This window comes from Pseudomonas sp. SMV71, from assembly GCF_052042015.1.
Taxonomy (GTDB): Bacteria; Pseudomonadota; Gammaproteobacteria; order Pseudomonadales; family Pseudomonadaceae; genus Aquipseudomonas.
Genome location: NZ_JBKGGU010000009.1, coordinates 1 through 115,343, shown reverse-complemented (window position 1 = coordinate 115,343; position 115,343 = coordinate 1). Strand labels below are relative to the sequence as shown.

The window sequence follows — 115,343 nt, the reverse complement described above, 5'->3', positions numbered from 1 at the left end:
GGTTCGACCAATCGCTACCAAGGCAACCAGGTTTCCCTGGACGATGATGAGGTCCTGCACCTCACGACACCGGAAGGCCGACGAGACGACTGGAATCGCTACGACTACACCCGCGTGGTCGAAGAAACCCAGATTGCCACCTCGGCGCCGGCGCAGATTCTGTCCGGCGGCTCGATGCAGATCAGTGCCGGCGATGTCCTCAACGACAAGAGCCGGATCATTGCCGGCGGGTTATTGCAGGCCGACATCGGCAGTCTGACCAATACCGAGCAGGCAGGCCAACGCACCACCACCGACAGCGGCACCGCCAGCCATTTCTATCGCATCCAGCGCAAGGGCCGCGACCGCCAGGGAACCGCCGTCACCGACTATACGCCAGCCCCGTTGATCCAGGACATTACCCTGCAACCGACCGTGTTCGCCCAGAACGCTGCAGGCAACGGCACCGGCACCCGGATCGAAGCTCGCACCACCCGCAATCTCAGCGAACAGATTGCTGCCACGGGCCCGGTCAGTACCTCGGCCGGCAGAACCCATCAAGTGGCGCCCATCGTCCAGGTCGCTGCCCAGACCACGCTCAACAGCAAAGGCGTGGCCGAGCAGATTCGCAGCGGCGGGCCATCCCTTGAGTTACCCAACAACAGTCTGTTCAACACCAACCCCCAGGCCACCAGCAACTACCTGGTCGAAACCGACCCACGCTTTGCCAGCTATCGCAACTGGTTGTCGTCGGACTACATGTTGCAGCGCCTGCAAGTCGACCCGGCGCTGACCCAGCAACGCCTGGGTGATGGTTTCTACGAGCAGAAGCTGATTCGCGAGCAGGTGGCCCAACTCACCGGGCGACGCTTCCTCGACGGCTATGCCAATGATGAATTGCAGTACCGCGCGTTGATCGACAACGCTGTTACCGTTGCCGGTCAGTGGCAACTGGTGCCCGGTGTTGCGCTGACGCCCGAGCAAATGGCTCAGTTGACCAGCGACATCGTCTGGCTGGTGCAGAAACAAGTGACACTGCCCAACGGCGACGTCCGCAATGTGCTGGTGCCGCAAGTCTACGTCCGAGTCCAGGAGGGCGACCTCAACGGCTCCGGTGCGTTGATCGCCGGTCAGCGGCTGAACCTGAACATCGCCGGCGACCTGGTCAACGGCGGCAGCCTGGCCGGGCGCAGTGTCATGGCGATCACCGCGCAGAACATCCAGAATCTCGGTGGACGCATGCAGGCCGACAATGCCTCGATCAGCGCACGGGAGAACCTGAACAACCTCGGCGGCCTGATAGGCGCAGTAGACAGCCTGTCGGTCAAGGCCGGGCAAGACATCAATGTCGTCTCCAGCAGCCGCGACAGCAGCAGTGCCCAAGGCACTCGCACCAACCTGTCACGGGTGGCCGGGCTGTTCGTCAGCGGCGCCCAGGGCACGATGAGTGTCAGCGCCGGTCACGATCTCAACCTCACCGGCGCCCAGGTCGTCAATGCAGGTAAAGGTGGCAGCACATCGCTCGAGGCCGGCAACAACCTCAACCTCGCAACCGTGGGCGAGGCCCATCAGCAGGCGTTGAGCTGGAACAGCAGCAACTGGCGCCAGGACGCCAGCCGGACCGAGGTCGGCTCAATGGTCCAGGCCCAGGGCGACGTTCGACTGAGCGCCGGCCAGGACCTCAATGCGCGGGCTGCCAGCATCACCAGCGAACAGGGCGCGGTGTTTGCCGAGGCCAAGCGTGACGTCAACCTCACCACGGCCCAGAACTATCAGTTTGCCGACGAAGCGCACAAGGTCAAAGGCAAGAGCGGGTGGTTCTCCAGCAAGACCACCACCACCCGTGACACCGTCAGCCAGACCCAGGCCGAAGGCTCCACCCTGAGTGCCGAGCAAACCTATGTGCAGGCCGGGCGTGACATCAACCTGAGCGGCAGTAATGTGGTCTCCACGACCCAGACCGTCCTGGTGGCCGACAACAACGTCAATATCGAAGCGGCGACCGCCAGCAGCAGCGAGCGCCACGACAAGTCGGTCAAAAAGAGCGGCCTGTTCAGCGGCGGTGGCATCGCCGTGACCCTCGGTACTCAGAAACAGAGCGTCAAGGACCTTGCCACGGAGCACACGGCCGTGGCGAGCACCGTGGGCTCGACCACCGGCGATGTGTTGATCGAAGCGGGCAAGGGTTATCGCCAGGTGGGCAGCCAGGTATCGGCCCCGCAAGGCAACATCGACGTCACGGCGCAGACCATCGATGTCGTCGAGGCGCGTAACACCCGCCAGCGCGAACGCGAGACGCTGTTCAAGCAAACCGGTTTTACCCTCACGGTGACCAACCCGGTGATCAGCGCGATCCAGACCGGCCAGCAAATGAAACGGGCCTCGGAGAAAACCGACGACGGGCGCATGAAGGCCCTGGCCGCCGCGACCGCCGTATTGGCGACCAACAACGCGGCGACCGCCGTGGCGATGGACCCGGGAGCGGCGGGCGGGATCAACATCAGCCTGTCGCTGGGCACCAAGAAAAACCAGAGCACCACCACCTATACCAGCGACAGCGCGGCAGGTTCGACCATGACCGCTGGCAACGATATCCGCCTGCGCGCCACGGGGGCGGGTGCGGCCAGCGACATTACCGTACAAGGTAGTGATATCAAGGCCGGACGCAACGCAAGCCTGTTGGCCGATGGCGACATCAACCTGCTGGCGGCGCGCAACACCGACAAACAGAACACCGACAGCAAAGGCAGCAGCGCCAGTATCGGCATCGGTTTTTCCCTCGGTGCCCGCAATGGTTTCACCCTGGACCTCGGAGCGTCTGGCAGCCGTGGTCGGACTGACGGCGACGGACTCACCTACACCAACACTCACGTCCAGGCCGGCAATCAACTGCTGCTGTCCTCCGGTGGCGACACCCACCTCAGGGGCGCGGTGGCCAGCGGCAAGCAGGTCGTGGCCGATGTCGGTGACGACCTGAACATCGAAAGCCTGCAAGACATCAACACCTATGAGGTCGATGAGAAGAGTCTCGGTGTTGGCATCAGCCTGTGCATTCCACCGTTCTGCTACGGCATGAGTTCGGTCAACGGCGTCAGCGGCAGTTTCGGCGCTACGGATATCGACTCCAATTACGCCAGCGTCATCGAGCAATCGGGAATCAAGGCCGGGGACGATGGCTTCGACATTCGCGTGGGCGGCAACACCGATCTGGTCGGCGGGGTGATCGCCAGCAGCGACAAGGCGGTACAGGAGGGCAGGAACCAGCTGGTGACTGCAAGCCTGACCAGTCGAGACATCAAGAACAAGGCCGAGTATGACGCCAGCACCATCAGCGTCGGCGGTGGTTATCGCGAGGTCGGCAAGGACCAGCAGGGCAACGCCACCAGCGGCGGTACGCAGACACCTGGCACCGACCTGCCGAAAAACGACAACGACCTCAGTGCCACCACGCCGATTGCCATCAGCGCCAGCGATGACGCCAGCAGCATCACCCGCAGCGGCATCAGCGGCGGCACCATCGTCATCACCAATGACGCCGAGCAACACAAGCGCACCGGCAAGAATGGCGAGCAAACCGTTGCCGGCCTCAACCGTGACGTGTCCAGCGACCGGGATACCAGCAACGCCCTCAAGCCGATCTTCGATGAAGACGAAATCCGGGCCGGTTTCGAGATTGTGGGCGCGTTTGCCAACGAAGCCAGCACCTTGCTCGCCAACAAGGCCAAGGAGGTCGATCTCAAGCGCGACCAGGCCGAGGCTGCCCAAGCCAAGGCCCTGGACCCCAACGCGCAACTGACCGACGCCGAGCGACTGGCGCTGCTGCAGAGTTCCCGGCAGTTGACCGCACAGGCCCATGAGATCGCCGACAAGTGGGGCGCCGGCGGCACCTACCGGCAGATCACCACCGCACTGGTGGGCGCGGCCAGCGGCAATATCAGTGGCAGCAATGGAGCTTTCGTCCAGAGCCTGGTGGTCAATTACGTGCAGCAACAGGGGGCCGGTTACATCGGCGACCTGGTGGCGGACGGCAAACTCACCGAAGGCTCGCCACTGCACGCCGCGCTGCATGGCATCGTTGCCTGCGCCGGTGCTCCCGCCAGCAGCCAGAGCTGTGGCAGCGGCGCTGCAGGCGCGGCGGCGTCGAGCCTGCTCACCGGCCTGTTCTCCGAAACCAGCCCCGACGAAAGCGAAGCCCAGCGCGAAGCCAAGCGTAACCTGATCGTCAGCCTCGTCACCGGGCTGGCCGCCGCCAGCTCACTGGACACCGGCACCGCTACTACCGCAGCAGGTTCGGCGGTGGACAACAACTGGCTGGCGACCCAGCAGTGGGTCCAGGCAGAGAAGGAATACAACGCCGCCGACGGCCTCATGGCCAAGGCACAAGTCATCGCCAAATGGGGTTACATCGACCAGAAACAGGACATGCTGACCCGCTTTGGCCTGGGCAAGGGGCTGGTGCAGGCGGGCTGGAACGATGTCGAAGGTCTGGGGCAGTTTCTCATGCACCCCATCGAGGGACTCAACGGCCTGAAAGCCCTGGTCAACGACCCCAAGGCTCGCGAGCAATTCGGTGCCGGCGTGGTCAACGAACTCAACGCCAAGATCGACCGCGTCAAAGACGCCCTCGAAAAAGGCGGCGACGACCGTGCTGTGCAATTGGGCCAGGACATTGGTGAACTGGTCTGGCAGGTGGGCAGTATCGCCACTGGTGTCGGCGGCGCGGCCAAGGGTGGGGTGGCGTTGGCGAAGGCCGGGATCAAGGTTGGGACGGAAGGGCTGGAGGCGATGGCCGATATGGCCAAGGTTGAAAAGCTCGCGAAAGTCGAAGCATCGCCCACGAAATGGGTTCCTCCGAACACCACACTCGATCTGTTTGCATCATCTAGAGGTAAAGATCTTTCGAAGTTGACGAACAAGCAAATTGGCGATTTGGGGGAGGATATATCCAAAGCATTCTTGCGCGACAATAATCATACTGACATCTTTGCTGTGCAGAACAGCAGTGGCAATGGTATCGATATCGTCAGCCGGACGCCCGACGGTCGGCTCGCTTTCACTGAGGTTAAAACATCGAGAACCGGGGTTATCGGAGATCTCTCCCCTCGCCAACAAAATATGACGACGTTTGTCGAAGATATTTTGACCCAAGCCGCGGGTCGGCAAGGGCGCTACCGTAATATTGATGTATTGGACCAGCAACGGGCACGTCAGATGCTCAGAGAGTTCCGCCAAGCGCCAGAAAGCGTCAGTGGAAATCTGATTGGTGTTGATTTAAAGGGGGAGATCTTGAGAGTCTCTCCTTGGGCACGCAATTGATGCTTTTGGATACATGGGATCGCACCAAAATGAAGAAGATCAATACCCTACTTGAGCAGCATCGACGCTGGCTTTCCCAGTCGGATGGCATGATTGCTCAAGAGCTTGACTATCTAGACGAGGATCTAGCCAGTGAGTCATTAAGTGGATTGGACAACGTAGCCGATTCATTGGGGCTGTTGGCGACCTATCACGGTATTCGGGGAGAAGTTGCTATCAATGATCGAGATATCTCAGGTTGGGAGGATGTCTCGCGTTCGGTGATGTACCGTTACTGGGCGCTCATGCTCAAAGCGAAGGCGTTTTCCAAGACAAGTTTTCTACAAGGTCTTAAAACTGTGCCCAATCTGACTAACCAGATGAGCATTGCCGGATGCTTGCTGGCCGGATTCATTGCGGTTGACCGCAAAGAGCTGGCTGCGTCCGTCGCCGATGTGCTTGCCGGGCTGCTGACCGTAAACGGCGCTGTTGATCCTGGTTATCTCAAACAGCGTCGGTTCGAGCCCTTCGTGCTGTGGCTGTACTCGCTCTATTCGGGCGAGAGTGCGCTTGCGCAGATCACGTCGATGGAGCTGGGTGTTTATCAGCAAGTGGTAGACAGCTGGACTAACGAACAAGCACTGGCCGGTGCTTTGGAAGCGCTGTGTCAATATCATCTGTCCAATGTCGAAGACCGGGGCGGGGCATGGGACCCCGAATTTAAACACGCGCCTTTTGATCTATTGCCGCTGGAAATTCGTGCTATTTCCCAGGTTCGCCAGCAACTGGGCTTGCCTTCGCCTGACATTTCCAGTCCGTTGTTATCCGTTGGAACAGCTGAGCTGGAGAATCTGGTCATCGTTTCTGATCAGGTGACTGGCCGAGTGGAGACTGCTTACAAGAATTTCTTCGGTTTATAGAGATGTCGAGTGACGAAGCTTGGCCGGCAGATTTCTATCTGAGGCAGCGTGGCGACTGGCATCGACCCATTTGCAATTAGGAAAAGTAAATGTTCCGTGCACCGTTGGGAGATTCCCGTTATTGGTCGAAATGGGTTGAGTATGGTGATAAACGTATTATCAAAGCGCTCGAGACCGCTCGTACCCCTGCGGGCGATCCCGACTACGCGCCGCAGTACGTCTACACCATCGCCCAGGATCACTGGCACCAGATGCTGAGTCGTTACTCTGCCGGATGCCCTATCGCCGATCTGTCGCGTTATTTCGCTGGGCTACTCGATGCCTGGGAGGAGGCTGAGCGTCTCGGCGCGTCAATCTGGACCTCGGAGCAGCAGTTCACCCGCCACAGCTGGCGTGTCAATTACGACCACTACATCGTCTGTTTCTGGCTGGTGGGGTTGGGGTTGGTGCTGGATATTACGGACGACCAATGGAAGAGGTTGCTGGCACTGATCGGCAACGAAGGCGAGGACGTGCTGCTCGACCGAGTCATAGCGAGTCGCAGCCCTGATCGCAAAGTGGGCTCCACACTTCTTTATCCGAAACCCTACGCTCGGTTGCTGGCGGCTATTGATGCTCCGGCGGATGCGCAAGCTTCGTTGCTGGGTGCCTTCGTCAAGCATTGGTACACGGAAATACGTACAGGTGCCAAGTCCGGTTCTGATCCCCAGGCAGTCAGCTATCGACATCCCTATTGGTACACCTACGGCGACGAGAATTTCGAAGGTGGCGCTTATTTCGGTCGGTGGTGTGTGGAAGCCGTGGCGGCCGTGAAAGCCTTCGGGATTGATGATTCGCAATGCTTGGGGCTTGAGCATTATCCCGGGGATTTACTCCGGCCTGATGGTCCGAGTACCCATCCGGCAAGGCAAGACATCGCGCCACCTGCGCCAGTGGTCGCGGAGATGAAAGTGGGTTTTTGGGGAAGACTGTTGGGGCGTCGCTAAGTGACGATCTGACGAGCAAAGCCGGAATGTCACTGCCAGTTCAGCAAATGCCAAGTGGACACCTGACCCCGTGGCGAGGGAGCTTGCTCCCGCTGGGCTGCGCAGCGGCCCTCGACAAGGCAGGGGCCGGGAGCAAGCTCCCTCGCCACGGCGTGTGTTTTATGCCAAAAAAGTCATCGCATGGCGTACGGGGATCGATTCATCTGCAATTAGGGTAAATAAATGATCCGTGCTCCTCTCGGCAATGCCGGCTATTGGAATCAGGTAGTCGATGACAACGACGGCTATATCCTGGAATCTCAACGAATCATGAGGGAACCTGCGGGTAACCCGGATTACGCGCCGCAGTACACCTTTAACGTTGCGAAGAAACACTGGCATCAGATTCTGCGCCGGTACAGCGCTGGCAACCCTATAACTGATTTATCGCGCTATTTCCCAGGTCTGCTTGATGCATGGGAAGAGGCGGAGCGTCTTGGTGCGTCGGTCTGGACTCAAGGGCAGCAATTAACCCGTCACAGTTGGCGGGTCAACTATGACCATTACATTGTCTGCTTTTGGCTGGTCGGTCTGGCCCTGGCGTTGGAAATTCCGGACGATCAATGGCAACGGCTGTTGGTGCTGATTGGCAACGAAGGTGAGGACGTATTGCTTGATCGGGTCATCGCCAGCCGCAGCCCTAATCGCAAAGTGGGCTCTGTGCTGCTTTACCCAAAGCCTTACGGTCGATTGCTGGCGGCGGTGGATGCCCCTGCGGATTCGCAAGCATCGCTGCTAGGCACGTTCGTTCAGCACTGGTACAAGGAGGTCCGAACGGGAGCGAAATCCGGCTCCGATCCTCAAGCAGTCAGCTATCGACATCCCTATTGGTACACCTACGGCGACGAGAATTTCGAAGGTGGTGCTTATTTCGGTCGCTGGTGCGTGGAAGCCGTGGCGGCCGTGAAAGCCTTCGGGATTGATGATTCGCAATGCTTGGGGCTTGAGCATTATCCCGGGGATTTACTCCGGCCTGATGGTCCGAGTACCCATCCGGCAAGGCAAGACATCGCGCCACCTGCGCCAGTGGTCGCGGAGATGAAAGTGGGTTTTTGGGGAAGACTGTTGGGGCGTCGCTAAGTGACGATCTGACGAGCAAAGCCGGAATGTCACTGCCAGTTCAGCAAATGCCAAGTGGACACCTGACCCTGTGGCGAGGGAGCTTGCTCCCGTTGGGCTGCGCAGCGGCCCTCGACAAGGCAGGGGCCGCTTCGCGCCCCAGCGGGAGCAAGCTCCCTCGCCACAGGGTGTGTTCTATCCCAAAGCACAGATTCTACCTGGGCTGCCCGAGATCCTTTGGCGCAATGGCATTAACGCTTTTCCCGCACTAAACCTCTCCCATACGATCAGTTAACGGAACGCCATTTGCGGCCGATAAGCTGATGAGCACCCGTTTGGGCGCATCTTTTTTACTTGCCTGGACATCCTCGATGCTGGCGTACCACCAAAAAAGTTTTCTGATCGTCGATGATTTCTCGGATTTCCGCAGCTCGATCCGCTCCATGTTGCGGGAGCTGGGCGTCAAAGATGTGGACACCGCCGATACCGGTGAAGTGGCGCTGCGCATGTGCTCGCAGAAGCGCTATGACTTTATTTTGCAGGACTATCACCTGGGCGATGGGCGCAAGAACGGCCAGCAGGTGCTGGAAGACCTGATGGTCGAGAAGCTCATCAGTCATGAAAGCGTGTTCCTCATGGTGACCGCCGAGACCAGTCAGGCGATGGTGCTCAGCGCCCTGGAGCATGAGCCCGACGCGTACTTGACCAAGCCGTTCAACCGTTCCGGTCTGGCCCAGCGGCTGGAGCGACTGGAACAGCGCAAGACCCTGCTCAAACCGATCCTCCAGGCGCTGGATCGCGGCAAGCCGTTGGAAGTGCTTAACGCCTGCATTGCCTTGTGCAAGCAGGATCCGCGCTACGGGCCGTTGTGCCTGCGCTATCGGGCCGATGCGTTGCGCGACCTGAATCAGAACGAGGCCCTGGAGCGTCTGTACAACACCATCCTGGCGGATCGTCCGTTGCCCTGGGCCTATGCGGGCCTGGGCAAGTTGCTGTTCAAGCGCGGTCAGGTCGGGCAGGCCAAGGAGGTCTATGAAAAGGCCTTGAAAACCTTCCCGATGATGCCTGCCCTGTACGACGGCATGGCTGAGGTGCTGGTGGCCGAAGGCGATACGAAACAAGCCCAGAGTGTCCTGGAAGAAGCGGTTCGCCTGTCGCCGCTGGCGGTGCGCCGGCAATCGTTGCTGGGCAAGCTGGCGATGACCAACGAAGACTATGACACCGCGTCCAGGGCCTATCGCCAGGCGGTCGGGCAGGGCGCGCAGTCGCGTTTCAAGGACCCGGAAAGCAACCTCGGCCTGGCCCATGCGCTGATCAGCAAGGGCAGCGAAAAGGGCCTCGACACCCGCACCCGGCTGGAGATCAACACTACCCTCAGCGCCGTGGCGAAGGAAAACCTCAACGACCCGGGGTTGCAGGTCCGGGCGCGGTTGATGAAGGCCACGAGCCTGTTGCTCAACGACGCCGAAACCGCGGAGAAACTCACCGAACAGGCCTTGCAGCGCCTCGATGGCATGGAACAGTTCATGAGCGCCGAAGCCGCGTTGCTGGTCGCCAAGCAGTTGCAGATGCTCGGCCAGACCAGTGCCGGCGAGTCGATGCTCAAGAACTGCGCGGAAATCTACGGTGATGATCCGGCGGTGATGCAAGGCATCGCCAAACTCACCGATGACCCGAACATTCTCAACCAGGGCAATGCCGCCGCCGAGCTGAACCGCGAAGGTGTGCGCGTCTACAAGACGGGCGCATTGCCAGAGGCGCGGGAGTTGTTCCGCCGCGCACTGAAAATGCAGCCCAAGAACATCAGTATTGCTTTGAACATGGCGCAGTCCCTTTTGCACGGCACCGATACCAGCGTGGAATCGGAACTGCTGCAAGAGTGTCGCGCCTGCCTGAAACTGGTGGGCATGATGCCCGATACCGATGCGCGTTTTGCGCGTTATCAGAAACTGCGAAGCAAGGCATTTGGCGATGAATGACAGCGAACAGGCACTCGATTTTTCCACGGTGATCGCATCGACAGTGCACGACATGAAGAACTCCCTGACCTTGCTCATGCAGGCGCATACGCAATGGCTCGAGCGGTTGCCCGAGCCCGATCGCCAGACCCCGGAGCAGGGTGTCATCGAGTTCGAGTTCGCCCACCTCAACGGCCTGATGGTGCAGTTGCTGGGGCTCTACAAGCTCGGCGTCAACCAGTTGCCACTGCATCCGGCCTATCACGAACTGGATGATTTCATCGAGGCGCAGTTGGCCGGTCACCAGGACGTGTTCCGCAGCCGCGGGATCATGGCGACCTATGAAGTCGATCCGCTGAGCCCCCTGGGCTTTTTCGACCGCGAGCTCATTGCCTCGGTGCTCGACAACTGCATCACCAACGCCATTCGCCACGGGCGCCAGGCGTTATTGATCAGTGCCAGCGACGAGGCCGGGCACCTGGTGTTGACCATCAATGACGACGGTGACGGCTACCCGGCCGAAATGATCGAGCGTCAGGCCGAATATGTGCAGGGTATCAACCACAGCAGCGGCAGCACCGGCCTGGGCTTGTACTTTGCCGCGCGGATCGCCGGGTTGCATCAGCGCGGCGGCGTGTGCGGGCGTACCGAGATTGCCAATGGAGGTGTGCTGGGCGGTGGGGTGTTCCGCATCTATCTGCCGTAAGTCATCGAGCAGCAGAGTCAAAACCCTGTGGGAGCGGGCTTGCTCGCGAATGCGGTGTATCAGACGGAGATTTATTAACTGACACACCGCATTCGCGAGCAAGCCCGCTCCCACATGAGAAATCGCTCGGTGTTTATTGTGTTGGGCTGCTTGATATTCCGAACAGCCGAAGCCTATTTTGTACGGGTCGCCGCTCGCGGCTCGCACATAACAAGGATTGCGTCATGACGACCGATGGCCTGGGTTCACTCGCACAGCGACTGACCGGCATTGATGAGATTGAATGTGTCACGCCGGATTTGAATGGCGTGCCGCGAGGCAAGGTAATGACCGCCGAGGGCTTTCTCGAAGGCCGGCGGTTGCAGCTGGCGCGGGGCGTATTGCTGCAGTGCATCATGGGCGGTTATCCGCCGGCGCGTTTCTATGGCGGTGAGGACGGAGACCTGGCGTTGGTGGCCGATCCGAAGCAGATCCATCGCCTGCCATGGAGCCGGCAGCCTCGTGCCCTGGCAATCTGTGACGCCGACGAACTGAGTGGCGAAAGCTCGCCGCTGTCCACGCGCGGCCAACTCAAAACGGTGATCGCCCGCTATGCGGCCCATGGCCTGGCGCCAGTGGTGGCGACCGAGCTGGAATTTTTCGTGTTCGCGCCCAACCCGGACCCGACCCAGCCGTTCCAGCCGCCGGTGGGCCTGGACGGTCGTCGCGAAGATGGGCAATCGGCGTTCAGCGTCAGCTCCAACAACGGCCTGCGCCCGTTCTTCAGTGAAGTCTATGAAGCCATGGCGGCGCTGGGCTTGCCTCGTGACACCTTCATGCATGAAATGGGCGTGAGCCAGTTCGAAATCAATCTGCTGCATGGCGATCCGCTGTTATTGGCCGACCAGACGTTCCTGTTCAAGCACCTGCTTAAGGAAGTGGCGCTCAAGCACGGCCTGACCGTGGTCTGCATGGCCAAGCCATTGGCGCACACCGCGGGCAGTTCGATGCACATCCATCAGAGCCTCGTCGAGCTCGACAGTGGTCGCAACGTGTTTTCCGATGAGGCCGGCGAGCCGACAGCGGCCTTCCGGCATTTCATTGGCGGGCAACAGGCCTGCCTGGCGGATTTCACTGCGCTGCTGGCGCCGAACGTGAACTCCTACCAGCGCCTGTGCCACCCGTACGCCTCCCCGAACAATGCCTGCTGGTCCCATGACAATCGCTCGGCCGGGTTGCGCATACCCGCCAGCTCACCGGTGGCCCGACGGGTCGAAAACCGTCTGCCGGGTGCGGATGCCAACCCGTACTTGGCGATTGCCGCCAGCCTGGCCGCCGGGCTTCATGGCATCGAGCAGCGCCTGGAGCCGAGCGCGGCGATCCAGGGTGAATTCGAGGTCCCGGATAATCTGTCGCTGCCATGTACCTTGCATGCCGCCCTGGAACGTCTGAAGCGTAGCCAGGTCGCGAAGGAACTGTTCGGTAGCGAGTTCATCGAAGGTTACATCGCTACGAAGAGCCTGGAACTGACCAGTTTCTTTGATGAGATCACGGCCTGGGAACGACGCGTCCTGGCGGCACAGGCCTAGGCTATGCACGAAATAGCTTGAAACTTGGTTATGCGGCGTTAAAACCGGCTCGTGCGCGAGTCCGATCGGAATGCTCATTGACAACCAGTCAAGTCGAGTGCGACCCCGGCCGTTCCTCGCCGGTTTTTGCCTTGCCTAACCTGCGTTTCAAACTATCTCGTACACAGCCTGACCAACCGCTGCATCCGGGCTATCTTGCAAGGTAGCCCTCACTCACTTCAAGGAGCCGCTCGGAACGCCGATGCGCCAAATCTGGAAACCTTTTCGAGCGCTTTATTTCGCCTCGCTGATGATGTTGATCGGCTCCGGCCTCTTGAGTACTTATCTGGCCTTGCGGCTGGCGGCCGACCATGTCGACAGCCTTTGGGTCGGTGCGCTGATGGCGGCCAACTACTTCGGCCTGGTGTTGGGTGGCAAGATCGGCCACCGGCTGATCGCCCGGGTCGGGCATATCCGGGCCTATTCAGCCTGCGCCGGGATCGTTGGCGCGGCGGTCCTGGGGCACGGTCTGGTGAACTGGTTGCCGGCCTGGATCGTGCTACGGATGATCGTGGGCCTGGGCATGATGTGCCAGTACATGGTCATCGAAAGCTGGCTCAACGAGCAGGCCGACGCCAAGCAGCGTGGCGTGGTGTTCAGCGGCTACATGATTGCCTCGTACTTGGGGTTGGTGCTGGGCCAGCTGATCCTGGTCATGCATCCGGCCCTGGGGCTGGAACTGCTGATGCTGGTGGCGCTGTGTTTTGCCCTGTGTCTGGTGCCGGTCGCGCTGACCCGGCGGATTCACCCGGCACCGCTGCGTCCGGCACCGATGGAGCCGCGTTTTTTCATCAAGCGGGTGCCGCAGTCGCTGAGCACCGTGCTGGGCTCGGGACTGATCGTCGGCTCGTTCTATGGCCTGGCGCCGTTGTATGCCTCGCAGCAGGGTTTGTCCACCGAGCAGGTCGGTCTGTTCATGGGTAGCTGCATCTTTGCCGGATTGCTGGTCCAGTGGCCGTTGGGCTGGTTGTCCGACCGTTATGACCGGGCGATGCTGATCCGCTGCTTTGCGCTGTTCCTCGCGGTCTGCGCGATGCCGCTGGCGATTCTGCAGCAGGTGCCGCTTGAGGTGCTGTTCGTGGCCGGCTTCTGCTGTTCGCTGGTCCAGTTCTGCCTGTATCCATTGGCGGTGGCGTTCTCCAACGACCACGTCGAAGGTGATCGGCGGGTGTCGCTGACGGCGATGCTGCTGGTGACCTACGGTGTTGGCGCCAGTATCGGGCCACTGGTGGCGGGGGTGCTGATGAAAATGTTCGGCAGTCACATGTTGTATGCCTTTTCTGCCTTCTTCGCCCTGGTGCTGGTGTGGCGGATCCGGCCGAAAGCGGTGACCAACCTGCATCAGGTCGACGACGCGCCGTTGCATCACGTTGCCATGCCGGACAGCATGTCGAGTTCGCCGCTGGTGGCCTGTCTCGACCCGCGGGTGGACGAGCAGGTGGTGCAAGATCAGATGCAGGCGCCGGCCACTCCGGACGTTGAGCCAGGGCCCGAGCCCGAGCCCGAGCATGAAACGGTGGCGGAGACTGATGCAGCGGACTTCACCCAGGCCACGCCTTGAGGTTGTCGGCGATAAAGGCGTCAACAATTGGTACACCGCGGTGGCGCCTATCGCGAGCAGGGGGTTTGTGTTGGGCGAGTCATCCCAAGCCACATCGATCTACTGTGGGAGCGAGCCTGCTCGCGATGAGGCCAGCGCAAGCACAGCAATGCCTGGAGTGAGGATATCCAGAAAGGCATAAAAAACGGGCAGTCACCGCAAGGGACTGCCCGTTTTTTTCAAAAGCTTGGAATCAGAGCTCGTCTTTATCGAAACGACGGGCTTCACGCTGGAGTTGATAGACAAAGCGCTCGACCTGACGCTGCACCAGACCGCTGACATTATGGAAGCGCACGCCGGCGAAGGTGGTGTTGATTCGTTCTTCGAAATGCAGGTGGCGCAACTCGACCGGTGCAGTCATGTTGCCAAAGGGCAGGGCGGCGATGAAGCGCTCATAGACCTGGCCCAATTGCAGGCGTTCGGTGATGTCGCCTTCGAAGCGCAGCTTGCAGCCGGTGGCCGAGATGTCCAGGAGCTTGCCGCTGACCGGGGACTTGAGCTTATCGCCACCCAGTTCGACGCTCACCAGTTGCGTCAGTTTCAGAGCGGCGCGAAAGGCGTTGCGGCGCTGGTGATAAACCACTTCCTCAGGCAGGGCGCCACGATAGCAGCGACCATCCTTGGACTCATCGATGGTCAGCGGACCGTTGCTTTCCCAGGCGATACGCACACCGTCATGGAAGCCTTCGACACGAAACGGCTCGCCTGCCAGCAGGAAGCGTTCGCCATCACGCGGAATCATTTCATCCAGGGCAATGGTGTTGTTCTCGCGATCCACATTCACCAGATAGCTTTGAAAACGCTGGGTGCGTTCGTGAAAGGTAATGATCAGCGGGTCGTGGCTTTCCTGCAGCATCCGCAGGTTGCCGGAGATTTCCAGAGGCGTGGTGAGGACCTTCGGTGGCTGCGGAGCATCATCCGCGTTTGAGGCATTGAACACGGTAGGTCAATCTCCAGGCAAAATACGACTACGAGTAGCTAGCATTTTGCCAGCATGTCTCGCGCGTTGATAGAGCACAGGCGCTGTTCCTTTTACGCCTGACTGAGCGGGCGGTGCTTGACCATCCGGGCGGTCGAGCCGCTGGCGTCATACAGCGTCGGGATTTCGCCGCCGTTGAGGATACGCAACTGATTGGCGGTGGCGGCCTGCTGGGTCAGGATCGACTGGCCATTACGCGCATTGGTCGCTTGGCACTGGGCGAGCAGGTCATTGAGGACTTTGCTCTGGGACAGCAATTGATCGCCGATCGACGACTGGCTGGCCAGTTGCTCGAGGCCTTCGTGAGTGGCGGGCAGGTTGAGGCTGATGAGGATCTCGCTGCGCTTGCGGCCATGCTGGTCGAGCAGAATGATCAATGCCTGCTTCTGCGCCAGGATATTTTCCAGCAGAGGCATGTCGCGACCGTGCAACGCCACGGATTCGGCCTGCAGTAATTCCAGCAGCTGTTGCGCTGGAGCGAAGTCGTCGATGATCAGTTGCAATAAATTCGTGTCGTGCATGGCTGGCCTTGGGTCTTGAGCGTCCAAAAGCCTGCGCAGGCGGCGGCCTAGCGCTGGGCTTCGAAGTTGAGCAGTTTGCTGGCTACGCGGTTGCTGTCGACTTTATAGCTGCCATCGGCGATTGCTGCTTTCAATTCGGCCACGCGGGCTTTATCGACGACAGGTTGATCGCGCAGCTTGTCAGTGACCTTCTGCAACTGCTGGGCCTCAGTGCTGAGGTGTACGGACTCTCCGGTGTTGACCTTTTCGGCCTGGGTAGGCAGCGGTGCGGACTTGTCGGTTTCCTTGCTCGCGCTGGTACGGGTAGTGCCTGGCAACGGTGAAGAGCTGTTTAAACGATTGAAGTCGATGACCATGGTAGAAAACCTCTGGATATTTGGACGCTTGCCATGTTCTCGGCCATCCCTGAAAAAACTTTAGGCTCATTTATTCAATGAACATGCGCACGTCTGCGCAAGCCTTCGTATAAAGGCACAGTCTAGGGAACACCGGGGTCAAGCGCCAGCTTTGTACCCGTCTCTACCAAGTCTCTACATGGCCACTTCCACCTGGCCGGGGGCCATGACCTGCGCTTTGATTACCCGTTGGGAGTTGAGGTTTTTCACCCGGATCTGTTCCCGCATACCGCCATTGGACAAGGCCTCGCCGGGCATCCGTACCGCCAGGGTACCGCTGCGGGCGGTGATGACCACCTGGTCGCCCTTGCGTACCACTTCGGCTTGCTCCAGATGCACCAGGGTGACAACTTGGTCGGCTACCATTGGTCGGACAAGTTTCTGCCCGATGGCCTGATCCACCGACGTCAGGAAACCCTGGGTGATCTGGCTGATGTCGCGTTCGCGCAGCACGACGTCCTGGGGCTCGACGATCCCGGCCCGTTTGAGCGGACGAGTGGTCGTGACGATTTCCCGATACAGGCGCACTTGAGCCGGTACGAACACGGTCCACGGGGCGGCGCTGTCGCAACGAACCTTGACCGTGACGCGACCCAGGGGCCGGGCCGGACTCTCCAGCGAGGCAGTCAATTCCTTGTCGCACATCGGCATGCGCAGGCGCGGGTCGAGCTGGTTGACTTCGATTTCATAGCGACCTTCGGTTTGACTGGTAGCCAGGTAGTCTTCTACGGTGAATTCAAGAAAGCCCTGAGTGACGCCGATAAGGAGATCAGGCAAGGTAACCGGAGCATCTGCCAGGGCAGGGCGGCCCGAAGCGAACAGGCAGACAGCCAGCAGTGCACCGAGCCAGTAGCGGCAGTGAGTGGTCAGGCGTCGAGAAAATGTCGTTTGTGCGTTCATGCCGGTTGAATAGCAAGCCCCGTGCCGTTTAATGATTCAGGCGCGTCGGACACATTAGCGTTAGGTAGGAGTCAGGGCATGGCGGGAGTAATGGATTCAGTAAACCAGCGCACTCAGCTGGTGGGTCAGAATCGCCTGGAGCTGTTGTTGTTCCGTCTCGACGGACAGCAAATGTATGGGATCAACGTATTCAAGGTGCGCGAGGTGCTGCAATGCCCCAAGCTGACCCTGATGCCCAAGTCCAGTCCCGTCGTGTGCGGTGTGGCGAATATTCGCGGAGCGACGATCCCGATCCTCGATCTGGCAATGGCGACCGGTTCCGGTCGGCTGCTGGACCAGAGCAATCCGTTCGTGATCATCACTGAGTACAACACCAAGACCCAGGGCTTCCTGGTGCGCTCGGTGGAACGCATCGTCAACATGAACTGGGAAGAGATCCATCCACCGCCCAAGGGCACCGGTCGTGATCACTACCTGACGGCAGTGACCCGGGTCGACAACCAGTTGGTGGAAATCATCGACGTGGAGAAAATCCTCGCCGAAGTTGCGCCGACCCCGGAAGCCATTTCCGTCGGTGTGGTGGATGCCGAGACCCAGCACAAGGCGATTTCGCTGCGGGTGCTGACCGTCGATGACTCGTCGGTGGCACGCAAGCAGGTGACGCGTTGCCTGCAGACCATCGGTGTCGAAGTGGTGGCGCTGAACGACGGGCGCCAGGCGCTGGACTACCTGCGCAAGCTGGTGGAAGAGGGCAAGAAGCCCGAAGAAGAATTCCTGATGATGATCTCGGACATCGAGATGCCGGAGATGGACGGCTACACCCTGACCTCGGAGATCCGCAGCGATCCGCGTATGCAGAAGCTGCACATCATCCTGCACACCTCGTTGTCCGGGGTTTTCAACCAGGCGATGGTCAAGAAGGTCGGTGCCGACGATTTCCTGGCGAAATTCCGGCCCGATGATCTGGCGTCCCGGGTGGTCGATCGGATCAAGACAGCAGGATAAAAGGTCGGGCGCGTTGTGCGCCCGGCAAATCAATACAATGAAAGAGGCGGCATCTTGTCTACGGGTAATTTGGATTTCGAACAGTTCCGGGTCTTCCTGGAAAAAGCCTGTGGCATATTGCTTGGTGAGAACAAGCAATACTTGGTGTCGAGCCGTCTCAACAAATTGATGGAGCAACAGGGCCTCAAATCGTTGGGCGAGCTGGTGCAGCGTATCCAGACCCAGCCGCGCAGTGGGCTGCGCGAGATGGTGGTGGATGCGATGACCACCAACGAAACCTTGTGGTTTCGTGACACCTATCCATTCGAGGTATTGAAGAACAAGGTACTGCCGGCGGCCATCAAGGCCAGTCCGGGGCAGCGCTTGCGGATCTGGTCGGCGGCGTGTTCGTCGGGACAGGAACCGTACTCGATCTCGATGTCCATCGATGAATTCGAGCGGACCAATATCGGCCAGTTGAAGGGCGGCGTGCAAATCGTCGCCACCGACTTGTCGGGGTCCATGCTCACCAACTGCAAGACCGGCGAGTACGATAGCCTGGCCATCGGCCGTGGCCTGTCGCCTGATCGCCTGCAACGCTACTTCGACCCGAAAGGTCCGGGGCGCTGGGTGGTCAAGGCGCCGATCAAGAATCGTGTGGAGTTCCGCTCGTTCAACCTGCTGGACAGCTATGCCAGCCTGGGCAAATTCGACATCGTGTTCTGCCGCAACGTGCTGATCTATTTCTCCGCTGAAGTGAAGAAAGACATCCTGCTGCGGATCCACGGCACCCTGAAGCCGGGCGGTTATCTGTTCCTCGGCGCCTCAGAGGCGTTGAATGGCTTGCCGGATCATTACCAGATGGTGCAGTGCAGTCCGGGGATCATCTATCAGGCGAAGTGATTGGCCGGTGTGTCAAAAAACGGGAGCCCTCTAAGGCTCCCGTTTTTTTGCCTGTCAACTTCCATCAAATCCCCCCAATCTTCTGTGGGAGCGGGCTTGCTCGCGAAGGCGATCCAATAGAGACATTGATGCCGCCTGATACACCGCTTTCGCGGGCAAGCCCGCTCCCACAATTTCGCCATTGACGCTGAGAGCGGCAGAAAAGCGGCAGTCAAGCGGAAGCCCATTGCCGCTTTTCTGGCATTGCCGCCTTGCCGCTGCCCGCAAAGCCCCGGTTTATGGGCTTTTGGAAAGTGGCACGACGCTTGCTATAACCATCGTACGTACATTGGTCACTCAAAGGTTTGTGCCATGAGCATCAGCTTCGATAAAGCGCTCGGTATCCATGAAAAGGCCCTGAGCTTCCGCGCCCAGCGTGCCGAAGTCCTGGCCAACAACATTGCCAACGCCGATACCCCGAACTACAAGGCTCGGGACCTGGACTTCTCCAAAGTGCTCGCCGAGCAGAACGAGAGGACCAAGAACGGTAGCTTTGCCCTGAACATGACCAACAGCCGTCATATCGAGGCCGAGGGCCTGGGCAATGGCGATGAGTCGCTGATGTATCGCACGCCGATGCAACCTTCGATTGACCAGAACACCGTGGACGCTCAGCTGGAACAGTCCAACTACGCGGAAAACTCCGTGAACTTCCAGGCCAGCTTCACCCTGCTCAACAGCAAATTCAAAGGGCTGGTATCGGCCCTGCGCGGAGAGTAATCCATGTCGATCGCGAGCGTATTCAACATTGCCGGCAGTGCCATGAGTGCCCAGACCACTCGCCTGAACACCGTCGCCAGTAACATTGCCAACGCCGAAACCGTTTCGTCGAGCATCGACCAGACCTACCGCGCGCGCCACCCGGTCTTCGCCACTATGTTCCAAGGCGGTCAGTCCGGCGGCAGCGACTCGCTGTTCCAGGAGCAGGACGCAGCCGGGCAGGGTGTGCAGGTGCTGGGCGTGGTCGAGGACCAGAGCAATCTGGAAGCGCGTTATGAGCCAAACCATCCGGCTGCCGACGCCAAGGGTTATGTCTACTACCCGAATGTCAACGTGGTCGAAGAAATGGCCGACATGATTTCCGCCAGTCGTTCGTTCCAGACCAACGCCGAAATGATGAACACCGCCAAAACCATGATGCAGAAGGTCCTGACCCTGGGTCAGTGATAAGGGGCGAGTCACATGAGCGTTACTAACACCACCGGCGGTTTGAGCCTCAACGAAATCCTGGCCAACTCTTCGGTCAAGACCAACAAGCCCTCCGATGCCTTGGGCTCGTTGACGGGTGCGGCGACCGGCAAGAAGGAACTGGGCAAGGATGCGTTCCTGCAATTGCTGGTCACTCAGCTCAAGAACCAGAACCCGCTGGAACCCCAGGACAACGGCGAGTTCGTGGCTCAGCTGGCGCAGTTCAGCAGCCTGGAGGGCATCACCACCCTCAACCAGACCGTGAGCGGCATCGCCGGCAACTACAACTCCTCGCAAGCCTTGCAGGCCTCGTCGCTGGTGGGGCGTTCGGTCATCGCTCCGGGTGACAAGGCGGTGGTCGATACCTCCAAGAGCCTCAACGGCACCGTGGTGGTACCGGCCTCGGGCTCTGTCGCGGTCAAGATCATGGACAAGGACGGCAAGACCATCCGCACCATCGACCTTGGCGCGCAGAAAGCCGGCAACTCGGCCTTCATCTGGGATGGCAAGAACGACGCGGGCACCACCGTCGAATCCGGTACTTACACCTTCGCGGCCTCGACCACCATCGATGGCAAGCCGACGTCGCTGATCACCAACCTGCCGGCCACGGTCAGCAGCGTGACGATCAGCCAGACGGGCGGTGAATTGATGCTCAACCTGGCCGGGCTGGGCAGCATCGCCCTGTCCAAAGTACAAACTATTGGTATGTAGAGCCGACTAACCCGGCAATAGGAGTGGAAAATGTCTTTCAACATCGGCCTTAGCGGTCTCTATGCTGCCAACAAACAGCTGGACGTCACCGGCAACAACATCGCCAACGTGGCGACCACCGGTTTCAAATCGTCCCGTGCGGAATTCGAGGATGTCTACTCGGCCACCAAGCTGGGTTCGGGCAGCAAGACTGTAGGCAACGGCGTGCGCCTGGCCAACGTTTCCCAGCAATTCGGCCAGGGTGACGTCAACAACACCGGCAACGTGCTGGACATGGGGATCCAGGGCCAGGGCTTCTTTGTCCTGAGCAACGACGGTTCCCTGAGCTACACCCGTGCCGGTACCTTCAAGACCGACAAGGAAGGCTACATCACCAACAGCGATGGCACTGCCAAGTTGCAGGGCTATGGCGTGGATGCCAACGGCAAGATCCAGAACGGAATCCTGACCGACCTGCGTATCGACACGTCCAACCTGCCGCCAACCGCCACCAGCCTGGTGTCGTCGACGATCAACCTGAACTCGACCGCGTTGCCGATTACCGCCGCGTTCAATCCTAACGATACGTCCACATTCACCAAGCAGTTCACCACGCCGATCTACGACACTCAGGGCAACCAGCATTCCATGGACCAATACATGGTCAAGACTGCCGGCAATACCTGGAACGTCTATACCTTGATCGATGGTCGTAACCTGAACGGCAGCCTGCCGACCACTACCGGTGCTACCGCGCCTGTTCCGTCGACCATGAGCTTTGACTCCAGTGGCAAACTGGTTCAGGTCAGCACGCCTCCGGCGACTATCAACAACGATCTGGTCTTGACTGGCTGGGTGCCCGGTACCGTAACCAATGGTGTCTGGGCCGCCAATGGTGCTGCGAGCGCACCAACCATTACTATCTCCATGGCCAACACCACCCAATTCAACGCAGACACCGCCCGGTCGATTCCGACCCAGAACGGTTACGCTACCGGCCAGATCACCAACCTGACCATCGACGGCAGCGGTGTATTGCTGGCCAACTTCAGCAACAACCAGACCAAGCCGATCGGCCAGCTCGCGCTCGCCAGCTTCACCAACGAGCAAGGCCTGCAGCCGGTAGGCGGTACCAGCTGGAAAGAAACCTTCGCGTCGGGTATTCCGGGCTACGACGCCCCGCAAACCGGCACCTTGGGTTCGATCGTGTCCAACTCGCTGGAAGAGTCCAACGTCAACCTGACCAACGAGCTGGTCGAGTTGATCAAGGCACAGAGCAACTACCAGGCGAACGCCAAGACCATCTCCACCCAGAGCACCATCATGCAGACCATCATTCAGATGGCGTGATGCCTCAGGTGGCTTGAAGCTGCACAAGGAGCCCCTCGTAAGAGGGGCTTTTTTGTGGGCGCAGGTTTTGTTGTACCTGGTCCGGCCTCATCGCGAGCAAGCTCGCTCCCACGGGTGCCGTACATGCAGCTCAAAGGTGGGAGCGAGCTTGCTCGCGATGGGGCCAGGTCAGGCGCCACTTTCCTCCAGACAAAAGAAAACCCCCGATAAACCAGCGGTCTATCGGGGGCTTCTTTCAGCAGGCGCCTCTCAGCGCCCGCCCGCTCAGCTTATTGGCAAGCTTCGCAATCCGGCTCGTCGATCGCGCAGGCCTTTGGCACTGGCGCAGGTCCTGCTGGGGCGGCCAGGACCGAGTCGTCACCGTGGTTGCCGCCGCTGGAAACAGCGTTCAGCTTGCCGGTGTTGATGGTCGACTTCTCGGTGCTGGTGGCGGCCAGGGCACGGAGGTAGTAGGTGGTTTTCAGGCCACGGTACCAGGCCATGCGGTAGGTCACGTCCAGCTTCTTGCCCGAGGCGCCGGCGATGTACAGGTTCAGCGACTGAGCCTGGTCGATCCACTTCTGGCGACGGCTGGCGGCGTCGACGATCCACTTGGTGTCCACTTCGAACGCCGTGGCGTAGAGCGCCTTGAGTTCCTGCGGGATGCGCTCGATCTGCTGCACCGAACCGTCGTAGTACTTCAGGTCGTTGATCATGACCGAGTCCCAGAGGCCGCGGGCCTTGAGGTCGCGGACCAGGTACGGGTTGATCACGGTGAATTCGCCCGACAGGTTCGATTTCACGTACAGGTTCTGGTAGGTCGGTTCGATCGACTGCGACACGCCGGTGATGTTGGCGATGGTGGCGGTCGGTGCGATGGCCATGATGTTGGAGTTACGGATGCCTTTCTGCACACGGGCGCGAACCGGTGCCCAGTCCAGGGATTCGTTCAGGTCAACGTCGATGTACTTCTCGCCGCGCTGGGCGATCAGGATCTGTTGCGAGTCCAGTGGCAGGATGCCCTTGGACCACAGCGAACCCTGGAACGTCTCGTACGAACCGCGCTCGTCGGCCAGGTCGCAGGACGCCTGGATCGCGTAGTAGCTGACCGCTTCCATGGACTTGTCGGCGAACTCGACCGCGGCATCGGAACCGTACGGGATGTGTTGCAGGTACAGCGCATCCTGGAAGCCCATGATGCCCAGGCCGACCGGACGGTGCTTGAAGTTGGAGTTCTTCGCCTGCGGCACCGAGTAGTAGTTGATGTCGATCACGTTGTCGAGCATGCGCACGGCGGTGTTCACGGTGCGTTGCAGCTTGGCGGTGTCCAGCTGGCCATCGATGATGTGGTTCGGCAGGTTGATCGAGCCCAGGTTGCAGACCGCGATCTCGTCCTTGTTGGTGTTCAGGGTGATCTCGGTGCACAGGTTCGAGCTGTGGACCACGCCCACGTGCTGCTGCGGGCTGCGCAGGTTGCACGGGTCCTTGAAGGTCAGCCATGGGTGGCCGGTCTCGAACAGCATCGAGAGCATCTTGCGCCACAGGTCCTTGGCCTGGACGACCTTGAACAGCTTGATCTTGTTGTACTCGGTCAGGGCTTCGTAGTACTCGTAGCGCTCTTCGAAGGCCTTGCCGGTCAGGTCATGCAGGTCCGGTACTTCGGACGGCGAGAACAGGGTCCACTTGCCGTCGTCGAAGACGCGCTTCATGAACAGGTCGGGGATCCAGTTGGCGGTGTTCATGTCGTGGGTACGACGACGATCGTCACCGGTGTTCTTGCGCAGCTCGATGAACTCTTCGATGTCCATGTGCCAGGTTTCCAGGTAGGCACAGACCGCGCCCTTGCGCTTGCCGCCCTGGTTGACCGCCACGGCGGTGTCGTTGACCACCTTGAGGAACGGCACGACGCCCTGGGACTTGCCGTTGGTGCCCTTGATGTACGAGCCCAATGCGCGAACCGGAGTCCAGTCGTTGCCCAGGCCACCGGCGAATTTGGACAGCATGGCGTTGTCGTGGATCGCGCCGTAGATGCCCGACAGATCGTCCGGCACGGTGGTCAGGTAGCAGCTGGACAGCTGCGGACGCAGGGTGCCGGCGTTGAACAGGGTCGGGGTCGACGCCATGTAGTCGAACGACGACAACAGGTTGTAGAACTCGATGGCACGGTCTTCTTTGTGCTTCTCTTCGATCGCCAGGCCCATGGCCACGCGCATGAAGAAGATCTGCGGCAGTTCGAAGCGGATGCCGTCCTTGTGGATGAAGTAACGGTCGTACAGGGTTTGCAGGCCCAGGTAGGTGAACTGCTGGTCACGCTCGTGGTTGATCGCCTTGCCGAGTTTTTCCAGGTCGAAGGAGGCCAGGACCGGGTTCAGCAATTCGTATTCGATACCCTTGGCGACGTAGGCCGGCAGGGCCTTGGCGTACAGGTCGGCCATTTCGTGGTGGGTCGCGCTCTCGGCGACGCCCAGGAAGCCCAGGCCTTCGGCACGCAGGGTGTCCATCAGCAGGCGGGCGGTGACGAAGGAGTAGTTCGGTTCGCGTTCTACCAGGGTCCGCGCAGTCATCACCAGAGCGGTGTTGACGTCCTTGAGGGCGACGCCGTCGTAGAGGTTCTTCAGGGTTTCGCGCTGGATCAGCTCGCCGTCGACTTCTTCCAGGCCTTCGCAGGCTTCGGTGACGATGGTGTTCAGGCGACCCATGTCCAGCGGCGCCAGGCTGCCGTCGGCGCGGGCGATGCGGATCGAAGGGTGGGCCTGGACCGGTGCGTCGGCCGGCGCGCGGGTGGCACGCTCCTTGGCGCGCGAATCACGATAGATCACGTAGTCGCGAGCCACTTTCTGCTCGCCGGCACGCATCAGGGCCAGTTCGACCTGGTCCTGGATTTCTTCGATGTGGATGGTGCCGCCCGATGGCATGCGACGCTTGAAGGTCGCGGTCACTTGTTCGGTCAGGCGGGCCACGGTGTCATGGATGCGCGACGAAGCGGCAGCGGTACCGCCTTCAACTGCAAGAAACGCTTTGGTGATGGCGACGGTGATCTTGTCATCGGTGTAAGGAACGACAGTGCCGTTACGCTTGATCACACGCAGTTGGCCTGGCGCGGTGGCGGACAGATCCGGAGTCGAATCGGCGGCCAGCGGCGCGGTGGCCTGCGGGTTCTCGCGAGTTGTGTCGGTGTGCATGGGTGTCTCCACATTCTCTATGTTTATTTGGGCGCCATTACGGTGCCCACCGTTCCGTCCTGAAGCACTACAACCGACTGGCGTCGGGTATAACAACTTCGGGACAGTAGGAAACAGGCGTCTGGCGCTGCTTCCATCCGAAGTTCTTGGCCGAGGGCCTTGGCCCTGGACCGGATTGCCGGGGTACCGGCAATGGACTGCAACACCCGTACCGTTCCGATCGTTTTCGACTTCGAAACAGTTGCCATCCGCAAGGGCGGTCTGGGCTTTGGGAAATGCGATGTTTCAGGTGGACAGAAGCCAGAAAAGCGCTTGAATTTCCTGTCCGACTTGTGTTTGGTTTTTGGCGCTAAACCCTATATGTAGGGTTTTTTGCGCGGCGGGCTACAAGATAATGCGTTTTGGGGGATGATTGCAACGTACTACCTGTGGATAAGCCTGTGCGTAATTTGTGTGCGAAACGTGGAATGCCTCTGTAGGCCGCGAACTAGCTGGAGTGGACCTTTTTTCAACGTTTTCGATGGCTCGAAAACAGCCCGAGGATTTCTGCGGGCGCGGACGTTACCACATAAAAACCGGCTGACCGAACGCATTTACCGGCTTGTTTTCTCCGGGGGTGGCGTTTATACAATCGGCCGGTGTGCTGGCATGTTTATCCTCCTTTGATATGACAAAAAGAGGGGGCGGTATTCGAACCTCTGGAGCGAGCACTGTGGTGGCGAGGAAGCTTGCTCCCGCTGGGCTGCGAAGCGGCCCCGCTTTTTGCGATTGCTGCGCAATCGAGCGGGAGCAAGCTCCCTCGCCACAGGTAAGTGCTGATCCTTCTTTTTTATTCGCAGCAAGACGAGGCCCCCCAAGTGGAACAAGAAGCCTGGCAGGTATTGATCGTCGAGGATGACCAGCGTCTGGCCGAGCTGACCCGTGAGTATCTCGAAAGCAACGGGTTGCGCGTCGCCATCGAGGGCGATGGGGCCGTGGCGGCGGCGCGGATCATTGCCGAGCAGCCGGACCTGGTGGTCCTGGACCTGATGTTGCCCGGCGAGGACGGGCTGAGCATCTGCCGCAAGGTGCGTGAGCAGTACGACGGGCCGATCCTGATGCTCACCGCCCGCACCGACGACACCGACCAGATCCAGGGCCTGGACCTGGGTGCCGATGATTACGTCTGCAAGCCGGTCCGCCCGCGTTTGCTGCTGGCGCGGATCCAGGCGCTGTTGCGCCGCAGTGAACCGGAGCCGGTGGCGCCGCAGAAACCACGGCGGCTGGAGTTCGGTCCGCTGGTGGTGGACAACGCCTTGCGCGAAGCCTGGCTGCAAGGCAACGACATCGAGCTGACCAGTGCCGAATTCGACCTGCTGTGGCTGCTCGTCGCCAACGCCGGGCGGATCCTGTCCCGGGAAGAAATCTTCACGGCCCTGCGTGGCATCGGTTATGACGGTCAGGACCGTTCCATCGACGTGCGCATCTCGCGCATCCGCCCAAAGATCGGCGACGACCCTGAGCATCCTCGGCTGATCAAGACCATCCGCAGCAAAGGCTACCTGTTCGTGCCCGAAGCTTGCGTAGACCCGGCGTCGTGAACTCGATTTTCCTGCGTATCTATGGCGGCATGTGCGCGGCGCTGGTGCTGGTGGCGGTGCTCGGTGTGCTGGCCTTGCACCTGCTCAACCAGGCCCGCAGCGAGCAGTACCGCGAGCGTCTGGCCCACGGCACGTTTTCGTTGATGGCCGACAACCTGCGCCCGATGAACGACACCGAGCGGCGTCGGGCACTGTTGGTATGGGAGCGCCTGCTGGGCATTCCGCTGGCGTTGCAGACGTTTCCCCAGACGGGCCTGGACCTGGGCCAGCGCACCCGCGTGCTGCGCGGCCAGGCGCTGGTGGAACAGACCGGACCCCACGCGGCGAAGGTCTACCGGCTGGTCAGCGATGGCGAGCAGTTGATGCTGGTGGGGGAGGTCCAGCAGATCAGCGAACAATTGGCCCGGGCGACTATCTACCTGCTGGCCGACGAACTGGTGCGCTATCCGATCAGCGAACAGCCGGCACGACTGGCGCAACTCAAGGAAGAAAAAGGCTTCGGTTTCGATCTGCGCCTCATGACCGCCGAGCAGGCGGACATGGACGAAGACCAGCGCCGCCGGGTGTCCGAGGGCGATACGGTGATGGCCTTGGGCAAGGGCGGCGACTCTATCCGTGTATTTGCCGGCATGGTCGGCACGCCCTGGGTGCTGGAGATCGGCCCGCTGTACCAGATGAATCCTTATCCGCCGCAATGGTTGGTGTTGATTGCGGCGCTGGGGCTGAGCCTGATCGGGTTGATTGTCTATCTGCTGGTACGTCAATTGGAACGGCGCCTGCGCGGCCTGGAGTCGGCCGCCACGCAGATCGCCCAGGGCAGCCTGGAAACCCGGGTGCCGGCCCGCGGCGCCGACTCGGTGGGGCGCCTGGCCGCGGCGTTCAACGGCATGGCCGAGCACTTGCAACAATTGCTGGCGATCCAGCGTGAATTGGTACGGGCGGTGTCCCACGAACTGCGCACCCCGGTGGCGCGCCTGCGCTTCGGCCTGGAGATGCTCGGCAGTGCCACGACTTCCCAGGCCCGGGACAAATACCTGGCAGGCATGGACCACGACATCGAAGACCTGGACCGGTTGGTGGACGAGATGCTCACCTATGCGCGGCTGGAGCAGGGCTCACCAGCGCTGAATTTCCAGCGGTTGGACCTGGACGCGTTGGTCAATCAGGTGATCGATGAGCTGGGGCCGCTGCGGGCAGGGATCAGCGTGGAGCGCGGCGTCTGCCTGTCGGCTGCCGACTGCGACGGCGCCTGGGTCGAGGCCGAGCCGCGTTTCCTGCACCGTGCCCTGCAGAACCTGGTGAGCAACGCCATGCGCCACGCCAATTCCCGGGTCACCGTCAGCTACCAGGTCGGCCAACTGCGTTGCCGGGTGGACGTGGAAGACGATGGCCCCGGCGTGCCGGAAGCAGCGTGGGAGCGGATCTTCAAGCCGTTCCTGCGCCTGGACGACAGCCGCGCCCGGGCCTCAGGTGGACATGGGCTGGGGCTGTCGATCGTGCGGCGGATCATTCATTGGCACGACGGCCGAGCGTTGATCGGCAAGAGCAAGAGCCTGGGTGGGGCGTGTTTCAGTTTGAGTTGGCCGAGGCATCAGGATAGGTCGTGAGTTCTGTAGCGCCTTGAAGAACACCACCAACCTCAAGCCTTGACCCCCACCAGACTCAACAACTGCCCATCCCGCACCCCGAACTGTGCCTGCAACTCAGTGCCGTGGCGCCACTCGGTGGACAAATCGGTCAGCAACCGCAGCCGCACCTGTCCGTCCGGCGTCCATTCCAGCACCTCGGCATGTTCGAAATAAAAGCGCTGGCCCACGATTGGGTACAGCGCCTTGAACAGGCTTTCCTTCACCGAAAAGGTCAGGGTTACGAGCAATGCGCGGTCGTCTTGCCCGCACGCAGCCATGCGTTGCAACTCCGGCGGGGTGAGAATTTCCCCACTCAGTCGCTCGGCGCGTTCGGGGGCGAGCAGGTTCTCCAGGTCCATGCCCAGTCCGCGCCAGTGATTCTTATCCGCGACGATGGCAGCCGCCCGGCCGGTGCTGTGGGTGATGGAGCCGCTGACGCGCTCCGGCCACACCGGGGCGCGGTCCTCGCCGATGGCCGGCACGCAAGTCTGCCCGTCGAGCCGTTGCAAGGCTGCCCGGGCACAGATCCGCCCGGCGAGGAACTCGGCCTGGCGCTTGGCGACCGAACGCTGGATGCTCGGCGGAGGCTCGATGGCGCTGTTGGCGAAGTCAGCGGTGGTCAGCAGCAATGGGTCGAAACGGGTGCTGAGCAGCACCGTATCGGGCAGGACGTCGGGCAGCAGCCAACGTTCGTCCAAGGGCGAACAGCAGGCGGGCAGGGCGGGGAGTGTCTTCATGGCGGGCATTTTGCCGGGTTGCCCGCATGCTGGGTAGGGGGGCAAAGAGAGACTAAATGGACAACGCTTTTGTGGCGAGGGAGCTTGCTCCCGCTCGGGCGTGCAGCGCCCGCAAGATTTTGGGGCCGCTGCGCAGCCCAGCGGGAGCAAGCTCCCTCGCCACAGGTGTTTATTCAGCTAAGAGAGTTGATATCAACCAAAGATCTTCTTGAAGAACACCTTCATATCCGCCCACGACTTTTCATCGGCCGCCTTGTTGTAGCCGATGTCCGGCCCGCCATGTTCGCCGTGGCTCAAACGGTCGGCGTCCGGGTTGCTGAAGCCGTGCTTGGCGCCTTCCAGGCTGACGAACTTATAGTCGACGCCGGCCTTGTCCATCTCGCTCTTGAACGCGGTCACGTTGTCCTCGGTGACCATGCTGTCCAGCGCACCATGCTCCACCAGCACCTTGGCCTTGACGCTGCCCGGCGTTGCCGGAGTGTTGGTCACCAGGGCCCCGTGGAAACTCACCACGCCCGCCAGCGGAACACCTTGGCGTGCGGCATCGAGCACCACTTTGCCGCCGAAGCAGTAACCGATGGCCGCGAGCTTGTCCGGGTCGGTCTGGGGTTGTTTCTTCAGCAGGTCGAGCCCGGCCTGGAAGCGCGCACTGGCTGCCTTGCCGTCCTTGAGCGCCGCCTGCATGAACGCCATGGCGTCCTTGGGGTGCTCGGTGTTCTTGCCGTCGCCGTACATGTCGATGGCCAGGGCGCTGTAGCCCAGGCCGGCCAGGTCGCGGGCGCGGCGCTTGGCATAATCGTTCAGCCCCCACCATTCATGCACTACCACCACACCCGGGCGCGGGCCCTTAATGGCATCGTCATAGGCGTAATAGCCGATCAGCTTCGTGCCATCGGCACTGGTGTAAGGGATTTCCTGGGTCTGGACGGCGGCGTGGCTCACACCGCTAAGGGCCAGAAGTACAACGGCAAGCAACCTGCGCATGACGGATCTCCTTGAATGAATAGTTCGCACGAAGGTGAGACACGACACTCTAGCCGATTCATTCAGCCCAGGTTCAGAGAACGTTCAAGGGGTGTTCAGGGACCGCTGGTTAATGTGACTGCGACTTCACCACCACCGACGTTTCCTGGAGCTTGATCATGACTCAGATGAAAAAACTGCTGTTGGCTTTCACCGTACTGGGCGTCAGCGCCATGGCCCATGCCGATGACAACTTCGCCAGCCTGACCCTCGGCCAGACCAGTGACAAGGTAAAGAAATCCGATGCCCTGAACGATAGCCTGAACCACCCGAATGCCGACGGCATCATCGGCAAGGACACCACCTACGGTGTCCGGCTGGGCAAGCAAAACGACCAGGGCCGCTACTACGCGACCTACGACAACGTCTCCGGAACCCATAACGGCATCAAGCTGCGTCAGGAGAACCTGCTGGGCAGCTACGACCTGTTCTACCCGGTCACCGGCAGCACTAAACTGTTCGGCGGCGCCACGGCGGGCCTGACCAAGCTGACCCAGGACTCTCCCGGCTACAGCCGCGACAGCGACATCGGCTATGCGGTGGGCTTGCAGGGCGGTGTCCTGCAACAAATTTCGCAGAACACCTCGGTGGAACTGGGTTACCGTTACCTGCGCAGCAACGCCAGCACCGAGATGAGCCCGCACGGTGGCGACAAGGTCGGCTCGCTGGACCTGACCAGCAGCGCCCAGACCTACCTGTCGGCCAACTACACGTTCTAAACGGTGCCTTGTGGGATGAGGGTATCCCGCCGGATCGGTCCTGGGCCGATCCGGCGCCAGTCGTTGCGGTGCGCCGCGCCGGATCGATGTCTGTTTTGCCTGGGGAGGCTTCATGAAGTTATTGGTCGTTGAAGACGAAGCGTTGTTGCGTCATCACTTGCATACCCGTCTGACCGACAGCGGACATGTGGTGCAGGCTGTGGGCAATGCCGAAGAGGCCTTGTACCAGGTCCGCGAGTTCAACCATGACCTGGCGGTGATCGACCTGGGGTTGCCGGGCATCAGCGGGCTGGAATTGATCCGCCGCCTGCGTTCACAGGGCAAGACCTTCCCGATCCTGATCCTGACCGCGCGCGGCAACTGGCAGGACAAGGTCGAAGGGCTGGCCGCCGGCGCCGACGACTATGTAGTCAAGCCGTTTCAGTTCGAAGAGCTGGAGGCCCGGTTGAACGCGCTATTGCGTCGCTCCAGCGGTTTCACCCAGTCGACCATCGTCGCCGGCCCGTTGCTGCTGGACCTCAACCGCAAACAAGCATCGCTCAATGAAGAGCCGCTGGCGCTCACGGCCTACGAATACCGCATCCTCGAATACCTGATGCGTCATCACCAGCAGGTGGTCGCCAAGGACCGCTTGATGGAGCAGCTTTATCCCGATGACGACGAACGCGATCCAAATGTCATCGAGGTACTGGTCGGACGCCTGCGGCGCAAACTGGAAGCCCCGGCGGGCTTCAAGCCGATCGACACTGTGCGGGGCCTGGGCTACCTGTTCAACGAGCGCTGCCAGTGATTCGTTCTCTACGCCTGCGCCTGATGCTGGCCGCCATGACCCTGGCGGCGTTGTTCATGCTGGCGTTGTTGCCGGCCATGCAGGGCGCGTTCAGCCTGGCGTTGCAGGAATCCATCGAGCAACGCCTGGCATCGGACGTGACCACGTTGATTTCCGCCGCCCGGGTGGAAAACAACAAGCTGAAGATGCCCGCGCAATTGCCCGACGAGCGCTTCAACCTCGCCGATGCCCGTCTGCTGGGCTATATCTATGATCGCGACGGGCATCTGGTCTGGCGGTCGAAGGCGACCAGGGAAGAAAACATCAACTACACGCCGCGCTATGACGGTCTGGGCAACCAGTTCGCTCGCATCCGCGAGAACGACGGCCAGGAGTTTTTCGTCTATGACGTGGAGGTCAAGCTGCTCGGCGGCCAGAGCGCGGCGTTCAGCATCGTCACCCTGCAACCGGTGCGCGACTACGAAGTGACACTCCAGGGCCTGCGGGACAATCTGTACCTGGGCTTCGGAGCGGCGCTGGCGGTGTTGCTGGCCCTGCTGTGGATCGGCCTGACCTGGGGCCTTCGGGCATTGCGGCGCCTGAGCCAGGAGCTGGACGAAATCGAAAGCGGCGCCCGGGAAAGTCTCAGCACCGAGCATCCGCGGGAGCTGTTACGCCTGACCGGTTCGCTCAACCGCCTGCTGCACAGTGAACGTGAGCAGCGCAGTCGTTATAGCGATTCCCTCGATGACCTGGCCCACAGCCTGAAGACTCCGCTGGCGGTGTTGCAAGGCGTCAGCGAAGACATGGCCCGGCGTCCCGAGGAGCGTGGACAGGCCTGGGTGCTGCAAAGCCAGATCGAGCGCATGAGCCAGCAGATTGGTTACCAGCTACAACGGGCCAGCCTGCGCAAGAGCGGGCTGGTGCGCCATCAGGTGCGCCTGCGTCCGGTATTGCAGAGCCTGTGCGACACCCTGGACAAGGTCTATCGCGACAAACGGGTCAACGTCGGTTTCGACCTGCCGGAGCACTGCCAGGTGCCGATCGAGCAGGGCGCCTTGCTGGAGATGCTCGGCAACCTGTTGGAAAACGCCTACCGGCTATGCCTGGGCGAAGTGCGGGTCAGCGTGCACCAGACCCTCGGCGGCATGGAGCTGTGTGTCGAGGACGACGGGCCAGGCGTGCCGCCGGACCAGCGGGCGCGGATCCTCCAGCGTGGCGAACGGCTGGACCGCCAGCACCCGGGGCAGGGGATCGGGCTCGCGGTGGTCAAGGACATCATCGAGAGCTACGGCGCCACGTTGACCCTGGGGGATTCGGAGCTGGGCGGGGCGGCGTTCCGGATTCATTTTCCGGTGGTGTGACTGACATTTTTGCTGTGTCGGCGGGGCCTGTGGCGAGGGAGCTTGCTCCCGCTCGAGTGCGCAGCGCTCGTAAGTTTTTAGGGCCGCTTCGCAGCCCAGCGGGAGCAAGCTCCCTCGCCACAGGGGCCGGCAGCACGCCACAGAGGATGGATGTCACCCCCTAGTTCTCCTGCTCTCGATAAGCCCCCGGTGTCAGCCCGGTCCACTTCTTGAACGCCCGGTGAAACGCCGACGGCTCGGAGAACCCCAGCTGCTCGGCAATCTGCTGCAACGACAGGTCCGCGTGTCCCAGGTGGTAGATGGCGATATCCCGCCGCAACTGGTCCTTGAGCTCCTGGAAGCTGGTGCCTTCCTCGCGCAAATGCCGGCGCAAGGTCTGGGGACTGATGTGCAGATGGGCGGCCACGGTGTCCAGGTCGGGCCAGCGGGCCGTGTCACGGCTGAGCAAGCGGCGCAGTTGACTGCTCAGGCTGTGGCCGTCGTCCGGGCGTGACAGCAGGTCGGCGGGGGAACGTTCGAGAAAGTGCTTGAGGGTCCGCTCGTCCTGCAACAGCGGCATGTCCAGGTAGCGGCTGTGGAACAGCAGGCTGCTGCTCTTGGCGTCGAACACCAGCGGGCAGGGAAACAGCAAATCGTATTCGGCACCGTGGGCTGGCCGTGCGTAGCCGAAGGTCGCCTGTTCCAGGCCAATCCGCTGGCCGATCAGCCAACTGCCGAGGCGATGCCAGATCACCAGCAGGCTTTCGCTCAGGAAATGGTCCGGGTCCCACAACGTGGAGTCGTCGAGGACCAGGCGTACTCGTTCGCCCTCGGCTTCCAGCGTCAGGCTCGGGGCGTCGGGGAACAGGCTGTAGAACAACAGGCCGCGTTGCAGGGCCTTGCCCAAGGTCCGGCAATGAATGATCGCGTGACACATCATGGCGAAGGTCCCCGGTTTACTCCGGGCCCGGCCAAAGCCCAGATATTCGTCGCCCAGGGCCAGCCACAGCGTTTGCAATAAACGGGCGAATTGCTCCGGGGCGATCCGCGCCCTCGGTTCATCCAGCAGCTCGGGGCTGATGCCCAGCTGTTGCAACAAAGGAAAATAGTCGAACCCTTGCCGCCGAGCGCCACCCAGGGCAGCGCGGGCGAAGTGGCTGGCGATCGTGCGTTGGCGCATGGCGTAAATCCGTCCGTTGAGCAGGCGATGGTAGCAGCGGGTCGGGGCCGGGCAAGGCGGATATCCGCCAAATCCTGGAATGCGGAGCGCCCTGTGGGCGGAAAACCGCCACCTCTCGCCGGCCGTTTACGCCGCCGTGGAATCAACAAACCCTTCTGCTATACAGGATGTAGGGCATTTCGAAAAAGTGGCGCGTGGTTTGCAATACGTTGAGTAGGTCTGCCCGCGTGCAGCCGCCAAAACAAATCCCTCCAGTGCAGGAGGGTTCGCAATTGAGGTTTCGTCGACGACAGGTGGATGTTGTCGCACGGGACGCTTGAGGAAGGTTTGCCATGACGACTCGTCAGCCACTGTACAAATCCCTGTATTTCCAGGTGATCGTAGCCATTGCCATCGGTATTTTGCTCGGTCACTTCTACCCGCAGACCGGTGTGGCCCTCAAGCCGTTCGGTGACGGGTTCATCAAACTGATCAAGATGGTCATCGCCCCGATCATCTTCTGTACGGTCGTCAGTGGTATCGGTGGCATGCAGAACATGAAGTCGGTCGGCAAGACCGGCGGCTATGCACTGTTGTACTTCGAAATCGTCTCCACCATCGCCCTGTTGATCGGCCTGGTCGTGGTCAATGTCGTGCAACCGGGCAACGGCATGCACATCGACGTGTCGACCCTGGACACCAGCAAGATCGCCGGCTTCATTTCCGCCGGTAAAGACCAGAGCATCGTTGCCTTTATCCTCAACGTGATCCCGAACACCATCGTCGGCGCGTTCGCCAACGGCGACATCCTGCAAGTGCTGATGTTCTCGGTGCTCTTCGGTTTCGCCCTGCATCGCCTGGGTGCCTACGGCAAGCCGGTGCTGGACTTCATCGATCGCTTCGCCCATGTAATGTTCATCATCATCAACATGATCATGAAGCTGGCGCCTATCGGTGCCTTCGGTGCCATGGCGTTCACCATCGGCGCCTACGGTGTCGGTTCGCTGGTGCAACTGGGCCAGCTGATGATCTGCTTCTATATCACCTGCGTGGTCTTCGTGCTGGTGGTGCTGGGCGCCATCTGCCGCGCCCACGGTTTCAGCGTCATCAAACTGGTGCGCTATATCCGTGAAGAACTGTTGATCGTACTGGGTACTTCCTCTTCGGAATCGGCCCTGCCCCGCATGCTGATCAAGATGGAGCGCCTGGGTGCCAAGAAGTCGGTCGTGGGCCTGGTGATTCCAACCGGCTACTCGTTCAACCTCGACGGTACTTCGATCTACCTGACCATGGCGGCAGTGTTCATCGCTCAGGCCACTGACACCCACATGGACATCACCCACCAGATCACCCTGCTGCTGGTGCTGCTGCTGTCGTCCAAGGGTGCCGCCGGCGTGACCGGTAGCGGCTTCATCGTACTGGCGGCCACCCTGTCGGCCGTAGGTCACCTGCCGGTGGCCGGCCTGGCGCTGATCCTGGGTATCGACCGCTTCATGTCCGAGGCCCGTGCCCTGACCAACCTGGTGGGCAACGCAGTCGCCACCATCGTGGTTGCCAAATGGGTCAAGGAGCTGGACGAAGACCAACTGCACGCCGAGCTGGCTTCCGGCGGTCGCGGTATCTCCGACGTGCGTGAAGATGACGAGCAGATCGCGGCGGCACAGATCGCGGCAGCCGAATCCTCGGCTCCAGGCGTTGTGAAGTAAGCTTCAGACCTGCAATGGAAAAACCCGCTTCGGCGGGTTTTTTCATGCCTCGGATTTCTGAAGGCGAGCGTGCTCCTGCGGCGAGGGAGCTTGCTCCCGCTGGGTTGCGAAGCAGCCCCAATATCTCTCAGTCGCCATGACACTCCAGGCCAAAAGCAGGGCCTGCTGCGCAGTCCAGCGGGAGCAAGCTCCCTCGCCACGCGGGTCTGAGCACAATCGTCAGTCACACTGACACGTACGGTAATTGCCCCATCGCCAGCCACTGCCTAGTCTTGAGCCATCGCCCCACTTGCGGAGATGCGCCCATGCAAGGCCCACTGGCATCGCTCAAGGTGCTCGACTTCTCGACCCTGTTGCCCGGCCCGTTCGCCTCGTTGCTGCTGGCCGACATGGGCGCCGAGGTGTTGCGCATCGAGTCGCCGACGCGGCCGGATCTGTTGCGGATCTTGCCGCCCCATGACCACGGGGTATCTGCCAGCCACGCGTACCTCAACCGCAACAAGCGCAGCCTCGCCCTGGACCTCAAGCAGCCACAGGCACTGGCGGTGATCGAGGCATTGCTCGCTGACCACGACATTTTGCTGGAACAGTTCCGGCCCGGTGTCATGGAGCGACTGGGCCTGGGATACGAAGCACTGAAGGCCATCAACCCTCGGCTGATCTACGTATCGATCACCGGCTATGGCCAGACCGGGCCCTACAGGGACCGCGCCGGCCACGACATCAACTACCTGGCCCTGGCGGGTCTCGCCAGCCACACCGGCCGGGCCGACAGCGGCCCATTGCCGCTGGGGTTCCAGGCGGCGGACATCGCCGGTGGTTCGCTGCACGGGGTGATCGGGTTGTTGGCCGCAGTGATCGCCCGGCAGCAGACCGGGCAGGGCCAGCACCTGGACGTGAGCATGACCGACTGTGTGTTCAGTCTGAACGCCCTGGCGGGTGCCGGTTACCTGGCCTGCGGTGTGGCGCCGGGGTTTGAGGAGCAGATGCTCAACGGCGGCAGCTTTTATGACTATTACCGCACGCGGGATGGCCGCTGGATGTCGGTGGGCAGCCTGGAACCGGCCTTCATGCAGGCGCTGTGCGAGGCGTTGGGCCGGCCGGAGCTGGCGGCCCATGGATTGTCGCCCGATCTCGGGCAGCAGCAAACACTCAAGCAGGCGCTGCGAGCCGAGTTCGAGAAACATGACTTCGCCGATCTGCAGCGCTTGTTTGCCGCGATCGATGCCTGTGTCGAGCCGGTGCTGAGCCTTGAGGAAGCGTTGCAGCACCCGCAGTTGCAGGCAAGGGAGGTAGTGGCCCAAGTGCCTCGCGGCGATGGTACACACCAGGCGCAGATGGCCTGTCCGTTGAAGTTTTCGGATGGATTGCCCGCGCCTCGGCACGTTGGTGCGCAGGTTGGGGAGCATACGGATCAGGTGTTGGGGGAGTTGGGTTTCAGTGTCGAGCGGATTGCAGAGTTGCGTCGCAGCGGGGTGGTTTTGTAGCGGCTGTCAGGCCCCATCGCGAGCAGGCTCGCTCCCACACTGGACCTATGGTGCTCACAAATCTCCTGTGGGAGCGAGCCTGCTCGCGATGAGGCCAGTCCAGACACCGCAAAAGTCGGTTACTCCACCCGCGTCTCCCCACTGAACACCAACGTCCCCCGGCAACTGCGGCACAAGTACCGCCGCCCTTGGCGGACCAGGCTATGGCGCTGGGCCGAGAACGGGAAGTCGTTGGCCTCGCATGGGCATTTGTAGATATAGCGGGTCACGCTGCGGCGTTTGATTTCGTAGGTATGGCAACGGTTGGGCGGCAGTTCGTAGACCCCGCGCATGATCAGTTGCCATTCTTCGCCATGGGGCTGGATGCGCTCGCCAAACAATTGGTGGGCGATCAGGTGGGCGACTTCGTGTGCCACGGTCTGCTTGAGAAAGTCCTCGGCGTTTTCCCGGTACAACTGTGGGTTGAAGCGCAGCAGATTCTCATGCAGGTGCGCCACGCCGGCCTTCTGGCCGCGCAATTTGAAGCTGACCACCGGGCGTTTGAAAGGACGTTTGAAAAAGGATTCGGCTTGTTGGTAACACTCTTCGACGCGGGTATTGAGTTGCTCGAGCATGCTTTACGGGTCTCCAGAAGCCCGAGTATGCCGCAAGCGCCGGTCGTTGCGAATCGCCCAGGCGCCCAGTGGTCGTTTCGGCAGGCGTGGACACAGGAAGGCCGCCTGACGGCGGCCTGTGTCGGCAGATCCTGTTTTTATAGGGGAGCCTTGATTCAGTTGGTATACACCGGGCCGACCCCCAGGCCCCAGACAATCACTGTGAACGCCATGATCGCCACCAGCACCACCAGGCCGACGGCCAGCACCGAACTGGAGAACAGGAAGCCTTCATCCTGGGGTATGTTCATGAAGGTTGGCAGGCCCACGTAAAGCAAGTACACCGTGTAGCAGATGGCCGCCGTGCCGACGATCATACCCAGCCACATGTGCGGGTAGAGCGCCGCCAGGCCGCCGATGAACAACGGTGTCGCGGTGTAGGTGGCGAAGGCGACGCAACGGGCCAGGCTCGGGTTGGCATCGTAGGTACGGGCCATCCAGTGGATGAAGGCGCCCATTACCGCTACACCACCGAGCATGGCCAGGTAGGACATGATGGTCATCCACAGTGCGCTTTCCTGTGTGAGCATCACCGGTGGACGATTGCCAATGACCCATCCCACCTGGGTGGTACCGATAAACGCCGACACGGCGGGAATGGCCGCCAGGATCAGCGTGTGGGTGAGGTACATGTGGCTGATGCTTTCCTCCTGATCGCCACGGATTTCTTTCCATTCTTGATCAGGGTGGGTAAAGAGCCCCACGACGTGATGGATCATAGTCAGTCACTCCTTTGTTATTGCCATCGCCCCCCAACGGAGCGCCTACGGGCCAAGCGGCCAAGTAAGTAAAGGTCTGTATGTGTGTGCGACCTTATGACGCAGTATAGAAAGGAGTTACTCCGAGGGGGATGGGGGGCTTAGAGCAAATCGCGCTGTGGGGCGGGGCGTTAATCGCCGATGGGTCTGTACCGTGAAACCTGGTAAACGATACCACCTGTGGCGAGGGGATTTATCCCCGCTGGGTTGCGAAGCAACCCCCGACGCACCATCTGCTACAGCGCGGTGGCATTGAAATATTGGGGCCGCTTCGCGCCCCAGCGGGGATAAATCCCCTCGCCACAACAGCGGTACATCAGCCCCTTCGCTGCAACGCGGTTTTTTGCGTAAAATGCCCGCCTTTCGTCACACCTCACGGATTTCGCGTCATGGGCACTCTTACGGTCAATCAGAACAAACTGCAAAAGCGCCTGCGCCGTCTGGCCGGTGAGGCGGTCGCCGATTTCAACATGATCGAGGACGGTGACAAGGTCATGGTCTGCCTGTCCGGTGGCAAGGACAGCTACACCATGCTCGACGTGCTGATGCATTTGCAGAAGGTTGCGCCGATCAAGTTTGACATCGTCGCGGTGAACATGGACCAGAAGCAGCCGGGGTTCCCCGAGCATGTGTTGCCGGCCTACCTCGAGTCGCTGGGCGTGGAATATCACATCGTCGAGAAAGACACCTACTCGGTGGTCAAGGAGCTGATTCCCGAAGGCAAGACCACGTGCTCACTGTGCTCGCGCCTGCGTCGCGGCACGCTCTACACCTTCGCCGACGAGATCGGCGCGACCAAGATGGCCCTGGGGCACCACCGCGACGACATCGTCGAGACGTTCTTCCTGAACATGTTCTACAACGGCTCGCTCAAGGCCATGCCGCCCAAGTTGTTGGCCGATGACGGACGTAACGTGGTGATCCGCCCGTTGGCCTACTGCAATGAGAAAGACATCCAGGCCTATTCGGACTTCAAGCAATTCCCGATCATCCCGTGCAACCTCTGCGGCTCCCAGGAGAACCTGCAACGCCAGGTGGTCAAGGAAATGCTCCAGGAGTGGGAACGCAAAACCCCGGGCCGCACCGAAAGCATCTTCCGCGGCTTGCAGAACGTCATTCCATCGCAACTGGCGGACCGCAATCTGTTCGACTTCACCAACCTTCGCATCGACGAAAACGCCACCCCGCGGTTCGTCAACGTGGTGAACCTCTGACGAGGGCACACACTCGTATTCACGGCGCTCGCGGGCGCCGTTTTCATTTCCGACCCCAGGAGAGGGCATGCGCGATTACAAGTGGCTGCACGAGTATTGTCTGAACCGCTTCGGTTCGGCGGCTGAACTAGAAGCCCACCTGCCGGTGCCCAAGACGCCGGCGCAACTGCGCAAGATCAGCGATGACCGTTACCTCTCGACCATGGCGTTGCGAGTATTTCGCGCCGGGCTCAAGCACAGCCTGGTGGACGCCAAATGGCCGGCATTCGAGGAAGTGTTCTTCAAGTTCGACCCGGAAAAAGTCGTGTTGATGAGCGCCGAACACCTGGAGCGGCTGATGCAGGACGCGCGGATCATCCGGCACCTGGGCAAGCTCAAGAGCGTGCCGCGCAATGCGCAGTTGATCCTGGACGTGGCCCACGAAAAGGGCAGTTTCGGCGCGCTGATTGCCGACTGGCCGGTGACCGACATCGTTGGCCTGTGGACCTACCTGAAAAAACACGGCCACCAACTGGGCGGTCTTTCAGCGCCACGCTTCCTGCGGATGATGGGCAAGGACACCTTCGTGCCCAGCTATGACGTGGTGGCGGCGCTCAACGCCCAGGAAATCATCGACAAAGTGCCCACCAGCCTGCGTGACCTGGCGACGGTGCAGAATGCCTTCAACCGTTGGTATGAGGAGAGCGGCGGGCGGCCGATGAGCCAGATTTCGATGATGCTGGCTTATACAGTGAATCATTGAAACCGCATCGCGCCTATCGCGAGCAGGCTCGCTCCCACAGGGGACTTGTGAACGCCACCGATCCAATGTGGGAGCGAGCCTGCTCGCGATGACGATCTATCAGGCGACGGAAATCTCACCTTCCCCGGCAAGCCTGCGGTTCAACTGAAACCGCCACCGCACATACAACAAGGCCGAGCAGAACACTGCCACGCTCGCGGCCATTTCCAGCACGCCGAACCACTGCCGGCTCGGGTCGTAGACCGCCAGCGCGCCCTTGATGAAGTACAGGTTCACCACAAAGCACATCCACGAATGCCCGCGGGCGCTGCCGCTGAGCATGCCTGGCGCCAGGATCAGCAGCGGCACCAGTTCGATCAGCAGGATCACCCAGGGCCGGGCACCGTGCAGGTCGGCGATCAGCAGGTAATAAGCGCTGAGCAATCCCACCAGGCCGAAATAGCACAACAGGCTCAGGATGCGGGCGATGCGCACGCGCGGTTGCAGCCACGGGATGGGCGGCAGAATCTTCGGCTTCTTAGCCACGGCCCTTCTCCAGCAATTGCGCGGTTTTTGCCAGGCGCGAGCCCAGTGCCCGGCACAGCGTGATTTCATGCTCGTTCAAGCCGCTCTTGCCATCGGCCCCGGCGTGATGGCTCGGGCCATAAGGCGTGCCGCCGCCCTGGGTGTCGATCAGCGCCGATTCGCTGTAGGGCAGGCCGGTAATCAGCATGCCGTGGTGCAGCAGTGGCAGCATCATCGACAACAGGGTAGTTTCCTGGCCGCCGTGCAGGCTCGCGGTGGAGGTGAAGACCCCGGCCGGCTTGCCCACCAGGGCGCCGGTCAGCCAGAGGTTACTGGTGCCGTCGAGGAAATACTTCAGTGGCGCGGCCATGTTGCCGAAACGGGTCGGGCTGCCCAGGGCCAAGCCGGCGCAGTTCTTCAAGTCATCGAGGCTGGCGTAGAGCGGGCCTTGCTCGGGGATGTCCGGGGAAACGGCTTCGCATTCGGTAGAAACCGCCGGCACTGTCCGCAGCCTGGCTTCCAGCCCGGCCTGCTCGACCCCGCGGGCGATCTGCCGGGCCATCTCGTTGGTGGCGCCACCGCGGCTGTAATACAACACCAGGATGTACGGTGTGCTCACGGCAGGATCTCCAGGATTTTCTCAGGTGGCCGACCGATCACGGCCTTGTCAGCGGTTTCCAGGATTGGCCGCTCCATGAGTTTCGGGTGGGCGGCGATGGCGGCGATCAACTGGGCCTGGCTCAGGTCCTGGTCGGCCAGGTTCAGGGTCGTGTATTCGTCTTCGCCGGTGCGCAGCAGTTGCCGGGCGCTGATACCGAGCTTGCCCAGCAGGCGTTCGAGTTCAGTGGCGTCGAGCGGGGTTTCCAGGTAACGGACCACGGTGGGCGTCAGGCCCCGGGCCTCCAACAGTTCCAGCGCACCGCGGGATTTGGAGCAGCGCGGGTTGTGATAAAGCGTCAGATCAGTCATGAGCGGGTCGCATCTTGCGTAAGGTGGCGGCTATTCTACTGTGCCGCGAGGCACCCGGCACGTTGAGATCGGCCGATGGGTGGCGGCAGTTTTTACATTCAGACAAGGACTGGCACATGGCAAGGCGATTGACCACGGCACTGACATTGATCGGCATTCTGTTACTGGCCGGCTGCGGGAATGATTACGGGGTGGACCAGAACGGCCAGCCCATTGCCTCCCAGCGGCTGGACAAACAATGGCTGGTGCTCAACTACTGGGCGGAGTGGTGCGCGCCATGCCGGACCGAAATTCCTGAGTTCAATGCCTTGGCCGAGCAGCTCAAGGGACGCAACGTCGGGGTGTTCGGGGTCAACTTCGATCAGGTGCAGGGTGAAGAGCTCAAGAGCGTCAGCGAGAAAATGGGCATCCGTTTCACCGTGCTGGCCCGCGATCCCGCCGAGTTTTTCGACCTGCTGCGCAGCGAAGGGCTGCCGGTGACCTACATCATCGACAACCAGGGCAAGCTGCGCGAGCAACTGTTGGGGGAGCAGACGGCGGCGGGGGTGATGGCGAAGCTGGAGGCGTTGCAGGCAATCAAGTGATTGCTATGTGAGATGGAGGCTTTTTGTGAGGATGAGCGCCTTTGTGGCGAGGGAGCTTGCTCCCGCTGGACTGCGCAGCAGGCCCCTGCATTCTGTCTGATGTATCAACGTGACAGATGCCCCCGGGGGCCGCTTCGCAACCCAGCGGGAGCAAGCTCCCTCGCCACAGGGCTGAACCTGTCCTCCTGGCCCACACAGGTGTGTCTGGAGGGCCCAGGCCTCAGCCCTCTTCCAACCACCAACGCAACGGCTTGCCCTGGGCGGGCCAGAAGCGAATCTGCTCGGTGGGCGAGACGTCCCAGCGCTCGACCTTTTCCAGCGCCTGCAAGAAGCGGCCTTCCTGTTCCATCACGGCCGGACCGCAGAGTTTACGGGTGCTGCCGATCTTGCCGAAGCTCAGGTTGCGGCCTTCCAGGGTGTAGGGCGCGAACCAGTGATTGCAGCCGGCGTTGCCATAGGCCCGGCCGTCATCGCCAAGCGTGATGGTCAGGTGGCTGTAATCCATCAGCGGTCGTTCGCCGATCCACTCCAGGATGTAGCTGCGATTCTGCTGCAACTGCACCGGTTGCGCAGCACAGCCCAGCAGGCTCATGCCGATCAACGCGCACAGGGCCAGACGTTTCATCAGGCGGCTTCCTGGCATTTAGGGCACAGGTGTTTTTCACCTAGGATGCTCCAGCCCAGCTCGGCGATGCGTGCGTTGGCGGCGGGTTTCTGTGCCTTGACGCCGAGCTTGGCATCAACGGCGAATTCGAAGTTCAAGGTTTTGGCACAGCCGTCGCAATTGACCTGCCAGGTATGAATCGCCAGTTCGCCGAACACCGGGCCGGTGGTCATGGCGGTCCATCGGCCAATGGGCTTGAGCAGGTGCCGAACGGTGTCAACGGTCAGGCGCATGGACAGGTCCTTGCTGCCCTTCAAGGTGACGAGCAGTACGTCGTTGGTCTGGATCGAGCCGCCATTGCCGGTGACCTGATAGCGGCCCGGCGCCAGGGCGCGGACTTCGGTCAGGGTGTGCTGCGGGTTCATCAGGGTGTAGCGGAAATCGTGTTCGGCCATGGGTCCTCCAAATAGGCGGGACATGCTAGCACGGGGGATGGGTTGGGGCAGGCCGGATGATGGTCAGGCGACGAAAGCCCCTGTGGGAGCGAGCCTGCTCGCGATAGCGGTGAATCAGTCACATTTATGTCAACTGATGGATCGCTATCGCGAGCAGGCTCGCTCCCACAGTTGTTCCAAGTGTTTGCGCGGATTTGATGTCGGTACAAATCCCACAGGGGGTGTGTTGGCTGAATAGCAGCTCAGCTTTCCACCAGATTCTGCGGCGCGCCGGCCGCCCAGGCAGCAATATTCTCCAGGGTGGTCCTGGCAATTGCAGCCAACGCTTCATGCGTCAGGAACGCCTGGTGGGCAGTGATCACCACGTTGGGAAAGGTCAGTAGCCGCGCCAATACGTCATCCTGCAACGGCTGGTCGGAGCGGTCCTGGAAAAACAGCTGGGCCTCTTCCTCGTACACGTCCAGGCCGAGATAGCCCAAGCGGCCGCTTTTCAGGGCCTCGATCAGGGCGGGAGTGTCCACCAGACCGCCGCGCCCGGTGTTGATCAGCATGGCGCCGCGTTGCATGGCCGCCAGTGAGCGTGCGTTGATCAGGTGGCGGCTCTGTTCGTTGAGCGGGCAGTGCAGGCTGATGATCTGCGCTTGCTCCAGCAGCTCGGCCAAGGGCAAGTAGCGGGCGCCCAGGGCTTCGACCTGCGGACTGGGGTAGGGATCGTAGGCGAGCAAGCGGCAACCGAAGCCGGCCATGATCCGGGCGAACGTCGCGCCGATCTGCCCGGTGCCGACCACGCCGACTGTCTTGCCCACCAGGTCGAAACCGGTGAGCCCGTGGAGGCTGAAGTTGCCGTCCCGGGTGCGGTTGTAGGCGCGATGCAGGCAGCGGTTGAGGGCCATGATCAACGCCACCGCATGTTCGGCCACCGCATGGGGCGAGTAGGCCGGCACCCGGACGATGCTCAATCCCAGGCGCTTGGCCGCGCCCAGGTCGACATGGTTGTAGCCGGCCGAGCGCAGGGCGATCAACCGGGTCCCGCCGTGCGCCAGCCGCTCCAGCACCGGGGCGCTGAGGTCGTCGTTGATGAACGCACAGACCACCTCATGCCGTTCGGCCAGGGTCACGGTGTCCAGGTCCAGCCGTGCGGGTTGGAATTGAAGTTCCAGGCCGGCGGGGTTCGATGCCTGGGTGAAACTGTCGCGGTCGTAGGTCTGGCTGCTGAAAAGAATCACGCGCATGGCGGCCTCCTGAAGCTGGGATGCCATCAGCTTAGCCGCGATTGTGCCGACGATTATTGCCCTGGGTCAGGCGCTGATACGAGCCTCGCTGGCGAGCCGGTTGATGGCACGCTCCAGCTCTTCCAGGGCGGCGGCGGCTTTCGGGTCCTGTTGCTTGAGCAAGGTTTCGCTGCGTTGGCAGGCGGCCCGCAACTGCGGTACGCCGCAGTAGCGGGTGGCGCCGTGCAGGCGGTGGACCCGTTCGATCAGGGCGTTGTGATCATTGGCCTCGCTGGCCTGGCGGATCGCTTCGCGGTCGGCTTCCAGGGACGCCAGCAACATCGCCAGCATGTCCGCCGCCAGGTCGGCCTTGCCAGCGGCCAGGCGCAGGCCTTCTTCGTGGTCAAGCACCAGCAGTTCGCCGCTGCCCTGGTTCTCGTTGCTGCGCTCCGGCGACTGGTTGCGCAACGCCAGTCCGGTCCATTTGAGTACCACCTGGGCCAATTGCCGTTCGCTGATGGGCTTGGTCAGGTAGTCGTCCATGCCGCTTTGCAGCAGGGCGCGCTTTTCGTTGGCCATGGCATGGGCGGTGAGGGCGACAATCGGCAGCGGCGTGCAGTGCCGCTCGCTTTCCCACTGGCGGATCGCCTCGGTGCTCTGGCGTCCGTCCATGCCGGGCATCTGCACGTCCATCAACACCAGATCGAAGGTTTCCTTCTGCACGGCCTTGACCGCTGCATAACCACTTTCAACCGCCAGGACCTTGGCGCCCATGTCTTCGAGCAGGGTTTGCACCAGGAGCAGGTTGGCCGGGTTGTCGTCCACGCACAGCACTTTGGGCGCACGGCTGGCCACCGGTTCGCTGGGTTCGCTGCGAGTAGGGCGCGGGTTGACCAGATCCGACAGCGAGCGGCGCAATTTGCGTGTACAGGCCGGCTTGGCCTGCAACTGGCTGTGGGGATTGGGGACCGAGAGGTGGTAGAGCGTCTGTTCGGTAGTGGGGCACAGCACCAGTACTTTGCAGCCCAGGTGTTCGAGGTCCCAGATGTGCTGGTTGAGACGCTCCGGTGGCATGTCGTTGCTGGTGATGCCGAGCACGGCCAGGTCAATCGCCTGATCGGTCTGGTGGGCGATAGTCACGCCGTTGGTCAGGTTCTCCAGGGAGTTGAACGGGGTCACTTGCAACCCGCAGTCTTCCAGTTGGTGCTGCAAAGCCTGGCGCGCCAGTTCATGGTTTTCCAGTACCGCGACACGGCGGCCCAGCAACGGCGGCCCGGGCAGGTCCTCGGCGTCGTCGCGGGTCTTGGGCAGGCGCAGGCTGATCCAGAACTCCGAGCCTTCGCCCGGTGTGCTGTCGACGCCAATCTCACCGCCCATCTGTTCCACCAGGCGCTTGGAAATCACCAGGCCCAGGCCGGTGCCGCCCGGTTGCCGGGACAGCGAATTGTCAGCCTGGCTGAACGCCTGGAACAACGCCCGCACATCCTGGTTGGACAGGCCGATGCCGGTGTCCTGGACGCTGATGCGCAGTTGCACGCTGTCCTCGTGTTCGTCTTCCAGCATGGCCCGGGCGACGATGGTGCCCTCGCGGGTGAACTTGATGGCGTTGCTCACCAGGTTGGTGAGGATCTGCTTGAGCCGCAGCGGATCGCCCACCAGCGACAGCGGCGTGTCGCGGTAGACAAGGCTGACCAGCTCCAGCTGTTTGGCGTGAGCGGCGGGGGCGAGGATGGTCAGGGTGTCCTGTAACAGGTCCCGCAGGTTGAACGGAATGCTGTCGAGCACCAGCTTGCCGGCCTCAATCTTCGAGAAGTCGAGGATCTCGTTGATGATGCCCAACAGACTGTCGGCAGATTTTTCGATGGTGCCCAGGTAGTCGAGCTGGCGCGGGGTCAGCTCGCTTTTCTGCAATAAATGGGTAAAGCCGAGGATGCCGTTGAGCGGGGTGCGGATCTCATGGCTCATGTTGGCCAGGAACTCGGATTTGATCCGGCTCGCTTCCAGGGCTTCCTTGCGTGCCAAGTCCAGCTCGATGTTCTGGATCTCGATGGTTTCCAGGTTCTGGCGCACGTCTTCGGTGGCCTGGTCGATGCTGTGTTGCAGTTCTTCCTGGGCGTTCTGCAGGGTGCCGGCCATGCGATTGATGCCCGAGGCCAGTTCGTCCAGCTCCTGGCTGCCCAACGGCGGTACGCGGGTTTCCAGGTGGCCGTCCTTGAGTTGCGCCACGGTTTGCTTGATCTGGCTCAGCGGCCGGTTGATCGTGCGGCCCATGCGCAGAGCCAGCAGCGCCGTCAGGCCCAGGCCCGCGGCTATCAATAGCAGGCTGGCGAAGAGGCTGCGGTAACCACGCAACAACATGCTGCTATGGGACAACTCCAGCTCGACCCAGCCCAACAGGCGGTCGGCTTCTTCGGGAATCAGCTCGCCGGCCAGGTTGCGATGCTTGCCGAATACCGGCAGCAAGTAGCGGGTGGCGTCGTTACCGGTGCGTTGCAGCAGCTGGGCGCTGTTGCCCTCCGGTGCCCGGTTGAGCATGGTCGGGCCGGCGTGGGCCAGCGGGGTGCGATCGGGCGCGAGGAAGGTGACGGCGCGCACGTCGGTCTGCTCCAGCGACTGGGTGGCGATGCGCTCCAGCAGTTCGGTGTCCTGGCGGCTCAGGGCCGGGGCGACCAACGGGGCCAGTTGTTCGGCGATCATTTCGCCACGTTGCAGCAACTGGGCATGCAGGTCCGCTTGCTGCATCCAGGTGAAATAGCCGCCCAGGACCAGCGCCATCAGGCTGGTCGGCAACAGGGTCAGCAACAGCACGCGGCCTTTGATTCCCAGTTTCTTGAGCACGCTTTGTCTCCTGCATCCAGCCGTCTGATTGAGCTTTGCGCGCGTCCGGCACGCAATACCTGCGCAGTGTAGCGATTTGCAAGCGGGCAATCTTCGTAAAATTCAAGTCGCAGTGCATCCATCTCGCCATGCTTCTTTGCAAAGCGCCAAGCGGCGGTTGCCTCTGGGAAGTCGATCTTGAATAATCGCTCAACTGAGAATTGTTTGCAGATAGTCATGAATCCCACTTCCGCCGGCCACCCCCGCATCCTGTCCATCGAAGACGATCCCGTGCTGGGCGCCTATGTACATGAACACCTGGGCCGCAGCGGCTTTGACGTGACCTGGTGCCAGAACGGCCAGGAAGGCCTGGACATTGCCTGTCGTCAGGTTTTCGACGTGGTGTTGATGGACATCCTGCTGCCGGGCCTGGACGGCCTCGCGGTACTCACCCGTCTGCGTCAGCGGCAGTCGACGCCGGTGTTGCTGATGTCGGCCCTGGGCGCTGAAGCGGATCGCATCAGTGGTTTTCGTCTCGGTGCCGACGATTATTTGCCCAAGCCCTTCAGCATGGTCGAGCTGCATGTGCGCATCGAGGCCATTCTGCGCCGTGTCGCCCTGGACCGGCGGCCGGCATCGACGCCGATCCCACGCCAGGCGGTGGATCTGGATTTTGATGAACAGCGCTGTGATGTGCAGGTTGCCGGCCAATGGGCCGGGCTGACCCGCAGTGAATACCGCTTGTTGGAGGTCCTGCATCGCAGCGGCGATGAAGTGTTGAGCAAGGCCTTCCTTTATCAGCATGTCCTGCAACGCGGTTACGCCCCCCACGACCGCAGCCTGGACATGCACGTCAGCCAGATCCGTCGCAAGCTGAAGGCCGTCGGCTACAGTGCGCGCCAGGTGCGCACGGTGTGGGGCAAAGGTTACGTACTGAGTGCTGACGATGAAATGGTCTGACCTGCCGGGCCGGCATTCGCTGTTCTGGAAACTGGCATGCCTGTTAGTGGCGTTCTGCTTGCTGATGATCTGGTTGAGCTGGTCCTGGGGCCGCTACATGGAAGTGCGCAACCAGTTCCTCTCGGACGAAGCCCGCGGCACGCTGACCCGTTACGCCGCCGAGGCCGAGCAGGCCTGGTATGCCGGCCAGCAGGCGGGCGTCGAGCACTGGTTGCAAGGCATGCAACAGCGCGAAGCGAGTTGGGTTGGCGTGATCGGCAGTGACTTGCAATCCCTTGGCGACCGCCCGCTGACCGACAGTGAAATCCAGCGCCTGACGTTCCTGCGCGGCCTCGACTGGCCCATCCACAAGAGAGGCCGTCCGTGGCTTCGAGTGCCGTTTCCCAGCGACCCTTCCGTCGGCAGCCTGGTGATCGAGCTGCCGGAGCGCTTCCTGCCTGGGCAGTACCGGTTGTTCTGGCGCGTGATCACCAATGGCGTGATTCCTGGTTTGTTTACCTTGCTGCTGTGTGTGGGCCTGTATCGCCTGTTGGTGGTGCCGCTCAATCAACTGCGCGAACAGGCCAATGCCTGGCGGGCCGATCAATTGAACGTACGCTTGCCCCGACATACGACCAACCGGACCGATGAGTTGGGTGAATTGGGGCGTGCGTTCGATCACATGGCCGAACGGCTACAATCGACCGTCATCCTGCAACAGCAACTGCTGCGCGACCTGTCCCACGAACTGCGCACACCCTTGAGTCGCTTGCAGGTCGCCAGCGAAAGCGAGCAAGGGCTAGAACCCTTGCGTGAACGGGTCGCCCGGGAAGTCGAGGGCATGCAACGGTTGGTGGAGGACACCTTGCAACTGGCTTGGCTCGACACCGACCGTGCGCCGCTGCCCCGGGAAGCCATCCAGATCCAGGCGTTGTGGGAAATGCTCACGGAAAATGCCTGCTACGAAAGTGCCTGGCCCGCCAGCCAACTGCATTGCGCCGTAGCGGCCGACTGTTGGGTGCAGGGCAACCTCAATACCCTGGCCCAGGCCCTGGAAAATATCCTGCGCAACGCCATCCGCCATTCCCCGTCCGATGGCATCGTGCGCCTGGATGGCCGACGCGAAGGCGCGTTCTGGCATCTTTGGCTGGAGGACGAAGGCGGCGGGGTGGCGGAGCAGGATCTGCGGCGCATCTTCGATCCTTTCACCCGCCTCGATGGCTCCCGTCCCGGCGATGGCGGTTTCGGCCTGGGCCTGAGCATCGCGCGCAATGCGGTGCAGCGCCAGGGCGGGCGGATGTGGGCGGAAAATGGTGAGCGAGGGTTGCGGTTGAATCTGTGGCTGATGGCCAACGATACCGCCGGCAAAGGCCAATCGAACGAGGCTCTTGTGGCGAGGGAGCTTGCTCCCGCTGGGCTGCGCAGCAGCCCTCAAACCTGAGTCCGCGGTGTCGGGCACTTATTGGGGGCCGCTTCGCACCCCAGCGGGAGCAAGCTCCCTCGCCACGGGTTTGTGGTGGTCTCCAGTGCCTTATTCCCATAAACCATAACCACCACACTTTGCGTGATATGGCCTGGCAAGGTTTGCCGGTATGATAGGCGCCCCCGCAGCCCGGATTGCGAATACGCCATGACTTTGCAGTACCCCACCATCGCCGATTGCGTCGGCAACACTCCGCTGGTTCGTTTGCAGCGCTTGCCCGGCAAGACCAGCAACACGCTTTTGCTCAAGCTCGAAGGAAACAACCCGGCGGGTTCGGTCAAGGACCGACCGGCGTTGTCGATGATCACCCGTGCCGAACTGCGTGGGCAGATCCAGCCGGGCGATACGCTGATCGAGGCGACCTCCGGTAACACCGGTATTGCCCTGGCCATGGCGGCGGCGATCAAGGGCTACAAGATGATCCTGATCATGCCCGACAACTCCAGCGCCGAACGCAAGGCCGCCATGACCGCCTACGGTGCCGAGTTGATCCTGGTGACCCAGGAGCAAGGCATGGAAGGCGCCCGGGATCTGGCCGAGCGCATGCAGGCCGAAGGCCGTGGCAAGGTGCTGGACCAGTTCGCCAACGGCGACAATCCAGAAGCCCACTACACCACCACGGGCCCCGAGATCTGGCGCCAGACGGGCGGCACCATCACTCATTTCGTCAGCTCGATGGGCACCACCGGCACCATCATGGGCACTTCGCGCTATCTGAAAGAACAGAGCCCGGACGTGCAGATCATCGGCCTGCAGCCGATGGAAGGCGCGGCCATCCCCGGTATCCGTCGCTGGCCCGAAGAGTATCTGCCGAAGATCTACCAGGCCGATCGCGTGGACCGCATCATCGACATGGCCCAGCACGAGGCCGAGGACGTGACTCGTCGGTTGGCCCGCGAAGAAGGCATTTTCTGTGGTGTGTCTTCGGGCGGCGCAGTGGCGGGAATGCTGCGCCTGTCGAAGGAAGTTGAAAACGCGGTGATCGTCGCGATCATCTGCGACCGCGGCGACCGTTACCTGTCGACCGGCATTTTCGACGCGCCCAACTGATGGCCAGGCAAGACAGAGGCCTGCGTTTCCAGCCCAGTGGCGGAAGCCGGGCCCCGCAAGTGCCCACCGGTAAGAAGCAACGCTTGACCATCGAGCGCCTGGCGAACGACGGGCGCGGCATCGGCTTTGTCGACGGACGCACCTGGTTTGTCATTGGTGCCCTGGCGGGCGAAGAAGTTGAAGCGCGAGTGCTGGGTGCCCATGGCAAAGTGGTCGAAGCCCGTACCGAGCGAGTGTTCCTGCCCAGTGAGTTGCGTCGTCCGGCGCCGTGCGTCCACGCCGGTCGTTGCGGTGGTTGCAGCGTCCAGCATTTGCCCCACGCAGAACAACTTGCCCTGAAACAGCGCATGCTCGCCGAGCAGTTGTCGCGGGTCGCCGGGGTGGAACCGCAGGAATGGGCCGCGCCGTTGAGCGGACCGGAGCTGGGCTATCGGCGTCGTGCCCGCGTGGCGGTGCGCTGGGACCAGAAGGCGAAGAAACTCGAAGTGGGATTCCGCGCCGTCGGCAGCCAGGACATTGTGGCTATTGGTGACTGCCCGGTGCTGGTACAGCCCTTGCAGCCGATCATGAGTGGCCTGCCGGACATGCTCCGGCGCCTGAGCAAACCCCAGGCGTTGGGTCATGTGGAGTTGTTCGCAGGTTCATCCCTGGCGCTGCTGCTGCGGCACATGGCGCCGCTGTCGGAAGCCGACCTGACGATCCTCAAGGACTTTTGCGCGCTGCATCAGGCTCAGCTGTGGCTGCATGGCGAGGGCGAGCCGCAACCGGTCGATCCGGAACAGATCCTGGGCTTTCGCCTGGACACCTGGCATCTGGACCTGGCTTATCGACCGGGGGATTTCGTCCAGGTGAACGCCGGCGTCAACGAGGCGATGATTGCCCAGGCGCTGCAATGGCTCGCCCCGAAACCCGAGGAGCGGGTGCTGGATCTGTTCTGCGGGTTGGGCAACTTCGCCCTGCCGCTGGCCAGGCAAGTGCGCCAAGTGGTCGCCGTCGAAGGCGTGCAGACTATGGTCGACCGTGCGTCGGCCAACGCGCTCAGCAACAATTTGCATAACACTGCCTTTTTTCAGGCCGATTTATCCCAGCCTCTGGCAGGGGCCGAATGGATCGGCGAAGGCTTTTCTGCGGTACTCTTGGACCCACCCCGTGACGGTGCTTTCGAGGTGGTGCGCAAGCTGGCGTCCCTGGGCGCCGGACGGTTGGTTTATGTATCGTGCAACCCGGCAACTTTGGCCCGGGATACGGTCGAATTGATCAAGCAGGGCTACCGGTTAAAACGTGCCGGGATTCTCGATATGTTTCCTCAGACGGCGCATGTCGAGGCCATGGCGTTATTTGAAGCGAGCCAGGATGGCTTGTCCGACTGATCCGTTCGTGCAAACCCGCTTCAGTCCTGCGCGGGAGCACGGGCAGCGAAGGTCAGCGATGTTGACGCATTGAATCTGCGTCGTAGGGAAGGTAAGTAAAGATGGTACAGGTGAGAGCACACCAGCCGATCAACACCGACGGCAGTATCAATCTCGAGGCTTGGCTCGATCACGCGGTCAGTATCGACATGGCACTGGATCGCGAAGCCTTGAAGGCCGCCTGCGAGTTCGCTCGCGAGGCGGAGCAGCAACACAACGCGGCGAAGAACCTGTGGTCCGAAGGCACCTCGAGTTTCCAGACGGGCCTGGAGATTGCCGAGATCCTTGCCGACCTCAAGCTCGACCAGGATTCGCTGGTGGCCGCCGTGCTTTATCGTGGCGTGCGCGAAGGCCAGATCCAGCTCCCGGTGGTCAGCCAGCGTTTTGGCGCGGTGGTCGCCAAGCTGATCGACGGCGTGCTGCGCATGGCCGCCATCAGCGCCAGTCTCAGCCCGCGTCATTCCATGGTGCTGGGCACCCAGGGCCAGGTGGAAAACCTGCGCAAGATGCTGGTGGCGATGGTCGACGACGTGCGCGTCGCGCTGATCAAACTCGCCGAACGTACCTGCGCGATTCGTGCCGTCAAAGCCGCCGATGACGAAAAGCGCAATCGTGTCGCCCGGGAAGTGTTCGACATCTATGCGCCCCTGGCCCACCGCCTCGGCATCGGTCATATCAAGTGGGAGCTGGAAGACCTCTCCTTCCGCTACCTGGAGCCGGAGCAGTACAAGCAGATCGCCAAGCTGCTGCACGAGCGGCGCCTGGACCGCGAGCGCTTCATCACCGACGTGATGACCCAACTGCGCGAAGAATTGCAAGCCACCGGCGTGGAAGCCGACATCAGCGGCCGGGCCAAGCACATCTACTCGATCTGGCGCAAAATGCAGCGCAAGGGCCTGGAGTTCAGCCAGATCTACGACGTTCGCGCCGTTCGCGTGCTGGTTCCGGAAATGCGCGACTGCTACACCGCGCTCGGGATCGTCCATACCTTGTGGCGGCACATTCCCAAGGAATTCGACGACTACATCGCCAACCCCAAGGAAAACGGCTATCGCTCGCTGCACACCGCGGTGATCGGCCCCGAGGGCAAGGTGCTGGAAGTGCAGATCCGCACCCACGCCATGCACGAGGAAGCCGAGCTGGGCGTATGCGCCCACTGGAAATACAAGGGCACCGACGTCAAGTCCAGCTCCAATCATTACGAAGAGAAAATCTCCTGGTTGCGCCAGGTGCTTGAATGGCATGAAGAGCTGGGCGATATCGGTGGCCTGGCGGAGCAGCTGCGGGTCGATATCGAGCCGGACCGGGTCTACATCTTCACCCCCGACGGTCACGCCATCGACCTTCCCAAGGGCGCGACGCCGCTGGACTTCGCCTACCGGGTCCACACCGAGATCGGCCACAACTGCCGTGGCGCCAAGATCAACGGGCGGATCGTGCCGCTCAACTACAGCCTGCAGACCGGTGAGCAGGTCGAGATCATCACCAGCAAGCACGGCACGCCGAGCCGCGACTGGCTAAACCCGAACCTGGGCTATATCACCACCTCGCGGGCGCGGGCGAAAATCGTCCACTGGTTCAAATTGCAGGCCCGCGACCAGAACGTCGCCGCCGGCAAGACCCTGATCGAGCGCGAGCTCAGTCGCCTGGGCCTGCCGCAGGTGGATTTCGACAAGCTGGCCGAAAAGGCCAACATGAAAACCGCCGAAGACATGTTCGCCGCCCTCGGGGCCGGCGACCTGCGCCTGGCACAACTGGTCAACCTGGCCCAGCAACTGGTGGAGCCGGAACGCGGCAACGAGCAACTGGAGCTGATCCCACGCAAGGCCACCGGCTACAAGCCCGGCAAGCGCGGCGATATCCAGATCCAGGGCGTGGGCAACCTGATGACCCAGATGGCGGGCTGCTGCCAGCCACTGCCGGGGGATGCGATCGTTGGCTACATCACCCAGGGGCGTGGCGTGAGTATCCACCGCCAGGACTGCGCCTCGGTGTTGCAACTGGCCGGTCGTGAACCGGAGCGGATCATCCAGGTCAGTTGGGGCCCGGTGCCGGTGCTCACCTACCCGGTGGACATCGTCATCCGCGCCTACGACCGTTCCGGCCTGCTGCGGGATGTGTCCCAGGTGCTGCTCAATGAGCGGATCAACGTGCTGGCGGTCAACACCCGCTCGAACAAGGAAGACAACACTGCGCTGATGTCCCTGACCATCGAAATTCCGGGGCTGGATGCACTGGGACGGTTGCTGGGACGGATTTCCCAGTTGCCGAACATCATCGAGACCCGGCGTAATCGGACGCCGGGGTGAGCGGGCACTGTTAAACACAGTCCGGTGTGGGAGCGAGCCTGCTCGCGATGGCGTCGGCTCAGTCGCATCACTGTCGACTGACCCACCGCTATCGCGAGCAGGCTCGCTCCCACAGGGATTCATGTCGTGAGATGGATTGATGTACAGCCTCGAAGACCTGCTCCACCTGATGAACCGCCTGCGCGACCCGCAGTACGGCTGCCCGTGGGACATCAAGCAAACCTACGCAACCATCGTCCCCCATACCCTGGAAGAAGCCTACGAAGTGGCCGATGCCATTGAGCGAGGTGATTTCGATCACTTGCAGGGCGAGTTGGGCGATCTATTGTTCCAGGTGGTGTATTACAGCCAACTGGCCCGGGAAGAAAACCGCTTCGAATTTGCCGGCGTGGTCGACAGCATCACTCGCAAGCTGATCCGCCGGCATCCCCATGTGTTTCCTACCGGTGATCTGTATGCGCCCATGGACCTGCCGCGCTTGAGCGAAGAACAGGTCAAGCAGCGTTGGGAAGAGATCAAGGCAGAAGAGCGTGCCGAAAAAGCCTCGGTGCCTGAGCAATTGTCGTTGCTCGACGATGTGCCGGCTGCGTTGCCGGCGCTGTCGCGCTCGGCGAAATTGCAGAAGCGTGCCGCCCAGGTCGGTTTCGATTGGCCCGGTCCGTTGCCGGTGCTCGACAAGGTCCGGGAAGAGCTGGACGAAGTGCTTGAAGCCATGGCCGATAATGATTCTGCGGCCATCAGCGACGAGATCGGTGACCTGCTGTTCAGCGCGGTTAATCTGGCTCGCCACCTCAAAGTGGACCCGGAAACGGCCTTGCGCGGCGCCAACGGCAAGTTCGAGCGACGATTCCGATTTATCGAACAGGCATTGCGCGACACCCACCGTCCCATGGAAGATTGCACCCTCGAAGAATTGGACGCCTTGTGGGGCGAAGCCAAACGTCAGGAAAAGAATTTGCCCAGCTGTGGCTGAGGCCGTTGCCTAAGTGAGTAAGCACCATGAGCCTTTCCCTTCGCGACCAGTTGCTCAAAGCAGGGCTGGTCAACCAAAAGCAGGCCAAGCAGGTCGGCAAAGAGAAACAGAAGCAGCAGCGCCTGGCCCACAAAGGCCAGATCGAACTCGATGACTCCCAGCAGCGTGCCGCCCAGGAAGCCATGGCCGAGAAGGTCAAGCGCGACCAGGAACTCAACCGGCAGCAGCAGGAAAAGGCCGAGCAGAAGGCCCGGGCCGCGCAGATCAAGCAACTGATCGAAGTCTCGCGCCTGCCGAAACTGACCACCGAGGACTACTACAACTTCGTCGATGACAAGAAGGTCAAACGCCTCTCGGTCAATGCCCTGATGCGCAACAAGCTGAGCAGCGGCTCGTTGGCGATCGTCCACCATGCCGGCGGCTACGAAGTGATCCCGCGCGAGGCGGCCCTGAAGATCCAGGAACGCGACCCCAAGCGCATCGTCCAGCTCAACACCCAGACCGAAGAAGTGGACGCGGATGATCCGTACGCGGCTTATCAGATTCCGGATGATTTGATGTGGTAGATCCGGCAGCTTGAAACGAACTGTGGCGAGGGAGCTTGCTCCCGCTTGAGTGCGAAGCACTCAACCAAGAAGGGCTGCTACGCAGCCCAGCGGGAGCAAGCTCCCTCGCCACGGGTTTGCGCATCGTTCAGGATTCTACTGTCTCACCCGAGCGCTGCCGTTCCTGGCACTCCAGCTCGTCTCTATAGCGGTTCGCCTCCGTCTCGGAGTGAAACATCCCCACCAGCAGATCCTGCTGACGCACATCCCAGATCCGGATCCCGGCGGCAATGGCTTCGTGAGACATGTGGGCATCATCGCGTTCATTTACTTTCACTGTCATCTTGCTAACTCCAATCTCGGTCATCTGCAGCAAGGCGTGTGCAGGACTTTGTTATAGATTTGGATAGCCAGCTAAGTAAATGCCTGGAAGCGTTAAGAAGTTTTCATGAAAATCGCAACAATGCCGCAGGCCAGGCAGGGCGCGGCGTTTGGTCGCAGATGGTGTTCATGAAGAAGGTTTCATGATACGGCGAAAGTCCATTTGATCAGATTTTTAGGTGCACCTGTCAACTTTGACAGTTACCCCGCCCCTCAAAACCCTGTTTACTTCCATCCGGCGTGGTGCGATGGGGTGTGTTTGATGGTGCCTGGCGATGCTTGAACTGTTTTCGATATGAAGCAGCCGGGGAGGTCCATGGCAGAGTGGTGATCAAGGAGTCATATTATGAATATGCTTAAAGCATTGGTTATTGGCTTTATGCTTCTAGCCGGCTGCGCAATTACTAACTCATCAGTGCAAGCAGATATGCCGAAGGGGGTGATTAAACTATCTGCAAATGAAGATGGGGGCGGCAAGTCTTGTGCGTTAGAAATTAAAGAGACCACTGACGCGCAATATTTTAATATGGGAGGTACTGATTGTACGAATGACGAGGCGAGGTATTTTATGCTTGAAAATGTACCTTCGGCCACAGTGATACGATTTGATGATAAAAAATGCGATGATTCGGGCCATAATTGGTATTTTAAAATAAAGACAATTATTCATCCTACTACTACTCGTCGGATAAATCTCAGGGAGTTGAAGGATGCTTTGGACGGCTCAATTGTAGTCAAGGGGGTTATGCTTGTGGAAAAAAATGACCCGGATAAATATGATGACGGAAAATTGAGTTGCGTTGTTGTTTGGCGTTCCGCGTTGCCTTGAATTAACCCGGCTCTTATTAAAGGGTGCATGACGCTTATTTTCTATTTGCGCCGATAGGGCGGGCTTGAAATCCGGGCAATAAGAAGCCCCGCATCGGCGGGGCTTCTTATTGCCAGTGTGGATCAGCTGCCTTTCACAGCCTTCCCGTTGACCGTACCGTCCTGGAGCATGATGTTGTACTCCTTGCCATCGGTCTCGACCTGTTGCAGGCGCACCAGCAGGTAGTCCCAGTCCTTGGCGAACCAGAGCACCGTGATGCGTTTGCTTTGTGTCGGATCGCGCACGCGCTCGACCTTGATCGCGTCGATCTGGCCGGCCTTGGTCTCGACTTTTTCCGAACCCAGCACGCGGAAGTCGTAGGTGTCGACTTCACCATCGTCGACCACCTGATAACTCATGCTTTTCTTGCCGGCCGCGACGTCGTGCTGCAGGGCCAGTTGGTAGGTGGACTTGTCGACCATGCCACGGTTGAGTGGCAGCTTGACCGCGTCGCCGCGATCGGTGCCGGTGACCATCTTGGCGTTCCAGTCGAAGTCCAGGTCGGCCTTCTTGGCTTTGCCCAGACCACCGCGTTCGAAGTGGTAGGACTGTGGCAGCAAGGTGTCCTTGTCCAGGGTCAGGGTGCTTTCTTCGGTCAGGCTGGCGATCATCATCGACGCCTTGAAGCTGAGCTTCCAGGTGCCGTTGGCCTCCTTGGTCAGGCTGCGCTCGGCAGTGCCGCTCATCGGCAGCTGTTTCCAGTCGGCGGTGTAGCTGGCGGAGAACGGTTGAAGTTCCGAAGCCTGTGCCAGGGGCAGGGCAAGCAGAGCGCAAGCGAAGAGCAGGGCGCGACGCATAATATCTCCTAGTGTCGAATCAAGTGGCCGCTGGCCGGCAATAACTGGCCGTCCAGTGAGGCTCCGCGGTCGTCGAGGGTCAGCCGTCCTTCGGCAAACCAACGCACGGCCATCGGGTAGATCTGGTGCTCGCGGGCGTGAACCCGTTGCGCCAGGCTTTGCGGCGTGTCGTGCAACTCTACCGGTATTACCGCCTGTACGACCAGTGGCCCGCCATCGAGTTCCTCGGTGACAAAGTGCACGGAGCAGCCGTGCTCCGTGTCGCCGGCCTCCAGCGCCCGCTGATGAGTGTGTAACCCTTTGTATTTGGGCAGTAGCGAAGGATGGATATTGAACAGGCGGCCCTGGTAGTGACGCACGAAGCCGGCGCTGAGGATGCGCATGAAGCCAGCCAGCACGACCAGCTGCGGATTGAAGGTGTCGATCTGTTCGATCAGCGCGGCGTCGAAGGCTTCGCGGCCCTCGAACGCCTTGTGATCCAGGACGCGGGTGTCGATTCCCGCCTCCCGGGCACGTTGCAGGCCGTAGGCGTCGGCGCGGTTGGAGATCACCGCGCGGATGCGGACCGGGCTGTCGCCGGTCCGCGTGCTGTCGATCAGGGCCTGCAAGTTACTGCCGGTGCCGGACAGCAGCACCACGACATCACAGGTTGCGGACATCAGTGCGCCTTAAGGTTTTTCAGCTCGACCTGGGCAGCGCCTTCAGCGGCGGTGGCGATCTGGCCGATGACCCATGGCTGCTCGCCGGCTTCACGCAACACGTTCAGGGCGGTCTCGACGTGCTCCTGGGCCACGCAGATCACCATGCCTACGCCGCAGTTCAACACGCGGTGCATTTCTGTCTCGTCGACGTTGCCTTTCTCTTGCAGCCAGTCGAACACCGCCGGGCGGGTCCAGCTCGCCACGTCGACCACCGCCTGGGCGCCTTTTGGCAGCACGCGCGGGATGTTGTCCAGCAGGCCGCCACCGGTGATATGAGCCATGGCCTTGACGGCGCCAGTGTCCTTGATCAGCTTGAGCAGTGGCTTGACGTAGATGCGGGTCGGAGCCATCAGCAGGTCGGTCAGCGGCTTGCCGTCGAGCTGGGTGTTCTCGATGTCGGCGCCGGAGACTTCGATGATCTTGCGGATCAATGAGTAGCCGTTGGAGTGCGGGCCGGAAGACGGCAGGGCGAGCAGGGCATCGCCGGCGGCGACTTTCGAGCCGTCGATGATCTCGGCTTTTTCCACCACGCCGACGCAGAAACCGGCCAGGTCGTAGTCTTCGCCTTCGTACATGCCAGGCATTTCAGCGGTTTCGCCGCCCACCAGGGAGCAACCCGAAAGTTCACAGCCGGCACCGATGCCGGTCACGACCTGGGCGGCGGTGTCGACGTTCAATTTGCCGGTGGCGTAGTAATCGAGGAAAAACAGGGGCTCGGCGCCGCAGACCACCAGGTCGTTCACGCACATCGCAACCAGGTCGATGCCGATGCTGTCGTGCTTGTTCAGGTTCAATGCCAGGCGCAGCTTGGTGCCGACGCCGTCGGTGCCCGAGACCAGCACCGGTTGCTTGTAGCCGGCCGGGATCTCGCAGAGGGCGCCGAAACCGCCCAGGCCGCCCATGACTTCCGGACGCGCAGTGCGCTTGGCGACGCTCTTGATGCGTTCGACCAATGCTTCACCGGCGTCGATGTCTACACCGGCGTCCTTGTAGCTCAGGGAGGGTTGCTTGCTCATGATCCAGGCCTTTAGGGGGGAATTTCTGGGTAACGACCGACCGCCCGGACCATTGAATAACCGTTGTACGAGTCATTCCGATTGCCCAGCGATTGCCGGTCTGCGAAGGCGCGCGATTTTATCAGGCTTGAGGGGCAGCGGCCATCCTCGCGCCGACGGGCAGGGACATATCCACGGAAAAAAACCGATATTTCTTATATTGGTACTGCGCGGCGCGTCTGTATAAGGTGTAGCGGTAAGCGGCGAGGGTGATGACCGTGGGAAACTTGCATCGGGTGGGTGAATGTTTTGCCGGGTGCCGTGGTCACAGCCATGCTCAATCTTCTTCACACGGCCTGTTCCAGCCGTTACGTCCGGGAATCTTCCATGCGTTTGTTCAAATTCTTGTCTGTGGGTTGTCTGTCGCTGATCAGCCTGGCGAGCCAGGCCGAAACCGTCAATGGCCTTTATCAAGTGCTCGAACCGGTCAGCAACCAGACGCCGGAAGAGCGTAACCAGGCGACATTGCGCGCCCTCGATACGCTGGTGCTGCGCCTGACCGGCGACGCCAAGGCCGCGCAGAACCCAGGCCTGGCGGCGATCCGCAAGGACCCGCAACAGATCATTCTGCAATACGGCTACGATGCCGGCCCGCCCGAGAGCCTCAAGGTGGACTTCGACCCGGCGAGCACCGACCGGGCCTTGCGCTCCGCCGGGCTGTCGCTGTGGAGTGCGAACCGACCGTCGATCCTCGGTTGGTGGCTGAACGATTCGGCCGAGGGTTCAAGCCTGGTGGGTGACGGTCAGGCCAGCGCCGCGCCGCTGCGCCGTGCCGCGCAACATCGGGGCCTGGCGTTGCACCTGCCGCTGGCGGATTTGAGCGAGCAGATAGTCGCCACGGCGCCGAACCTGGAAGGCAGCGACCCGGCGCCGCTGCGCGATGCGTCGGAGCGATACGCGGCCGATGCCTTGCTGGCGGTCCATGCCAAGGAAGAAGGTGGCCAATGGCACGGGACCTGGCGCCTGTGGCTGGGCGATCAGCGTGAGCAGGGCACGGCCCAGGGCGCCGACGCCGCCGCGCTGGCCGATGCTGTCATGCTGGCGGTGAACCAGCGCCTCGCACCGCGTTTCGTGGCCAAGCCGGGCGTGGCGACTGAACAGTTGCTGCAAGTGCAGGGCATGAACCTTGAGCGCTACGCCGCGCTTGGACGCTTGCTCGAGCCGTTCGGTGGGCAATTGCAATGGGTCGATGGCGACCAGATCGTCTATCGGGTCAATGGCAGCGCCGAACAGCTGAAGGCGCAACTGGCCCTGGCGAAGCTCCAGGAAGTCCCGGCCGGTGAGCCTGTCGCACCCGCGCCGGCGGCCCAGCCTGCCGCCGATGGCTCGACCCCGGTGGCGACGCCTGCGCCGGCCCCGGCGGCCAGCTTGCGGTTCCGTTGGTAGTTTTCTTTCTCTCTATAGCTAGGAGTGGTTCATGGGCGATACGCGGCGTTGGTTCTGGTTGGGTGGGGTGGCCCTGCTGATCGCGTTTATCTATCTGCTGCATCCGATCCTTACACCGTTCCTGGTTGCGCTGCTGTTGGCCTATCTGTTCGATCCGGTGGTGGATCGCCTGGAGAAACTCGGCCTGTCACGGACCTGGGGCGTCGTGGCGGTATTTGCGCTGTTCACCTTGATCGTCAGCGCCCTGTTGCTGGTGTTGATACCGATGCTCGCCAAGCAACTGGTGCGCCTGTATGAGCTGGCGCCACAGATGCTCGATTGGTTGCAGCACGTTGCCGTGCCGTGGGTGCAGGCGAAGCTGGGGCTGGCGGACGGTTTCTGGAAATTCGACAAGGTCAAGGCCGCCATCAGCGAGCACATGGGCCAGACCACCGATATCGTCGGCGTGGTCTTGAGCCAGGCCACGGCCTCGAGCCTGGCGCTGATTGGCTGGCTGGCGAACCTGGTATTGATTCCGGTGGTGGCGTTCTATCTGTTGCGGGACTGGGACCTGATGATGGCCAAGATCCGCAGCCTGCTGCCGCGTCATCGTGAAGCACACATCATGAGTCTGACCGGTGAGTGCCACGAGGTGTTGGGGGCATTCGTGCGCGGGCAATTGCTGGTGATGGTGGCGCTGGGCTTCATTTATGCCGCCGGGCTGATGCTGGTGGGGCTGGAGCTGGGGCTGCTGATCGGCATGATCGCCGGGCTGGCGGCCATCGTGCCGTACATGGGCTTTGTAATCGGGATTGGCGCGGCGTTGATTGCCGGGTTGTTCCAGTTCGGTGGCGACCTGTACCCCATGATTGGCATCGTCGCGGTGTTCATGGTGGGCCAGGCGCTGGAAGGCATGGTGCTGACGCCGTTGCTGGTGGGCGACCGGATCGGCCTGCATCCTGTGGCGGTGATCTTCGCGATCCTCGCGGGCGGCGAGTTGTTCGGCTTCACCGGGATCCTGCTGGCGCTGCCGGTGGCGGCGGTGATCATGGTGCTGGTGCGGCACATGCACGATCTGTACAAGGATTCGGACATCTACAGCGGCACCGAAGACCCCGAGCTGTAGCGGGAACGCCAGGAAAACCGTCGCTCGCCCGGGTTGTCGCTGCAAACCTTTGATTTTGCTTGGGGTCCGGTGCATTGTGCGGTCCGCGTCACGGGTATAGACTTTGCTAACTTCACACAGAGGTCACTCACGGCTCCCCGCAGCCGTTCAGCCAGCATGGAACCGATTCAGCTGCCCCTAGGTGTGCGTCTGCGTGATGACGCCACCTTTATCAACTACTACCCAGGCGCCAATGCCGCAGCACTCGGCTATGTCGAGCGGCTCTGCGAAGCCGACGCCGGTTGGACCGAGAGTCTGATCTACCTGTGGGGCAAGCACGGGGTAGGGCGCACGCATCTGTTGCAGGCCGCGTGCCTGCGGTTCGAGCAGATGGGCGAACCGGCGGTATACCTGCCGCTGGCAGAGTTGCTGGATCGCGGGGTGGAAATCCTCGACAACCTTGAACAGTACGAACTGGTGTGCCTGGACGATCTCCAGGCTGTTGCCGGCAAGGCTGACTGGGAAGAGGCGCTGTTCCATCTGTTCAATCGCTTGCGCGACAGCGGTCGGCGCCTGCTGATTGCCGCCTCGACGTCGCCACGGGAGCTGCCGATCAAACTGGCGGATCTCAAGTCTCGCCTCACCCTGGCGCTGATTTTCCAGATGCGCCCGCTGTCCGATGAAGACAAACTCCGGGCATTGCAGTTGCGCGCGTCTCGGCGTGGACTGCACCTGACCGATGAGGTCGGGCATTTCATTCTGACCCGAGGCACCCGCAGCATGAGCGCGCTGTTCGAATTGCTCGAACGTCTCGACCAGGCTTCCCTCCAGGCTCAGCGCAAGCTGACTATTCCTTTTTTGAAAGAAACCCTGGGCTGGTGAAAGCTTGTTGGGGCCCGCTTTTGTGGCGAGGGAGCTTGCTCCCGCTTGAGTGCGAAGCGCTCACAGAAAAGGGTCTGCTGCGCAGCCCAGCGGGAGCAAGCTCCCTCGCCACAGTGGGTTGCAGGCCACGTGACATTCAAAATGGGCTTAAGCGCTTAGATGTAAACGCAAAACCGGGAAGTCACATTTTCATCGATTGAATTTGCAAATGAGGTTGATAGAGGGCATAGTCTCGCCATCTTTACTACTCAGCCACGGTCGTGCCCATGCTAAATCGCTTCGCACCCCTCGTGCCTCTCGCACTCGTTACCCTGTTGTTCGGTTGCGCTGCCCACTCTCCAGTGTCCCAGCAAGTACAACAACCACAGGTTCAGAACACCGTTACCGCCCAGTCTTCCTCCGTGTCCTTCCAGGAAGAAATGGCCGACGACAAAGAGCTGGCAGCCTTCGCCGGCAACAAGCCTTACCAACTTCCGGTGCTGGCCGACAGCATCCTGGAGCGTGGCATGTCGCTGATCGGCACCCGCTATCGCTTTGGTGGCACCTCTGAAGCCGGCTTTGATTGCAGCGGTTTCATTGGCTACCTGTTCCGCGAAGAGGCCGGCATGAGCCTGCCTCGGTCGACGCGGGAAATGATCAACGTGAACGCCCCATTGGTAGCGCGCAATCAGCTGGAACCCGGTGACCTGCTGTTCTTCAGCACCAGCGGCCGTCGCGGGCGCGTCAGTCACGCCGGCATCTACCTGGGCGACAACCAGTTCATCCATTCCAGCAGCCGCCGCAGCGGTGGCGTGCGAATCGATAGCCTGGGTGACAGCTACTGGAGCAAGACCTTCATCGAAGCCAAGCGCGCCCTCGCCATGGCACCGACCGTGGTCACCGCTCGCAAGTAAGCGCACAGTTTGTAAGGCAAACTTAAAGTCTTACTTGAAGTTTGCCTTACAGCCGCTAGAATCCTTGATCATTGATTGATGGCAATCCGCCTGCGTATTTCGCGGGCGGATCTGTTTTCACGCCCACGGCAGAAAAAGCCGCATCCAGATCAGGATTGTTCTGCATATGTCGACGTCGGCCCGCTTCGCCCTCATGTGTCTCGCAGCGCTGCTCAGCGCTTGCGCCAGTCGCACACCACCGCCCGCACCGGTACGGGCCCCCGTGGTCTTTGCACCCTCGCAACCCTTTTCCCCAGCGGCTGAAGATGTGCTTTTTCGAGCGCTTGGCCTGGTCGGGACGCCTTATCGCTGGGGCGGTAACACGCCGGATTCAGGTTTTGATTGCAGTGGCCTGATCGGCTACGTCTACCGCGATGCCGCCGGTATTTCCCTGCCGCGCTCCACGCGCGAGATGATCAGTATGCGTGCGCCAGATGTTGGCCAGGACGCCTTGCAGACTGGTGATCTGATTTTCTTCGCTACCAATGGCGGCTCCCAGGTCAGTCATGCCGGGATTTATGTGGGGGAGGGGCGCTTTGTCCATGCACCGGCTACCGGCGGCACGGTCAAGCTCGACAGCCTGTCCAAGGCCTATTGGCAGAAGGCCTATCTGAGCGCCAAGCGGGTGCTGCAGCCGGAGCATCTGGCGCGTAATCCCTGACGACTCGTCACATCCCTGATGGATTTTGTGGCGGGGGAGCTTGCTCCCGCTTGAGTGCGAAGCGCTCACAAAAAAGGGTCTGCTGCACAGCCCAGCGGGAGCAAGCTCCCTCGCCACGGGGTTATCTCAAAAGCCGATTACTTACCCGACACCCGCCAAATCTTGTTCCCCACATCATCCGCCACCAACAGTCCGCCCTGCTTATCAATCACCACGCCCACCGGCCGGCCCTGGGCTTTTTCGTCTGCGTTGAGGAACCCGGTCAGCACATCCACTGGTTGGCCAGCCGGCTTGCCGCCGTTGAACGGTACGAAAATCACTTTATAACCACTGTGAGGCTTACGGTTCCAGGAGCCATGCTGCCCGATGAAGGCGCCTTCAGTGAACGGCGCGGGTAGGCTGCTGCCTTCGGCAAAGGTCAGGCCCAGCGAGGCGGTGTGAGGGCCAACGGCATAATCCGGGGCGATGGCCTTGGCGACCATTGCCGGGTTCTGCGGCTCGACTCGGACATCGACATTCTGCCCGTAATAGCTGTAGGGCCAGCCATAGAAGGCGCCGTCCTTGACCGATGTAATGTAGTCGGGCACCAGGTCGCTGCCGATCTCATCCCGCTCGTTCACGGCGGTCCACAGCGCGCCGCTGCGCGGTTCCCAGGCCAGGCCGTTGGGGTTGCGCAGCCCCGAGGCGAAAATACGGTGCTGGCCGCTGGCGCGATCGACCTCCCAGATCGCCGCACGCCCTTCTTCGGCCTCCATGCCATTTTCCGCGACGTTGCTGTTCGAACCCGTGGTGACGTACAGCTTGCTGCCGTCCCGGCTGGCGATCACGTTCTTGGTCCAGTGATGGTTGAGGGTGCCGCCAGGCAGATCGACAACCTTGGTCGGCTCTGCCTTGATCTGCGTGTCGCCTTCCTTGTAGGGAAAGCGGATCAGTCGGTCGGTGTCGGCAACGTACAGATCGTTGCCTACCAGGGTCATGCCGAACGGCGAGTTCAGGTTCTCCAGGAACACCGTGCGGGTTTCGGCAATGCCGTCGTGATCGCTGTCGCGCAGCAGTGTAATGCGGTTGGGGCTGGGTACGCCGGCGCCGGCGCGGCCCATGACTTTCTTCATCACCCAGCCGCGGATGCCCTTGGCGTCGTCCGGCTTGGGTGGTGCGTTGGTCTCGGCCACCAGCACATCGCCGTTGGGCAGCACGTAGAGCCAGCGCGGATGGTCCAGGCCTTCGGCGAAAGCGGCTACTTGCAGGCCTTGGGCCGGAGTTGGCTTGGCGCCTTGGGGCCAGCCGACGGCTTCGGCGATGTTGACGGTAGGAATCAGGGTCTTGTTCGGCTCCGGCAGTTTCGGCGTCGGGCCGGTGCCGTCGGAAACCTGCAGGGTCGACGACTCGCCACAGGCGACGAGCCCGGCGGCGAGGGCGACGATCAGAAGATGAGGTGGCTTGAACATGCTGGCTTCCCTATGAATGCACGTGGTTATTCATAGAGAAGCGTAGACCCGGGATGGTTCAACCTGTGGCCATCCCGGAACCTTGTGGGTGGCGTCAGCCGTGGGCCTGCTTGAACAGCACGGCGATGCCCGGATGATAGTGGCCGCTCTCGTTGCGCAACTTGCGGTAGGCATAGGGGAAATACCAGGCCACGGCGCAGGTGTTTTCCTTCTGCAAGTCGTCGAGCATGTCTTGCAACTCTTCTGGCGTGGCGCTCTGTTGGGCTTTTTGCGGCGCGACGAACAGGCAGCCCAGCTTCAGGTCGCTGGCATAGCTGATGCGCTTGGCGTCACTGGCGGCTTCCGACAGCGGCTGGGTCAGGTTCAGGTTGCTGACCTTGGGCCAGCGCTGGGTGGCCTGGATGAAGGCGCGCTCTTCGGTGCTGGCGATGAACAGATCGGCGCTGACGTTGCGTTCGCCTTCTTCGTTCTGCTTGCGGGTCGGGGCGTTTTGCAGGGTGACCATCTCGGCCATCCACGCCGCAGCGGAAAGCAGGCCGAGGTTGGCGCGCTCATCGAACCAGTAAGGGGTGTCATTATCGCCACGCACTGCGTTGTAGCGGTCGATACAGTCGAACCAACGCTCCAGCATCGGACGCAGGAACTCCAGTTTCGGATTGCTGATGATCATGCCTTGCATGCCAGTTGCCCTCTTATTCTTGTGATATCGGGTCGTAATGTCTCTTTGATATCACTTGCCGTAGCCTGACACAAGATTGGCGCCACTTTATTGATCCGGGCCAATGTCCGGCGGCGGCTTTAATTGACGCTCCACCCCTAACCCTCTAACCTTCGCGGCTTGTTTCAGGTGCTTTGTGATCCCGATCGACAAAGTGAAACAGGGAAGCCGGTGAGTGCAGACAAACCCGGCGCTGCCCCCGCAACGGTAAATGAGTCAAGGTTGCCCACAAGCCACTGTGTCCAAGGACATGGGAAGGCGCGTAACCCGGCATACGCCGCTCATGAGCCCGGAGACCGGCCTGATCCATCCAACGGCATCACGGTGGGCGATGCCAGGCGCCTTGCCGTCGTTTTTTTGCCTGCCCGCCGTTTCAATCCCAACGGAGAGCTCCCCATGACCGATACGCCTGATCGCGACGAACGCCACCTGGCGCGCATGCTGCGCAAGAAAGCCGTGATCGACGAGCGCATCGCCAACGCCCCGAATGAATGCGGCCTGTTGCTGGTGCTGACCGGCAACGGCAAGGGCAAGAGCAGCTCGGCATTTGGCATGTTGGCGCGGGCCATGGGCCACGGTATGCAATGCGGTGTTGTGCAGTTCATCAAGGGCCGCAACAGTACCGGTGAAGAATTGTTTTTCCGCCGCTTCCCGGAGCAGGTGCGTTTTCATGTGATGGGCGAAGGCTTCACCTGGGAAACCCAGGACCGCCAGCGTGACATCGCCGCCGCCGAAGCGGCCTGGGCCGTCTCGCGGCTATTGCTCAGTGATCCGGCCACCGGCCTGGTGGTGCTTGATGAGCTGAACATCGCCCTCAAGCACGGGTACCTCGATCTTGATCAAGTCCTCAGCGATCTGCAGGCGCGTCCGCCGATGCAGCATGTGGTCGTGACCGGGCGCGGCGCCAAGCCTGAGATGATCGAGCTGGCCGACACCGTGACCGAAATGGGCATGATCAAGCACGCCTTCCAGGCCGGTATCAAGGCGCAGAAAGGCGTCGAACTGTGAGTGATGCCGTCATGACCCGCCGCCATTGTCCGGCGGTGTTGATCGCCGCCCCTGCCTCGGGGCAGGGCAAGACCACCGTCACCGCCGCGTTGGCCCGGTTGCATCGCAACCAGGGGCGCAAGGTACGTGTGTTCAAGTGCGGCCCGGATTTTCTCGACCCGATGATCCTGGAGCGAGCCAGCGGCGCGCCGGTCTATCAGTTGGACATGTGGATGGTCGGCGAACAGGAAAGTCGCCGGCTGCTGTGGGAAGCCGCCGCCGATGCCGACCTGATCCTGATCGAAGGGGTGATGGGGTTGTTCGACGGCACGCCGTCCAGCGCCGATCTGGCGCGGCACTTCGGCGTGCCGGTGCTGGCGGTGATCGACGGCACGGCCATGGCCCAGACCTTCGGCGCCCTGGCCCTGGGCCTGGCGCGATATCAACCGGACTTGCCGTTCGCCGGGGTCCTGGCCAATCGGGTCGGCACCCTGCGCCACGCGCAATTGCTCGAAGGCAGCCTGACCGAAGGCCTGCGCTGGTACGGTGCGCTGTCGCGGGAAACCGGCATCGAATTGCCCAGCCGCCACCTCGGCCTGGTCCAGGCCGGCGAATTGAACGACCTGGACCTGCGCCTCGATGCCGCCGCCGATGCCTTGGCCGCCAGTTGTGAGGTCGCGTTGCCGCCCGCCGTCGAATTCGCGGCCCCTGAGGTGATCCAACCCGAGCCGTTGCTCGACGGTGTACGCATCGCCGTTGCCCGCGACGAGGCGTTTGCCTTCACCTACGGCGCCAGTCTCGATCTGCTGCGGGCCATGGGCGCGCAATTGCACTTCTTTTCGCCGATCCATGACACCGAACTGCCCGAGGCCGATAGTCTTTACCTGCCTGGCGGTTACCCCGAGCTGCATCACGTTGCGTTGGCCGAAAATGCGCCGATGCTGGCGGCGATCCGAGCTCACCATGCAGCCGGCAAGCCGTTGCTCGCCGAGTGTGGCGGCATGCTGTACCTGCTGGACTCATTGACCGACGTCGAAGGGACCCGTGCTGAACTGCTGGGTTTGCTGGCCGGTGAGGCGCAGATGCAAAAACGCCTGGCGGCCTTGGCGCTGCAATCGGTGGAACTGCCGGAAGGCACCCTGCGCGGGCACACTTATCATCATTCGTTGACCAGCACGGAGCTTGAGCCGATTGCCCGTGGGCACAGTCCCAACGGGGGACGCGGCGCAGAGGCGGTGTTTCGGGAGGGGCGGATGACGGCCTCCTATGTGCATTTTTACTTTCCTTCGAATCCGCGTGCGATTGCCGCGCTGTTTGCGCCAGACCTTGAGACCGCTATCGCGAGCAGGCTCGTTCCCACAGGGAACGGTGCACCTCAAACCAATGGTGCACACCAATCCGGTGGTGCACCTCAAACCAATGGTGCACACCAATCCGGTGGTGCACCCCAGTCCAATGGTGAACCGCAAACTCAGGGTGAACAGCAGCCCAATGTGGGAGCGAGCCTGCTCGCGATGCGGCCATGACAGACACCGCCTTCTCCCAGGCCGAACGCGACGCCATCTACCGCGCCATCGCCGAGCGCCGCGACATGCGGCATTTCAGCGGCGGCACGGTCGAGCCGGCCCTGCTGCGCCGTCTGCTGGAAGCCGCGCACCAGGCGCCGAGCGTGGGCCTGATGCAACCGTGGCGCTTCATCCGCATCAGCGACCGCGCCCTGCGTGGCCAGATCCGCCAACTGGTGGAGCAAGAACGCATTCGTACCGCCGATGCCCTGGGCGAGCGCAGTGATGAATTCATGAAACTCAAGGTCGAAGGCATCAACGATTGCGCCGAAGTGCTGGTGGCGGCGTTGATGGACGACCGCGAGCGGCACATCTTCGGCCGGCGGACCCTGCCGGAAATGGACCTCGCCTCACTGTCCTGCGCTATCCAGAACCTATGGCTGGCCTCCCGTGCCGAAGGGCTGGGGATGGGCTGGGTGTCGCTGTTCGAACCCCAGGCCCTGGCCGATCTGCTGGGCTTGCCCACCGGCGCCAAGCCCCTGGCAATCCTGTGCCTGGGCCCGGTCGAAGGCTTCTACCCGGCGCCGATGCTCGCCTTGGAAGGCTGGGCGCAACCGCGTCCATTGCATGAACTGCTGTATGAAAACCGTTGGGGAGTCAGCCCATGAGTGTCGCCTTGCTCAGTGCCGCCGCAGTGGCGCTGGATGCGCTGCTGGGCGAGCCCCGGCGCTGGCATCCGCTGGTGGCATTCGGTGGCTTTGCCGATCGCATCGAACAACGTTTCAATGCCGGCGGACGCGGCTGGCGCAGCCATGGGGTGACTGCGTGGTTCATCGCCGTGGTGCCGTTGACCTTGCTGGCGACCGCCCTGTCCTGGGCGCCGATGGTGGGCTGGCTGGTGGAAATCCTTGCGCTGTATTGCGCTCTCGGCCTGCGCAGCCTGGGTGAGCATGTCGAACCCGTCGCCAGGGCGCTGCGCAGCGGCGATCTGAACGAGGCGCGCAAGCGGGTGGGCTATCTGGTCAGCCGCGAGACTGCCGAGCTGGACGAAACGGCGGTGGCCCGGGCCGCCACCGAGTCGGTGCTGGAAAATGGCAGCGATGCGGTGTTCGCCGCGCTGTTCTGGTTCGCCGTGGCGGGCGCGCCCGGCGTGGTGCTGTACCGCCTGAGCAACACCCTCGACGCGATGTGGGGCTATCGCAACGAACGCTTCGAGCGCTTCGGTTGGGCGGCGGCGAAGATCGATGACCTGCTTAACTATATTCCGGCGCGCCTCGTGGCATTGACCTACGCACTGCTGGGAAAAACCCGACTGGCCTTGAAGTGCTGGCGTACCCAAGGCCCGACTTGGGACAGCCCGAACGCCGGGCCGGTCATGGCTGCCGGTGCCGGTGCGCTGGCTGTCGAGTTGGGCGGGGCGGCGGTTTATCACGGCGAACTGCACCAGCGTCCGCCGTTGGGCGAAGGCGTACCGGCAAGTGCCGATTCCATCGATCGTGGCTGGCAACTGGTGCAGCGCGGGGTATGGTTGTGGCTGCTGATCCTTTGCCTGGGAGCTGAGTTTTATGCTTGAGCACGGTGGCCGCTTGCGCAACGCAGCCTTGCAATACGCAATCGCTGAAGCCGACTGGCTCGACTTGTCCAGCGGCCTGGCGCCGTGGCCGTTCGACGTCCCGACGATTCCCCAGCGGGCCTGGGCGCGCCTGCCGGAAACCGATGACGGCCTGGAACAGGCCGCCTGCGATTACTACGGTGCATCCCAGGTGCTGCCGGTGGCCGGTTCGCAGATGGCGATCCAACTGTTGCCGCGTCTGCGGCGGGCCGGCAAGGTCGGCGTGCTGTCGCCGTGCTACGCCGAACACGCCGAAGCCTGGCGGCGCAGTGGTTACATCGTGCGCGAAGTGCTGGAAGCCGAAGTGGATTTCTTTCTCGACAACCTCGACGTGCTGGTGGTGGTCAACCCGAACAACCCCACGGGGCTGAGCCTGGACCCCGAGCGTCTGCTCGATTGGCATGCGCGCCTGGCCCAGCGCGGTGGTTGGTTGGTGGTGGATGAAGCCTTCATGGATGTCACGCCGCACCTGAGCCTGGCCGCCCAGGCCCATCAGGTCGGGCTGATTGTGTTGCGCTCGTTCGGCAAGTTTTTTGGCCTGGCCGGGGTGCGCCTGGGGTTTGTCCTGGCCGAGCGGCATTTGCTGCGGTTGCTTGCCGAACAGGTCGGGCCATGGGCCGTCAGCGGGCCGACCCGGGTGCTCGGCCAGGCTTGCCTGCTGGACACTGCCGCCCATGCCCGCCAGCGTCAACGGTGCGAAGAAGCCAGCCAGCGTCTTTCGCGGCTATTGGAGCGCCACGGCTTCAAGCCCCACGGCAGTTGCGCACTGTTCCAATGGTTGGTCACCGAACGTGCCCACGAGCTTCACGATTTCATGGCCCGTCGCGGCATCCTGCTGCGGCTGTTCGCGAACAACAGCAGTTTGCGTTTCGGGCTGCCGGCCGACGGCGCCCAATTCCAGCGTCTGGACCAAGCATTCGACGCCTACGCCAAGGACCACCCATGACCACTGTGATGGTGCAAGGCACCACCTCCGATGCCGGCAAAAGTACCCTGGTGACGGCGCTGTGCCGCTGGGTCCGGCGCCAGGGCGTCGGCGTAGTGCCGTTCAAACCACAGAACATGGCCCTCAACAGTGCGGTAACGGCCGACGGCGGCGAGATCGGCCGCGCCCAGGCGGTGCAGGCCCAGGCTGCCGGGCTCGAACCGCACACCGACATGAACCCGGTGTTGCTCAAGCCCAACAGCGATACCGGCGCCCAGGTGATCATCCATGGCCGCGCCGTCACCACCATGAACGCTGTGGCCTATCACGATTACAAAGCCATCGCCATGCAAGCGGTGCTGGCCTCCCACGCCCGTTTGAGCGCCGCCTATCCGGTGGTGATGGTGGAAGGCGCAGGCTCGCCGGCGGAGATCAACCTGCGCGCTGGCGACATTGCCAACATGGGCTTTGCCGAGGCGGTGGACTGCCCGGTGCTGCTGATCGCCGACATCAATCGCGGCGGGGTGTTCGCCCATCTGGTCGGCACCCTGGAATTGCTCTCGCCAAGTGAACAGGCGCGGGTCAAGGGCTTCATCATCAACCGCTTTCGCGGTGACATCGCCTTGCTGCAACCAGGCCTCGACTGGCTGGAGGCGCGCACCGGCAAACCGGTGCTCGGCGTGTTGCCCTACGTCATGGATCTGCACCTGGAAGCCGAAGATGGCCTCGACCAGCGCCAGACCGACAAGGCCGAACAGGTGCTCAAGGTGGTGGTGCCGGTTTTGCCACGCATCAGCAATCACACCGACTTCGACCCGCTGCGCCTGCACCCCCAGGTCGATCTGCAATTCATCGGCCCCGGCCAGGCCATTCCGCCCGCCGACCTGATCATCCTGCCCGGTTCGAAAAGCGTGCGCAGCGACTTGGCCTATCTGCGCGCCAACGGCTGGGAAAACGCAATCCAACGTCATCTGCGCTATGGCGGAAAATTGATGGGCATCTGCGGCGGTCTGCAGATGCTCGGCCAGTACGTCCACGACCCGTTGGGCCTTGAAGGTGCGGCGGGCTCCAGTGCCGGCCTGGGTTTGCTGGGCTTTGAAACGACGCTGGAATGCGAGAAGCAACTGCGCAATGTGCGAGGACGGCTTACTCTGGAAGACGCCGAGGTCAGCGGCTATGAGATCCACGCGGGCGTGACCACAGGCCCAGCCTTGGAAAACCCAGCGGTGCAGTTGGACGATGGCCGTTGTGACGGCGCCCAGAGCCCCGATGGGCAGATTTTCGGCACCTACCTGCATGGACTGTTCGAATCGCCCGCGGCCTGCAGCGCGTTGTTGCGCTGGGCGGGATTGGCGGATGTGCAGACGGTGGATTACCACGGGTTGCGCGAGCGGGACATCGAGCGGTTGGCGGACCTGGTGGAGCAGCATCTGGATGTTGGGGTCTTGCGTGAGCTTTGTGGGATCTAGGTTGACTGTGCTGGCCCTATCGCGAGCAGGCTCGCTCCCACAGGGATCGCTGGTGAGCATGAATTTCAGATACACCCTGAGCCCAATGTGGGAGCGAGCCTGCTCGCGATGAGGCCGGCAGCAACACCGCCTATTTGAAAGGTAAGACACCATGCTCCAACTCATCCTCGGCGGCGCCCGCTCCGGCAAGAGTCGCCTGGCTGAAAAACTCGCGACGGACACCGGCTTGCCGGTGACCTACATCGCCACCAGCCAACCCCTGGACGGCGAGATGAACGCCCGCGTCGCGCAGCACCGTGCCCGGCGCCCGGCCGAATGGGCGCTGGTGGAAGAACCGCTGGCCCTGGCCCGAGTGCTGCGAGAACACGCCGCACCTGGCCGTTGCCTGCTGGTCGACTGCCTGACCCTGTGGCTGACCAACCTGCTGATGCTCGACAACCCCGAACAACTGAACGCCGAACGCGAGGCCCTGCTGGACAGCCTCGCCGCGCTGCCCGGTGAAATCATTTTTGTCAGCAACGAAACCGGCATGGGCGTCGTGCCGCTGGGCGAGTTGACTCGCCGTTATGTCGATGAAGCCGGTTGGCTGCATCAAGCCTTGGCCGAACGTTGTCAGCGCGTCGTGCTGACCGTCGCCGGCCTGCCCCTGACTCTCAAAGGTACTGCGTTATGAATCACCGCTGGTGGCTGGACCCGTGCAAGCCTCTCGACACCCAGGCCTTGGAACAGGCTGCGGCCCGTCAGCAACAACTGACCAAACCGGCTGGCTCCCTTGGGCAGTTGGAAACGGTTGCGGTGCAATTGGCGGGGCTGCAAGGGCAGGTCAAGCCGCGCCTGGACGCCGTTTCCATCGCGATCTTCGCCGGTGACCACGGCGTGGTGGCCGAAGGTGTGTCGGCCTTCCCTCAGGAAGTCACCGGGCAGATGCTGCTCAACTTCGTCAGCGGCGGCGCGGCCATCAGCGTCCTGGCGCGGCAGTTGGGCGCCTCGCTGGAAGTGGTGGATCTGGGCACCGTAACGCCTTCGCTGGACCTGCCCGGCGTACGGCATCTGAATGTCGGCCCCGGCACTGCAAACTTCGTCCACGGCCCGGCGATGACCGAGGACCAAGGCGAGCAAGCCTTGCGGGCCGGGCGCGACAGTGTGGAGCGCGCTATCGCCGCCGGAAGCCGATTGTTTATCGGCGGTGAAATGGGCATCGGCAACACCACGGCGGCCAGCGCCCTGGCCTGTGCCTTGCTCGATTGTCCGGTGGCCCATCTGGTCGGCCCCGGCACCGGCTTGGACGCAGCGGGCGTCAATCACAAAGCCCTGGTGATCGAGCGAGCGCTGGCGCTGCACGCAGCCCAGAACAACGACCCGTTGCAGACCCTGTTCAACCTCGGCGGTTTTGAGATTGCCGCGTTGGCTGGGGCGTACCTGGCCTGCGCCCAGCAGGGCGTCGCCGTGCTGGTGGATGGGTTCATCTGCAGCGTCGCCGCGCTGGTGGCGGTGCGCCTCAATCCCGAGTGCCGGCCATGGCTGCTGTTCAGCCATCGCGGCGCCGAGCCCGGCCATCGCCATGTGCTGGAAACCCTCGGCGCCGAACCGCTGCTCGACCTCGGCCTGCGCCTGGGCGAGGGCAGTGGCGCGGCGTTGGCCGTGCCGCTGTTGCGCCTGGCCTGTGACATGCACGGGCAGATGGCGACATTTGCCGAAGCCGCCGTGGCGGATCGCCCGGCATGACCTTGCGCCTGGACCTGCTGCGCCACGGCGAAACCGAGTTGGGTGGCGGCCTGCGCGGCAGCCTCGACGACGCCCTGACCGCCAAGGGCTGGGAACAGATGCACGCGGCGGTCGCCCAAGGCGGGCCGTGGGATCGGCTGGTGAGTTCGCCGCTGCAACGGTGTGCCCGTTTCGCCGAGCAGCTCGGCGCCCGTCTCGGCGTACCGGTGCAACTGGACAAGGACCTGCAGGAACTGCATTTCGGTGCCTGGGAAGGTCGCAGCGCGGCGGCGTTGATGGAGACCGACGCCGACGCCCTGGGCCGGTTCTGGGCCGACCCCTACGGTTTCACGCCTCCCGACGGTGAGCCGGTACTGGCGTTTTCCGGGCGGGTGCTGGCCGCCATCGAACGCTTGCACAGCGCCTATGCCGGCCAGCGCGTCCTGCTGGTCAGCCACGGTGGCGTGATGCGCTTGCTGCTAGCCCAGGCCCGAGGCCTGCCGCGCGAACAACTGCTGAATGTCGAGGTCGGCCACGGTGCGTTGTTCGCCCTGCGGGTGACGTCCGGCCCGACCCTGACGGAAGAGGCCTGAGCCGATGCTGCCGTTCTGGATCGCCCTGCAGTTTCTCAGCAGTCTGCCGGTGCGCCTGCCGGGCATGCCCGAGCCTGAACAATTGGGCCGCTCATTGCTGTTCTATCCGTTGGTGGGGCTGCTATTCGGTGGTTTGTTGTGGCTGCTCAATACCCTGCTCCTCGGCGCACAGCCACTGCTCCATGCTGCGTTGTTGCTGACGGCGTGGGTCCTGCTCAGCGGCGGTTTGCACTTGGATGGCCTGGCCGACAGCGCCGATGCCTGGCTCGGCGGCTTCGGCGACCGTGAACGCACCTTGCTGATCATGAAAGACCCACGCAGTGGACCGATTGCGGTCGTCACCCTGGTGTTGGTGTTGTTGCTCAAATTTACCGCGCTGCTGGCGTTGGTCGAGCAAGGGCAGGGCGTGATGTTGATCATCGTCCCGGTACTGGGACGCGGGGCGTTGCTCGCGCTGTTCCTGACCACGCCTTACGTGCGCGCCGGCGGGTTGGGGCAGGCGCTGGCCGATCATCTGCCACGGCGTGCTGGGTGGCGGGTGTTAGCAGGGGGCGCGTTGGGCTGCGTGTTGGTGGCGGGGTGGAGTGGGATACTCGCGCTGGTGGTTGCCGTGGGGGTGTTTGTTGGCTTTCGGCGGATGATGCTGCGCAGGCTCGGGGGATGTACCGGGGATACGGCTGGGGCGCTGCTTGAATTGCTGGAGATGGCGGTGTTGGTCGCAATTGTGTTGGTCTGACAGGGTCTACGAGGACACTGTGCGTAAGAACACCTGTCAACTCTGACAGTTTCGTCGTAATCGAAAAAAGCGCTTACTTCGTTCAAGTGCAGAACGACGGGAAGCGTCTGGGTAGTGCCCGCTAATAATCGGTCTGCTTTTCGAACTGAAGCGCCATGGACGTCCATGGCGCAAAGTATGAATACGGAGAGCGATAACATGGCTGATTCAGATAAAAAAGAGCAGTCGGCTTCATCAAATGAGAGCGGAGCCGGCGGGCCCGCGCCCTTTGTGATACAGGATCCGGTTGTGGAGCCTGCTCCGATGCCTGGGTTACCACTAGGGCTTATCCGCAGGTCAGACCTGGATAACGGTCTGACCACAACAATCCAGACGTGGGGCAACGAGATACCGGACGGGTTTAAGGAGTATTTCCGGCTGCAGATTGCAAGAGGGACGAGTAACGAATGGGATTTGGTACAGGAGCATGAGGTCACGGGGGGCGCTAGCTGGGTGCCTCTGGTGTTCACTATCCCCAGTGCTTTCCTGTTGGACCCGGAGCACGAGGGCACTTTCAGTCTGCGCTACGAGCACGAGAACTTAGGCGGGGTTTTCGATCGGTCCGGACGCGCTTACATCCACATCGATAAGACTCCTCCAGGCGGTACGCTTCCTCCAGACCCAATGACATTCACATTCGTGCCGCCTATTACCGATGATACGTTTGGCACGGATGACTATCTGGAAGCGACAATACCGCCCTGGACTGGCGATCAAAAGGACGTGTTAATCGCGTTCGGCTGGATAAAAGGAGAACTGCCCGAAGACCCTGCTGATATCGACCTCATCGTTCAGCCTATTGATCCTGCGGTCAGCAGGGTAATACAGATTCCCAAGAGCAAGTTCATCGAGGCCGGGGACGGCAGGTGTTGCGGTGGCTATGTACTGATCGACAAGGCCGGTAACCCTAGCCCTCTGTCGAAATATGAACTGATCTCGGTCGCGCTCGATCCGTGGCCTGTTCCACCACTGGATGAGCCCACGGCTGCGGATGCCACGGGTGGAGAGCTCATTCGTTCGGATGTTGTCGATGGGAACGTGCTGGTCAATGTGCCTTACGTCGACAAGGGCAAGAACACCGATATCGTTGTCGTCAAATGGAACACTAAGGAAATCACCCCGGGTACGCCTTTAGGGAGCAACCCTGCGAGCGGGACCAACATTCCCGTGCCTTGGTCGACTATCTGGGAAGAATACGGCAGCACTACGACTGGCGTGGTGCCCACACCACTGTCCTACACGGTGTTTCGAGGGGTAGAGCCCTTTCCATCAGACGTAGCAACCGTACGGTGCAACTTCTCCACCACCGGGCCGGAAGACCCGGATCCGGAACCTGGCAACGATCTATTGGAGCCGGTCACGGTGGTAGGGCTCTCGGGCGTTGACAATGTGCTGGTGCCTAGCGACGAAGATCAAGATATCTTCGCCTATATCAAACTGGTTGCACCGCTGGTCGATGATGACACTTATCAAGTCCTATGGAATGGCACCCCCATCGGCTCCCCCTATGTGATCGATGTCAATAATGATTCGGCTGGGGACGTCATTGAGATTCCACTCGATTGGGACACCATCCGCCTCGAAGGCCCCAGCGCGGCCATGCCGGTCTGGTACAAGTTAACCAACGCGAGCCACGTCAACCCGGGAGAGCCGAAGGAACGCACCCCAGTCCAGATTGACTTCCTGGTTAGCCAACTGCCGCCGGCCATCCCTCAGCATGTGCATCCAACCAATGGTTTAGTGAACTGTGATTCACTGCGCTGGAACGCGGCTGGAACAAGCTACGGCATCGAATATCTGATTCCGCCGAGTCCCTATCTGAAGGCAGGCGACGATGTCGCAGTGCAATGGAACGGTTATACGAACTTTGCGAACCCGGTGCTGGTACCCGGCGCAAATAAAACTCACACATTCACCAATATTACCGAGGAGCAGGCCACTAACGGGATTATCTGGCTCATCGAACCTTATGCCACCCATCTCCTGCCTGTCTGGCAGAGCAATTCCCAGATAGGAAAAGGCGAAGTGAGCTATACGATTCCAGGGAAACCCGTTGTAGCAACGCCTACGGCTGACAGGATAGTGTTATCGCAGGGCGAAGGTACCTGCAACGTCCCAACGAGGCCGACCCCTTGAGATGCAGTTATCCAACTGATGCCAGTCACCCAGACCGGGACGTCTGGTTGACTGGCATCAGGAAAAGTTAGGCTCGTTCCTATGATTGGGTTCATCGGTTGTGCAGATAAATTCAGAAAAGTCCTACATACCACGGAATCGACGATCTGTAGCCTGCGCGACCTTCTGTATCCCATTCGCCACAGGGTGCCTGTATGTCCACGCCTAAACCTTTCAAGCTGCGTCCGCTGTTCCGAGCCTTGAAGCTGTTGTCCATCCCACCTCTGGTGCTATTCGCAGAGGTAGGGTACGGGCGGGTCCTCATTCCGGGTGAAGTCGTGGATATCGACAGCACCACCCCAACCGATAACTATGTCTTGAATGGCGAGTCGACATTGAACGCCAATGGCGCCCAGACGCGCGATATTACCGTCAACAATTCCACCCTGAACCTCGACGGTACCAGCGTCCAGGCAACGAGCGCCAATGGCGTTCAACTGAACGCCGGTCGTGCAAACATCAGCAGCAGTCAGATCACCAGCGACCGGATCGGTCTGGCGGTCAGTCGTGACTCCGCAGCTACTCAGGGATCCACCGCGACGGTGAGCGACAGCACCATCACCGGCGCAACGACCGGTGTTTCGGTCACCAGCCTGAGTGAGCTGACACTGGTGCGCTCGACCGTTATGGGCACGGGTGCCAATGCGGCCGGCCTGCGGATGTTCGGCGGAACCGCCACGGTCAGCGACAGCACTATCTCGGGTGTAAGGAACGGTATTGAAATCGGTGGTGATGCCAGCGTGAGCGATCCCTCCACGTTGAACCTGGACGGCACTCATGTCGAAGGCCTGAATGGTTCGGCCATCGTCGTCGATACCTTGGGGTTGGGGGCAAGCGCCGCCAATATTTCAGTGGTCAACGGCTCCACGCTGTCGGCCAGCAACGGCATTCTGATGGACGTTCGCCGTGGCGCCGAGGGCAATTTGGGCGTCAGCGGCAGCACGCTGGTGGGCGATATCGTCGCGGACGACAGCAGTACCGCCAATGTGCTTCTGGAAAACGCCGCGACCTTGACCGGGAACCTGCAGAACGTGACGGACCTGGGCATCAACAGCAATGCCCGTTGGGTCATGGTCGGTGACGGCGAGGTCAAGAACCTGGTCATGAATGGCGGCGCCATCCAGTTCGGCAATCCGGGCGAATTCTTCAAGTTGAACGTAGAGACCCTGTCCGGCGATGGCGGCACGTTCTACATGCACACCGATTTCAAGACCGGTCAGGTCGACACCCTGACGGTGGCCGGCAACGCCACCGGCGACCACACCATCGCCATGGACTCCAGCGGTTCCGAACCGGTGGGTGCCGGGGCGATCCCGGTGGTCCATATCGGCGGCGGCGACGCGACCTTCACCTTGGCTGGTGGCGAAGTGGACCTAGGGGCCTATTCATACGACCTGATCCAGCAGGGCAGCAACGACTGGTACCTCAACACCGCCTCGCGCACGATCAGCCCCGGCACCCGTTCGGTCATCGCGCTGTCCAACGCCATGCCGACCGCCTGGTATGGCGAACTCAGCACCTTGCGCAGCCGTATGGGTGAAGTGCGCATGGATCATGGCAAGGCCGGCGGCTGGATTCGTGCCTACGGTAACAAGTTCAATGTCAGTGAAAGTGCCGGCGTCGCCTACAAGCAGGTCCAGCAGGGCTTGTCGTTTGGTGCGGATGCGCCGTTGCCGGTGGGTGACGGACAATGGCTGGTGGGCGTGCTGGGTGGCTACAGCAAATCTGACCTGGACATGAGCCGTGGCACCAGCGCAACGATCGACAGCTACTACCTCGGTGCCTACACCACCTGGCTGGATGAGCAGAGCGGCTACTACTTCGACGGTGTGCTCAAGTTCAACCGGTTCCAGAACGAGTCTGACGTGCAACTGAGCGACGGCAAGAAAACCAAGGGTGACTACGCCAGCAATGCCGTCGGGACCTCCCTGGAGTTCGGTCGTCATATCAAGCTGGCTGACGACTATTTCGTCGAGCCGTTTACCCAATTGTCCGGCGTGATCATCGAGGGCAAGGACTACGAACTGGATAACGGTCTCTCGGCAGAAGGCAGTCGCACGCACTCGCTGATGGCCAAGGCGGGCGCGACCGTCGGGCGCAACTTCATCTGGGATGACAAGACCGTGCAGCCTTACTTGCGCGCCGCGTATGTGCACCAGTTTGCCAACAATAACGACGTGAAGGTCAACGACAACACGTTCAATAACGACCTGTCGGGTTCCCGGGGTGAGCTGGGCGCAGGTGTTGCCATGACACTGACCGACAAGGTCTCGATTCATGCCGATTTCGATTACAGCAACGGCAACAAGATCGAACAACCGTGGGGTGCCAACGTGGGTGTGCGCTATCTCTGGTAGTGCTCGCTGAGCAGGCAAGCATGTCGGACGCCGTTCCTGCATCGCCCCTTCGCGGCATTCGAGTGTTCATCAGGATTTTGCCTCCCGGCCATGTCCGGGGGGCTGATAATCAGCAAAGGAGAACATGAAAATGTCATCGACCAAGTCCGATCTGCTCCCTCCTACCATGACGGCCCCTTGGACACGGCCGATGCCTTTGGCGGATGTTCCCGGTGGCGAGCACAACCTGCTGCATCGTTCAGCCTGGAGCGACCCGGCCAACCCTTTGAGGGTCGAATTCAAACCCTGGTATGACGACCCCCCGCCAGCGGGAACCGAGCGAGTCGATGTTTTTCTGGACGATGATGAAAGCAATATCATAGGGTCCGAGCAGTGGACCTTGCCTATGGATCCGGGCGATTACTTCGTCGAGATCAGTGCCGACAGATTACCTTCCGGCGAGCATACCCTCAGCTTCATCATGACCAACTTCGCTGACGTGTCGGCGCGATCGTTTCCCTTCACCGTGACCGTCGATAAGTCTCCACCAGTGCTGGCTTCTGGCAGCAAATTGGTTTTCCCTCCCGAAGTCCTGCCTCCCAACAAGCTCACCGCCCGCTATCTGGAACAGAACGGCGATGCAGTAACAGCTGCTTTACCCCGATATACCGACCCTCGACCCTGGGATCGAATCACCTGGTTCTGGGGCAACAGCCCGGGCACCCAGGATCAGGGTGGTATCGTCGAACTCACCGACCAGAACTACGCTGATCCCGTAGTGATCACAATTCAGGCGGATCTGATACAGAATCGGGGCGATGGCTGGCGCTACGTGTGGTATCAGGCGCAGGATCGTGCAGGTAACCTGAGCCTGCGTTCCGAGCCGGTTGAGCTCGATGTGGCCGCCACGCCTATCCCGCGCACCTTGCCGCCTTCTTCGGTCAAGCAAGCCCAGGGTGGCGCCTCGAGTGGCGTATTGAGACCGCTCGATGCGGTCAATGGCGTGACGGTCGTCATTCCGCCAGAGGCGGTCATCTACGATGGGGAGGGCGTGTTCGTACAGTGGGCCGAGCCGGGTACGGTCGGCGCATTTCGTACCGACATTCCGGATCCAGCAGGGTCGCGGGACTACAAGATTCCCAAAGACAAGATCGCTCAACACCTGGGCAAGACAATCCCGGTGAACTATGAAGTGTTCGAGCCCGGCATTGCCGAGCCGCACAGGTCGAACACCTACAGTTTGCGCTTCGAGGAGTTGACAGGCTTGCCTACGGTGCAATGCGACAAGGTTTCGGGCGGCAAGTTGAGCCTGGCGAGCATTGCAAATGGAGGGTATGCCAATTTCACCCTTGAACGCTGGAGCTTCATGGCCACCGACCAGTTCCTGACGATCGAGGTCAGGGGGGTGGACAGCAGCAATCAGCTGGTGAGGATTCCGGTGCTGACGGAATTCCCGGTGCCGGAGGTGACCCAGACCCTACCCGCCGGGCGAATCTCGAAGACCGACCTGCAACGTCTGAAGATCGGCAATGCGCTAGACGTGCGGGTGAGTGTGAGTTTCGATGCCAGGCAGACTTGGAAGACTTTTCCGACGTTGACGCCGACGTTGATTGCTTGAGGTTTCGGATCGGAGGATGCCCAAGACTTCGGCGGCAAAACATTGTTTTGTCACCGAAGTCCATAGGATGGGATTTATTGGCGGACAGGTGTCTTAGTCGCCACGCCGTGAAGGAATTTCCACGCTCTGGGCTGTTGAGATATTGGGATATGACGGTTCAATTCCCACGCATTAGCTTTGTTCCTTATTACTTGCACATAGGGCTCCGCATTCACTGTTGCGTATGGGTACCTGTTGCCTGGGGTGGCGCCAGCAGTTCTAGTATTGATAAGTCTAGGTCTAGGAATTTTGAGAGCTGGAGCGTTTGTCGGAACGGCAGCTGGAGCCGCAGATGGAGCCGTTGGCGAACGTGCAGGTGCTGCTTGCGGAGTGGCTCGCGCTACAGGTTTTGCGTTGACCACGTTCGATGATTGGGTAAACCTATTGGGTACTAACCCGCTGACAGGCTTGGTCTTAGCAGCGGCGCCAGTGGCTTTTCCGTATATCGACTTAAGTCCTTTGTAAGCACCTTGGACAATAAAGGGGGCGGATGCAACCAATGCTGCATACCCCAGATATTGTCCCCATTTGCCCGCTTCCTCATTCTGATTGGCGACTGCCACCGCACTGGAGATTGTCGAGCCGGCTGTGAGTGCGGTTGCAGTCAGCGCCAGGACGAACGCAACGGAGGCAGGGCCTGAAGCGCCCAATGTGGCAACAGTCGTAATGGCCCCAACGACAACAAACACGGCTCCGATTGCCACGGAAATCCAGCCTTCCAAGCTGCTACCGCTCGACGGCAGGGGAGTATCCTCGTCCGGCCGTCGCAACCTGCCACCCCAGCCGATCGCCTCGTGCCCGGTGGGGTCACGCAGAGCAATCGGGTTGCCCAGGCAGTAGGTATAAGGATTCACCCCGCCGCTGCCAAACGGGCTGAGGGAGTCCGGACTGTGGAAGCGCATCAGGTTCGGGTTGTAGGCCCTGTAACCCTGGCCGAGCATGTACCACCCATTGGCTTGTTCCCGGATTTCACCGTTGAACGCCAGCAGGCTTCTCAGGGGGTCGTCACTGTGGCGTTCCCCGTACGCGTTGTAGACGGCTGTGCGCAGGTCGCGTTGCCGGCTTTCACCGATGACACTTTGGTTCGGGTCGGTGAGCAGCAGCAAGGTCTGTGAATCGTCTGCGGCCTGTTGCCCCAAGGGGCCGTCGGTGTGATAGAGAAAGTGGGTCTGCTGGCCATCCTGGTCGACACTGCTCAGCTGTTCGTCCTGATAGAAGCGCAAGACTTCACCTTCATTGCCTTGTTTCGACGTGAGCAAATGATCATGACTGTCGTAACGGTACTGGCTCACGACCTGGCCCGCGGAGCTTTCGACACCCACCAGGCGGCTCTGGCTGTCATAGATCAAGCGTTGACCGCGCTCGTCATTGAGTTGGCAACCGTTGGGGTCGTAGCTGAAAGTCGGATTCCCGGTCGCTCTTGCCGGCGTGTACGTGATGCCCTGTAGCTGGCAGGGGTTAGCGTCTGCGTAGGTGAATATTGCCCGTTCGGTTGAAGCATCGGCGAATGTCGTCAGGACGAGCTTGATATTGTCCAAGGCATCGAACGCGAAGACTTGTCTGGTGATCTCCCTCCCTCCGTTGTCCCTGGGTAATGTGGTGCCCTCGCACTCGTGTTTGACCAGTCGCCCTCGGGGGTCATAGCCAAACGTCTCCTTGAGCAGGTTGACCCCTTCCTGCTGCAGGTGCCGACTTTCCAACAAGCCGTCGACCTGCCAGGTTTGCGTCTGAGTGTAGGGTGGCAATTGGTTCAAGGTCAGCGTGCGCAGTACTTCACGACCTTGATCGTCATACTGTAATTGCGTCACCAGCGTGCTGTCCGCTGCCACGTCCGTCGTGGTGGTGCAAAAGAGCTGGCCCAAGCTGTTGTATTCGAACGCGGCGTGGAGTTGGCCCTGGCTGATGTTACTCACTCGCCCGGCTTCGTCGTAGTCATAGACGGTGTCCAGCCCGGCGCTATGCGTTTGTTTCAATTCGGTGCGCTTGAGCGGACGGCCTTGCATGGAACTCGCATGCAGGGTCTCCCAGGCAGTGTTTCGACTGTCGACCCAACGCTCGACGCGCAATTGATTGGCGGTGTTGTATTCGTATTCGCGGCGCCCCTGTTCGTTACGTGCCTGGGTCAGGCGCGAGCTGACCGAGTGGTAAGTGAAGCCCGTGTTTTCATCCGGAGCGCTGCTGCTGATCGGCTGATCGGTGAGGGCCAGGTTGTAGTTGTACTCGATGGTATCGTTAGCTGGCGTGATCCTGGTCTTCACCTGCATCTGGCCAGCGTCATAAGTGTAGCGCTCCGTGCGCGTGCCGATCGTAGTCCGGGTCAGGCGTCCCAAGCCATCGAACGCCTGGGTGCCTACGCTTGTTTCGTCTGCGCCATCACCGCTGACGCGCAGGTCCACCGGCAACTCCAAGGTGCTGTGGGCTGCATAGGTGCGCTTGACGATACTGTCGTCGGGCAGCGTGCTGCTGATCAGGCGCGACCAGGCGTCATAGACGAACTCAGTGGTGTATTTCGCGGCATCCGTGTGTTGGGTGCAGCGGCCCAGGCCGTCATAGAGGTAGGTTTCGGTCGCCATTTCCTCCTCGGCTGCATCCAGGGTCTGGACCTGCGTGGGCTTGCCGAATGGGTTGAGCCAGGTCTCGCTCAGGCCGCTTATCATGGGGGATGGTCCGGGGCTCTGGATCCAGTTGCGCTGGATCGGTCCCTGGGACTCCGGTGTCCCGATCGGGTCCAGGCTTTGATGGACCTCGACTCCGCCGGGACCCACCACGTAGCTTTGCTGTGCCCAGTCGTCATAGTAGAACGTGCTCTTGAGCGCCCGCGATTCTCCGTCCAGCCAGTCATACTCGGTTTCTTCAGCCAACTCTCCCCAGGCGTTATAGATGGCCGCATAGGTTTGGCGGATCCTGCTCGAGTCGGCGCTATCGAGATGATCGCTCTCTTGGAAAATCAAACGGCCCAATCCATCGAGCACGCTGCGTGTCTTGATTCTCCTGGCGTCAATGCTCACATGCTCCGCCTGTTGCCCATGCGTGGAGCTGAGGATGTATTCATAATCGCGGGCGGCCGTGAAGGCAGTGTTCGGGGCGACGACTTCCCTCGTCACTCGATTCAGGATGTCATAGTAATAATGGGTTTCCACGCCGTCTTCGTGAGTCGATAATTCTTGCGAAGTGAGCCGCGAATTTTGTCGGACGATGGTTTTGCTAGCGTCATCGAACATCGTGCTCAGCGTTTCCGTGGTTTGCAGCACGGGTACGCCGAACTGAGGGCTGTCGAATTTACTGTAGTCATAATCGACCCGGGTGGAATAGCCATTCAAGGTCGTCGTCTGATGGCAAACGCGCCCATGCAGGAACGCATCGGTCGGGTCGTTGATATGCTCGAAAAGTGTTTTTTCCAGTTCGGTTTCGGTGGTCCCGAGCTGCACCAGCATCTGGCTTTCGAGCGTGAGCCATCTCTTTAACGGTAGGTCTTGCGACGTGCTGTCGCCTACTTGCGACAACTCTTTATAGCGATAACGAGTACTCAGCGTCGGGGCTTGGCCATTAGGTGACGGAGCGGGGGTAACGGTTTGCTCCTTGAGGTTGCGTACAAAACCCTCGGGGTCGGCTGGACAGCCGTCGTCACCCAAGGCGGAGTACCAGATGTTGGTTTCAATAACGCCGTCGGCTCGGACCTTCACCCGCAGGTTGCCAAACGTGTCATAAGTGCTGCTGACGGTTTCGCTGCGCCGGCGGTTCGGGTTGTTGAGCAGCGACCAGCTGGTTTTCACTGTCTTGGGTAGTTGGCAGTATTTGGGTTGCTGATCGAACTCGGCGTTCGGCGTCAGGTAATACGTGGTTTCGACCGTCTCGACATTATTGTTCTGAGTAGTCGTTTCGCGGGTCAGCAAATGGAACTGGTTGAACTTGCGCTCGATTTTTCGCACCGGACGCGGTTCCGGTTCCGCATCACCCTGGACCCACAGGGTTTCGATGCACACGTATTCGTAGGTGCCAATGTATTTGTAGAGATTGTCCAGGCCGTTATCTTCCCAGGACATGCGTAGGCCGCCGCCCAGGAAGTTCTTCTCGCTTTCCCCGGGGTCTTCACTTTTGTAGGTGTAACGGACATCGACCTGCGGCTGGTCGAAGCCCGGGTCAGTGAGGTGCCGGGTCACCCGGGGCAACGGTGTGCGGCCGCTGTTGTCCGGGAACTGGTGGCCGTCGTCCTGATAAAAGATTTCCTCTCGTCCGCCGGTGGGCGTTTCCACCCAGGTAATGCACAGATGATCGCGGATACGGTTGTAGCCAAAACGCCAGGATGCTTCGTTCTCCGTCGGCAGGCTGATACGGCTGACATATTTATCGGAACCTTCCAAAGTCATGGCAAAGCGCCCCAGCGGGGCGCTATCGGGCCCGGCCGACGGCTGCAGCAATACTTCAATGAACGTGCTCTCACGGTTGACCGTCAGCAGGGTCTGCTCCGTGTCATCCTTGACCCACGCCAGTATCTGGTAAGTGCCGCTAAACGGCGCGTAGCCGAGCGTGACCTTGTGCCCGACGGGTGAGCGAATCTCAACGGGCAAGGCCACCGCGTTCTGTGAGCTGCCCATCACTTCGAGTATCTCGACCAAGCCGGACTTATGCACGACCCGGTAATGGCTGTCGTCCTCTTGGTAGAAATGAAAACTGTCGAGTTTTTTTTCCTTCATCACCAGCTGACCGCTGTCGGTGTCGCTGCCGGTGACCTTGAAGGTCTCCCCCGTGCTCAGGGCCAGGACCTGATTGGCGGGGGTGTATTGCGACAACTGCAGGTTCCAGCCAAAACCGTAGCCACTGTCTTCGGTATTCAGCGAGCTGTACGCCAGCGCCAAGGCAAAACCAGGGCCACGTAAATCATTGGTTTGGACTTCGGGGAAGTTAATCGCTATCGAGTAGAGACCGGTGCGAGGATCCACACCATTCTTTACAGAGCTCATGAAGTTAAGCGCATTGGAATGCAGCGAGCTGGCGACGGACATTGATATGCACCTCATCGAGGATAAAAAAAAACGCCGGTCACAATGCAGTCGGACATAAACAATGCCAGCGCCGACTACCGCTGACAGCGGACTCCAGGAAATAAATACCGACTTTAGGCAAGACAGTAACAGCTCGAATAACGCCCGGTAACCTAACAGTTCTGATAGTAGGCAGATCGATGGGCCAGGCGTAAAACGAAGCAAACACGATTGATGCGACAGCGAAGTACCTGGCCATCATCAATACAGACTTGTCGCTCGTCGGAGTTCAAATGGTGGGTAAACAATCCGGGGTGTTGCTGCCTGTTGCGCAATTCAAGGAATCCCATGATTGCGATGTGGACCTGTCGTTGATAGTGGGTACTGGTGCGACCGTGGTAGCGCCGCCTTACCAGGCGATGTCGGTGGGCGACAAGGTGAAGCTCAGACTGAAAAGATTTTTTGATGACGGTTTTCCATGGGAGGACTATACCGGCGAAAAAGTCCTGGCCCGACCCGACATCGGGCGACCCGTGCAATGGACAGTGCCCCTCAGCGAGCTGCAAATCATTGAAGATGGCTCCGCGCTGATGAGCTACAGCATCGTCTACGCTACCCCGACAGTGCCCACCGAGTCGCGGGAACAGGCGCTGCGTATCGTTACGCCACAGGCCCCGTTTTTGCCGGCTCCGCGAATCAAGGATTTTACCGGCGACATGCTGGACCCTGAGGCGTACCCCGATGGCCTGGTGTTGGTCATCGAGGTTTACCCCGACATCCAGGTGGGTGACGACGTGGTGTTGTACGCCTGGGGTGATCCACGGGCTGTGAAGACGGTGCGCGTCGATCAGTCAACGATCGATAGCCAGTTACTCGAACCCAGCGTTGACTATGACTGGCTGACGGCCAACAACGGCAAAACGGTGGAACTGATCTATCAGTATGCCCGGGAGGGAAATGCCGGCACATCCATGCCGTTGTCACTGATGTTACGCAGGCCCCTGCACCTGCCACACCCCATTATCGATAATGTGGTATGGGACGGTGAGGACGACGAATATCGAGGTTATCTCCTGGCCGCATCCCTCACGGGCGGAGTTGATATCGACGTCCCGGAAGAAGCGGTGATCGGTAACGACGATCAGGTTCAAATGCACTGGGAAGGCTATGGCAATACCGGCAGTCATATCGCTGATCCTACGGCTGGTAACCCGAGGCGTTTCAAAATCCCCCCGCGCGCTGTGCCGGCAAACATGGGCAAGCGTCTGGACGTTTTTTATAAAGTCACACCACCGGGAGAGCAGCCGTATACGTCCGGGGTTTTCGACCTGGAAATCAAGGACATCGAGAGAGGATGGCCGGTTCTGCAGATCAGCGCCCCTCCTTCTTCGGGAAATAGAATTTCCTTGGCTACAGTAACGGAGAATGGCGTGACCTTTCGCTTAGGGTCATGGATGTTCATGGCAGCGGGCCAACGGGTGAAGATACATGCCAATGGGGTTTTGCCTGGAGGTGGAGAAGAAGCGATAGATCTTCGCGCAGGCAATGAGGAAGTCGTCACCCAGGACGAATATAACGCAGGCGAGCTATTCGCGACGCTGCCGCGTTCCTTTCTTGAAAGATTACAACTTGGTAACCAGTTCGATGTGTTCGTCATGACCAGCTTTGACGAGGGTTTTACCTATAAAAGCTTTCCCTTGATATCCCCGCAGCTGATCGAATAGCGCGGCGGGTTGTTACTCAATTGAATGAGGACGGAATTATGTCAGGTAATTCGCTCGATTCATTGCTCGCCTGGATGAAAGAGACTTCGCGGTTGCTCGACTGGGGAATGATTGTTGCCCTGGAACGGAACAAGGCGAATTTATTGATGCGCCAGGAATATATACGTCGCTTTGACAGTGGAAGCTATTTGCCTCCGATCAGGGGCGAAGTGCCGATGGTCGAAAATCAATGGCTGGAGCTTATCAACGATTTTGTAATGGATGTTCCGTTGTTGTCATTCGAAAATGCCGATCTGAATGATTCCAAAGCCATGTTGTCCATGGCCGTCGTAGGCGGGAGCCAATTGACGTTAAAACGGGAGAGCGTCGGTTGGAAGGCGCAAAAAGTAGATGAGATCGATCCGCTGCAAGGGCCGAAGTTGTTTTTGGATTTACTGCTTAATCAGGTGCCGGGCGATGTGGAAGACGACGGGCGCATCATACTTGATTTAAGCAAGAGCGATCAGTTCAGATTGACCTTTGGCCAAACGGCAGAAGAACAGCGATTGGGCGGAAATTTTTTCCGGGACTTATTCAACGAACTGCCCGCGGAACAACGTATTTGGCCGTTGGGCCGGATCGAACGTGGAACCAGCGAACTGATGCGGCCGCAGTCATTTGCTCTGCGTACCCAAGCGAGCGGAGTGGCGGCCCGGGATCCGCGCTCATCCGAGCACGGCAACGGCGCTATTCTGGCTCTTGTGCGTATGGAGGGTAGTGAGGAAGGTGACTACCCCGGAACGAATTTCAAGTATTTGATTCCAGATGATGCTGGTAAGGACTACTCGGCCACAGTGTTATTTGACTGGAAACGTTTATCGCCCATTCTGGGGTGGCAGCAAAAGCTGATTGATGCAGTGAAGCAATTATTTGGCACTGATGACCTGGAATACGTCTATAACGATAATCGGCTTGAATCAGTGACCTTAAAAAGTGGGAAGATCAGTGTGGGTGCAGATGCCGAGTATGTGTATAACCTGGTGGCCATGGACAGGCCGGTTGTTGTGATTGTGAAGCGAAAAGTCTCCTCCGTTTATGCAAATGGCACTCAGCCCTTTACATTGACTTTTGATCTGCGTGGGGCTTCCATGCGTTGGGAGTCGGAGTGTGTCGAAGATCTAAAGATGTACTACGAGGAGGCTGGGCCTTTTGATATTGGGATGTCTGTACTCTACAAATTGGAGGCTGCATTTGAGTTGGTGGATGTCACCGACAGCAATGGCGCTATGGAGCCAGTCCTGAAACCTGTCGTTTTCGATCTATCCGTAGAGCCATTACCTAAAGAACCAACTGGGCAGGGAAATGGTGCTCCTGGAGCGGGCAAAGATATTGCAGATCTACTGATAGCGCTGGTAGTCGTTATCTTGGTAAAAGCACTTGAAACGCTGCACACTAGCGCAGGTATAGCCTTAGTCCGGGCTGCACTATACCTCCAGTTTCGTTTACAGATCTCGGTCAAACCTCTTATCGAATCCATTATCAAAATGAATTTCGGGCGGGCAATAGAACCCATCCATATCCGCTCGCCTAACGATATCGGTTACTTCGGTCGCGTTGACCCAACCCAGACTTCCTTCGTGATCAGCCCGATCCAGCCGCTGATGTCGCAGGATGATACCCAGCAATTCGTCACCACCCCTGTCATCAGCAGGGTGCGGTGGAACGTGGAAAATTTGGCTGAAGACGCCAGCGATCCGGGATCCATCAGTACCGATGGCTTATATCGTTCGCCACCGGCCTCCTCAATCGAGGGGCGTTTCAAACGGGTGCGGATCACGGCGACCGACCCTGTTTCGGGCTACTACAGTTCAGCCCTGGTGACCGTATTGGTCAACGAACTGTCTGTTCATCCTTTAATCCAGATCTGTGACCTTGGCACCAGTGTGGAATTGGCGGCAGGCGTACTAGGGGAGGATGAACTGGTCTGGTCGATCAAGAACCCTGTCACCAACGAAAGTGGCGAGGTGCTGCCCAGCGATAAACCCGAGGGTGATCATACCTACCATCATGGCCCGGTTGTCCCCGATAGAACCTATGTCATCGATGAGATAGCCGTCAAAAACACCCGGACCAACCAGACCCGATCCGTTCACGTCCTGGCGCTGCAGGGCACACCCGGCGCAACGGTCAGGATTGTCAGCACAGACCTCGCCCTGGGGTGGGTCAAACTGGAGGCCATCGTGAATAACAAGCCCAAGGAGCAGGCTGTGTGGGAGCTTCCCTTGGGTGGCCCGGGTTCCATCGATTCAACGGGGTTGTACCAGGCCGACCCCGCGGCCACTGAACGATTCGTACTGATTTTCACTGTGGTCGATGATCCGGATTGGGGCAAATTCGAAGGCCACCTGATCTTGCCACTGCCTCTGGTTGAGCTACCCCAGTTGCTTCAGGTGCCGAGCCCATGAACGTCGGTCATCAAGCAGCCGTCCCGATCCCCGTTATTCGCCCACATCTCTCTGGAGGCAATGTCATGGCCGGTAATTCGCTGGAAAGTCTGTTGGCGTGGATGAACGGCAGTTCCCAAATGCGAGGGTGGGACCTGATCGTTGCCCTGGAGGGCCGTGAACTCAACGTTGGATTACAGCAGGATTACATCACTCGGTTAAGTCAGGACATGGACCTGGGCGCTATCACCGGCTCCATGGAGATCCCCGAGACCAACATTACTCATTACCTCACCGGTTTCAGATTGGCCGCGCCGGTGCAGTCCTTTGAACGCGCCAGTTTCCAGCACCCCAAGACATCCTTGAGCCTGGCGGTGGTGGAGGGGACCCATATGATGGTGGAGACGGTCCAGGGCCGGAAGAAAATCACCAGCGTCTCCGCCTTCGATCCTGTGAATGGCTCACAGTTGGCGCTGGACTTGGCATTGCGCGCAGATGCCCACGGCGTGAGGTGGGACCTGGCGGACAGCGAGGAGGTCTTGCTCAAATCGTTCAATACCCCGACGGAACAGCGTGAAGCCGGGCAGCTTTTCAAGGACTGGTTTCAGGGATTGGAGGTAGACCGGCGGGTCTATGCCCTGGCCACCTTTCCCGAAGAGGGAAATCCGTTCATGTTCGCCAGTAGCGTCGATGTGCGGACCCAGGTTCGCGATGAACAGGCGTTGACTCCCGGAACCGAGGACGGCGCGGTATTGCTGTTCGGGCGCATGGCCGATGGTCGCGCGGGAAGCTTCCCTGGCGATGACTCCGGCTTCAAGTACCTGATCCCCGACGATGATGCCCAGCAATTCTATTCGGCCACGGCGTTGTTTTCCTTGCCGTTGATTCATCGCGCTGCGTACGGTCATGCACTCGTACAGTTACTCGAGGATGCTGATTTCCAGCGCTCCGAGGACCAGGACGGCGGGTTGGCCAGGATGGTGGCCCGGCGCGGTGCCCTGCAGGTGGGAGCAGGGACTTACAACACCCTTGATTACGAGTTCGAATCCGAGCCTTTCACCCTTTCGGCGGCAGACGGGGCATTGCCATTGACCGTCGAGTTTGGCCAGGACGAGGTGGTTCAGCGCTGGCAGGGCGAGTTCTCACTGGCTTTCAGATACCGTCCTTCAGGCGGCACGGCCTGGCGTACGCAGACGGCAACCTTCACCATCAACCTGCACCATGAGTTCCGGTTGTCGGCGGATGAGTCCGGCGCATCGGCCATGGAAGGTCAGTTGTTCGTGCCGTACACCGATACGCAAGAGGTGAGTCACGTCTCCGGACTTCCTGGGTCGATCGAGCCCGGGGAACTGGAGCAGATCAAGGACTTCGTCGCCAATACGGTGAAGAGGGCAATTCTTGAGCGGTTCTCTACCACCCTGACGACGACTTCGTCGCAAACTTTCCTGACCGGCATGGAGTTGATAGGCCGCAGCGTCGCGCAACCGACCCATGTCGCCTTGCCTTTCGATTTGGCAATGTTCGGCCGGATCAATGCCGCCGGCTCGTCGTTCTCCATCGTCGAGCAGCAACCCAGGGTCGCCGCCGGCAGGCCTTTTCAATTGAGCACGACGCCTGAACATGCCGGCCTGCGCTGGTCGGTGGAGAATTTTTCCGGAAGCGTCAGCGATCCTGGTGAAATCGACGCCCAGACAGGCCTTTACCAAGCGCCACCCGCCCACGCGATCGCCAGCACCTATAACCGGGTACTGATCGTGGCCTTGGATCCACTCACCAGTGAGCGAAGCATGACGGTGCTGACGGTCCTGGCGAACCCGATTACCGTCAACCCGCAAATTCAGATGTGTTATCACGGCCAGCGGGTCGAGTTGTCGGCCGGTCACCTGGAAGGGGGCGTGCTTGAGTGGGACATCAAGAATCCCGTCGAGGGTGAAAGCGGTACCGTGGTCGTCAGCGACAAGCCTGGTGGTGATCACGCGTATATCGCTGGCCCACAGGTGTCCACGAAAGCCTATGTGCTTGATGAAATCGAGGTAAGCCAGGGTACACAAAGCCAGTCTACCTACGTTCTGGTTCTTCAGTCTGAGCCCGGAGCCATCGTACAGCTGGTAGACAATCCGGACTTGCCGGGCGGGCAGGTTCAATTGCAGGTTCTTGTCAACAATCAACGCCGGGATGGCGAGTGGTCGCTCCCGCTCGGTGGGCCGGGTTCGATCGATGCGTCGACGGGTCTGTACAGCGACAGCCCTGGAGCTAAAGAGCGATTCGTTTTGATTGCTGTCTCGGTGGACGGCGGTGACTTCGGTATTTTCGAAGGCCATATCATCCTGCCGCTGCCCCTTTCCGATTACCCGACCGTGCTACAGGCGCTGAGTCAATAGCGAACGGCCATAGTTTTATTGCTTTGCTTCTTAAGTGAGTCAGAGGGCAATATCATGTCTGTCAATTCGTTGGAAAGTCTGCTTAGGCGTATGCAGCAGGGTTCGGTAACCCAAGGCTGGGGCGCTGTCTCAATATTCAGCCGGGAACGCTTGAATCGTTTGTTGGAACAGCAATATATCGAACGTTTCAATGGGCTCGGCTTCCTCCCGCCTTTTGGCGGAAAAGTTTTTCTGGATGAACTTCAAAGCCGTTATGTCGAGTTGGAGAGTATTACGCTGGGCCAGCCGCGGTTGTCGTTCAACACCGCGTCACTGACCAATTCCACAGCGGTCGTGACGATGAATATTTTAAGCGGTCGCTATACCGCTTCTCGTCAAGCTGCTGGTGCGTCGAAGACGCTGTCGTCGATATTCAATATCACGGAAGCACAGGGTTACACGCTCGAAATGGATATTGACTTGTCCATGGTCGTTGGTGAAATCGACAAGCAAGGCAAGGTGAAATTGAACTTGTCTGAAGGGGTAAATTTTCGCTGTAATCTCAGTGAGGATGAGTCAACGAATACATACCTATCGGGTTTCTTCAAACAAAGTTTCGAGGAGTTGCCAGCGCATCGAAGTGTCTTTCAGTTAGGGATGCTTGAACTTAAAGGCTACAGTTATTTGACCCCGACATCCTTTCGCATTCTTACCCAGGCGGCTCCGGGCGCGAAGATCCGGGGAGCGTTGAACTTCGGTGAGGGCGGGGTGGTGATTTTCATTCGGCTGCGGGGCGATACGGCCGACGGCAACTTTCCTCCGACGGGCGACTTTCCCTATCTGCTTCCCGATGATCAGGAGCCCGATGGCAGTGATCGCTATACCGCTGCGCTGGTTCTTTCCCAAGCGATGATTCCGCACATCGAAGACAACCAGCTGGACGTGCTCAATAACCTGCTGTTTCCTGGGGACAATATTTTCGTAGAGCGCGAGCGACATGTGCCGGCCGACCTGGCGGTGTTCGGCAACATCGCTGCCAAACGCACCCGCATTAGCTTGGAACCTGCTTTCCAGACCATCCAGGCCGGAGGCAGCCAGCGCTTCCGGTTGCTGGACTGGAACGGGAGCGAGATTCAGGCCAAGAAGTGGGAAGCGGTCAGTCTGCAGAGCCATCGCGCTGCAGGGCATGGCTCAATCGCGGCCGGGCTTTATACCGCAGCCTCCAGAAGCGTTATCGGACATGATTCCCTGCATGTGGTCGTCACCGCCGAGTATCTCGCTGGGGGCGTTACCTATACCGCATCGGCCTTGCTTCTGGTGGTGTATGACAGCGTGACGGTGGCGCCGCGAAGCGCGGTTTATCCGGTCAGGACGCAATCGCAACCCATTGTGCTGAAAGCCTCTACGGCGGACGCCACGAGCGTGACATGGGTTCCGCTGTCCCCTGAATACGGGACGCTCAGCCAGCAAGGCAACCAGGCAACGTTCACACCGGATGCCCGATCCAGAACCAAAGGCCTGGCTGTTCAACAGATTGAGGTGACAGGTCCGGAGGCACGGCGCGTATCCCTGGTGCTGGTGAATGCACAGCAACAACTGCGGATCGATCCTGCTTATGTCCCGGCGGTACGAAAATCCGTAGAGATACAACTCAGGGATGACGCTACGCTGCTGCCCGGTCTCCCCCGGCGTTGGAAAGTCATCAGTGGCGCCGGCGCCGTCAGTGCCACGGGACGTTTCACCGCATTGGCGCAGGGCCTGGCGTCCAGCAGCGTCGTACAATGCGAAATAGTCAGCAATGGCGTGGTTTTGTCCAGTGGTTACAGCGTCGTTGAGCTTTCTGAACTTGAGCCCGAGCCCAGCTGGAAATCGCTTTCACAATTTACCGTGAAAGTGGCTGGCGGGCTCGAAGGGGGGCGATTGGGTTCGTTGTATGCCAATGGCTACCAGCAGCTCGCGGCCCAGATAGTGATCGAGACCGCCCCCGTCGATCAGGTCGAGTACCCGTTGAGCGTCACCGAGAAGGCCAGCCTGAGGTTGGTGGATGACGACACGAAGGATGAAATAGAACCTGTTGAAGAGCCGCTCGAAGGTATTCCGGCATGGGATGGTGAGACATGGCGCAGTCGCTTGTATCAAAATCGTTTTGAACTGGCCTCACCCAGAGCTGCTGCGCCAGACAGCTCGCGCGGTAGCGTCAGCAATCAGGATATCTATCTCCACACCCGAGCAAGCGCCAATTCGGTAAGGAAGTTTCATGCGACATTCCAGGCGGACAGCGACCAGAAATGGTGGAAGTCGACCGATTTCACCGATAACAACAAAACAATCGAAGTTACCGCCCTGGGCATCCCGTCGTTCGTGCCGGATGACTACGATTTCGCCAGGGCCAGGGTTGATGGTGGGTCCCATGCCCCGGGGGAGCCGGAAGAGGATGATTTTGACTTTCATTTGCGTACTGTCGATTACTGGACGTTACGATATAAGGGCGCGCTTGGAGCGATCCCGGGGACTGCGTTTGAAACGCTGGAGTTTGTTTCCGTCGACGGAAGCGATATTTATCTGGCTCCCCAGACCTCGACCATTCGTTGGGAAAGCGAGCAACTGGCTGAGACAATGTTCAGTTGGACGGGCTATATATTCAAGGATCCGTTAAAAGATGAAAGCATTGAAAAGGTTAAATTTGACAGTGTCTTAAAGGATGTTGTAAAGAACGAAAGTCTTGATGTTGGCGTTAATCAGACCAAGTTTGAGCAAGGCACATTGGTCATTACATTGCATCGCTCTGATCGCATCCCGTATATCCCCAGGGGAAATATGTCACGTGACAAACTGTCTCGTGACCTGGCGGTGCTATTGATAGACCGGCGAGGCAATCCACACTGGCGACGAATTGCCTTCCTCCCGCCAAGCATCGTGGGGGATCGCAACTATTTGGAAAACTCGTTGTTCACTCCTTAAGCTATTGCGGACAGATAATAAATGTTTACGCCCGGTTGAAAACACCGGCATATCCAGACTTTGCCAGACTTAAGATATTGACGGCTATTCCCTGTCGTGGGCTAGGCGTTATTAAAATAGATGAGGACTTGAAAAATGGCCGCCTCGAATTCCGTACATTCCAATGCTTTCAATTTCATGAGCTTTATGGAGGGCGGTGTCGATCCACGCACCGGGCAATATACATTTGCAATCAGCTTGCCCGACATCAAAGCCAATTTTTTGCGCGGACCGGATGTTCCGCTGAACTTGATATATAACCCGCTCAATACCAGAGACAGCGGTTATGGTCATGGCTGGAATCTGCAATTATCCCAATACACGCCCGCCACCCAGATTCTGTCCCTGAGCACGGGGGAAACCTTCAAGGTCACCGGCAGCGACACCGTCACCGGTCAGCTGGTGATGAAGGAAAAAAAACTGGACAGTTTTCACTTCTACCAAGATGACGACAGGCATTACCGGGTCGTGCACAAGTCCGGCCTGGTGGAAATACTGGAGGTGCTGGGCAGCTCTCAGAGCGAGGTAGCCCTGCCTGTTGAGATTCGTGCAGCCACGGGGCACGCGGTCACGCTCGGCTATACCCCGTTCAGTGGCACCGATCAGGTCCTGGCATGGGTCAAGGATGACGCCAACCAGACTCTGCTGACGGTCGAGCGCCAGAGTACGTCCCTTGAGGTGCTGCTACAACCATTCGCCGGCCCCGACGGTGGCCCATTGGCGCGTTTTGCCATGACCTTGGAAGGCTCTGACAAATACGTCAGTCGCATCACCCTTCCGACCGAGAACGAAGCATCCTGGCGTTTTGGCTACAACCGCATCCGCGATCATGTGTGCATCACACGGGTAGAAACCCCTACCGGCGCGCTCGAGGAAATATTCTATCAAGACACCGGTCATCAATTCCCGGACAACAGCGGCCGCACGCCGTTGCCTCGGGTGACCCGGCACCTCACCGAGCCGGGATTCGGCCAGCCGCCGGTGGATGTTCGTTACACCTATCAACTGCCTGACAGTGACATCGAAACGAATTTTCTGGGTGGCGGCTTGCCTCTGTCCTGGGACAACGACGGTCTCGATAACCTCTACAAGCACATCGGCGCCTACGAATACGGCTGCATCGAAACCCACTGGGTCCCTGGTGACTCGGGACCGGAGCCGCGCCAGGCACGGAAAATTGAACGCCGGTTCAATCAGTTCCATTTGCTGACCCACGAAACGACTATCCAGAACAATAACGTCCAGACGGTTGAAACCACGTACTACGTTGATCCAGATGTCGAGTTCGACGGGCAAGTCCAGTATTGCCAATTGCCGAAGACGGTGAGAACCAGTTGGTCGTTAGTCAACAATCCGAACCACCGGCGCAGTGAAGTCGTCAGCAATACGTATGACATATACGGCAACCTTCGGGTGCAGGCCCTGGCCAATGGTGTTATCGAAACCAGTACCTGGTATCCCTCCACAGAAAGCGATGGGTGTCCGGCCGATCCCGAAGGCTTCGTGCGCAACCTGAAAGAGAAAAACGTCAACCCGGCTCCCTCGTCCGATGGCCAGGCCCCGACGCTGGCCACCCGCTATCGCTACAAGGCATTGTCTGAAGTAGGGGAATCTTCTCTCAAGAAATGGCTCACCATCGAGAGCCAGACGCTGGTGCAGCTTGGTAGCACTGAAGCCGAGCTGGAGAGGACACTTTTCGAGCATTTCGATGACCGGACCGATGCGTTCCTCCATGGGCGTGTTTCAGGCCAGACGGTGACCTTGGGTGGCAAGGAGACTGTCACCGAATTTGCCTACAGCACCCTCGATAGCCCACTGTTCAAGGAAAGCGTGCTGCAAACGGTCGAGACCCTGACGGGTTTTGATCATGAGCAAGATGACAGGAATGTGCAGAAAGTCGTCACGTTGTGGCATTCGGTGCTCAACGGCGAGCCACTGCTCAACCGCGATGACAACAATGTGGAAATCCACTACGCCTATGACGCGCTCAGACGCGTGACCCGTGAAACGGTGGCGCCCGGCACCGCTTTCGCGGCGTTCCGCAGCTATGAATATTTTCTGTGTGCCAATGCGGGAGAACAGGCCGAACAACGGCTGTATGACGTGAAACGGGTTAAGACCTGTACGAAGTTCGACGGGCTCAACCGAGCCATCTACGAAGAACGGGACGACGCGGATAATCCCAGCCGCGCCAGCACACCGCGTCAGGTCTACGCCGCTGAGTACGACGCATTGGGTAATCTGATCAAGGATGTCGAGTACGACTGGCTGGGCGAGGACGTACGGATCCTGGCAACGGAATATGAGTACGACGACTGGGGCGCGCAATACTGTGTCACTGGCCCGGATGGCGTGAAGACCTTCGAGCAGACCGACCCGATCGGTACGTCCGAGTCGCAAGGGCCGATCCAGCGCAGCTGGCGCGAAGGCCTCGTACCCGTCCCGAAAGTCAGTGGCGTCACCGAGACATGGCTCAACCTCTTCGAGAAACCCACCCGCACCGAACGGCGCGATTTGTCCGATCAACCCATCAGCCTGCATCGATATTTTTATGACGGGCTGGGGCGGACCGCAAAAGAGGTGGTCGGATTCCCGGATTTCGAACGTGTCACGCTCTATACCTACGACGCTTTCGACCGGCTCACGGAAAACACCCTGCCGGACACCGCCGTGGTTCGGCGCAGCTTTGCCACACACAGCCGCGAGGACCTGCCTACTTTAATCAGCGTCAATGAAATTGAGCTCGGGACCCAGGTATTCGATGGTCTCGACCGGATGATCCAGTCGACGACTGGCGGTCGTGAGCAGGTTTTCACTTACGAACCCGGGCAAACGCAGCCCCATACGGTCACCACACCCAGTGGCAAGGTCATCGAGTACGAGTATCAACCCGAGCTGGGCACCGAACCTCTGCGACGCAACCTGGCGGGCAGCATTGCCGCCGACTATGAATACGACCGGGAGAACGCACGCTTGACCAGTTGCCAGGAACAAGGCTTGCAGCTCACTCGTGAGTATTACAGTACCGGAGAACCGAAAACTGAGAAACGAAGCGTAGAAGGCCGCGAATACACCATGCATTACCGTTACAGCCGACTCGGTCGTTTGCTTGGCTACACCGATGTCTTGGGTCAGGAGCAGAGTTATCGCTATGACGACCAGGGGCGGCTGGAGTACACCGAACTGGGCACTACTGCGTCGACATTTACCTACGACGCGTTGGGCCAGACCGCCAGTATCCACACTCACGACAGCCTCAGTGGACAAAGCGTCGGCATCACCCTGCAGTACGACGAGTTCGGTCGTGAAACCTTGCGCACCTTTGATCTCGATGGGGTCGAACAGCAACTGAGCCAGGTCTACAACGATGTTGATGGCCTGAAACAGCGGACCTTGACTCAGGGGGCTGTCGTGCTGCGGGACGAAAACTACACCTATGATCTGCGCGGGCGTCTGACTGACTACACGTGTACCGGCACCCAGCCGCCCGTTGATCCGTATGGCAAACCCATCGACCGCCAGATGTTCCAGTTCGACGCGTTGGATAACCTCAAGCTAGTGCTGACCTACTTTACCGGCGGATTCAACCGGGCGATTTATAAGTACCAGGATTTGCCCGATCCTACGCAACTGCGCGAAGTCACCAACACTCATGAGGATTATCCTGAGATCATTGAATTGGAATACAACCTGGACGGTCACCTTATCCGCGACGAAGAGAGCCGTACGCTGGAGTACGACCCCCTCGGACGGCTGATTTCCGTCAGCGGCCAATCGGGCGAACCCCCAGCTGGCTACAGCTACGATCCGCTGGATACGCTGACTGGCCTGGACGATGGAAGCGGGCAAGAGCAGCGCTTCTATCAGGACGGAGAACTGACGAACCAGATCAAGGGCGCCAATAGCAGCACATTCCTGCGTGCAGATAACGTGGTGCTCGCCGAGCATCAGGCTGGTGCTGACCCAAAGTCGTTATTGCTGGCCGGGGATAACAAGAACACCGTGCTCAGCGAAATCGGGCAGGGTACCGCCCAGTCGGTGGCTTACACACCGTACGGCCATCGCGCTGAAGAGGCTGCGGTCGGCAGCCACTTGGGCTACAACGGTGAACGGCGGGAGACGCAAACCGGTTGGTATTTGTTGGGAAAAGGGTATCGGGCGTTCAATCCGTCGTTGATGAGGTTTCATAGTCCGGACAGTTGGAGTCCGTTTGGGGAGGGGGGGATGAATGCCTATACTTATTGCGAGGGGGATCCGGTCAGCTTTTCGGATCCAACGGGGCATGTAATATATAAATTACCCAATGTGATGCCCAGACCTGTTGTGAAAACTATATCAGCAGCCAGCGTGACTCGGAATGCAAGTCAACCGGTCGGCGATCATTCAGTTGGTGCATCACAGGCAGCGATGCCCGCTAATGTTCCTGCGGCAACAGCCATTCAGCCCAGTAAAATAGTCGTTGAGCGTGGCAGCATCGCAGATCTTGCAAAAAGTCGAGCTAACCGCATTATTCCGCCCAAGAACCAGAACTTTGAAAAAGGCTTCATTTCTGAGCTCGCAAAAAACCGAAGTAGTGATCGATATATCGATCAAACCGGGAGGCCGCCGATGCCTCTTCCCGGCTCATCCCAGTTCGCGCCGAAATCGGTTTCCAGGTCGGCGCCTAAATCGGTTCGACCACCGTCTGAACCTCCAACCCTTCAACCCCAAGTGTCTGAAAAAGTCCTGAAAAGAATAGCAAGACTAAAGGAAAAAATTAGGGTTGATGACAATCAACGCTGGGAAACGTCGCAAGTGGACAGAAAGAAATACAACAGCTGGAAGGCAGAACTCATCAGGTTGGGTGGCTAGTGACCTCGTTTACATGATTCAGTGCTTCAGAAAAATCCGTCAAACCACCGTCATGGTCAAGCTCTAACTTGTCCATGACGGTGTGCTTATATCAGCTGGGGCCTTCACCGCAGTTGAGCTGAGCGAGATGTTCAAGCAACTTTCTGTCCGATTTAGATGTGTACTCAAGGGCCTAAATCAACCCCTGCTCACGCGCAATTTTCCCCGCAAGATGACGCGAACTGACGCCGAATTTTCGGCGGATGTTGTTGAAGTGGTAATTGACGTTGGCCTCGCTGCAATCGACGATCACGGCGATTTCCCAGGACGATTTGCCGGCCTCGCTCCACTGCAGAAATTCTTTTTCCCGGTTGGTCAATCGGATGGGCGGAGGTTGTTTGTCCTCGAGCTGGTTAAAGCGAGCCTGGTAGGGCGATGGATGTCCAGGAACGACGGTGCTGTGATACATGGAAAATCTCCCATTCATCATCATTGATGGCGTGGGGGCGGCGGAATCTTCCTACTACTGAATGGGATGGTTCGCACGGCCCGGCTTCACACCTTGTAGGGCTGGAGGCACGGGTTCGTTATAGCTCGATTCAAACCCGCTGAAACCTGTCAGACATGACAGGTGCGAGGACTCCAATGAGGAGCTGTTGAAAAGCTGCGAGCTGAAGCGCTTGATATCGCAAGGAAATTTTCCCGGTTTCACCGCTTCATTGTGGCGAGGGGATTCATCCCCGCTGGGCTGCGAAGCGGCCCTCACGTCAGTCACCTGCGGCGTAGCAACTGGATTGCGTCCAGGTTCTTGGGGCCGCTGCGCGACCCAGCGGGGATAAATCCCCTCGCCGCAAGGGAGCGGTTTTCTTGATTTAAATTTGCATTCCACCCATCGCGGGTATATACACGCACCCATGCTTCCTTCCCAATGTCTCTGCATCAACCTGCGTCGCGCCGCCCGTGGCGTCAGCAGGTATTACGACGGCGCCCTCGATGGCTTCGGGATCAACGTTGCCCAGTATTCTTTGCTGAACAACCTGGCGCGCCTGGACCAGCCGAGTATTTCTTCCCTGGCCGAGGCCATGGGCCTGGACCGCAGCACCCTGGGGCGAAACCTGCGGGTGCTGGAAGGCGAAGGCCTGGTGAAGCTGGCCGAGGGCGAGGACCTGCGTAACCGCATCGTCGAGCTGACCGAAGCCGGGCATGCCCGGTTGGCGGCGGCGCTGCCGGCCTGGGAAGCGGCGCAACAACGTTTGATCGATAAGCTGGGCGCCGAGAAGCGCACGGCGTTGCTGGCCTTGCTGGACGAACTGGCGTGAAGCCGGTTCGTTCGACTACAAGCGGGTATATACCCGCGAGCGGAGAACAAGAATGACATCGATGTGGCGTACCTGTGGTTGGGTCCTGGTGGGCAGCGCGCTGATCCTGGCGTTGTCCCTGGGCGTGAGGCATGGCTTCGGCCTGTTCCTGTCGCCCATGAGCGCCGAGTTCGGCTGGGGGCGTGGGGTGTTCGCCTTTGCCATCGCCTTGCAAAACCTGATCTGGGGTTTGGCGCAGCCGTTCACTGGCGCGCTGGCCGACCGCTTCGGCGCGGCGAAGGTGGTGCTGATCGGTGGGGTCCTGTATGCCGTCGGTCTGGTGCTCATGGGCCTTTCCGATTCGCCGTGGTCGCTGTCCTTGAGCGCGGGGCTGTTGATTGGCATCGGCCTGTCGGGCACCTCGTTCTCGGTGATCCTCGGGGTGGTCGGGCGTGCCGTGCCACCGGAAAAACGCAGCATGGGCATGGGCATCGCCAGCGCCGCCGGCTCCTTCGGCCAGTTCGCCATGTTGCCCGGCACCCTGGGGTTGATCGGCTGGCTCGGTTGGTCGGCTGCGCTGTTGGTGCTGGGTTTGCTGGTGGCGCTGATCGTGCCGCTGGTGAGCATGCTCAAGGACACGCCGATGCCGACCGCCGGCCATGAGCAGACCTTGTCCGAGGCCTTGCGCGAGGCGTGCAGCCATTCCGGGTTCTGGTTGCTGGCGATCGGTTTTTTTGTCTGCGGTTTCCAGGTGGTATTCATCGGCGTGCATTTGCCGGCCTATCTGGTGGACCAGCACTTGCCGGCCAGTGTCGGGACTACTGTGCTGGCGCTGGTCGGGCTGTTCAATATTGTCGGCACCTACACCGCCGGTTGGCTGGGCGGGCGCATGTCCAAGCCGCGCTTGTTGACCGGGTTGTACCTGTTGCGGGCGTTGGTGATCGGCTTGTTCCTGTGGCTGCCGGTGACCACCACCACGGCCTATCTGTTCGGTATGGCGATGGGCTTGTTGTGGCTGTCGACGGTGCCTTTGACCAACGGCACGGTGGCGACCTTGTTCGGTGTACGAAACTTGTCGATGCTCGGTGGGATCGTGTTCCTGTTCCACCAGTTGGGCTCGTTCCTAGGCGGTTGGCTGGGCGGGGTGGTGTACGACCACACCGGTAGCTACGACTTGATCTGGCAGGTGTCGATCCTGCTCAGCCTATTGGCGGCGGCGTTGAATTGGCCTGTGCGTGAACGTCCGGTGGCGCGCTTGCAGGCCCAGGTAGGTGCGGCGTGAGTCGTGTCGGCCCGTGGTTGCTTGTCATCGGCGCTGGCCTGCTGCTGGCGCTCGCCTGGTGGGGCTGGCATCAGGGCGGGTTGGCCTTGATGCAATTGGGCATGGGCACTTGTTGAGCGGTGGACGGGGCTGCATGCGGCGGAGTAACGTCGAGGTCTGACGTGCTTTCAAGGAAATCCGATATGTTGATGCGCTGGCTGGCTGTTCCCGCTCTGTTGGTGGCCGTATCCGGGCAAGTCTGGGCGGCCGATTGCCCACCGTTGCTGGAAGGTTCGCTGCCCAAGCTGCGGGCCAAGGAAACCATCGATCTGTGCCAGCGCTTCGCCGGCAAGCCGCTGGTGGTGGTCAACACCGCCAGCTTCTGTGGGTTCGCCCCACAGTTCAAAGGCCTCGAGGCGCTGAACCAGAGCTACAAGGACCAAGGGCTGCAAGTGCTGGGTGTGCCCTCCAATGACTTCAAGCAGGAGTCCAAGGACGGCGCCGAAACGGCCAAGGTGTGCTACGTCAATTACGGCGTGACCTTCACCATGACCGAGCCGCAACCGGTGCGCGGCGCCGACGCCATCCCGCTGTTCAGGCACCTGGCGGAACAGTCTGGCGCGCCGAAATGGAATTTCTACAAGTACGTCGTCGACCGCCAGGGCAAGGTCGTCGCCAGTTTCTCCAGCCGCATCAAGCCCGATGACCCCGAGTTCATCAAGGCCGTGGAAGCCGCCATCGCCTCCAAGCCCTGACCGCTGGCCACGAAAAAGCCCCGCCTCTTTGCAGAGTGCGGGGCTTTTTTTGCTTCAGTCGGCGGAGGGTTCAGCTTCGCCGTGAACCATCAGAAGCGGTAGGTTGCACCGACGCCAAAACCGTTGGCGCTGTTTTTGTATTCAGCGTTATAGGATTGGCCCAAGGCGTTGCTGCCGCTGACGTTGACCTTTTCTTCCTTCAGGTAGGAATAAGCCACGTCGATGGTCAGATCATCGGTCGGACTCCAGCCGGCACCCAGGCTGAAAATGGTCCGGTCACCGGTAGGAATGCGTGGCGAACGGTCCTGGTTGTTGGTCGGCGCCTGGTCAAAGGTCAGACCGGTACGCAGCACCCACTGTTTGTTCAACTGGTAGGAGGTACCGATGGCGTATGCCCAGGTGTCATGCCAGTTCTGTTCTTCGGTGATGCTGCCCAGAAACGCGGGGGCCAAGGCGCCGCCGGCTGCCGTTACGCCATCGTTGTTCACGGTGATTTCTTTCAGGCGGCTCCACCGAGTCCAGGTGCTGCCGGCATAGACTTTCCAGGCATCATTGATCTCCTGGGTCACCGAGAAGTCCACCGATTCCGGCGTGGTGATGTCCAGCGAGGCGTCGTAGCGGCCATTGTTGAGCAGGACGGCAGGGGTGCCGGCGCCTGGGTTCACTTCAGTGTGACCCTCCAGCTTGTACTTGACCTTGGAGTGGTAGGTCAGGCCGACGCGAGTGGTATCGGTCGCCTGGACCAGCAACCCGATGTTGTAGCCGTAGCCGATGTCGTCGCCCTTGATCTTCACATCACCGTCATTCGGCGACAGTGGCGTGGTCAGGGTCGATTCCAGCGAGCCGGAAATACGGTTGACTGTTGGGCCGAAGCCGATCGAGACCTTGTCGTTGAAGGCATAGCTGATAGTAGGCTGGAAGGTCACGACCTTCACTTCGCTCTTGCTGCCAAAGTTGCCGCCCTGGAAGCCGTTTTCATAATCGGTGATCAGGCCGAACGGTGCATAGACACCAAGGCCGAAAGCCCATTGGTCATCGATCGGCTTGACGTAATAGCCCATCGGAACGCCGGTAAAAGGGACCATGTCGCCCTTGTTGGTGCCCGATTGAGTGCCACTGGCATCGTCGATATCGGTGGAGGCGTCAATAGCGGCGAAGCCACCGGTCACTTGCTGGCGCTTGAGGCGCGACATACCGGCAGGGTTGCCAAATACAGTGCTTGCGTCGTCGGCAGAAGACGAACGGCCTGCGAAACCAGTGCCCATGCCACTGATGCTTTGCTCGTTCAAGGCAAAGCCACTGGCGAAAAGCTGAGTGGATGCCAGGGTAACGGCAAGGCCAAGGGTGGTTTTGAGCATGATTTTTTTCATTGTTAGAACTCCTGATGGTCACCGGGGCGAAAATTACCAACATTTTCGTTCAAGCGCTATAGCGTGTATGGCTTGATTTAGAGCGGTTTTGTAGGACAATCCGACCAGATTCGCGACTGTTGTAGGAACTTTCCAAATCCCATGTCAGCAAGCGACCTGGTTCAGGGGTGAGACGCAGCTTTGCCAGGCGTAGGTAAAATCGCGTAAGCGACCTTGAGGATGAAACGTCTGACGCCAGATCCGGGCCATGCCCAGCAGGTCATCGGCTTCGGGAAGCGGAGTATTCTGTTCCTCCACCAGTAACCAGGCGATGGCGGTGGCGTAGCGCAGGTTGACGGTCAGCTCCAGGTGTGGACCGCTGAGGAAAGCGTGCTGGCTGGCCAGGCCCCGTACCAGACTGGCACGCTCCGGATCCTGCGCCAGGTAGTGATCCCAGAGCGCCCGGTGGCGGGGTTCGGTGATGCGATACAGTCCATGCCCGCGTCGGTCATGCAAGGCAGCGCCCAGGGCCGATTGGCTGGCGGCGATGCCCAGCAACAACGATTCCGCCGTTGCACTGTGACGCTCCAGGTAAAGAAGCGTCGGGCGGATTACATATCGACACAGTTCTCTGGCAGCGATACCCATAGGACCCTCGAAACGTTAAGGGCGGAGCCTGATGGGTGTGGGCTTGGCAGCGGTGAATCGAATCAGGCCCCGCCGGAAGCGGATCAAGCCGCTTGACTTGAAGTGTAGTGTCATATTTCTGCTGTAAAGGCCTGTTTTTAAAACATCTTCGGCGAATGGTTATAACCCTTATATCCCTTCGTGCTTACGCCGTTTCGCTTGTTTCAGAAATCCTGGGCAATAAAAAGCCCCGCTGTTGGGGCGTAATGTTGTTCATTTAACGTTTATCACTTGTCGTGGCGAGGGGAGCTTGCTCCCGCTGGAGCGCGCAGCGGTCCCAAGCTTTTGGGGCTGCTATGCAGCCCAGCGGGAGCAAGCTCCCTCGCCACGGGGCGGTGACTTTCTTAAGTGAACGGTATTGCGCTGTTGGGGCGGGGCTTTTGGGTTTCAGTCTTCAGCTGCGTCTCAGGCAACCAGTGCCTGACGGGTACGCTCGATCACGGCCTGCAGCGGTTCTGGGCTGGAGTATTGATCGGGGTACAGGCGTTCGCTGTGACGAGCGATGCCGTGTTCGTTGACCAGGGTGAAGCTGAAGCAGCCTTTGCGAGCGGCCATGATCAGGCAGTTCATTGGAGCAAAAGCGTTAGTGAGGGTGCGGATAGCATCCTGTGCATGGATTTGATTAGACATGTTATGGGTGTTCCTACAATTGACACGATTAAGAACCGTGCAGTGTTAAAACGTTCCAGTAACATCGACCACCATTGGTCGAACGAAGAACCCGACTGGAACAAAGCAGCCAGTTTGAGCGCTATAGAAAAGGTGCGCGCTTGGGCCGGCAGGTAGGTACTTAGGAGGGCAGGCAACACATCAAGGGCAGAGGTTCTGGGCCCTGGGTGAAGATCCTGATCAATTTTGCAGGTTGGTTCGGTCAGAGTAACGAGCCTGGCAACACCCTTTGCATTCGTTCAAAGGCTGTGTTGACGCAAGATTACCTGGAAACCATCGAGGGGATCGGTCCCTTTTTGTCGGTGAGGCTTCCGTGGGGATGGCTGACCGTAGAGATGTGTTCGACCCGGAATTGACTTTCAGCTTGGTACTAACGGCGCGGATGGTAACGGATCGGATCTTGGAAGGGAAGGGCGTTGGTTAAAAAATATTCAAATTGCTGTGGGCATTACCCGTGGCGAGGGAGCTTGCTCCCGCTGGTCTGCGAAGCAGACCCCAATCAACTGGCCCTTTAATCTTCGTTGTCGCTGGGTCTTTGCGGCTGCTCCGCAGCCGAGCGGGAGCAAGCTCCCTCGCCACAGGGATGAGCAATGCTCAGGCAAACAGTTATCCCCAGCTTTACCGCCATACGTACCAAAAAAGCACGCGGTTATAACCACTTCGGGTGTTACTTGTGCACACTTGTCGCGCCGCTTGTCACCGTACTGTCATGTGCGAACAATTTGCAGTGGGTGCCTGTATCCAAAATTTAAGTCAATGAAAAATAGCGCTTTTTTTTGCTGGTGAAAAAATCGACAGTTTGAGCGCAGGCCCCGTTCCATAGGGCTTTCGGCTGGTTCAGGGGGGGTTGTCCACTGAGTTATCCACAGCTTCTGTGGATTGTCCCAAGCGCTTGCTCTAGCACGGGCGTGCCGGTTTATTTCGGCTTTACCCGTGCGAAAAAAGGAGTAGAGTGGCGCGCCTTCCGATCTGCCCCACAGTGCTTTATGAAGTTTCGCTCAGTATCAACTCCTGTTACTTCCACACCCTCCGCTGTTACCCCACCCAAGCGCATTTCCATGCGCGTGGCCGAGTGGCTGCTCGACAGCCCGCGCCTGGGGGAAAGCCCCAGTGTCAAACACCTGGCCGGTCGTCTGCTCAAGCAACCGGCCCGTGAAGGCGTGGTGGCCGCGCAAAGTCGCCTCGGACAACTGATGTGTCGCGAATGTGGGAACGCTCGGGACCGACGCATCGGTCACGACCTGCTGCGCCAGGCCGCTCGGGCTGGCGACCAGCGGGCCCGCCAGGCCTTGGGTGAAATCGAAGATTGATTCAAGACGAGCTGGGCAACCCCCGGCGGCTTGGTTAACCTTCGGGCTTTATTTCGGCAGGAATTGTCATGGCGATGGATTTGACCAGCCTGTTGCTGGGCCTGGCAGGCGCTGCGGTGCCGTTGCTTGCACTGGCCTGGCATCTGCAGCGCCAGGCGAGTGCTGCACAGACTGAACTGGCGCTGCTTGAAGAGCGCTTGGCCACGGCCCACATGGCCCACGATGGCCTGAACGCGCAACTCGACGCCTGCCGCGATGAAATCAGCGACCTGAGCCAGGCCAACGGCGCCAGGCAGGCCGAGCTCGCGGCAGCGTGCCGTGAAGTCGAGCTGCTGCAGATCGAGCGCGACAACGCCCGGGATGCGGCCCATGCCTGGAATCTTGAACGCGCCAACAAGGAAGCGGAGCTACGGCGGCTCGATGCCCAGGCGGCATCGTTGCATGCCGAACTGCGCGAGCAGCAGGAAAGCCATCAGCAACGCCTGAACGATCTGCAAGGCTCGCGAGACGAGCTGCGGGCACAGTTCGCCGAGCTTGCCGGGAAAATATTCGATGAACGTGAGCAGCGTTTCGCCGAAACCAGTCAGCAGCGTCTGGGTCAGTTGCTCGATCCGTTGAAGGAACGCATCCAATCCTTCGAGAAACGTGTCGAGGAAAGTTATCAGGCCGAGGCGCGGGAGCGTTTCTCCCTGGGCAAGGAGCTGGAGCGGCTGCAGCAGTTGAACCTGCGCCTGAGCGATGAGGCCACCAACTTGACCCGGGCACTCAAGGGCCAGAAAACCCAGGGCAACTGGGGTGAGTTGATCCTGGAGCGGGTGCTCGAACACGCCGGCCTCGAAAAGGGTCGCGAGTACCAGACCCAGGTCAGCCTCAAGGGCCCGGACGGCGAGCGTTTCCAGCCGGACGTGCTGATTTACCTGCCCGGCGATAAACAAGTGGTGGTCGACTCCAAGGTCAGCCTCACCGCCTATCAGCAGTACGTAGCCGCTGAAGACAACGCCATCGGCCAGCTCGCGCTCAAGCAACATGTGGCGTCGCTGCGGGCCCACGTCAAAGGCTTGGCCGGCAAGGACTACAAGCGCCTGGACGGGCTGCACAGCCTGGATTTCGTGTTGTTGTTCGTGCCGATCGAAGCAGCATTTTCCGCCGCCCTGCAAGCCGAGCCGAACCTGTTCCAGGAAGCCTTCGACCGCAACATCGTGATCGTCAGCCCGACCACGCTGTTGGCGACCTTGCGAGTGATCGACAGCTTGTGGAAACAGGAACGCCAGAGCCAGAACGCCCGGGAGATCGCCGAACGGGCCGGGTGGCTGTATGACAAATTCGTGTTGTTCATCCAGGACCTGGACGAGATCGGCAGTCGCTTGCAGCAGTTGGACAAAGCCTACAGCGCGGCGCGTAACAAACTGACCGAAGGCCGCGGCAACCTGATCAGCCGCAGCGAACAACTCAAGCTTCTCGGCGCCCGGGCCAGTAAAAGCCTGCCGGCCGAGTTGCTGGAGCGGGCGATGACGGATGCGGATGGGCTGCCGGAGTTGGCGGAAGAAGCCATCGAAAAAAACCAGGGCTGAAGGTACAACTCAAGGTCAATGCAAAATCCCGTGGCGAGGGAGCTTGCTCCCGCTTGAGTGCGCAGCACTCACAAAAGAGGGGCCGCTGCGCAGCCCAGCGGGAGCAAGCTCCCTCGCCACAGGGGGCCAGTGTGTTCGCTACAACGGCAAATGCCGACTCAACAACGCCCTGAGCGCCGCCGGCTTCACCGGTTTGGCAAGATAATCCAGCCCTGCGGCATGTACCTGCGCCACCGTCTCCGGCCGACCATCGGCACTGATCACCACCCCCGGCACCGGTTCGCCCATGCGCGTGCGTAACCAGGCCATCAGCTCGGTGCCGGTCTCACCATCATCCAGATGGAAATCCACCAGCGCCAGTTGCGGACGCCCGCCATCGGCCAGCCAGCGCTCGCATTCCTCACGGTTGCGCGCCGTGGTCACCTGGCAACCCCAGCGAGTCAGCAGGCTGTTCATGCCAATCAAGATGCTGTCTTCGTTATCGACACACAACACCTGTGCACCGCTGGGCAGATGCCCGTTGGGTTCGACCACCGCGCTGGGAACGGCTGCCTGCGAACGGGCCAGCGGCACACTGACGCTGAACACACTGCCGCGCCCCGGCCAGGAGCGCACGCGCAAGGTATGACCGAGCACCCGACATAGCCCGTCGGCGATGGCCAGGCCCAACCCCAGGCCTTTTTCGGCGCGGGTCTGGTGGCTGTCGAGGCGTTTGAACTCCTCGAAAATCACCTGCTGTTTATCCTCGGCGATGCCTGGCCCGCGATCCCAGACTTCCAGGCACAACTCGCCGCCGCGCCGACGCACGCCCAGTAGCACCGGTCCCTTGGCATAGCGGAAGGCGTTGGTGAGGAAGTTCTGCAGGATGCGCCGCAGCAGCTTGATGTCGCTGTCCACCCGCAGGCGCGAACCGCGAACCCGGAACTTCAAGCCTTGTTCCTGGGCCAGCACGGTGAATTCGGCGCCGAGGATATCGAACAGGTCGTTGAGGGCGAATGGCTTGCGGTCGGGGTTGATCTTGCCGTTTTCCAGGCGGGAAATGTCCAGCAAGTCGGTGATCAGGTCTTCGGCCGAGCGCAGTGAACTGTCCAGGTGCTGCACCAGTTGCCGGGCTTCGCTGGGCAAGGCCTCGTGCTGGTGGGACAGCGCGGCGGAGAACAGGCGTGCGGCGTTGAGCGGTTGCATCAGGTCATGGCTGACCGCCGCCAGGAAGCGCGTCTTGGACTGGTAGGCCGCTTCGGCAGTGCCTTTGGCTTCGGTCAGGGCCAGGTTCAGTTGCGATAATTCCCGGGTGCGCTCGGCCACCCGTTGCTCCAACCCTTCGTTGGCGTCGGTCAACGCTTTCTCAGCCTCGCGGAACGCGGTGATGTCGGTGAAGCTCATGACGAAACCGCCACCGGGCATCGGGTTGCCGATCAACTCGATGACCCGGCCGTTGGGGAACAGCCGCTCCGAAGTATGGGCCCGACCCTGGCGCATCCAGTGCAGGCGCCGGGCCACGTGGACTTCCGCCTCGCCCGGGCCACAGAGACCGCGCTCGGCGTTGTAGCGAATGATGTCGGCGATCGGCCGGCCAACGCTGATCAAACCGTCCGGGTACTTGAACAGCTCCAGGTAGCGCCGGTTCCAGGCCACGAGCCTGAGGGACTGGTCGACCACGCTGATGCCCTGGGTGATGTTCTCGATGGCACCTTGCAGCAGGGCCCGGTTGAATTGCAGCACCTCTGAGGTTTCGTCGGCGATCCGCACAACGTCCTCCAACTGCATCTCCCGACCTTCAATGGCAGCCTTCACCACCGCTCGGGTCGACGAGGCGCCGAGTACGCCGGCCAGCAAGCGTTCGGTGTGGGCGATCCATTCGCTGTCGGCGTTCTGGTTCGGGTTGAAGCCTTTGCCCTGGCGGTAGGCAAAACGGATGAAACTCTGGCGCGCCCGCTCTTCGCCGACGAACCGTGCGGCCAGTTGCAACAGGTCTTCGATGTGCACCGCCAGCATCGAGCGAGCGTTGGGCCGGGCGCTGATTTCCTGGCCGATGAAGCGCCCGGCCTGCCAATGCTCCGAGACGCGGGTGCGTGACAGCACGGAGACCCAGGCAAACAGCGTGAAATTGCCTGCCAGGGATAGCACCACGCCTTGGGTCAGTGGGGTGATCGGCAGATCCAAGGGGTTGCCGTGCAACCAGGCCAGCCCCGGAAAGCTGTTCAGCGACCATCCCAGGCTATGGGCGGCAATCGGCAGCACCAGGGTGTAGAACCACAGGAAGGTTCCGGCGGCGAGGCCGGCGAACACCCCACGGCGGTTCGCCTGCTTCCAGTACAAGGCCCCCAGCATGGCAGGGGCCAGTTGGGTCACGGCGGCGAAGGCGATCTGGCCGATGGTCGCCAGGCTCGCCGTCGAACCCAACAAGCGGTAGCTGACATAGGCCAGCAACAGGATCACCACGATGCTCACCCGGCGCACCGAGAGCATCCACTGGCGAAACACTTCGAACGGCCGCTCGGCATTGTTGCGCCGCAACAGCCACGGCAGCAGCATATCGTTGGAGACCATGGTCGACAGCGCCACACTCGCCACGATCACCATGCCGGTGGCCGCCGAGGCTCCGCCAATGAAGGCGAGCATCGCCAGGGCCGGGTGGGCCTGGGCCAGCGGCAGGCTGATGACGAAGGAATCCGGCAGCACCGAACTGGGCAGCAGCATTTGCCCGGCGAGAGCGATGGGCACCACGAACAAGGCGGCCAGGGCCAGGTAGGCGGGGAATACCCACTTGGCCAGGCGCAGATCCTGAGGCTCGATGTTCTCCACCACGGTCACGTGGAACTGTCGCGGCAAGCAGATGATCGCCATCATTGCCACGCCGGTCTGCACCACCATGGACGGCCAGTTGATGGTTTCTTTCCAGTACTGCTCCAGCCGTGGCGCGAGCATCGCCTGGTCGAACAGATCGTCGAAGCCATCGTACAGACCGTAGGTCACGAATGCGCCGACCGCGAGAAAGGCGAACAGCTTGACCAGCGATTCGAAAGCAATCGCCAGCACCATGCCGCGGTGGTGCTCGGTGGCGTCGAGGTTGCGGGTGCCGAACACAATGGTGAACAACGCCAGGATCAGCGAGACGATCAGCGCGGTGTCTTGCGCACGGGTGCCCATGGCATCGGCGCCGGCACCGATCAGCAGGTTCACCCCGAGCACGATACCCTTGAGCTGCAAGGCAATGTAGGGCAGCACGCCCACCAGGCAGATCAGGGCGATCACGATTGCCAGGGACTGGGACTTGCCGTAGCGGGCGGCGATGAAGTCGGCGATGGAGGTGATGTTTTCCTGCTTGCTGATCATCACCATTTTCTGCAGGACCCACGGCGCTAGCACCAGCAGCAGGATCGGCCCGAGGTAGATCGGCAGGAACGACCAGAGCTGTTCGGCGGCCTGGCCCACCGCGCCGAAGAACGTCCAGCTGGTGCAATACACCGCCAGCGACAGGCTGTAGACCCAGGCCCGTACCCGAGGCGGCAGCGGCGTGCTGCGCCGGTCGCCGTAGAAGGCGATGGCAAACATGATGGCCATGTAGGCCAGGGCAACGACGGCAATCAGCCCGCTGGACAACGACATGAAGACTCTCCGACAAAGACACCGGGGCTTGAGCCCGGCAAGACAGTCTCGCATGCCGGCTCGGGTTCGTCAGTGTCGACCAAGGTCGAGGCGTGGCGGGGCGTCGCAGGTTGCGAGGATCCCGGGGGCGTGAGGCGGTTGGGCGGGCCTCATCGCGAGCAGGCTCGCTCCCACAGGGTCTTGGAGTGTTTGCTAATCCGGGTCCACCGTTGACCTACTGTGGGAGCGAGCT

General features: G+C 60.5%; 90 protein-coding genes, 1 pseudogene and 1 riboswitch (1 of these 92 running past the window's edge). Of the genes and pseudogenes, 61 read left to right on the top strand and 30 right to left on the bottom strand.

Going from position 1 to position 115,343, the window contains the following annotated elements:
* The 8 genes from ACLEJQ_RS11310 to ACLEJQ_RS11275 form a co-directional block, all read left to right on the top strand.
* A protein-coding gene (locus ACLEJQ_RS11310; protein ID WP_440794957.1) for a two-partner secretion domain-containing protein crosses the window boundary here: on the top strand, positions 1 to 5,295 show its 3' portion. 3,774 nt of this gene lie to the left of the window's left edge; the window shows 5,295 of its 9,069 coding nt (coding positions 3,775–9,069); its start codon lies off the left edge, out of view; the stop codon is at positions 5,293 to 5,295.
* A 29-nt stretch (positions 5,296 to 5,324) separates the two neighbouring features.
* Entirely contained in the window at positions 5,325 to 6,194 is an 870-nt protein-coding gene (locus ACLEJQ_RS11305; RefSeq protein ID WP_440794955.1) for a hypothetical protein, read from the top strand.
* Positions 6,195 to 6,283: 89 nt separating this feature from the next.
* Positions 6,284 to 7,180: a PoNe immunity protein domain-containing protein gene (locus ACLEJQ_RS11300; protein ID WP_440794953.1), complete on the top strand. Its 897-nt coding sequence runs from the start codon at positions 6,284 to 6,286 to the stop codon at positions 7,178 to 7,180.
* A gap of 222 nt (positions 7,181 to 7,402) precedes the next feature.
* On the top strand, positions 7,403 to 8,299 hold the full coding sequence (locus ACLEJQ_RS11295) for a PoNe immunity protein domain-containing protein (protein WP_440794951.1): 897 nt from the start codon (positions 7,403 to 7,405) through the stop codon (positions 8,297 to 8,299).
* Between the two features lie 350 nt (positions 8,300 to 8,649).
* Positions 8,650 to 10,257, top strand: coding sequence for a response regulator (locus ACLEJQ_RS11290; RefSeq protein ID WP_440794949.1), 1,608 nt, complete (start codon positions 8,650 to 8,652; stop codon positions 10,255 to 10,257).
* On the top strand, positions 10,250 to 10,942 hold the full coding sequence (locus ACLEJQ_RS11285; protein ID WP_440794947.1) for a sensor histidine kinase: 693 nt from the start codon (positions 10,250 to 10,252) through the stop codon (positions 10,940 to 10,942). Before ACLEJQ_RS11290 ends, ACLEJQ_RS11285 begins: the two co-directional genes overlap by 8 nt.
* Before the next feature lie 326 nt (positions 10,943 to 11,268).
* A complete protein-coding gene (locus ACLEJQ_RS11280) occupies positions 11,269 to 12,510 on the top strand; it encodes a glutamine synthetase family protein (protein WP_440795143.1) in 1,242 nt (413 codons plus the stop codon).
* A gap of 241 nt (positions 12,511 to 12,751) precedes the next feature.
* A complete protein-coding gene (locus ACLEJQ_RS11275; protein WP_440794945.1) occupies positions 12,752 to 14,110 on the top strand; it encodes an MFS transporter in 1,359 nt (452 codons plus the stop codon).
* A 232-nt stretch (positions 14,111 to 14,342) separates the two neighbouring features.
* Here the strand turns inward: ACLEJQ_RS11275 and ACLEJQ_RS11270 are convergent, their stop codons facing one another.
* From ACLEJQ_RS11270 to flgA, 4 genes are all read right to left on the bottom strand, one after another.
* Complete coding sequence (locus ACLEJQ_RS11270; protein WP_440794943.1) at positions 14,343 to 15,089, bottom strand: flagellar brake protein; 747 nt, start codon at positions 15,087 to 15,089, stop codon at positions 14,343 to 14,345.
* Positions 15,090 to 15,181: 92 nt separating this feature from the next.
* On the bottom strand, positions 15,182 to 15,649 hold the full coding sequence (locus ACLEJQ_RS11265; protein ID WP_440794941.1) for a flagella synthesis protein FlgN: 468 nt from the start codon (positions 15,647 to 15,649) through the stop codon (positions 15,182 to 15,184).
* Positions 15,650 to 15,696: 47 nt separating this feature from the next.
* Complete coding sequence (flgM, locus tag ACLEJQ_RS11260; protein WP_440794939.1) at positions 15,697 to 16,005, bottom strand: flagellar biosynthesis anti-sigma factor FlgM; 309 nt, start codon at positions 16,003 to 16,005, stop codon at positions 15,697 to 15,699.
* Positions 16,006 to 16,179: 174 nt separating this feature from the next.
* Complete coding sequence (gene flgA, locus ACLEJQ_RS11255; protein WP_440794937.1) at positions 16,180 to 16,944, bottom strand: flagellar basal body P-ring formation chaperone FlgA; 765 nt, start codon at positions 16,942 to 16,944, stop codon at positions 16,180 to 16,182.
* Positions 16,945 to 17,022: 78 nt separating this feature from the next.
* Here flgA and ACLEJQ_RS11250 point away from each other — a divergent pair, with 78 nt between their 5' ends.
* From ACLEJQ_RS11250 to flgE, 6 genes are all read left to right on the top strand, one after another.
* Entirely contained in the window at positions 17,023 to 17,949 is a 927-nt protein-coding gene (locus ACLEJQ_RS11250; protein WP_440794935.1) for a chemotaxis protein CheV, read from the top strand.
* A 54-nt stretch (positions 17,950 to 18,003) separates the two neighbouring features.
* Positions 18,004 to 18,831, top strand: coding sequence for a protein-glutamate O-methyltransferase CheR (cheR, locus tag ACLEJQ_RS11245; RefSeq protein ID WP_440794933.1), 828 nt, complete (start codon positions 18,004 to 18,006; stop codon positions 18,829 to 18,831).
* A gap of 351 nt (positions 18,832 to 19,182) precedes the next feature.
* Entirely contained in the window at positions 19,183 to 19,590 is a 408-nt protein-coding gene (gene flgB / locus ACLEJQ_RS11240; protein ID WP_440794931.1) for a flagellar basal body rod protein FlgB, read from the top strand.
* Between the two features lie 3 nt (positions 19,591 to 19,593).
* A complete protein-coding gene (flgC, locus tag ACLEJQ_RS11235) occupies positions 19,594 to 20,037 on the top strand; it encodes a flagellar basal body rod protein FlgC (RefSeq protein WP_003204730.1) in 444 nt (147 codons plus the stop codon).
* A gap of 15 nt (positions 20,038 to 20,052) precedes the next feature.
* Entirely contained in the window at positions 20,053 to 20,772 is a 720-nt protein-coding gene (gene flgD / locus ACLEJQ_RS11230) for a flagellar hook assembly protein FlgD (RefSeq protein WP_440794929.1), read from the top strand.
* Positions 20,773 to 20,802: 30 nt separating this feature from the next.
* Positions 20,803 to 22,101: a flagellar hook protein FlgE gene (flgE, locus tag ACLEJQ_RS11225; RefSeq protein ID WP_440794927.1), complete on the top strand. Its 1,299-nt coding sequence runs from the start codon at positions 20,803 to 20,805 to the stop codon at positions 22,099 to 22,101.
* Between the two features lie 269 nt (positions 22,102 to 22,370).
* Here flgE and ACLEJQ_RS11220 read toward each other — a convergent pair whose 3' ends face one another.
* Positions 22,371 to 25,262, bottom strand: coding sequence for a ribonucleoside-diphosphate reductase subunit alpha (locus ACLEJQ_RS11220; RefSeq protein ID WP_440794925.1), 2,892 nt, complete (start codon positions 25,260 to 25,262; stop codon positions 22,371 to 22,373).
* Between the two features lie 192 nt (positions 25,263 to 25,454).
* Here ACLEJQ_RS11220 and ACLEJQ_RS11215 point away from each other — a divergent pair, with 192 nt between their 5' ends.
* From ACLEJQ_RS11215 to ACLEJQ_RS11205, 3 genes are all read left to right on the top strand, one after another.
* The gene (locus ACLEJQ_RS11215) at positions 25,455 to 25,628 is read left to right on the top strand and encodes a hypothetical protein (RefSeq protein ID WP_440794923.1); all 174 of its coding nucleotides are present in this window, start codon (positions 25,455 to 25,457) and stop codon (positions 25,626 to 25,628) included.
* A gap of 491 nt (positions 25,629 to 26,119) precedes the next feature.
* The gene (locus ACLEJQ_RS11210) at positions 26,120 to 26,842 is read left to right on the top strand and encodes a response regulator (protein ID WP_440794921.1); all 723 of its coding nucleotides are present in this window, start codon (positions 26,120 to 26,122) and stop codon (positions 26,840 to 26,842) included.
* Positions 26,839 to 28,449, top strand: coding sequence for an ATP-binding protein (locus tag ACLEJQ_RS11205; RefSeq protein WP_440794919.1), 1,611 nt, complete (start codon positions 26,839 to 26,841; stop codon positions 28,447 to 28,449). Before ACLEJQ_RS11210 ends, ACLEJQ_RS11205 begins: the two co-directional genes overlap by 4 nt.
* Before the next feature lie 32 nt (positions 28,450 to 28,481).
* On the opposite strand, the gene ACLEJQ_RS11200 is transcribed toward ACLEJQ_RS11205, so the two are convergent.
* The gene (locus ACLEJQ_RS11200) at positions 28,482 to 29,207 is read right to left on the bottom strand and encodes a 4'-phosphopantetheinyl transferase family protein (RefSeq protein WP_440794917.1); all 726 of its coding nucleotides are present in this window, start codon (positions 29,205 to 29,207) and stop codon (positions 28,482 to 28,484) included.
* A gap of 192 nt (positions 29,208 to 29,399) precedes the next feature.
* Positions 29,400 to 30,191: a dienelactone hydrolase family protein gene (locus ACLEJQ_RS11195; RefSeq protein WP_440794915.1), complete on the bottom strand. Its 792-nt coding sequence runs from the start codon at positions 30,189 to 30,191 to the stop codon at positions 29,400 to 29,402.
* A gap of 158 nt (positions 30,192 to 30,349) precedes the next feature.
* Between ACLEJQ_RS11195 and ACLEJQ_RS11190 the strand changes: the two genes are divergently transcribed.
* The 3 genes from ACLEJQ_RS11190 (at position 30,350) to ACLEJQ_RS11180 (ending at position 33,082) form a co-directional block, all read left to right on the top strand.
* Positions 30,350 to 30,949 (top strand): hypothetical protein, encoded by a 600-nt coding sequence (locus tag ACLEJQ_RS11190; RefSeq protein ID WP_440794913.1) that lies wholly within the window; start codon positions 30,350 to 30,352, stop codon positions 30,947 to 30,949.
* Between the two features lie 112 nt (positions 30,950 to 31,061).
* Positions 31,062 to 31,739 (top strand): response regulator, encoded by a 678-nt coding sequence (locus ACLEJQ_RS11185; protein WP_440794911.1) that lies wholly within the window; start codon positions 31,062 to 31,064, stop codon positions 31,737 to 31,739.
* Positions 31,736 to 33,082, top strand: a complete 1,347-nt coding sequence (locus tag ACLEJQ_RS11180) for an ATP-binding protein (protein WP_440794909.1) — start codon at positions 31,736 to 31,738, stop codon at positions 33,080 to 33,082. The genes ACLEJQ_RS11185 and ACLEJQ_RS11180 overlap by 4 nt, the downstream gene beginning before the upstream one ends.
* A gap of 160 nt (positions 33,083 to 33,242) precedes the next feature.
* Here the strand turns inward: ACLEJQ_RS11180 and ACLEJQ_RS11175 are convergent, their stop codons facing one another.
* Positions 33,243 to 34,241, bottom strand: a complete 999-nt coding sequence (locus ACLEJQ_RS11175) for an AraC family transcriptional regulator (RefSeq protein WP_440794907.1) — start codon at positions 34,239 to 34,241, stop codon at positions 33,243 to 33,245.
* Positions 34,242 to 34,573: 332 nt separating this feature from the next.
* Here ACLEJQ_RS11175 and ACLEJQ_RS11170 point away from each other — a divergent pair, with 332 nt between their 5' ends.
* Both ACLEJQ_RS11170 and ACLEJQ_RS11165 read left to right on the top strand, forming a co-directional pair.
* On the top strand, positions 34,574 to 35,926 hold the full coding sequence (locus ACLEJQ_RS11170) for a dicarboxylate/amino acid:cation symporter (protein WP_440794905.1): 1,353 nt from the start codon (positions 34,574 to 34,576) through the stop codon (positions 35,924 to 35,926).
* Positions 35,927 to 36,231: 305 nt separating this feature from the next.
* Positions 36,232 to 37,413 (top strand): CaiB/BaiF CoA transferase family protein, encoded by a 1,182-nt coding sequence (locus ACLEJQ_RS11165; protein ID WP_440794903.1) that lies wholly within the window; start codon positions 36,232 to 36,234, stop codon positions 37,411 to 37,413.
* A gap of 119 nt (positions 37,414 to 37,532) precedes the next feature.
* On the opposite strand, the gene ACLEJQ_RS11160 is transcribed toward ACLEJQ_RS11165, so the two are convergent.
* Positions 37,533 to 38,027, bottom strand: a complete 495-nt coding sequence (locus ACLEJQ_RS11160) for a SprT family zinc-dependent metalloprotease (RefSeq protein ID WP_440794901.1) — start codon at positions 38,025 to 38,027, stop codon at positions 37,533 to 37,535.
* A 155-nt stretch (positions 38,028 to 38,182) separates the two neighbouring features.
* On the bottom strand, positions 38,183 to 38,785 hold the full coding sequence (locus ACLEJQ_RS11155; protein ID WP_039591896.1) for a Yip1 family protein: 603 nt from the start codon (positions 38,783 to 38,785) through the stop codon (positions 38,183 to 38,185).
* A 428-nt stretch (positions 38,786 to 39,213) separates the two neighbouring features.
* Here ACLEJQ_RS11155 and ttcA point away from each other — a divergent pair, with 428 nt between their 5' ends.
* A complete protein-coding gene (gene ttcA, locus ACLEJQ_RS11150; RefSeq protein WP_440794899.1) occupies positions 39,214 to 40,038 on the top strand; it encodes a tRNA 2-thiocytidine(32) synthetase TtcA in 825 nt (274 codons plus the stop codon).
* A 67-nt stretch (positions 40,039 to 40,105) separates the two neighbouring features.
* The gene (locus ACLEJQ_RS11145; protein ID WP_440794897.1) at positions 40,106 to 40,780 is read left to right on the top strand and encodes a DNA-3-methyladenine glycosylase I; all 675 of its coding nucleotides are present in this window, start codon (positions 40,106 to 40,108) and stop codon (positions 40,778 to 40,780) included.
* A gap of 99 nt (positions 40,781 to 40,879) precedes the next feature.
* Here ACLEJQ_RS11145 and ACLEJQ_RS11140 read toward each other — a convergent pair whose 3' ends face one another.
* From ACLEJQ_RS11140 to arsC, 3 genes are read right to left on the bottom strand one after another with little or no spacing between them, the layout of a single operon-like run.
* A complete protein-coding gene (locus tag ACLEJQ_RS11140; RefSeq protein ID WP_440794896.1) occupies positions 40,880 to 41,305 on the bottom strand; it encodes a DUF2069 domain-containing protein in 426 nt (141 codons plus the stop codon).
* Entirely contained in the window at positions 41,298 to 41,903 is a 606-nt protein-coding gene (gene wrbA, locus ACLEJQ_RS11135; RefSeq protein ID WP_440794894.1) for an NAD(P)H:quinone oxidoreductase, read from the bottom strand. The genes ACLEJQ_RS11140 and wrbA overlap by 8 nt, the downstream gene beginning before the upstream one ends.
* Positions 41,900 to 42,253, bottom strand: a complete 354-nt coding sequence (gene arsC / locus ACLEJQ_RS11130; RefSeq protein WP_440794892.1) for an arsenate reductase (glutaredoxin) — start codon at positions 42,251 to 42,253, stop codon at positions 41,900 to 41,902. The genes wrbA and arsC overlap by 4 nt, the downstream gene beginning before the upstream one ends.
* Before the next feature lie 116 nt (positions 42,254 to 42,369).
* Here arsC and ACLEJQ_RS11125 point away from each other — a divergent pair, with 116 nt between their 5' ends.
* Positions 42,370 to 42,837, top strand: a complete 468-nt coding sequence (locus ACLEJQ_RS11125) for a TlpA disulfide reductase family protein (RefSeq protein WP_440794890.1) — start codon at positions 42,370 to 42,372, stop codon at positions 42,835 to 42,837.
* A gap of 220 nt (positions 42,838 to 43,057) precedes the next feature.
* Here the strand turns inward: ACLEJQ_RS11125 and ACLEJQ_RS11120 are convergent, their stop codons facing one another.
* From ACLEJQ_RS11120 to ACLEJQ_RS11100, 5 genes are all read right to left on the bottom strand, one after another.
* On the bottom strand, positions 43,058 to 43,462 hold the full coding sequence (locus ACLEJQ_RS11120) for an META domain-containing protein (RefSeq protein WP_440794888.1): 405 nt from the start codon (positions 43,460 to 43,462) through the stop codon (positions 43,058 to 43,060).
* A complete protein-coding gene (locus ACLEJQ_RS11115) occupies positions 43,462 to 43,896 on the bottom strand; it encodes a hypothetical protein (RefSeq protein WP_440794886.1) in 435 nt (144 codons plus the stop codon). Before ACLEJQ_RS11115 ends, ACLEJQ_RS11120 begins: the two co-directional genes overlap by 1 nt.
* A 242-nt stretch (positions 43,897 to 44,138) precedes the next feature.
* Positions 44,139 to 45,128, bottom strand: coding sequence for a 2-hydroxyacid dehydrogenase (locus ACLEJQ_RS11110; RefSeq protein ID WP_440794885.1), 990 nt, complete (start codon positions 45,126 to 45,128; stop codon positions 44,139 to 44,141).
* Positions 45,129 to 45,194: 66 nt separating this feature from the next.
* The gene (locus ACLEJQ_RS11105; protein ID WP_440794883.1) at positions 45,195 to 47,945 is read right to left on the bottom strand and encodes a response regulator; all 2,751 of its coding nucleotides are present in this window, start codon (positions 47,943 to 47,945) and stop codon (positions 45,195 to 45,197) included.
* Positions 47,903 to 48,163, bottom strand: a complete 261-nt coding sequence (locus ACLEJQ_RS11100; RefSeq protein ID WP_440794881.1) for a hypothetical protein — start codon at positions 48,161 to 48,163, stop codon at positions 47,903 to 47,905. Before ACLEJQ_RS11100 ends, ACLEJQ_RS11105 begins: the two co-directional genes overlap by 43 nt.
* Here ACLEJQ_RS11100 and ACLEJQ_RS11095 point away from each other — a divergent pair.
* From ACLEJQ_RS11095 to ACLEJQ_RS11065, 7 genes are all read left to right on the top strand, one after another.
* Entirely contained in the window at positions 48,162 to 48,884 is a 723-nt protein-coding gene (locus tag ACLEJQ_RS11095) for a response regulator transcription factor (protein WP_440794879.1), read from the top strand. The two genes, ACLEJQ_RS11100 and ACLEJQ_RS11095, sit on opposite strands and share 2 nt — an antisense overlap.
* Positions 48,871 to 50,304: a histidine kinase sensor domain-containing protein gene (locus ACLEJQ_RS11090; protein WP_440794877.1), complete on the top strand. Its 1,434-nt coding sequence runs from the start codon at positions 48,871 to 48,873 to the stop codon at positions 50,302 to 50,304. Before ACLEJQ_RS11095 ends, ACLEJQ_RS11090 begins: the two co-directional genes overlap by 14 nt.
* Before the next feature lie 189 nt (positions 50,305 to 50,493).
* Positions 50,494 to 51,396, top strand: coding sequence for a cysteine synthase CysM (cysM, locus tag ACLEJQ_RS11085; protein ID WP_440794875.1), 903 nt, complete (start codon positions 50,494 to 50,496; stop codon positions 51,394 to 51,396).
* Positions 51,396 to 52,766, top strand: coding sequence for a 23S rRNA (uracil(1939)-C(5))-methyltransferase RlmD (rlmD, locus tag ACLEJQ_RS11080; protein ID WP_440794873.1), 1,371 nt, complete (start codon positions 51,396 to 51,398; stop codon positions 52,764 to 52,766). Before cysM ends, rlmD begins: the two co-directional genes overlap by 1 nt.
* A 101-nt stretch (positions 52,767 to 52,867) precedes the next feature.
* On the top strand, positions 52,868 to 55,114 hold the full coding sequence (relA, locus tag ACLEJQ_RS11075) for a GTP diphosphokinase (RefSeq protein WP_440794871.1): 2,247 nt from the start codon (positions 52,868 to 52,870) through the stop codon (positions 55,112 to 55,114).
* Positions 55,115 to 55,253: 139 nt separating this feature from the next.
* The gene (mazG, locus tag ACLEJQ_RS11070; protein WP_440794869.1) at positions 55,254 to 56,087 is read left to right on the top strand and encodes a nucleoside triphosphate pyrophosphohydrolase; all 834 of its coding nucleotides are present in this window, start codon (positions 55,254 to 55,256) and stop codon (positions 56,085 to 56,087) included.
* A 26-nt stretch (positions 56,088 to 56,113) separates the two neighbouring features.
* Positions 56,114 to 56,653: a DUF2058 domain-containing protein gene (locus ACLEJQ_RS11065; RefSeq protein WP_440794867.1), complete on the top strand. Its 540-nt coding sequence runs from the start codon at positions 56,114 to 56,116 to the stop codon at positions 56,651 to 56,653.
* A 127-nt stretch (positions 56,654 to 56,780) separates the two neighbouring features.
* On the opposite strand, the gene ACLEJQ_RS11060 is transcribed toward ACLEJQ_RS11065, so the two are convergent.
* Complete coding sequence (locus ACLEJQ_RS11060; protein WP_440794866.1) at positions 56,781 to 56,975, bottom strand: hypothetical protein; 195 nt, start codon at positions 56,973 to 56,975, stop codon at positions 56,781 to 56,783.
* 384 nt (positions 56,976 to 57,359) lie between these two features.
* Here ACLEJQ_RS11060 and ACLEJQ_RS11055 point away from each other — a divergent pair, with 384 nt between their 5' ends.
* Entirely contained in the window at positions 57,360 to 57,842 is a 483-nt protein-coding gene (locus ACLEJQ_RS11055) for a hypothetical protein (protein ID WP_440794864.1), read from the top strand.
* A 122-nt stretch (positions 57,843 to 57,964) separates the two neighbouring features.
* Here ACLEJQ_RS11055 and ACLEJQ_RS11050 read toward each other — a convergent pair whose 3' ends face one another.
* From ACLEJQ_RS11050 to purM, 3 genes are read right to left on the bottom strand one after another with little or no spacing between them, the layout of a single operon-like run.
* Positions 57,965 to 58,678 (bottom strand): DUF3108 domain-containing protein, encoded by a 714-nt coding sequence (locus ACLEJQ_RS11050; protein ID WP_440794862.1) that lies wholly within the window; start codon positions 58,676 to 58,678, stop codon positions 57,965 to 57,967.
* An 8-nt stretch (positions 58,679 to 58,686) separates the two neighbouring features.
* Entirely contained in the window at positions 58,687 to 59,337 is a 651-nt protein-coding gene (purN, locus tag ACLEJQ_RS11045; RefSeq protein WP_440794860.1) for a phosphoribosylglycinamide formyltransferase, read from the bottom strand.
* Positions 59,337 to 60,395, bottom strand: a complete 1,059-nt coding sequence (gene purM, locus ACLEJQ_RS11040) for a phosphoribosylformylglycinamidine cyclo-ligase (RefSeq protein WP_440794858.1) — start codon at positions 60,393 to 60,395, stop codon at positions 59,337 to 59,339. The genes purN and purM overlap by 1 nt, the downstream gene beginning before the upstream one ends.
* 366 nt (positions 60,396 to 60,761) lie before the next feature.
* Between purM and ACLEJQ_RS11035 the strand changes: the two genes are divergently transcribed.
* The 5 genes from ACLEJQ_RS11035 (at position 60,762) to ACLEJQ_RS11015 (ending at position 65,379) form a co-directional block, all read left to right on the top strand.
* Positions 60,762 to 61,820: a DUF2066 domain-containing protein gene (locus ACLEJQ_RS11035; RefSeq protein ID WP_440794856.1), complete on the top strand. Its 1,059-nt coding sequence runs from the start codon at positions 60,762 to 60,764 to the stop codon at positions 61,818 to 61,820.
* A gap of 31 nt (positions 61,821 to 61,851) precedes the next feature.
* Complete coding sequence (locus ACLEJQ_RS11030; protein WP_440794854.1) at positions 61,852 to 62,925, top strand: AI-2E family transporter; 1,074 nt, start codon at positions 61,852 to 61,854, stop codon at positions 62,923 to 62,925.
* Between the two features lie 156 nt (positions 62,926 to 63,081).
* A complete protein-coding gene (gene hda / locus ACLEJQ_RS11025; protein ID WP_440794852.1) occupies positions 63,082 to 63,786 on the top strand; it encodes a DnaA regulatory inactivator Hda in 705 nt (234 codons plus the stop codon).
* A 266-nt stretch (positions 63,787 to 64,052) separates the two neighbouring features.
* Positions 64,053 to 64,679, top strand: a complete 627-nt coding sequence (locus tag ACLEJQ_RS11020; RefSeq protein WP_440794850.1) for a C40 family peptidase — start codon at positions 64,053 to 64,055, stop codon at positions 64,677 to 64,679.
* 166 nt (positions 64,680 to 64,845) lie between these two features.
* Entirely contained in the window at positions 64,846 to 65,379 is a 534-nt protein-coding gene (locus tag ACLEJQ_RS11015) for a C40 family peptidase (protein ID WP_440794848.1), read from the top strand.
* A gap of 137 nt (positions 65,380 to 65,516) precedes the next feature.
* Here ACLEJQ_RS11015 and ACLEJQ_RS11010 read toward each other — a convergent pair whose 3' ends face one another.
* Together ACLEJQ_RS11010 and ACLEJQ_RS11005 are read right to left on the bottom strand one after the other, a co-directional pair.
* A complete protein-coding gene (locus ACLEJQ_RS11010; RefSeq protein ID WP_440794846.1) occupies positions 65,517 to 66,827 on the bottom strand; it encodes a PQQ-dependent sugar dehydrogenase in 1,311 nt (436 codons plus the stop codon).
* A 94-nt stretch (positions 66,828 to 66,921) separates the two neighbouring features.
* Positions 66,922 to 67,506, bottom strand: a complete 585-nt coding sequence (locus ACLEJQ_RS11005) for a hypothetical protein (protein WP_440794844.1) — start codon at positions 67,504 to 67,506, stop codon at positions 66,922 to 66,924.
* Positions 67,507 to 67,655: 149 nt separating this feature from the next.
* A riboswitch (cobalamin riboswitch) is annotated at positions 67,656 to 67,864 on the top strand.
* Positions 67,865 to 67,941: 77 nt separating this feature from the next.
* Between ACLEJQ_RS11005 and cobO the strand changes: the two genes are divergently transcribed.
* The 13 genes and pseudogenes from cobO to ACLEJQ_RS10940 all read left to right on the top strand — a co-directional run bounded on the left by cobO (position 67,942) and on the right by ACLEJQ_RS10940 (position 83,244).
* A complete protein-coding gene (gene cobO / locus ACLEJQ_RS11000; protein WP_440794842.1) occupies positions 67,942 to 68,553 on the top strand; it encodes a cob(I)yrinic acid a,c-diamide adenosyltransferase in 612 nt (203 codons plus the stop codon).
* An 11-nt stretch (positions 68,554 to 68,564) separates the two neighbouring features.
* A pseudogene (locus ACLEJQ_RS10995) lies at positions 68,565 to 69,896 on the top strand (cobyrinate a,c-diamide synthase); the annotation flags it as partial.
* A 158-nt stretch (positions 69,897 to 70,054) separates the two neighbouring features.
* On the top strand, positions 70,055 to 70,705 hold the full coding sequence (bluB, locus tag ACLEJQ_RS10990) for a 5,6-dimethylbenzimidazole synthase (RefSeq protein WP_440794840.1): 651 nt from the start codon (positions 70,055 to 70,057) through the stop codon (positions 70,703 to 70,705).
* A complete protein-coding gene (gene cbiB, locus ACLEJQ_RS10985) occupies positions 70,702 to 71,610 on the top strand; it encodes an adenosylcobinamide-phosphate synthase CbiB (protein WP_215007807.1) in 909 nt (302 codons plus the stop codon). The genes bluB and cbiB overlap by 4 nt, the downstream gene beginning before the upstream one ends.
* Entirely contained in the window at positions 71,603 to 72,595 is a 993-nt protein-coding gene (gene cobD / locus ACLEJQ_RS10980; protein WP_440794838.1) for a threonine-phosphate decarboxylase CobD, read from the top strand. Before cbiB ends, cobD begins: the two co-directional genes overlap by 8 nt.
* Complete coding sequence (locus ACLEJQ_RS10975; protein ID WP_440794836.1) at positions 72,592 to 74,043, top strand: cobyric acid synthase; 1,452 nt, start codon at positions 72,592 to 72,594, stop codon at positions 74,041 to 74,043. Before cobD ends, ACLEJQ_RS10975 begins: the two co-directional genes overlap by 4 nt.
* A gap of 151 nt (positions 74,044 to 74,194) precedes the next feature.
* Positions 74,195 to 74,716: a bifunctional adenosylcobinamide kinase/adenosylcobinamide-phosphate guanylyltransferase gene (cobU, locus tag ACLEJQ_RS10970; RefSeq protein ID WP_440794834.1), complete on the top strand. Its 522-nt coding sequence runs from the start codon at positions 74,195 to 74,197 to the stop codon at positions 74,714 to 74,716.
* On the top strand, positions 74,713 to 75,768 hold the full coding sequence (gene cobT / locus ACLEJQ_RS10965; protein ID WP_440794832.1) for a nicotinate-nucleotide--dimethylbenzimidazole phosphoribosyltransferase: 1,056 nt from the start codon (positions 74,713 to 74,715) through the stop codon (positions 75,766 to 75,768). The genes cobU and cobT overlap by 4 nt, the downstream gene beginning before the upstream one ends.
* Positions 75,765 to 76,340, top strand: a complete 576-nt coding sequence (cobC, locus tag ACLEJQ_RS10960) for an alpha-ribazole phosphatase family protein (RefSeq protein WP_440794830.1) — start codon at positions 75,765 to 75,767, stop codon at positions 76,338 to 76,340. The genes cobT and cobC overlap by 4 nt, the downstream gene beginning before the upstream one ends.
* A 4-nt stretch (positions 76,341 to 76,344) precedes the next feature.
* Positions 76,345 to 77,076 (top strand): adenosylcobinamide-GDP ribazoletransferase, encoded by a 732-nt coding sequence (locus ACLEJQ_RS10955; RefSeq protein ID WP_440794829.1) that lies wholly within the window; start codon positions 76,345 to 76,347, stop codon positions 77,074 to 77,076.
* Positions 77,077 to 77,274: 198 nt separating this feature from the next.
* Positions 77,275 to 79,251, top strand: coding sequence for a hypothetical protein (locus ACLEJQ_RS10950; RefSeq protein WP_440794827.1), 1,977 nt, complete (start codon positions 77,275 to 77,277; stop codon positions 79,249 to 79,251).
* Positions 79,252 to 79,445: 194 nt separating this feature from the next.
* Positions 79,446 to 81,647 (top strand): autotransporter outer membrane beta-barrel domain-containing protein, encoded by a 2,202-nt coding sequence (locus ACLEJQ_RS10945; protein WP_440794826.1) that lies wholly within the window; start codon positions 79,446 to 79,448, stop codon positions 81,645 to 81,647.
* Between the two features lie 130 nt (positions 81,648 to 81,777).
* Positions 81,778 to 83,244, top strand: coding sequence for a hypothetical protein (locus tag ACLEJQ_RS10940; RefSeq protein ID WP_440794824.1), 1,467 nt, complete (start codon positions 81,778 to 81,780; stop codon positions 83,242 to 83,244).
* Between the two features lie 74 nt (positions 83,245 to 83,318).
* On the opposite strand, the gene ACLEJQ_RS10935 is transcribed toward ACLEJQ_RS10940, so the two are convergent.
* The gene (locus ACLEJQ_RS10935; RefSeq protein ID WP_440794822.1) at positions 83,319 to 88,286 is read right to left on the bottom strand and encodes an RHS repeat domain-containing protein; all 4,968 of its coding nucleotides are present in this window, start codon (positions 88,284 to 88,286) and stop codon (positions 83,319 to 83,321) included.
* Positions 88,287 to 88,558: 272 nt separating this feature from the next.
* Here ACLEJQ_RS10935 and ACLEJQ_RS10930 point away from each other — a divergent pair, with 272 nt between their 5' ends.
* From ACLEJQ_RS10930 to ACLEJQ_RS10910, 5 genes are all read left to right on the top strand, one after another.
* Positions 88,559 to 89,989 carry a hypothetical protein gene (locus ACLEJQ_RS10930; protein ID WP_440794821.1) on the top strand — a complete coding sequence of 477 codons (1,431 nt, stop codon included), beginning with the start codon at positions 88,559 to 88,561 and terminating at the stop codon, positions 89,987 to 89,989.
* Positions 89,990 to 90,027: 38 nt separating this feature from the next.
* Positions 90,028 to 92,433: a hypothetical protein gene (locus ACLEJQ_RS10925; RefSeq protein ID WP_440794819.1), complete on the top strand. Its 2,406-nt coding sequence runs from the start codon at positions 90,028 to 90,030 to the stop codon at positions 92,431 to 92,433.
* Positions 92,430 to 94,793: a hypothetical protein gene (locus ACLEJQ_RS10920; RefSeq protein ID WP_440794817.1), complete on the top strand. Its 2,364-nt coding sequence runs from the start codon at positions 92,430 to 92,432 to the stop codon at positions 94,791 to 94,793. The genes ACLEJQ_RS10925 and ACLEJQ_RS10920 overlap by 4 nt, the downstream gene beginning before the upstream one ends.
* Positions 94,794 to 94,847: 54 nt before the next feature.
* Positions 94,848 to 97,733, top strand: a complete 2,886-nt coding sequence (locus ACLEJQ_RS10915) for a hypothetical protein (RefSeq protein ID WP_440794815.1) — start codon at positions 94,848 to 94,850, stop codon at positions 97,731 to 97,733.
* A gap of 135 nt (positions 97,734 to 97,868) precedes the next feature.
* Positions 97,869 to 102,623 carry an RHS repeat-associated core domain-containing protein gene (locus tag ACLEJQ_RS10910; protein ID WP_440794813.1) on the top strand — a complete coding sequence of 1,585 codons (4,755 nt, stop codon included), beginning with the start codon at positions 97,869 to 97,871 and terminating at the stop codon, positions 102,621 to 102,623.
* Between the two features lie 172 nt (positions 102,624 to 102,795).
* Here ACLEJQ_RS10910 and ACLEJQ_RS10905 read toward each other — a convergent pair whose 3' ends face one another.
* The gene (locus ACLEJQ_RS10905) at positions 102,796 to 103,071 is read right to left on the bottom strand and encodes a helix-turn-helix transcriptional regulator (protein ID WP_440794811.1); all 276 of its coding nucleotides are present in this window, start codon (positions 103,069 to 103,071) and stop codon (positions 102,796 to 102,798) included.
* Between the two features lie 445 nt (positions 103,072 to 103,516).
* On the opposite strand from ACLEJQ_RS10905, the gene ACLEJQ_RS10900 reads away from it, so the two are divergent.
* From ACLEJQ_RS10900 to ACLEJQ_RS10890, 3 genes are all read left to right on the top strand, one after another.
* Positions 103,517 to 103,921: a MarR family winged helix-turn-helix transcriptional regulator gene (locus ACLEJQ_RS10900; protein ID WP_440794809.1), complete on the top strand. Its 405-nt coding sequence runs from the start codon at positions 103,517 to 103,519 to the stop codon at positions 103,919 to 103,921.
* Between the two features lie 61 nt (positions 103,922 to 103,982).
* Complete coding sequence (locus ACLEJQ_RS10895) at positions 103,983 to 105,182, top strand: MFS transporter (protein WP_440795141.1); 1,200 nt, start codon at positions 103,983 to 103,985, stop codon at positions 105,180 to 105,182.
* A 182-nt stretch (positions 105,183 to 105,364) separates the two neighbouring features.
* Positions 105,365 to 105,916: a glutathione peroxidase gene (locus ACLEJQ_RS10890; protein WP_440794807.1), complete on the top strand. Its 552-nt coding sequence runs from the start codon at positions 105,365 to 105,367 to the stop codon at positions 105,914 to 105,916.
* Positions 105,917 to 106,005: 89 nt separating this feature from the next.
* On the opposite strand, the gene ACLEJQ_RS10885 is transcribed toward ACLEJQ_RS10890, so the two are convergent.
* From ACLEJQ_RS10885 to ACLEJQ_RS10875, 3 genes are all read right to left on the bottom strand, one after another.
* Positions 106,006 to 107,286, bottom strand: coding sequence for an OmpP1/FadL family transporter (locus ACLEJQ_RS10885; RefSeq protein WP_440794805.1), 1,281 nt, complete (start codon positions 107,284 to 107,286; stop codon positions 106,006 to 106,008).
* 144 nt (positions 107,287 to 107,430) lie between these two features.
* Positions 107,431 to 107,913 carry a hypothetical protein gene (locus tag ACLEJQ_RS10880; protein WP_440794803.1) on the bottom strand — a complete coding sequence of 161 codons (483 nt, stop codon included), beginning with the start codon at positions 107,911 to 107,913 and terminating at the stop codon, positions 107,431 to 107,433.
* Between the two features lie 444 nt (positions 107,914 to 108,357).
* A complete protein-coding gene (locus tag ACLEJQ_RS10875) occupies positions 108,358 to 108,582 on the bottom strand; it encodes a hypothetical protein (protein ID WP_440794801.1) in 225 nt (74 codons plus the stop codon).
* A gap of 1,025 nt (positions 108,583 to 109,607) precedes the next feature.
* Between ACLEJQ_RS10875 and ACLEJQ_RS10870 the strand changes: the two genes are divergently transcribed.
* Both ACLEJQ_RS10870 and rmuC read left to right on the top strand, forming a co-directional pair.
* Entirely contained in the window at positions 109,608 to 109,931 is a 324-nt protein-coding gene (locus tag ACLEJQ_RS10870; RefSeq protein ID WP_440794799.1) for a sel1 repeat family protein, read from the top strand.
* A 182-nt stretch (positions 109,932 to 110,113) separates the two neighbouring features.
* Positions 110,114 to 111,502, top strand: coding sequence for a DNA recombination protein RmuC (gene rmuC / locus ACLEJQ_RS10865; RefSeq protein WP_440795139.1), 1,389 nt, complete (start codon positions 110,114 to 110,116; stop codon positions 111,500 to 111,502).
* A gap of 138 nt (positions 111,503 to 111,640) precedes the next feature.
* Here rmuC and ACLEJQ_RS10860 read toward each other — a convergent pair whose 3' ends face one another.
* Positions 111,641 to 115,111 (bottom strand): hybrid sensor histidine kinase/response regulator, encoded by a 3,471-nt coding sequence (locus ACLEJQ_RS10860; protein ID WP_440794797.1) that lies wholly within the window; start codon positions 115,109 to 115,111, stop codon positions 111,641 to 111,643.
* Between the last annotated feature and the right edge of the window lie 232 nt (positions 115,112 to 115,343).

Excerpts from the sequence above, each read along its gene's own strand:
- ACLEJQ_RS10875 (WP_440794801.1), bottom strand. The coding sequence starts at position 108,582 with ATGTCTAATCAAATCCATGCACAGGATGCTATCCGCACCCTCACTAAC.
- ACLEJQ_RS11190 (WP_440794913.1), top strand. The coding sequence starts at position 30,350 with ATGACTCAGATGAAAAAACTGCTGTTGGCTTTCACCGTACTGGGCGTC.
- ACLEJQ_RS10945 (WP_440794826.1), top strand. The coding sequence starts at position 79,446 with ATGTCCACGCCTAAACCTTTCAAGCTGCGTCCGCTGTTCCGAGCCTTG.
- ACLEJQ_RS10915 (WP_440794815.1), top strand. The coding sequence starts at position 94,848 with ATGTCTGTCAATTCGTTGGAAAGTCTGCTTAGGCGTATGCAGCAGGGT.
- ACLEJQ_RS11265 (WP_440794941.1), bottom strand. The coding sequence starts at position 15,649 with ATGCACGACACGAATTTATTGCAACTGATCATCGACGACTTCGCTCCA.
- purM (WP_440794858.1), bottom strand. The coding sequence starts at position 60,395 with ATGAGCAAGCAACCCTCCCTGAGCTACAAGGACGCCGGTGTAGACATC.
- purN (WP_440794860.1), bottom strand. The coding sequence starts at position 59,337 with ATGTCCGCAACCTGTGATGTCGTGGTGCTGCTGTCCGGCACCGGCAGT.
- ACLEJQ_RS10920 (WP_440794817.1), top strand. The coding sequence starts at position 92,430 with ATGAACGTCGGTCATCAAGCAGCCGTCCCGATCCCCGTTATTCGCCCA.
- ACLEJQ_RS11215 (WP_440794923.1), top strand. The coding sequence starts at position 25,455 with ATGGACTGCAACACCCGTACCGTTCCGATCGTTTTCGACTTCGAAACA.
- ttcA (WP_440794899.1), top strand. The coding sequence starts at position 39,214 with ATGGGCACTCTTACGGTCAATCAGAACAAACTGCAAAAGCGCCTGCGC.
- ACLEJQ_RS11010 (WP_440794846.1), bottom strand. The coding sequence starts at position 66,827 with ATGTTCAAGCCACCTCATCTTCTGATCGTCGCCCTCGCCGCCGGGCTC.
- flgM (WP_440794939.1), bottom strand. The coding sequence starts at position 16,005 with ATGGTCATCGACTTCAATCGTTTAAACAGCTCTTCACCGTTGCCAGGC.
- ACLEJQ_RS10925 (WP_440794819.1), top strand. The coding sequence starts at position 90,028 with ATGTCAGGTAATTCGCTCGATTCATTGCTCGCCTGGATGAAAGAGACT.
- ACLEJQ_RS10950 (WP_440794827.1), top strand. The coding sequence starts at position 77,275 with ATGGCTGATTCAGATAAAAAAGAGCAGTCGGCTTCATCAAATGAGAGC.
- ACLEJQ_RS10930 (WP_440794821.1), top strand. The coding sequence starts at position 88,559 with ATGGTGGGTAAACAATCCGGGGTGTTGCTGCCTGTTGCGCAATTCAAG.
- ACLEJQ_RS11165 (WP_440794903.1), top strand. The coding sequence starts at position 36,232 with ATGCAAGGCCCACTGGCATCGCTCAAGGTGCTCGACTTCTCGACCCTG.
- ACLEJQ_RS10870 (WP_440794799.1), top strand. The coding sequence starts at position 109,608 with ATGAAGTTTCGCTCAGTATCAACTCCTGTTACTTCCACACCCTCCGCT.
- flgA (WP_440794937.1), bottom strand. The coding sequence starts at position 16,944 with ATGAACGCACAAACGACATTTTCTCGACGCCTGACCACTCACTGCCGC.
- ACLEJQ_RS11170 (WP_440794905.1), top strand. The coding sequence starts at position 34,574 with ATGACGACTCGTCAGCCACTGTACAAATCCCTGTATTTCCAGGTGATC.
- ACLEJQ_RS11145 (WP_440794897.1), top strand. The coding sequence starts at position 40,106 with ATGCGCGATTACAAGTGGCTGCACGAGTATTGTCTGAACCGCTTCGGT.
- ACLEJQ_RS11005 (WP_440794844.1), bottom strand. The coding sequence starts at position 67,506 with ATGCAAGGCATGATCATCAGCAATCCGAAACTGGAGTTCCTGCGTCCG.
- arsC (WP_440794892.1), bottom strand. The coding sequence starts at position 42,253 with ATGACTGATCTGACGCTTTATCACAACCCGCGCTGCTCCAAATCCCGC.
- ACLEJQ_RS11185 (WP_440794911.1), top strand. The coding sequence starts at position 31,062 with ATGAAGTTATTGGTCGTTGAAGACGAAGCGTTGTTGCGTCATCACTTG.
- rlmD (WP_440794873.1), top strand. The coding sequence starts at position 51,396 with ATGGCCAGGCAAGACAGAGGCCTGCGTTTCCAGCCCAGTGGCGGAAGC.
- ACLEJQ_RS11285 (WP_440794947.1), top strand. The coding sequence starts at position 10,250 with ATGAATGACAGCGAACAGGCACTCGATTTTTCCACGGTGATCGCATCG.
- ACLEJQ_RS11250 (WP_440794935.1), top strand. The coding sequence starts at position 17,023 with ATGGCGGGAGTAATGGATTCAGTAAACCAGCGCACTCAGCTGGTGGGT.
- ACLEJQ_RS11060 (WP_440794866.1), bottom strand. The coding sequence starts at position 56,975 with ATGACAGTGAAAGTAAATGAACGCGATGATGCCCACATGTCTCACGAA.
- ACLEJQ_RS11035 (WP_440794856.1), top strand. The coding sequence starts at position 60,762 with ATGCGTTTGTTCAAATTCTTGTCTGTGGGTTGTCTGTCGCTGATCAGC.
- cbiB (WP_215007807.1), top strand. The coding sequence starts at position 70,702 with ATGAGTGTCGCCTTGCTCAGTGCCGCCGCAGTGGCGCTGGATGCGCTG.
- cobT (WP_440794832.1), top strand. The coding sequence starts at position 74,713 with ATGAATCACCGCTGGTGGCTGGACCCGTGCAAGCCTCTCGACACCCAG.
- cysM (WP_440794875.1), top strand. The coding sequence starts at position 50,494 with ATGACTTTGCAGTACCCCACCATCGCCGATTGCGTCGGCAACACTCCG.
- ACLEJQ_RS10885 (WP_440794805.1), bottom strand. The coding sequence starts at position 107,286 with ATGAAAAAAATCATGCTCAAAACCACCCTTGGCCTTGCCGTTACCCTG.
- ACLEJQ_RS10880 (WP_440794803.1), bottom strand. The coding sequence starts at position 107,913 with ATGGGTATCGCTGCCAGAGAACTGTGTCGATATGTAATCCGCCCGACG.
- flgD (WP_440794929.1), top strand. The coding sequence starts at position 20,053 with ATGAGCGTTACTAACACCACCGGCGGTTTGAGCCTCAACGAAATCCTG.
- relA (WP_440794871.1), top strand. The coding sequence starts at position 52,868 with ATGGTACAGGTGAGAGCACACCAGCCGATCAACACCGACGGCAGTATC.
- ACLEJQ_RS11160 (WP_440794901.1), bottom strand. The coding sequence starts at position 38,027 with ATGCTCGAGCAACTCAATACCCGCGTCGAAGAGTGTTACCAACAAGCC.
- ACLEJQ_RS11100 (WP_440794881.1), bottom strand. The coding sequence starts at position 48,163 with ATGACTATCTGCAAACAATTCTCAGTTGAGCGATTATTCAAGATCGAC.
- flgB (WP_440794931.1), top strand. The coding sequence starts at position 19,183 with ATGAGCATCAGCTTCGATAAAGCGCTCGGTATCCATGAAAAGGCCCTG.
- ACLEJQ_RS11275 (WP_440794945.1), top strand. The coding sequence starts at position 12,752 with ATGCGCCAAATCTGGAAACCTTTTCGAGCGCTTTATTTCGCCTCGCTG.
- ACLEJQ_RS10860 (WP_440794797.1), bottom strand. The coding sequence starts at position 115,111 with ATGTCGTTGTCCAGCGGGCTGATTGCCGTCGTTGCCCTGGCCTACATG.
- ACLEJQ_RS11110 (WP_440794885.1), bottom strand. The coding sequence starts at position 45,128 with ATGCGCGTGATTCTTTTCAGCAGCCAGACCTACGACCGCGACAGTTTC.
- cobD (WP_440794838.1), top strand. The coding sequence starts at position 71,603 with ATGCTTGAGCACGGTGGCCGCTTGCGCAACGCAGCCTTGCAATACGCA.
- ACLEJQ_RS11030 (WP_440794854.1), top strand. The coding sequence starts at position 61,852 with ATGGGCGATACGCGGCGTTGGTTCTGGTTGGGTGGGGTGGCCCTGCTG.
- flgC (WP_003204730.1), top strand. The coding sequence starts at position 19,594 with ATGTCGATCGCGAGCGTATTCAACATTGCCGGCAGTGCCATGAGTGCC.
- ACLEJQ_RS11195 (WP_440794915.1), bottom strand. The coding sequence starts at position 30,191 with ATGCGCAGGTTGCTTGCCGTTGTACTTCTGGCCCTTAGCGGTGTGAGC.
- ACLEJQ_RS10905 (WP_440794811.1), bottom strand. The coding sequence starts at position 103,071 with ATGTATCACAGCACCGTCGTTCCTGGACATCCATCGCCCTACCAGGCT.
- ACLEJQ_RS11015 (WP_440794848.1), top strand. The coding sequence starts at position 64,846 with ATGTCGACGTCGGCCCGCTTCGCCCTCATGTGTCTCGCAGCGCTGCTC.
- cobO (WP_440794842.1), top strand. The coding sequence starts at position 67,942 with ATGACCGATACGCCTGATCGCGACGAACGCCACCTGGCGCGCATGCTG.
- ACLEJQ_RS11290 (WP_440794949.1), top strand. The coding sequence starts at position 8,650 with ATGCTGGCGTACCACCAAAAAAGTTTTCTGATCGTCGATGATTTCTCG.
- hda (WP_440794852.1), top strand. The coding sequence starts at position 63,082 with ATGGAACCGATTCAGCTGCCCCTAGGTGTGCGTCTGCGTGATGACGCC.
- ACLEJQ_RS10975 (WP_440794836.1), top strand. The coding sequence starts at position 72,592 with ATGACCACTGTGATGGTGCAAGGCACCACCTCCGATGCCGGCAAAAGT.
- ACLEJQ_RS11125 (WP_440794890.1), top strand. The coding sequence starts at position 42,370 with ATGGCAAGGCGATTGACCACGGCACTGACATTGATCGGCATTCTGTTA.
- ACLEJQ_RS11095 (WP_440794879.1), top strand. The coding sequence starts at position 48,162 with ATGAATCCCACTTCCGCCGGCCACCCCCGCATCCTGTCCATCGAAGAC.
- ACLEJQ_RS11120 (WP_440794888.1), bottom strand. The coding sequence starts at position 43,462 with ATGAAACGTCTGGCCCTGTGCGCGTTGATCGGCATGAGCCTGCTGGGC.
- ACLEJQ_RS11155 (WP_039591896.1), bottom strand. The coding sequence starts at position 38,785 with ATGATCCATCACGTCGTGGGGCTCTTTACCCACCCTGATCAAGAATGG.
- ACLEJQ_RS11175 (WP_440794907.1), bottom strand. The coding sequence starts at position 34,241 with ATGCGCCAACGCACGATCGCCAGCCACTTCGCCCGCGCTGCCCTGGGT.
- ACLEJQ_RS11115 (WP_440794886.1), bottom strand. The coding sequence starts at position 43,896 with ATGGCCGAACACGATTTCCGCTACACCCTGATGAACCCGCAGCACACC.
- cobC (WP_440794830.1), top strand. The coding sequence starts at position 75,765 with ATGACCTTGCGCCTGGACCTGCTGCGCCACGGCGAAACCGAGTTGGGT.
- ACLEJQ_RS11305 (WP_440794955.1), top strand. The coding sequence starts at position 5,325 with ATGAAGAAGATCAATACCCTACTTGAGCAGCATCGACGCTGGCTTTCC.
- ACLEJQ_RS10910 (WP_440794813.1), top strand. The coding sequence starts at position 97,869 with ATGGCCGCCTCGAATTCCGTACATTCCAATGCTTTCAATTTCATGAGC.
- ACLEJQ_RS10940 (WP_440794824.1), top strand. The coding sequence starts at position 81,778 with ATGTCATCGACCAAGTCCGATCTGCTCCCTCCTACCATGACGGCCCCT.
- cobU (WP_440794834.1), top strand. The coding sequence starts at position 74,195 with ATGCTCCAACTCATCCTCGGCGGCGCCCGCTCCGGCAAGAGTCGCCTG.
- ACLEJQ_RS11295 (WP_440794951.1), top strand. The coding sequence starts at position 7,403 with ATGATCCGTGCTCCTCTCGGCAATGCCGGCTATTGGAATCAGGTAGTC.
- ACLEJQ_RS10935 (WP_440794822.1), bottom strand. The coding sequence starts at position 88,286 with ATGTCCGTCGCCAGCTCGCTGCATTCCAATGCGCTTAACTTCATGAGC.
- ACLEJQ_RS11200 (WP_440794917.1), bottom strand. The coding sequence starts at position 29,207 with ATGAAGACACTCCCCGCCCTGCCCGCCTGCTGTTCGCCCTTGGACGAA.
- bluB (WP_440794840.1), top strand. The coding sequence starts at position 70,055 with ATGACAGACACCGCCTTCTCCCAGGCCGAACGCGACGCCATCTACCGC.
- ACLEJQ_RS11020 (WP_440794850.1), top strand. The coding sequence starts at position 64,053 with ATGCTAAATCGCTTCGCACCCCTCGTGCCTCTCGCACTCGTTACCCTG.
- ACLEJQ_RS10890 (WP_440794807.1), top strand. The coding sequence starts at position 105,365 with ATGTTGATGCGCTGGCTGGCTGTTCCCGCTCTGTTGGTGGCCGTATCC.
- ACLEJQ_RS11280 (WP_440795143.1), top strand. The coding sequence starts at position 11,269 with ATGACCGCCGAGGGCTTTCTCGAAGGCCGGCGGTTGCAGCTGGCGCGG.
- ACLEJQ_RS11220 (WP_440794925.1), bottom strand. The coding sequence starts at position 25,262 with ATGCACACCGACACAACTCGCGAGAACCCGCAGGCCACCGCGCCGCTG.
- ACLEJQ_RS11090 (WP_440794877.1), top strand. The coding sequence starts at position 48,871 with ATGAAATGGTCTGACCTGCCGGGCCGGCATTCGCTGTTCTGGAAACTG.
- ACLEJQ_RS11055 (WP_440794864.1), top strand. The coding sequence starts at position 57,360 with ATGAATATGCTTAAAGCATTGGTTATTGGCTTTATGCTTCTAGCCGGC.
- ACLEJQ_RS10895 (WP_440795141.1), top strand. The coding sequence starts at position 103,983 with ATGTGGCGTACCTGTGGTTGGGTCCTGGTGGGCAGCGCGCTGATCCTG.
- ACLEJQ_RS10955 (WP_440794829.1), top strand. The coding sequence starts at position 76,345 with ATGCTGCCGTTCTGGATCGCCCTGCAGTTTCTCAGCAGTCTGCCGGTG.
- flgE (WP_440794927.1), top strand. The coding sequence starts at position 20,803 with ATGTCTTTCAACATCGGCCTTAGCGGTCTCTATGCTGCCAACAAACAG.
- ACLEJQ_RS11300 (WP_440794953.1), top strand. The coding sequence starts at position 6,284 with ATGTTCCGTGCACCGTTGGGAGATTCCCGTTATTGGTCGAAATGGGTT.
- mazG (WP_440794869.1), top strand. The coding sequence starts at position 55,254 with ATGTACAGCCTCGAAGACCTGCTCCACCTGATGAACCGCCTGCGCGAC.
- ACLEJQ_RS10900 (WP_440794809.1), top strand. The coding sequence starts at position 103,517 with ATGCTTCCTTCCCAATGTCTCTGCATCAACCTGCGTCGCGCCGCCCGT.
- ACLEJQ_RS11050 (WP_440794862.1), bottom strand. The coding sequence starts at position 58,678 with ATGCGTCGCGCCCTGCTCTTCGCTTGCGCTCTGCTTGCCCTGCCCCTG.
- ACLEJQ_RS11065 (WP_440794867.1), top strand. The coding sequence starts at position 56,114 with ATGAGCCTTTCCCTTCGCGACCAGTTGCTCAAAGCAGGGCTGGTCAAC.